General features: G+C 66.2%; 100 protein-coding genes and 1 tRNA gene (2 of these 101 only partly in view). 65 read left to right on the forward strand and 36 right to left on the reverse strand.

The features are described 5' to 3' along the window. The 6 genes from G5A07_RS01830 to G5A07_RS01855 all read left to right on the forward strand — a co-directional run. Window positions 1-1,683, forward strand: partial view of a tape measure protein gene (locus G5A07_RS01830; RefSeq protein ID WP_191862514.1) — the final stretch only. 2,904 nt of this gene lie to the left of the window's left edge; 1,683 of the gene's 4,587 nt are visible here — the last part of the coding sequence; the start codon falls outside the window, past its left edge; the stop codon is at window positions 1,681-1,683. Between the two features lie 6 nt (window positions 1,684-1,689). Next, entirely contained in the window at window positions 1,690-6,102 is a 4,413-nt protein-coding gene (locus G5A07_RS01835) for a hypothetical protein (protein ID WP_223107546.1), read from the forward strand. Between the two features lie 54 nt (window positions 6,103-6,156). After that, entirely contained in the window at window positions 6,157-6,456 is a 300-nt protein-coding gene (locus G5A07_RS01840) for a hypothetical protein (protein WP_191862519.1), read from the forward strand. A gap of 40 nt (window positions 6,457-6,496) precedes the next feature. Next, on the forward strand, window positions 6,497-7,141 hold the full coding sequence (locus G5A07_RS01845; RefSeq protein ID WP_191862521.1) for a hypothetical protein: 645 nt from the start codon (window positions 6,497-6,499) through the stop codon (window positions 7,139-7,141). 48 nt (window positions 7,142-7,189) lie between these two features. Continuing rightward, a complete protein-coding gene (locus G5A07_RS01850) occupies window positions 7,190-8,122 on the forward strand; it encodes an SOS response-associated peptidase family protein (protein WP_191862522.1) in 933 nt (310 codons plus the stop codon). Window positions 8,123-8,345: 223 nt separating this feature from the next. Next, window positions 8,346-8,855 (forward strand): hypothetical protein, encoded by a 510-nt coding sequence (locus G5A07_RS01855; protein WP_191862523.1) that lies wholly within the window; start codon window positions 8,346-8,348, stop codon window positions 8,853-8,855. 212 nt (window positions 8,856-9,067) lie between these two features. Here the strand turns inward: G5A07_RS01855 and G5A07_RS01860 are convergent, their stop codons facing one another. Then, a complete protein-coding gene (locus tag G5A07_RS01860; protein WP_191862525.1) occupies window positions 9,068-9,679 on the reverse strand; it encodes a hypothetical protein in 612 nt (203 codons plus the stop codon). Window positions 9,680-10,084: 405 nt separating this feature from the next. Beyond that, window positions 10,085-10,819, reverse strand: a complete 735-nt coding sequence (locus G5A07_RS01865) for a hypothetical protein (protein ID WP_049437318.1) — start codon at window positions 10,817-10,819, stop codon at window positions 10,085-10,087. A 294-nt stretch (window positions 10,820-11,113) separates the two neighbouring features. On the opposite strand from G5A07_RS01865, the gene G5A07_RS01870 reads away from it, so the two are divergent. Continuing rightward, complete coding sequence (locus G5A07_RS01870) at window positions 11,114-11,518, forward strand: DUF805 domain-containing protein (protein ID WP_019336442.1); 405 nt, start codon at window positions 11,114-11,116, stop codon at window positions 11,516-11,518. 1 nt (window position 11,519) lies between these two features. On the opposite strand, the gene G5A07_RS01875 is transcribed toward G5A07_RS01870, so the two are convergent. Next, entirely contained in the window at window positions 11,520-12,398 is an 879-nt protein-coding gene (locus tag G5A07_RS01875) for a PoNe immunity protein domain-containing protein (RefSeq protein ID WP_343160904.1), read from the reverse strand. A gap of 94 nt (window positions 12,399-12,492) precedes the next feature. On the opposite strand from G5A07_RS01875, the gene G5A07_RS01880 reads away from it, so the two are divergent. Beyond that, a complete protein-coding gene (locus tag G5A07_RS01880; RefSeq protein WP_262102977.1) occupies window positions 12,493-13,674 on the forward strand; it encodes a hypothetical protein in 1,182 nt (393 codons plus the stop codon). Between the two features lie 108 nt (window positions 13,675-13,782). Here the strand turns inward: G5A07_RS01880 and G5A07_RS01885 are convergent, their stop codons facing one another. Beyond that, on the reverse strand, window positions 13,783-14,205 hold the full coding sequence (locus G5A07_RS01885; RefSeq protein ID WP_099560235.1) for a thioesterase family protein: 423 nt from the start codon (window positions 14,203-14,205) through the stop codon (window positions 13,783-13,785). Between the two features lie 131 nt (window positions 14,206-14,336). Here G5A07_RS01885 and rimK point away from each other — a divergent pair, with 131 nt between their 5' ends. From rimK to G5A07_RS01915, 6 genes are all read left to right on the forward strand, one after another. After that, window positions 14,337-15,215: a 30S ribosomal protein S6--L-glutamate ligase gene (gene rimK / locus G5A07_RS01890; RefSeq protein WP_005410807.1), complete on the forward strand. Its 879-nt coding sequence runs from the start codon at window positions 14,337-14,339 to the stop codon at window positions 15,213-15,215. Window positions 15,216-15,461: 246 nt separating this feature from the next. After that, complete coding sequence (locus tag G5A07_RS01895; RefSeq protein WP_010481495.1) at window positions 15,462-15,938, forward strand: hypothetical protein; 477 nt, start codon at window positions 15,462-15,464, stop codon at window positions 15,936-15,938. A gap of 89 nt (window positions 15,939-16,027) precedes the next feature. After that, entirely contained in the window at window positions 16,028-16,501 is a 474-nt protein-coding gene (locus G5A07_RS01900) for a hypothetical protein (protein WP_019336437.1), read from the forward strand. Between the two features lie 8 nt (window positions 16,502-16,509). Next, a complete protein-coding gene (locus G5A07_RS01905) occupies window positions 16,510-17,187 on the forward strand; it encodes a response regulator transcription factor (RefSeq protein WP_005410804.1) in 678 nt (225 codons plus the stop codon). Continuing rightward, window positions 17,150-18,517, forward strand: a complete 1,368-nt coding sequence (locus G5A07_RS01910; protein ID WP_032952284.1) for a HAMP domain-containing sensor histidine kinase — start codon at window positions 17,150-17,152, stop codon at window positions 18,515-18,517. Before G5A07_RS01905 ends, G5A07_RS01910 begins: the two co-directional genes overlap by 38 nt. A 482-nt stretch (window positions 18,518-18,999) precedes the next feature. Then, entirely contained in the window at window positions 19,000-19,386 is a 387-nt protein-coding gene (locus G5A07_RS01915) for a hypothetical protein (protein ID WP_109814720.1), read from the forward strand. A gap of 160 nt (window positions 19,387-19,546) precedes the next feature. Here G5A07_RS01915 and coaE read toward each other — a convergent pair whose 3' ends face one another. Genes coaE through G5A07_RS01930 form a run of 3 tightly spaced genes read right to left on the reverse strand, consistent with a single transcriptional unit; the run spans window position 19,547 to window position 22,301 of the window. Then, entirely contained in the window at window positions 19,547-20,158 is a 612-nt protein-coding gene (gene coaE, locus G5A07_RS01920; protein ID WP_071306347.1) for a dephospho-CoA kinase, read from the reverse strand. Window positions 20,159-20,169: 11 nt separating this feature from the next. Next, window positions 20,170-21,033, reverse strand: coding sequence for an A24 family peptidase (locus G5A07_RS01925; RefSeq protein WP_032128827.1), 864 nt, complete (start codon window positions 21,031-21,033; stop codon window positions 20,170-20,172). A gap of 8 nt (window positions 21,034-21,041) precedes the next feature. Further along, window positions 21,042-22,301 (reverse strand): type II secretion system F family protein, encoded by a 1,260-nt coding sequence (locus G5A07_RS01930; RefSeq protein ID WP_109814721.1) that lies wholly within the window; start codon window positions 22,299-22,301, stop codon window positions 21,042-21,044. A gap of 359 nt (window positions 22,302-22,660) precedes the next feature. Here G5A07_RS01930 and G5A07_RS01935 point away from each other — a divergent pair, with 359 nt between their 5' ends. The 3 genes from G5A07_RS01935 (at window position 22,661) to pilB (ending at window position 25,440) form a co-directional block, all read left to right on the forward strand. Next, on the forward strand, window positions 22,661-23,113 hold the full coding sequence (locus G5A07_RS01935; protein WP_109814722.1) for a pilin: 453 nt from the start codon (window positions 22,661-22,663) through the stop codon (window positions 23,111-23,113). A 108-nt stretch (window positions 23,114-23,221) separates the two neighbouring features. Beyond that, the gene (locus G5A07_RS01940; protein WP_109814723.1) at window positions 23,222-23,641 is read left to right on the forward strand and encodes a pilin; all 420 of its coding nucleotides are present in this window, start codon (window positions 23,222-23,224) and stop codon (window positions 23,639-23,641) included. A 65-nt stretch (window positions 23,642-23,706) separates the two neighbouring features. Continuing rightward, window positions 23,707-25,440 carry a type IV-A pilus assembly ATPase PilB gene (gene pilB / locus G5A07_RS01945; protein ID WP_134951401.1) on the forward strand — a complete coding sequence of 578 codons (1,734 nt, stop codon included), beginning with the start codon at window positions 23,707-23,709 and terminating at the stop codon, window positions 25,438-25,440. A gap of 130 nt (window positions 25,441-25,570) precedes the next feature. Here pilB and G5A07_RS01950 read toward each other — a convergent pair whose 3' ends face one another. Continuing rightward, window positions 25,571-26,944 (reverse strand): sigma-54 dependent transcriptional regulator, encoded by a 1,374-nt coding sequence (locus G5A07_RS01950; protein WP_019336431.1) that lies wholly within the window; start codon window positions 26,942-26,944, stop codon window positions 25,571-25,573. Window positions 26,945-27,004: 60 nt separating this feature from the next. After that, the gene (locus G5A07_RS01955) at window positions 27,005-28,618 is read right to left on the reverse strand and encodes an ATP-binding protein (RefSeq protein ID WP_019336430.1); all 1,614 of its coding nucleotides are present in this window, start codon (window positions 28,616-28,618) and stop codon (window positions 27,005-27,007) included. 405 nt (window positions 28,619-29,023) lie between these two features. Here G5A07_RS01955 and sucC point away from each other — a divergent pair, with 405 nt between their 5' ends. From sucC to G5A07_RS01970, 3 genes are all read left to right on the forward strand, one after another. Then, the gene (gene sucC / locus G5A07_RS01960) at window positions 29,024-30,193 is read left to right on the forward strand and encodes an ADP-forming succinate--CoA ligase subunit beta (protein WP_004154430.1); all 1,170 of its coding nucleotides are present in this window, start codon (window positions 29,024-29,026) and stop codon (window positions 30,191-30,193) included. Between the two features lie 20 nt (window positions 30,194-30,213). After that, complete coding sequence (gene sucD / locus G5A07_RS01965) at window positions 30,214-31,089, forward strand: succinate--CoA ligase subunit alpha (RefSeq protein WP_005410793.1); 876 nt, start codon at window positions 30,214-30,216, stop codon at window positions 31,087-31,089. A 224-nt stretch (window positions 31,090-31,313) separates the two neighbouring features. Then, window positions 31,314-32,948 (forward strand): NAD+ synthase, encoded by a 1,635-nt coding sequence (locus tag G5A07_RS01970; protein ID WP_191862531.1) that lies wholly within the window; start codon window positions 31,314-31,316, stop codon window positions 32,946-32,948. Between the two features lie 120 nt (window positions 32,949-33,068). On the opposite strand, the gene G5A07_RS01975 is transcribed toward G5A07_RS01970, so the two are convergent. Together G5A07_RS01975 and G5A07_RS01980 are read right to left on the reverse strand one after the other, a co-directional pair. After that, window positions 33,069-34,268, reverse strand: coding sequence for a lipase family protein (locus G5A07_RS01975; protein WP_191862533.1), 1,200 nt, complete (start codon window positions 34,266-34,268; stop codon window positions 33,069-33,071). A gap of 190 nt (window positions 34,269-34,458) precedes the next feature. Beyond that, the gene (locus G5A07_RS01980) at window positions 34,459-35,346 is read right to left on the reverse strand and encodes an outer membrane protein assembly factor BamD (protein WP_029379759.1); all 888 of its coding nucleotides are present in this window, start codon (window positions 35,344-35,346) and stop codon (window positions 34,459-34,461) included. Between the two features lie 113 nt (window positions 35,347-35,459). Here G5A07_RS01980 and rluD point away from each other — a divergent pair, with 113 nt between their 5' ends. The 4 genes from rluD to G5A07_RS02000 are packed head-to-tail and all read left to right on the forward strand — an operon-like array spanning window position 35,460 to window position 38,158. Next, window positions 35,460-36,449: a 23S rRNA pseudouridine(1911/1915/1917) synthase RluD gene (gene rluD / locus G5A07_RS01985; RefSeq protein ID WP_191862535.1), complete on the forward strand. Its 990-nt coding sequence runs from the start codon at window positions 35,460-35,462 to the stop codon at window positions 36,447-36,449. Beyond that, window positions 36,449-37,219: a peptidoglycan editing factor PgeF gene (gene pgeF, locus G5A07_RS01990; RefSeq protein ID WP_191862537.1), complete on the forward strand. Its 771-nt coding sequence runs from the start codon at window positions 36,449-36,451 to the stop codon at window positions 37,217-37,219. The genes rluD and pgeF overlap by 1 nt, the downstream gene beginning before the upstream one ends. Window positions 37,220-37,239: 20 nt before the next feature. After that, on the forward strand, window positions 37,240-37,746 hold the full coding sequence (locus G5A07_RS01995) for a DUF4166 domain-containing protein (RefSeq protein WP_191862539.1): 507 nt from the start codon (window positions 37,240-37,242) through the stop codon (window positions 37,744-37,746). Continuing rightward, window positions 37,721-38,158 carry a thiol-disulfide oxidoreductase DCC family protein gene (locus G5A07_RS02000; RefSeq protein ID WP_109814729.1) on the forward strand — a complete coding sequence of 146 codons (438 nt, stop codon included), beginning with the start codon at window positions 37,721-37,723 and terminating at the stop codon, window positions 38,156-38,158. The genes G5A07_RS01995 and G5A07_RS02000 overlap by 26 nt, the downstream gene beginning before the upstream one ends. Before the next feature lie 124 nt (window positions 38,159-38,282). Here the strand turns inward: G5A07_RS02000 and otsA are convergent, their stop codons facing one another. From otsA to G5A07_RS02020, 4 genes are all read right to left on the reverse strand, one after another. Beyond that, window positions 38,283-39,647 carry an alpha,alpha-trehalose-phosphate synthase (UDP-forming) gene (gene otsA / locus G5A07_RS02005; protein WP_043402878.1) on the reverse strand — a complete coding sequence of 455 codons (1,365 nt, stop codon included), beginning with the start codon at window positions 39,645-39,647 and terminating at the stop codon, window positions 38,283-38,285. Continuing rightward, window positions 39,644-41,425: a glycoside hydrolase family 15 protein gene (locus G5A07_RS02010; RefSeq protein ID WP_191862541.1), complete on the reverse strand. Its 1,782-nt coding sequence runs from the start codon at window positions 41,423-41,425 to the stop codon at window positions 39,644-39,646. The genes otsA and G5A07_RS02010 overlap by 4 nt, the downstream gene beginning before the upstream one ends. 39 nt (window positions 41,426-41,464) lie before the next feature. Beyond that, the gene (gene otsB / locus G5A07_RS02015) at window positions 41,465-42,223 is read right to left on the reverse strand and encodes a trehalose-phosphatase (protein WP_010481547.1); all 759 of its coding nucleotides are present in this window, start codon (window positions 42,221-42,223) and stop codon (window positions 41,465-41,467) included. Between the two features lie 166 nt (window positions 42,224-42,389). After that, a complete protein-coding gene (locus G5A07_RS02020) occupies window positions 42,390-44,825 on the reverse strand; it encodes a TonB-dependent receptor (protein ID WP_191862542.1) in 2,436 nt (811 codons plus the stop codon). Between the two features lie 215 nt (window positions 44,826-45,040). On the opposite strand from G5A07_RS02020, the gene G5A07_RS02025 reads away from it, so the two are divergent. From G5A07_RS02025 to G5A07_RS02040, 4 genes are all read left to right on the forward strand, one after another. Further along, on the forward strand, window positions 45,041-45,523 hold the full coding sequence (locus tag G5A07_RS02025; protein WP_010481551.1) for a DUF3574 domain-containing protein: 483 nt from the start codon (window positions 45,041-45,043) through the stop codon (window positions 45,521-45,523). A gap of 36 nt (window positions 45,524-45,559) precedes the next feature. Further along, window positions 45,560-46,417, forward strand: coding sequence for an SH3 domain-containing protein (locus G5A07_RS02030; protein ID WP_191862544.1), 858 nt, complete (start codon window positions 45,560-45,562; stop codon window positions 46,415-46,417). 129 nt (window positions 46,418-46,546) lie between these two features. Continuing rightward, window positions 46,547-48,265 (forward strand): thiamine pyrophosphate-dependent enzyme, encoded by a 1,719-nt coding sequence (locus G5A07_RS02035; protein WP_191862546.1) that lies wholly within the window; start codon window positions 46,547-46,549, stop codon window positions 48,263-48,265. Window positions 48,266-48,876: 611 nt separating this feature from the next. Beyond that, on the forward strand, window positions 48,877-50,487 hold the full coding sequence (locus G5A07_RS02040; protein ID WP_010481556.1) for a membrane protein: 1,611 nt from the start codon (window positions 48,877-48,879) through the stop codon (window positions 50,485-50,487). 27 nt (window positions 50,488-50,514) lie between these two features. On the opposite strand, the gene G5A07_RS02045 is transcribed toward G5A07_RS02040, so the two are convergent. Beyond that, a complete protein-coding gene (locus G5A07_RS02045) occupies window positions 50,515-51,225 on the reverse strand; it encodes a glutathione S-transferase (protein WP_191862547.1) in 711 nt (236 codons plus the stop codon). Between the two features lie 170 nt (window positions 51,226-51,395). Here G5A07_RS02045 and G5A07_RS02050 point away from each other — a divergent pair, with 170 nt between their 5' ends. Both G5A07_RS02050 and clpB read left to right on the forward strand, forming a co-directional pair. Beyond that, window positions 51,396-52,217: a DUF3014 domain-containing protein gene (locus G5A07_RS02050; protein WP_191862549.1), complete on the forward strand. Its 822-nt coding sequence runs from the start codon at window positions 51,396-51,398 to the stop codon at window positions 52,215-52,217. Window positions 52,218-52,398: 181 nt separating this feature from the next. After that, window positions 52,399-54,984: an ATP-dependent chaperone ClpB gene (clpB, locus tag G5A07_RS02055; RefSeq protein WP_191862551.1), complete on the forward strand. Its 2,586-nt coding sequence runs from the start codon at window positions 52,399-52,401 to the stop codon at window positions 54,982-54,984. Between the two features lie 72 nt (window positions 54,985-55,056). On the opposite strand, the gene G5A07_RS02060 is transcribed toward clpB, so the two are convergent. The 3 genes from G5A07_RS02060 to G5A07_RS02070 all read right to left on the reverse strand — a co-directional run bounded on the left by G5A07_RS02060 (window position 55,057) and on the right by G5A07_RS02070 (window position 58,021). Continuing rightward, window positions 55,057-55,857 carry a MipA/OmpV family protein gene (locus G5A07_RS02060; protein ID WP_171955099.1) on the reverse strand — a complete coding sequence of 267 codons (801 nt, stop codon included), beginning with the start codon at window positions 55,855-55,857 and terminating at the stop codon, window positions 55,057-55,059. A 140-nt stretch (window positions 55,858-55,997) separates the two neighbouring features. Continuing rightward, window positions 55,998-57,287, reverse strand: a complete 1,290-nt coding sequence (locus tag G5A07_RS02065; protein WP_191862553.1) for an ATP-binding protein — start codon at window positions 57,285-57,287, stop codon at window positions 55,998-56,000. Then, window positions 57,284-58,021 (reverse strand): response regulator transcription factor, encoded by a 738-nt coding sequence (locus tag G5A07_RS02070; protein WP_043400508.1) that lies wholly within the window; start codon window positions 58,019-58,021, stop codon window positions 57,284-57,286. The genes G5A07_RS02065 and G5A07_RS02070 overlap by 4 nt, the downstream gene beginning before the upstream one ends. A gap of 182 nt (window positions 58,022-58,203) precedes the next feature. Here G5A07_RS02070 and G5A07_RS02075 point away from each other — a divergent pair, with 182 nt between their 5' ends. Further along, on the forward strand, window positions 58,204-59,490 hold the full coding sequence (locus G5A07_RS02075; RefSeq protein WP_191862554.1) for an aminotransferase class V-fold PLP-dependent enzyme: 1,287 nt from the start codon (window positions 58,204-58,206) through the stop codon (window positions 59,488-59,490). A gap of 275 nt (window positions 59,491-59,765) precedes the next feature. Here the strand turns inward: G5A07_RS02075 and ybaL are convergent, their stop codons facing one another. Beyond that, entirely contained in the window at window positions 59,766-61,463 is a 1,698-nt protein-coding gene (gene ybaL / locus G5A07_RS02080; RefSeq protein ID WP_191862556.1) for a YbaL family putative K(+) efflux transporter, read from the reverse strand. A 474-nt stretch (window positions 61,464-61,937) separates the two neighbouring features. Here ybaL and G5A07_RS02085 point away from each other — a divergent pair, with 474 nt between their 5' ends. The 4 genes from G5A07_RS02085 to G5A07_RS02100 all read left to right on the forward strand — a co-directional run bounded on the left by G5A07_RS02085 (window position 61,938) and on the right by G5A07_RS02100 (window position 64,641). Continuing rightward, window positions 61,938-62,477 (forward strand): hypothetical protein, encoded by a 540-nt coding sequence (locus tag G5A07_RS02085; protein WP_191862558.1) that lies wholly within the window; start codon window positions 61,938-61,940, stop codon window positions 62,475-62,477. 79 nt (window positions 62,478-62,556) lie between these two features. Then, window positions 62,557-63,084, forward strand: coding sequence for a hypothetical protein (locus G5A07_RS02090; RefSeq protein WP_262405807.1), 528 nt, complete (start codon window positions 62,557-62,559; stop codon window positions 63,082-63,084). Between the two features lie 46 nt (window positions 63,085-63,130). Beyond that, window positions 63,131-63,628 (forward strand): hypothetical protein, encoded by a 498-nt coding sequence (locus G5A07_RS02095; protein ID WP_171955102.1) that lies wholly within the window; start codon window positions 63,131-63,133, stop codon window positions 63,626-63,628. Between the two features lie 5 nt (window positions 63,629-63,633). After that, window positions 63,634-64,641 (forward strand): hypothetical protein, encoded by a 1,008-nt coding sequence (locus tag G5A07_RS02100; protein WP_191862560.1) that lies wholly within the window; start codon window positions 63,634-63,636, stop codon window positions 64,639-64,641. Between the two features lie 96 nt (window positions 64,642-64,737). On the opposite strand, the gene G5A07_RS02105 is transcribed toward G5A07_RS02100, so the two are convergent. After that, entirely contained in the window at window positions 64,738-67,125 is a 2,388-nt protein-coding gene (locus G5A07_RS02105; protein WP_191862562.1) for a TonB-dependent receptor, read from the reverse strand. 334 nt (window positions 67,126-67,459) lie between these two features. On the opposite strand from G5A07_RS02105, the gene G5A07_RS02110 reads away from it, so the two are divergent. Further along, window positions 67,460-69,325, forward strand: coding sequence for an ABC-F family ATP-binding cassette domain-containing protein (locus tag G5A07_RS02110; RefSeq protein WP_043400521.1), 1,866 nt, complete (start codon window positions 67,460-67,462; stop codon window positions 69,323-69,325). A 91-nt stretch (window positions 69,326-69,416) separates the two neighbouring features. Here G5A07_RS02110 and ampR read toward each other — a convergent pair whose 3' ends face one another. Then, on the reverse strand, window positions 69,417-70,280 hold the full coding sequence (gene ampR / locus G5A07_RS02115) for a LysR family transcriptional regulator AmpR (RefSeq protein ID WP_010481573.1): 864 nt from the start codon (window positions 70,278-70,280) through the stop codon (window positions 69,417-69,419). Window positions 70,281-70,455: 175 nt separating this feature from the next. Here ampR and blaL2 point away from each other — a divergent pair, with 175 nt between their 5' ends. The 3 genes from blaL2 to G5A07_RS02130 all read left to right on the forward strand — a co-directional run bounded on the left by blaL2 (window position 70,456) and on the right by G5A07_RS02130 (window position 73,367). Continuing rightward, on the forward strand, window positions 70,456-71,367 hold the full coding sequence (gene blaL2 / locus G5A07_RS02120) for a L2 family extended-spectrum class A beta-lactamase (RefSeq protein ID WP_019337536.1): 912 nt from the start codon (window positions 70,456-70,458) through the stop codon (window positions 71,365-71,367). Window positions 71,368-71,452: 85 nt separating this feature from the next. Then, window positions 71,453-72,667, forward strand: coding sequence for a cation:proton antiporter (locus G5A07_RS02125; RefSeq protein ID WP_010481576.1), 1,215 nt, complete (start codon window positions 71,453-71,455; stop codon window positions 72,665-72,667). Between the two features lie 55 nt (window positions 72,668-72,722). Continuing rightward, window positions 72,723-73,367 (forward strand): hypothetical protein, encoded by a 645-nt coding sequence (locus tag G5A07_RS02130; protein WP_191862564.1) that lies wholly within the window; start codon window positions 72,723-72,725, stop codon window positions 73,365-73,367. Between the two features lie 76 nt (window positions 73,368-73,443). On the opposite strand, the gene G5A07_RS02135 is transcribed toward G5A07_RS02130, so the two are convergent. Then, window positions 73,444-74,187 carry a DUF3011 domain-containing protein gene (locus G5A07_RS02135; protein WP_109814742.1) on the reverse strand — a complete coding sequence of 248 codons (744 nt, stop codon included), beginning with the start codon at window positions 74,185-74,187 and terminating at the stop codon, window positions 73,444-73,446. A gap of 158 nt (window positions 74,188-74,345) precedes the next feature. On the opposite strand from G5A07_RS02135, the gene aspS reads away from it, so the two are divergent. The 18 genes from aspS to queC all read left to right on the forward strand — a co-directional run bounded on the left by aspS (window position 74,346) and on the right by queC (window position 90,520). After that, window positions 74,346-76,097 carry an aspartate--tRNA ligase gene (gene aspS / locus G5A07_RS02140; protein ID WP_010481582.1) on the forward strand — a complete coding sequence of 584 codons (1,752 nt, stop codon included), beginning with the start codon at window positions 74,346-74,348 and terminating at the stop codon, window positions 76,095-76,097. 16 nt (window positions 76,098-76,113) lie between these two features. After that, the gene (locus tag G5A07_RS02145; RefSeq protein WP_019337538.1) at window positions 76,114-76,434 is read left to right on the forward strand and encodes a hypothetical protein; all 321 of its coding nucleotides are present in this window, start codon (window positions 76,114-76,116) and stop codon (window positions 76,432-76,434) included. A 31-nt stretch (window positions 76,435-76,465) separates the two neighbouring features. Next, window positions 76,466-76,987: a GNAT family N-acetyltransferase gene (locus G5A07_RS02150; protein ID WP_019337539.1), complete on the forward strand. Its 522-nt coding sequence runs from the start codon at window positions 76,466-76,468 to the stop codon at window positions 76,985-76,987. A gap of 75 nt (window positions 76,988-77,062) precedes the next feature. Beyond that, the gene (locus tag G5A07_RS02155) at window positions 77,063-77,695 is read left to right on the forward strand and encodes an alpha/beta fold hydrolase (RefSeq protein ID WP_029379762.1); all 633 of its coding nucleotides are present in this window, start codon (window positions 77,063-77,065) and stop codon (window positions 77,693-77,695) included. A 174-nt stretch (window positions 77,696-77,869) separates the two neighbouring features. Then, window positions 77,870-78,601 (forward strand): YebC/PmpR family DNA-binding transcriptional regulator, encoded by a 732-nt coding sequence (locus tag G5A07_RS02160; protein WP_010481589.1) that lies wholly within the window; start codon window positions 77,870-77,872, stop codon window positions 78,599-78,601. A gap of 105 nt (window positions 78,602-78,706) precedes the next feature. Next, the gene (gene ruvC, locus G5A07_RS02165) at window positions 78,707-79,228 is read left to right on the forward strand and encodes a crossover junction endodeoxyribonuclease RuvC (protein ID WP_010481590.1); all 522 of its coding nucleotides are present in this window, start codon (window positions 78,707-78,709) and stop codon (window positions 79,226-79,228) included. Between the two features lie 13 nt (window positions 79,229-79,241). Next, complete coding sequence (gene ruvA / locus G5A07_RS02170) at window positions 79,242-79,835, forward strand: Holliday junction branch migration protein RuvA (RefSeq protein WP_010481591.1); 594 nt, start codon at window positions 79,242-79,244, stop codon at window positions 79,833-79,835. A gap of 118 nt (window positions 79,836-79,953) precedes the next feature. Further along, entirely contained in the window at window positions 79,954-81,804 is a 1,851-nt protein-coding gene (locus G5A07_RS02175) for a potassium transporter Kup (RefSeq protein ID WP_005418516.1), read from the forward strand. Window positions 81,805-82,138: 334 nt separating this feature from the next. Beyond that, a complete protein-coding gene (gene ruvB / locus G5A07_RS02180; protein ID WP_019337543.1) occupies window positions 82,139-83,179 on the forward strand; it encodes a Holliday junction branch migration DNA helicase RuvB in 1,041 nt (346 codons plus the stop codon). Continuing rightward, window positions 83,169-83,600, forward strand: coding sequence for a tol-pal system-associated acyl-CoA thioesterase (gene ybgC, locus G5A07_RS02185; protein WP_010481597.1), 432 nt, complete (start codon window positions 83,169-83,171; stop codon window positions 83,598-83,600). The genes ruvB and ybgC overlap by 11 nt, the downstream gene beginning before the upstream one ends. A 10-nt stretch (window positions 83,601-83,610) precedes the next feature. Continuing rightward, window positions 83,611-84,390, forward strand: coding sequence for a protein TolQ (tolQ, locus tag G5A07_RS02190; RefSeq protein ID WP_006438802.1), 780 nt, complete (start codon window positions 83,611-83,613; stop codon window positions 84,388-84,390). 24 nt (window positions 84,391-84,414) lie between these two features. Then, window positions 84,415-84,843 (forward strand): protein TolR, encoded by a 429-nt coding sequence (gene tolR / locus G5A07_RS02195; RefSeq protein WP_005410751.1) that lies wholly within the window; start codon window positions 84,415-84,417, stop codon window positions 84,841-84,843. Then, on the forward strand, window positions 84,833-85,888 hold the full coding sequence (gene tolA, locus G5A07_RS02200) for a cell envelope integrity protein TolA (RefSeq protein WP_159360493.1): 1,056 nt from the start codon (window positions 84,833-84,835) through the stop codon (window positions 85,886-85,888). The genes tolR and tolA overlap by 11 nt, the downstream gene beginning before the upstream one ends. Window positions 85,889-86,173: 285 nt before the next feature. After that, window positions 86,174-87,493 carry a Tol-Pal system beta propeller repeat protein TolB gene (tolB, locus tag G5A07_RS02205; protein ID WP_049411092.1) on the forward strand — a complete coding sequence of 440 codons (1,320 nt, stop codon included), beginning with the start codon at window positions 86,174-86,176 and terminating at the stop codon, window positions 87,491-87,493. A 64-nt stretch (window positions 87,494-87,557) separates the two neighbouring features. Beyond that, window positions 87,558-88,076 carry a peptidoglycan-associated lipoprotein Pal gene (gene pal, locus G5A07_RS02210; protein WP_005410748.1) on the forward strand — a complete coding sequence of 173 codons (519 nt, stop codon included), beginning with the start codon at window positions 87,558-87,560 and terminating at the stop codon, window positions 88,074-88,076. Window positions 88,077-88,079: 3 nt separating this feature from the next. Beyond that, window positions 88,080-88,898 carry a tol-pal system protein YbgF gene (ybgF, locus tag G5A07_RS02215; protein WP_010481611.1) on the forward strand — a complete coding sequence of 273 codons (819 nt, stop codon included), beginning with the start codon at window positions 88,080-88,082 and terminating at the stop codon, window positions 88,896-88,898. A gap of 176 nt (window positions 88,899-89,074) precedes the next feature. Continuing rightward, complete coding sequence (gene queE / locus G5A07_RS02220) at window positions 89,075-89,776, forward strand: 7-carboxy-7-deazaguanine synthase QueE (protein WP_010481613.1); 702 nt, start codon at window positions 89,075-89,077, stop codon at window positions 89,774-89,776. Between the two features lie 78 nt (window positions 89,777-89,854). Next, window positions 89,855-90,520 (forward strand): 7-cyano-7-deazaguanine synthase QueC, encoded by a 666-nt coding sequence (queC, locus tag G5A07_RS02225; RefSeq protein ID WP_005410745.1) that lies wholly within the window; start codon window positions 89,855-89,857, stop codon window positions 90,518-90,520. Window positions 90,521-90,583: 63 nt separating this feature from the next. Here queC and G5A07_RS02230 read toward each other — a convergent pair whose 3' ends face one another. Further along, window positions 90,584-91,582 (reverse strand): DUF2268 domain-containing putative Zn-dependent protease, encoded by a 999-nt coding sequence (locus tag G5A07_RS02230; RefSeq protein ID WP_191862566.1) that lies wholly within the window; start codon window positions 91,580-91,582, stop codon window positions 90,584-90,586. A 178-nt stretch (window positions 91,583-91,760) separates the two neighbouring features. Between G5A07_RS02230 and G5A07_RS02235 the strand changes: the two genes are divergently transcribed. Further along, window positions 91,761-91,836: transfer RNA gene (locus G5A07_RS02235), tRNA-Lys, on the forward strand. Window positions 91,837-91,912: 76 nt separating this feature from the next. Here the strand turns inward: G5A07_RS02235 and G5A07_RS02240 are convergent. Together G5A07_RS02240 and G5A07_RS02245 are read right to left on the reverse strand one after the other, a co-directional pair. Next, the gene (locus G5A07_RS02240) at window positions 91,913-92,230 is read right to left on the reverse strand and encodes a hypothetical protein (protein ID WP_191862568.1); all 318 of its coding nucleotides are present in this window, start codon (window positions 92,228-92,230) and stop codon (window positions 91,913-91,915) included. Between the two features lie 78 nt (window positions 92,231-92,308). Beyond that, a complete protein-coding gene (locus G5A07_RS02245) occupies window positions 92,309-92,599 on the reverse strand; it encodes a hypothetical protein (protein ID WP_191862570.1) in 291 nt (96 codons plus the stop codon). A gap of 281 nt (window positions 92,600-92,880) precedes the next feature. Here G5A07_RS02245 and G5A07_RS02250 point away from each other — a divergent pair, with 281 nt between their 5' ends. Together G5A07_RS02250 and G5A07_RS02255 are read left to right on the forward strand one after the other, a co-directional pair. Continuing rightward, window positions 92,881-93,720: an alpha/beta hydrolase-fold protein gene (locus G5A07_RS02250; RefSeq protein ID WP_191862572.1), complete on the forward strand. Its 840-nt coding sequence runs from the start codon at window positions 92,881-92,883 to the stop codon at window positions 93,718-93,720. 82 nt (window positions 93,721-93,802) lie between these two features. Next, window positions 93,803-94,741 carry an alpha/beta hydrolase-fold protein gene (locus tag G5A07_RS02255; RefSeq protein ID WP_191862574.1) on the forward strand — a complete coding sequence of 313 codons (939 nt, stop codon included), beginning with the start codon at window positions 93,803-93,805 and terminating at the stop codon, window positions 94,739-94,741. A 76-nt stretch (window positions 94,742-94,817) separates the two neighbouring features. Here G5A07_RS02255 and G5A07_RS02260 read toward each other — a convergent pair whose 3' ends face one another. Both G5A07_RS02260 and G5A07_RS02265 read right to left on the reverse strand, forming a co-directional pair. Further along, window positions 94,818-95,240, reverse strand: coding sequence for a response regulator (locus tag G5A07_RS02260; RefSeq protein ID WP_191862576.1), 423 nt, complete (start codon window positions 95,238-95,240; stop codon window positions 94,818-94,820). Window positions 95,241-95,332: 92 nt separating this feature from the next. Further along, a complete protein-coding gene (locus G5A07_RS02265) occupies window positions 95,333-96,100 on the reverse strand; it encodes a CPBP family glutamic-type intramembrane protease (RefSeq protein WP_191862578.1) in 768 nt (255 codons plus the stop codon). 150 nt (window positions 96,101-96,250) lie between these two features. Here G5A07_RS02265 and G5A07_RS02270 point away from each other — a divergent pair, with 150 nt between their 5' ends. After that, window positions 96,251-96,559, forward strand: coding sequence for a zf-TFIIB domain-containing protein (locus G5A07_RS02270; RefSeq protein WP_191862579.1), 309 nt, complete (start codon window positions 96,251-96,253; stop codon window positions 96,557-96,559). 86 nt (window positions 96,560-96,645) lie between these two features. Here the strand turns inward: G5A07_RS02270 and G5A07_RS02275 are convergent, their stop codons facing one another. The 7 genes from G5A07_RS02275 to G5A07_RS02305 all read right to left on the reverse strand — a co-directional run bounded on the left by G5A07_RS02275 (window position 96,646) and on the right by G5A07_RS02305 (window position 110,340). Then, window positions 96,646-97,158 (reverse strand): GNAT family N-acetyltransferase, encoded by a 513-nt coding sequence (locus tag G5A07_RS02275; protein WP_191862581.1) that lies wholly within the window; start codon window positions 97,156-97,158, stop codon window positions 96,646-96,648. 81 nt (window positions 97,159-97,239) lie between these two features. Further along, complete coding sequence (locus tag G5A07_RS02280; RefSeq protein WP_191862583.1) at window positions 97,240-98,265, reverse strand: copper resistance protein B; 1,026 nt, start codon at window positions 98,263-98,265, stop codon at window positions 97,240-97,242. Beyond that, complete coding sequence (locus tag G5A07_RS02285; RefSeq protein WP_191862585.1) at window positions 98,262-100,070, reverse strand: copper resistance system multicopper oxidase; 1,809 nt, start codon at window positions 100,068-100,070, stop codon at window positions 98,262-98,264. The genes G5A07_RS02280 and G5A07_RS02285 overlap by 4 nt, the downstream gene beginning before the upstream one ends. 73 nt (window positions 100,071-100,143) lie before the next feature. After that, the gene (locus G5A07_RS02290; protein WP_191862586.1) at window positions 100,144-100,524 is read right to left on the reverse strand and encodes a CopL family metal-binding regulatory protein; all 381 of its coding nucleotides are present in this window, start codon (window positions 100,522-100,524) and stop codon (window positions 100,144-100,146) included. A gap of 130 nt (window positions 100,525-100,654) precedes the next feature. Then, entirely contained in the window at window positions 100,655-102,460 is a 1,806-nt protein-coding gene (gene recQ / locus G5A07_RS02295) for a DNA helicase RecQ (protein WP_191862588.1), read from the reverse strand. Window positions 102,461-103,170: 710 nt separating this feature from the next. After that, a complete protein-coding gene (locus tag G5A07_RS02300) occupies window positions 103,171-106,698 on the reverse strand; it encodes a hybrid sensor histidine kinase/response regulator (protein ID WP_049435243.1) in 3,528 nt (1,175 codons plus the stop codon). 96 nt (window positions 106,699-106,794) lie between these two features. Beyond that, complete coding sequence (locus tag G5A07_RS02305; RefSeq protein ID WP_029379839.1) at window positions 106,795-110,340, reverse strand: ATP-binding protein; 3,546 nt, start codon at window positions 110,338-110,340, stop codon at window positions 106,795-106,797. A gap of 166 nt (window positions 110,341-110,506) precedes the next feature. On the opposite strand from G5A07_RS02305, the gene G5A07_RS02310 reads away from it, so the two are divergent. Genes G5A07_RS02310 through G5A07_RS02320 form a run of 3 tightly spaced genes read left to right on the forward strand, consistent with a single transcriptional unit; the run spans window position 110,507 to window position 112,298 of the window. Beyond that, the gene (locus G5A07_RS02310) at window positions 110,507-111,139 is read left to right on the forward strand and encodes a YceI family protein (protein ID WP_010482756.1); all 633 of its coding nucleotides are present in this window, start codon (window positions 110,507-110,509) and stop codon (window positions 111,137-111,139) included. Window positions 111,140-111,149: 10 nt separating this feature from the next. Next, a complete protein-coding gene (locus G5A07_RS02315; protein ID WP_191862589.1) occupies window positions 111,150-111,722 on the forward strand; it encodes a cytochrome b in 573 nt (190 codons plus the stop codon). Between the two features lie 3 nt (window positions 111,723-111,725). Continuing rightward, the gene (locus G5A07_RS02320; protein WP_019336389.1) at window positions 111,726-112,298 is read left to right on the forward strand and encodes a YceI family protein; all 573 of its coding nucleotides are present in this window, start codon (window positions 111,726-111,728) and stop codon (window positions 112,296-112,298) included. Between the two features lie 102 nt (window positions 112,299-112,400). Here G5A07_RS02320 and G5A07_RS02325 read toward each other — a convergent pair whose 3' ends face one another. Next, a complete protein-coding gene (locus G5A07_RS02325) occupies window positions 112,401-112,634 on the reverse strand; it encodes a glutaredoxin family protein (RefSeq protein ID WP_019338792.1) in 234 nt (77 codons plus the stop codon). A 100-nt stretch (window positions 112,635-112,734) separates the two neighbouring features. Between G5A07_RS02325 and G5A07_RS02330 the strand changes: the two genes are divergently transcribed. Beyond that, window positions 112,735-113,840, forward strand: partial view of an L-serine ammonia-lyase gene (locus G5A07_RS02330; protein WP_010482751.1) — the 5' portion only. Its footprint extends 277 nt past the window's final position; the window shows 1,106 of its 1,383 coding nt (coding positions 1-1,106); it begins with the start codon at window positions 112,735-112,737; the stop codon falls past the right edge of the window.

A 113,840-nucleotide genomic window follows, 5' to 3' on the forward strand; every position in this document is an offset into this window, starting at 1 on the left:
GGGGCTGCAGCGGGCACCCTGACGGGCTTCGGCGACGTGACCAGCATGGCCGGAATGACCGGTTCCAGCTTCTCGGGGCTGATCGGCGGCGGGAGCGCCGGCGCTGGTGCGGGTGCAGGCGCTGGTGCGGCCAGCTCGGCAGCGGCGGCGGTGCCGATCATTGGCTGGATCGTCGCCGGCATGATGAAGAACGCCCAGCTTTTCGACCAGGGCTGGAACATCGCCAACGGTGAGAGCTGGGCCGGCAAGATCGCCACCGCCGGTGCTGTGGGCTTGGCCGACAAGGGCTTCCGCGCCCTGGGTTTCAACGACAAGGTCGCGTCGATCCTGTCCGGCTCCAGCATCCACGCCAAGCTGTTCGGTCGGCAGGCGCCCAAGGTCACCGGGCAGGGCATCACCGGCAGCTATGGCTTCGGTGGGTTCGACGGCCAGAGCTATGCGGACATCAAGGCCAAGGGCGGCCTGTTCCGCAGCGACAAGAAGTGGACGCAGTTCGGCGCGCTGGATCCTGGCATCGATCGCACGTTCGATATGGCCGCGCGCCAGGTGCGTGGTGCTGCAACCGACCTCGCAAAGCAGCTGGGTGTGGACCTGACCCAGAAGCTCGGCAGCGTGAAGGTTGACCTGGGCAAGCTCCAGTTGTCGGCCGACTCCACCGAGGCCAAGGCGCAGCTGGAGGCTTACCTCAGCGACATGACCAATCGGTTGTATACCGAGGCAGTCAAGGCGGCGGGGTTCGGTGGCCAACTCGATGGCTACTTCGAGTCGGCCGATGTGTTCACCGCGCTCAGTGCGTCGATCGCGCTGGCCGTGGGCAATGCCGACGAACTGGGGCGAGCCCTCAACGGGCTGGAGGTCGACAAGGTCAACAAGGCGGTCGACTACTTCCAGGACCTGGCCGGCGTCGCCGGCACGGACTTGGCTACCCAGGTGCAGAAGGTGACCGGGCTGCTTGGCAACTACGCCAGCCTCATGGCCGACGTGAGCACCCAGCTGATGACGGCCAACCTGACGCAGTACCAGTCGCAAGCGCTGTCGATCGAGCGCACGTATCGCCAGCAGGTGAAGTCGGCCAACGACTACGCCAAGGCGCTCGGTTTGTCCGGCGCTCGGTCGGAGGACCTGGCCAAGATCGAGGCGCTTCGTGCCACCAACATGGGCAAGCTGCAGGCGCAGATCGACAAGGACAAGAAGGCCATGCAGTACGGCCTGTCGATCAGTGATCTTTCGCCGCTGACGGACCAGGAGAAGCTGGGCGAGGCGATGAAGGAGCTGGAGCGTGCGGTGTCCGGCGGCGACACCAGTGCCGCGCAGGCGGCCGCTCAGGCCGCGCTGGGCTTTGGTCGGAACCTGTACGCCAGTGGGCAGGACTACAACAGCCTGTATGGCCGGGTCACCGGCCTCATCGATGGCATGAAGGTCGGAGATCTCAATCAGCCGGATGGCACCAGCATGGGTGCGCTGGCCGACGCCATCGAGGCGCTGCCGGACAACTTCAGCCGGGCCGTGTTCGACCTGGTCGTGAACAACGACGCTCAGACGCAAACCACCGCCGCCGTACAGCAGAGCAACGCTCTGCTCGCCGAGCAGAACCAGCTGCTCCGCCAGCTCGTGTCTACCACTACCCAGGGCGTACGCAACGCCAGCAGTTCAGCGCTGCGCGAAGCACTCAACGCGAGGTAATCAGCAATGCAAGCAAGGAAACTCACGCTGGTAGAAATCGGCGTGGGCGGGCTGCCGTCCGCGTCTCCGGTGGCGCCGCGCTTTTCCACCTGGTTCCCGGTGCCCTTCAAGGCGCCGGACGTGCCGCCGGCGAACGGGATCAATCCCACGCCGGTAGCCGACGGCGTCGTGCTCGAATGGGACGCCGTCGATCTGGAGGGTGTGATCTACGTCATCTCGCGCAGCGAGAGCCAGGACGGTCCTTGGACGGAGATCCACCGCACCACCGAGACGCGGTACGTCTACAGCGACGGCAGCGGCAAGACCTGGTGGTTCCAGATCACCCCGACCGTGCGCGGCAAGACAGGCACCGGAACCGTAGTGGGCGTTGTTCCGCCGACTACGTCCAAGGACTTGGCCGAACAGCAGGCCAAGCTGGCGGCGGAGATCAGTGCCCGCATCCAAGCGATCGCAGACGAAGCGGCTGCTCGAGCTGCCGGCCTGGCGCAGGCCGCACAGGACTTGGTCGCCGAGGCGCTGCTGCGGCAGCAGGGCGTGACTGAAGCCATGCAGGCGATCAGTGCAGAGGCCCAGGCGCGGATCGATGCCATCCTAAACGAGAAGATGGCGCGCGAGGCGGCGATCAGCCGCGAGGAGCAGCTGCGGCAGAGCGCCGATGAATCGTTGGCGCGCGCGGTGTCGGAGGTCGCGGCCGGCAGCGGGACGCAGTTCGACAGCATCAAGCTCTGGCCGTTCAATCAGACCATTGAAGGGTGGACGGGCAACGGCGCGCCGACGCTCGTGGACGGCTGGCTGCGGCCCGCCAACCATGCCACCGCACCGTGGGTGCAGTCGCCAGTGGCCTTGGCCGTAGACGGCAGCGCATACCGCTTCGTGAAGCTGCGCGTGAAGCGCGTTGGCTCGCCGACGTGGAGCGGTTTCCTCCAATGGATCACCGCCACGGACCAGGCATGGAACACGCAGAAGCGTGTGGCCATCCCGGAACCGGCGTGGGACGTGAACGGCGTTGCCACCGTCGACGTGCAGGACATTGCCTGGTGGCCGGCCACGGTGGATGCGATTCGCCTACAGCTGGGGGCGGCGCAGACCGTCGCCAACTACTACCTGATCGACTACATCGCCGTCGGTCGTCCGCAGCCCGGCGCGTCGGTGGCGTTGGTACAGGAAGAAACCCAGGCGCGTATCACCGCAGATGCCGCTGAGGCTCTCCAGCGCAACACGCTGGCCGTTCAGATGCGTGGCAACTACACCGGAACGGATCCGCTGCAGCTGACTGCAGGGCTGGCCTACGAGGAGCTGAAGGCCCGTGTGGCTGCGGACTCGGCGCAGGTGCAGCGCATCAGCACGATGGAGGCCCGAATGCCGGCCGGTGCCGGTTCGCTGGCAACCGCGGCATCGGTTACGGCGCTGCAGGAGGCGACCGCCACCACCACGAGCGCGCTGGCTCAGTCGATCACCACGATCAACGCCGCATTGCCGGCGATGATTACGCAGGGCAGCAACATGGTCCTGAATGGCTCGTGGCAGTCAGGCAAGGACGTTGGTTGGACCTACGACCCCGGCGCAACCGGCACCAGCTGGCCGGCCACGGAGGGACGTGCCGGTGGCATGTGTGTGCGCTTCGATCCGGGGGCCATCCGGCAGAAGGTTGCGTATGCCAATGGTCGCACCGCGATGCCGACGAGCCCCGGCAAGAAGTATCGCTATAGCTGCTGGTATCGCAGTACCCCGGACTTCAATGGCACGCCGGGCAATAGCAAGATGCGACTGGCGAACCAAAACGGGGAACTGATCGGCGGAGCAACGTTCTTCGTCGCGGACAAAGCTGCCTGGACCTACCTCAGTGGCGTCTACGCGCTCCCGGACAACACCTCGATCACCGGGCTGCAGTTGGGCATCTATGCCGACAACACTGCAGGTACGTTGTGGGTTGACGACGTTGTGCTGGAGGAAGTGACTGAGCTCCTGGCGAATGCCCAAGCGATCTCGGACCTCAGCACCAGCGTGACGCAGCTGGGTGACACGGTCACGTCTCAGGCAGGGCAACTGACGGCGCTTCGCAGCGACCTTACCGGCGTTTCTGGGAGAACCGACGCCAACACCCTGGCGCTGACCCAGCTGACCTCGCGCACCGCTACGGTGGAGGGCAAGGTGGAGACGATGGGCACCAGCGTAACGAAGCTGGAAGGCCAGATCCAATCTGTCGGCGGCGACAACCTGCTCTGGAACAGCAGCATGGAAGAGGGCACCCCTTCCGGGGTCAATCCTCCCACCGGCTGGAACCTTGAACGCATCCGCAGTGACGTTGGGGGCACGCTATCGGCTGTGGACTCGCCCCTGACAGGTGGCGGCAAGGCCGTTCGCATTGAATGGACAGCCATCAATGCCAAGGACTGGGTGGGCCTGAACCGTGCTGGTCCTGGCTCCAACTACGTGAAGGTGGATCCCAACACCGATTACAGCTTGTCCTCGTGGGTGCGTGGCTCGGCGGGAACGAAAGTCCAGCTCTACGTTCAGTGGATGAACGATTCGGGCGGGACGGTGTTGGGGACGGCGACCCTGCCGGAAGTGGTCATGACCAGCCAGTGGCAGCGGTTGATTCTGCCCGCTCGCTCCCGTGGCGACGCCGCACGTGCTCGCGTCTACGTGGGCCGGCAGTTCGCAGACCAGCCCGGCTCGTATGCCATTGAAATCGACAACGTGCAGTTCCAGCGTGGCTTGGTGGCCACGGAATACCGCCCGAGCGGCCAGGAGGCGATCACCGTCACGACGCAGAACGTGTCCGCTGTTTCCGGCCTGACCACCCGCATGGTCAACGCCGAGAACAAGGCGACCTCGCAGGCGGACCAGCTGACGAGCCTCACGGCGTCGGTGAACGCGAGCTTCAACCGTGGCGACAACATCAACACCAACTCCGCTTTTGACGGGTCTGCCCAGCCGTTCGCGCTTGACGGGGCGGTGGAATGGGTAAGCGGCGGGGGACAGGTCGGGTCTGCAATCCAGATGACCCACGTCGCGGGAGCGACGAACCCAGCGGTGCGAGCTAACCGTGGCGCCTGGTCTCCACTCCGGGCGGGCACTGGACGGCGCATGCGTACCGTCATCGTGGCACGCGCCACGTCGGGTTCCATTTCCTTGACAGCGCGATGCCGTGTCCGCACGGGAGGCGTGGCGGGCGAGGGCAACAACGACCAGACGACGCCCGTTCTGACCACTGCCTGGCAGCGGTTCGCTTTGGAACACCCCATCGGTGATGACCGCACCGAAGTAATGTCCCACGTGTGGGCAACGAACCGGGGAACCGGAACTGCTGTGGTGCTGGTGGATCGCATCGAGTTCTACGACGTGACCAACGAGCTACTGATCAGCGCCAACGCATCGGCAACGGCCGGGCTCACCACGGCGGTGAACCAGCAGGGCAGCAAGCTGGACGCGACTGCGCAGGACCTGGTGAGCCTGAAGACGCAGGTTGGTGATGTGTCGGCCAGCGGCTTCAATCAGCTGAAGACCCAGGTCACGCAGCAGGGGCAGACGCAGTCGACGCAGGCGCAGCAGATCACGGGCATCCAGACCTCGCTCGGTGGGAAGGCGGACGCCGCAGTGATTGTGGACATGCAAGCTCAGGTGAAGAACCTGGGGCAGTCGGGAAACCTGCTGGCGAACAGCACGTTCCCGTTCTGGCAGCGCTCGGGTTGGGGATGGGGCCGTAACGTCCACTTCAGCGAACTAGGAAACCCCACGGGCGGGGCGGGCCAGAATTGGGCCCCGCGTGGCATGTTCGGCATAGGGGCGACGGCGGGGTTCCAGTGGGCGTGGGGTCCGGACGATGTGCACTGGGGAGGCACCGAGTACGACATTCCGGTGGAGGCCGGTAAGACTTACTGCGCCTCTACGTGGGTTAACACCCACCGTTGCCAATTCCTCGTGGAAATCACGTGGGTAGGCCAGGACGGCGGTTCCGTTGGTCTCGTCCAGTCGCCGTGGGTTGGGCCATCTGGCATCGGCCCGAATGCTTCCCTGATATCGATGCCCCGCCCATTCGTCATCGCCAAGGCTCCGCCGAACGCGTTTGCGGCACGGTTCCGGTTCCTGATCCGTGGCTCAAACGAAGCCAACCCGTACTTCTGGATGTACCGCCCGATGTTCAGCATGGTGGATGCGGGCACTACCCAGCCGCCGCAGTGGAGCGCGGGTGGTACGGAATCTAGCGCTCAGTGGGGCGTGAACGTTCGCGCTGACGGAAAGATCGGCGGCATCCAGCTGGCGGCCAATGGCCTGGTCTCCTCGTTCGACGTGGTGGCCGACATATTCCGCGTGTCGTCGCCTTCGGGTGGCCAGCGCACGGAGTACAGCGACGGGAACTGGCGCACCTACTACCCGAATGGGCAGCTCGCCACGCGCATGGGTTGGTGGCAGTAGCAAAAGGCGGGAGTGGCAAACGCCCTCCCGCCAATCATTAGAGGAGTAGAGCACATGCCCGCAGGCATCCAGACCTTCAATCCTGACGGGTCGTTGGAGATTGATTACACGACCCGCTTGGGGTTGTTCATCGGCACTGTTCAGACCGACGCCGTGCACGGTAATTCGACTTGGGTGGGACCGCTGCCACCTGGGGATTTCCTTTTCTATGTGGTGCCTCCGCCGGCACAACCTGGCCGCACGCCAACCGTTTGGTACTCGGATGGCCGGGTCTATTGGGGAACGGATGTGGATGCCAACGGGCAACCAGTCTTCTCCCTGGTCCCGGCAACTGTGCTGTACGGAGTGCACTGATATGCCAGCAGGCTTTGAGGCGTACACTCCATCTGGAACAGTGCAGGTCCGCAGTGATCTGCTTAACTTCCACCTGCGCCACAAGTTCGATATCAACGAAGCTGGCGCCGTTGCGTACCAGGTGTCGGGGATCGTAGTAACGCGATACGTCACGCGTGACTTCCAGGCCAAAAGCCCCGTGGTTGCGGTCACCGGTCCGAACAACAACTTCGGGCTCAGCGTCATTCTGACCAATCTCGGCGGCAACAACTGGCGGGTGTCAGCCTATACCGGCTCGTCGCTTGTCTTCGGTACGGTGTGGGTATACGACTCGGTTGTGACTGGAACGCCGGGCAAGACCGGAATCGAGGTGTACCGCGAGCACACCGGGGAGCTGGCTTTCGCTTCCTGGGCGAAGCCCCTACGCATCATGGGCGTAACTACTGCCCCATTCGGGGCGGCAGAGGGGGCCTATATGCAAGTCCCGGCCGGTCGGCGCTACGCGGTGATCTCGTCTCGTTCGTGCCAGCGGATCGAGCGTGGTGTGGGGTTCCGGTTGACCGGGCCGCAGGGGGACGGGACGGGCTCAGCGGGTTCGGGGCGCTTCTACTATGCCGGCGCGACTGCCCTGATCCCCCAGTCCGACAACGCCACGCAGTTCAGCGCATCCGGACACTTTGTGCTGATCGACGTGACCGGCCACTAAGCTGCAGCGTCACGGCGAATGAACGAAGGGGCGTGTCAGATTGCGCCCATGTGCTATTCCGCCCAGATCACCGCCGCCTATCAGAAGCTGGTCCGGATGACCGGCGCCACGCTGTCGCTGCAGGAGTTCGCAGCGCTCTACGCCCACGACCCGGGCAAGAAGCGGCCCAAGACCCCGAAGGCGATGGACGATGCCTTCCGGGCCGGGACGAGCCCGGCGGAGCTGGCGGTGTGGGCTGAGGTGGAGCAGTGGAACCGAGCCGAGGCCGCGGTACTGGAGCAGGAGCTGTTCGCCAACCGCAAGCGCCTGGCCGATGCCGAGCGCGCGCTGCAGGTGAAGGAAATCAAGAAGGCCCGGGAAGATGTGCGGATCGCCGGCAACAAGATCGATCGCGCCCTGGCCAAGCTGGCCGATCTGAAGCGCACCGAGCCGAAGGACCGAGATAGCCGCATCTTCCCCGGCGTGTATGCCCCGGTGATCGTCTCCGAGGGCGGCAAGCTGGTGATCCGGCCCATGCGCTACCAGTGCCGTCTGGCTGGAAAGCCGGCCAACTATGACCAACGCTTCCCCGGCACCTACAACGCCCGTCGCGACAGCCTGGAGAAGTTCTGGGCACCGGCCTTCGGCCACACCCACGGGCTGATGGTGGTCGACACGTTCTACGAGAACGTCGAGGGGCCGGATGGGAAGAATCAGGTGGTGCAGTTCACGCCGCGCACGGGCGAGCCGATGCTGGTGGCGTGCCTGTGGTCGCACTGGAAGGATCCCGCCGGCAAAGAGCCGGATCTGCTTTCATTCGCCGCCATCACCGACGACCCCGAGCCCGAGGTGGCCGCCGCCGGCCACGACCGGACGATCATCAACATTAAGCCAGAGCACGTGGACGCCTGGCTCAATCCGGACCCGGCCGACCTGGCAGCGCTGTACCGGATCTTTGACGACAAGCGGCACCCGTTCTACGAGCACAAGCTGGCGGCGTAGGGAGAAACCCGAACGTCAGTGGGTGGTTGCCCGATAGCGCAGAGCCGCAAGGGAAGGCATCCTGACCATGCCGGATCCGGGGCCGCAGGCAGCTCAACCCGGGGGCGCGTGAGCAGCGCCGCGCCGGCACAGAGTCGAGCCAGACTCGACTCTCCCCGAACGATTCAGGCAGGTCGCAGACGCGTTCGCAGGATCTGCGACGGCCGGCCGTATTCTTCCGGCCATGCTTCCCTCGCACGGCTACCAAGGCTTCCGAGCCGCCCCAATTCCCTCTGGCTGGGTCCAGACGGGTGAGCGCTGGGCGCTCTGGTACAACGGCCGCGAGACGGCCAGCGTCACGCCCGATGGCGGTCCTGGGGTCCGGCTATGGATGGAAGGCCAGAAGATGTGGCAGGTGAAGGAAGTCCGCGCCGCCAACGTCCGGCAGGCGAAGCGCTACGCCGAACGTTGGTGCGCGGCCAGGCTGTATCCCGAGCTGCCGCTGCGTAAAGCCGTCGCCCGGCTGACCGACAGCACTCCGATCCAGTTGCCCCCGCCACTGCCCGGCCTGCCGCCAACCCGTGAGCAGCAGCAACAGGCTCGGCGCCTAGCAGAGGCCGGGCGGTTGGAACTGGCGCGAATCAAGGAAGCGCTGGAGCCGCGCCAACCGCCGAAGGAGACCAAGCCCAGGGCGAAGGACCCTATGAAGGCTTGGGTGAGGGCGGGACAACGCCAGTTGCGCCATACGATCTGACCCCGGAGGCTCCAGAAACTGAGTTTGCGTTGTTGTGCCGCAGGGGCTGCAGACGAGCAGCTCCAGAAATGAACTCAATGCACGTTGTTGATGCTTCTACAGAGTCAGGCAGACTTCCAAGCCGCTCTCGGATCCTCGCTGGGTCTGCGCAAAGGACGAGCCGGAGCTGAGCTTCTCCAGTCCGGTGCAAATGATACCGGCGGCGTTCCCCATCAGAATTTCCCTTTTTTCCTGTCTTGTTTGAACTGCTCGGCAAATTCGCTCACCTTTGCCTCTAGCTGACGCCCGATGTTCGTCATGTACTGGACGTGTCCCTTCAGTTTTTCAAGTTCTTGGTCTAAGTGCGATACTGGCATTAGTCCATACTGCACGTTCGCTTCTTCATGATCTTCAAATCTTGGCGCGCCATCTGGAATCTTTTGGCTAGCTAGATTTGCTGTGAAGAAAATATAGGTGTCGTGCCCCGGTATTCGGCGGCCGGACCAATGGGCAAACATGTGCCTAATAGTTCGGTGCATGCCCAAGATTTCAGTTACTTTGCTCAGTCCTTCCGACACATCTTTATTCCAAACGCAGTCAGCAGCGTGGCGCTTAAGGTGTTCGATGGTGTCTTTGTCGTTGAGTTTAGAAGCGTACGAGGTCGGTTCTCCCGACTGAATTTGCTCCAGTAGATTGATGATCCGCCGTGCCTCAAAATCTGCAAAGCAATAGGTCTGAACGAACAGCCCTATCCTGAAATAATCATCCCTTTCAAGAGGGGCGGTGTCGTTGAGTACATGCCGCAACGACATTCTTGCCTGTTCCAGTTTCTTTATTTCATCCATTGTCGCCTCCCTGCCTGGGTTCGGATGTGGACACTCTGCGCTGTGGCTGAGCGCTCGGATGGCGAGCATACCTCAGCAGCTGTATCGGGGTGTCTGAAGCCTCTAGCCCGCTCCGCAATCGCTCAGGGTGTTGCGTTTCTCTCGGCAAAAAATGAGCCCGCAGTGTGGTCTATTGCGGAGCGGAAATCATAATTAAGCCATTGAAGTGTATGGATTGCTTGCGAGCTTCCCAAGCTACTGACGTGGGTTCGATTCCCATCGCCCGCTCCATGTCTCCAGGGTATTCACCCCAGGCAGGCGCGGCGCACTCGTTGAACCACACCCAGGTCGAGCGTGTGGCAGCAGCGCCAGAATCTCTTTCCTCAGTGTTGGGCTGTGGCTCCTCCGAACCACAGCCCGAGTGGCTTATGCGCCCGCTTGCGCAGCCGCGTCCTTGGCTGCGGCAGTTACAGAGCTCCCGAAACCGGTATAGGTCGATCCGTTGCAGTGCAGGTATGCGCGGAAGACGACGCCATTCAACTCGGCGTTGTCAAAATAGCAGTGCGTACCGGTCTTGGATGATTTCTTCACAAGCCGCATTGCCATCGCGTTTGAATCGTCGACGCTGGAGCCAAGGCCGGCAACGCTCCAGGATTGGCCCGGGCGAGTGCAGCTGTAGGGATACTTATAGCCATGTGCCGACCCATAGTAGTAGTCGACATTGCACCGCGCCTGCGTCGCCGCCAGGGTGATGGCCAGCTCAAGCAGGTTCTGTCCCGCAGTGGTGGTCGTCATGCCATAGGCGGAAATCGGAGTGGAACTGCACTCTCCTTTGATACCCACACCCGGTGCCGGGATGCTGACATAGGGATCGCGTGCGAAAACACTGCATACCGGGCCTTCCTCGGCGACGGCCAGGAAGCCATTGGTGTTGGCCGTCGCAGCATCGATATTGCTGCCAACGCCCGCGACCGTACCGTTCTTGCCGCAGCGCCGGATCACCACGCCTCCGCCGTTCGGCAGCATGTCCATGCCGGGGTCGCAGATGCCCGGCCCGATCGATGCTGCTGCGGCTCTGGCGTAGTCACTTTCTGCGTTTGCGGCCATCGGGGCCTGGGTGGAAAGCAGTGCAAGCATCAGCGGAAAAGAAATCGCAGCCATTCAAAACCTCGAATCCATGAGTGAGCAGTGACGCTAGCAGAGGCGCCATTCTGGAAAACTGGAATTCGACCCATCCGCCACTGCTGCAAGCCAGTGATTCGATTCAGGATGCCTACGTCTGTGAAAATGTGCGGTAGTTCGCGCTGCGTCTCCGGCTGCGCGGTTGCTGCGGCGGGCTCCTGCAACCTCCGCTGTCTACCGGGCCCGTCGGGCCGCAGGGTTCAGTTGGTGCTGGGCTTGGGGATGCTAAAAGATCGTTAACCGTCGACCCATCGTCCGCTGCCCGGAGCGCGAATGATCCCCGCACTTTTGCCCCTCAGGCGTTGCTTTGATTTTTCAGGGCGATCCAACCGGAAAGAGTTCTGGTCGTACTCCCTGTCTGCTGCGCTTGTGGTGGCAGCGAGCTACACCTTGATGGACGGCGGATACTGGCTGACGGGCACGGTGCTGCTCGATGGGGAGGCCTTCGAGCCGTTCCGGATGCTGGGGTGGGGCATGACGGTCTGCGCGGTCATCGTCCTCCTTCCGCCGATGCTGGCCCTGGCCGTTCGACGACTGCATGACATCGACGAGTCTGGCTGGTACGTCGTGATCGCCTTCATCCCGTTGGGCGTATTCGTCCTCTTCCCGGTCATGCTGCTGCCGGGCAACGAGGAAGAGAATCGATTCGGCGGCATTTCCGGTCTGCCGGGCGCCTGACTCAGCGCCGGGCGAAGTCCACCAGGTCGGAAGGGTAGTGCGGGCAGGTGCGCAGCGCGGCATCGTCGCCGCCATACAGCACCACCAGCGCTGCTACCTCAAGCGCCCAGTAACCCCAGGCATTCGGTCCGGTCAGGCGTCGGGTCCGCTTCTGGGCTTTGGGCGACAGCAGGAAGAAGTCGCGGTACTGCACCTGCAGGTAGCCGGCCAGCAGTGAAGGGTCGAACGCTTCACCGTCGCGCAATGGCGCGAACAGCTCGGCGAACGGGCGCGGATGGAATATCGCATCGCTGGCTTCGGCAAGGCCGAGTGCCGGCGCGCTGAGGTAGTCCAGCACGCGGTCGGTTTCGAAGCAGAGCACCTGCTCCACCAGCGCCGGAAGACGATCCTGCGCATCCAGCAGCACGCCCAGTGACAACAACTGTAGTGCGTATTCGTAGTGCTGCGTTGTGCGCGATTGCAACGACGCGGCCAGCGCGATGTCGTGGCCTTGCTGTTGCAGGCTGTCCCGGGCTATCGCCAGCAAACCTGCATGTTCCAGCCACAGATCTGTCACGTCGGCATGCATCTGCTGCAATGCCGTGGGGGCGAAGCCGCGGTCGATGCCTTTCAGCAGCAGGTTGCTGCCGGTCTGGGCAACCGCTTCCCAGCCGTAGGCATGCTCCAGCGCCGCATGCCCCTGCAGTGGTTCTTCCGCAGGTTCACCGCCATTGCGCGCATGACGCGCAAGCAGGGCCATGCCCGCGTTCCAGTCTGCCTGCCAGTCCGGCAGGCGAAGCATGCGGCGCGGTACTCCCGGATCCTTGGACAGTGCTCTCCATCGCGGTAGTACGTCCAGCAGCAGATTCCGGCGGTTCACGGCAGTCATCGGTTCCATCATCAGGGAAAGTCTAGCGGCAATGCCGATTCGACCCCCATTGCCTGGCACCGCGTTGAAGGTTTGAATGGTGCGCAATCGCAGTCACCATGCCCGCATGACCGTTGATCGAATCGCCCTCCGCCGTTTCACCCAGTGGCTGCCGTTCCTGGTCCTGGTCGCCATCTGCGTGGCCTGGTGGTCGCCGCTGGGCGTGGTTGTCGCCCTGGCCGCGTGCCTTGCAGTGGGCGGCGTGCTGCAGCGCTTCGATCTGGTCGGCGATGCCGTAGGCGGCGCACTGCTGCGCTCGCGGGCGACGCTGCCCTTTGCCACCCGGCCGCCCACGCATGATGTCCTGTTGGATTGGGGTGAGCTGGGCATGGGAGGGCCGGCCTACAGCACCCAGATGCTGCGCGATGGCGCCATTGTCGAGGGCGTATCCACCGGAGGCAGCCACGATGCCAGTGGCGAGTGGCAGACGCTGGCGGGAAGCGCGCTGCGCGTGGCCAGTGGTTACATTGATCGCAGCGAAGCGGTGATCGTCTACGACGAAGCGGACAAGAGGGTGATGTACCTGCTGGCGATTGTTCCCAGCCTGTTCTGGCAGGAGCTGCACGAGCGCCGGCAGCTTGGCGGGGATGCCGAAGCCGCGATGTGGTTGCGGGATCTTCCCTGCCGATCGAGCACGCTGCGCCCCTGCCGGGGTCTATGGCTGGAACCGGAGCATCCCGCACTGGCCGCCGGGCTGCCGCAGGCATTGCGGCATGTCCTGCCGGATGCCCGGGTGCTGCGGGCCATCCCGCTGCTGCCCGACGATCTGCGCCTGACCGCGCATCCGACCCTGTTCGCGCGCATCTGCCCGTACGCGCTCTGTCTCGATGGCGAGCCCAGTGACCGTCACGCCTGCGATCTGGAGACGGTGATCACCAGCCCGTCCGGACGATGCGTGGTGGTGGCGGGCAGCGTGCTTGATGGGGATCTGCGTCCCATCGAGGGCGTATGGCTCGTCCACTGGCAGGGGCGTTGGCAGGCCATTGGCCGCCGTGCGACGGGCGGCAGCGGCAAGGCCCGCAGTGGGGCCTGGATCGATGTGATCGAGGCCGGCGATGACGGTACCCTTCGCTGCGACGCCTATGAGGAACACTGGACGTTCGACGCGATCACACGCATCCCCACGCCACACACGGCACTCGCCTTGCCTGTGGAATGGCGGGAAACCGCATTGGCCGTGCGTGTCCGCGATGGGCACTTCTCGTTGCGCCTGCCCCGCGCGGATCAGCGGACGTCAGTCACAGGTTAGACAGCGTTGAATCGAACAAGGAGTTCCGGCATGCGTTGTCGATGCATGCCGGGAAAGCGCTGGAAAAGCTCAGGAAATGGGCTACGGTCAGTACCGAGTGCGGATGGCTCATGCGTCTGCCACCTGCACCCGCTGCGCATACTCCTCGGTAAACAGCCCGGACAACGCCCGGCGCTGCTCTGCATCGATGGCGCGCGAGGCGTTGGCGGTGTAGTCGAAATGCACCATCACGCAACGCCCGGTGGCCACCAGGGCCTCGAACTGGAACGCCTGCTGCACGATCGACAGCGAGGAGCGGCCGATGTTCTCGATGCGGGTCTCGATGCGCACTTCGTGCCCGGCCTGTATCTGCTGCAGGAAGTCGATCTCGTAGCGACGCAGGATCAGCGTCAGGTCGCGCATGCTGGCCTCGCGGCTGAAATGCCGGAAGATCTCCTGGCGACCTTCCTCGAACCAGACGGGCAGGGCGGTGTTGGTGACGTGGCCAAGCACGTCCACCTCGGAAAATCGTGGGAACACGGTGATCGCCATCGGCCGCTCCATGCGCGCTGAACAGGTCCGCGCAGTGTGCCGCCCGCTGCCGGTCAAGCCACGCCGCAGGGCATCATCCACCCGCCACACGCCCGCGCTATGCTGCGCGCCTGCCGTCCGATCCTGCCGCGATGAAGCTCGCCATCCTGTCCCGCAACAGCTCCCTGTACTCCACCCGCCGGCTGGTCGAGGCGGCCCGCGCGCGCGGCCACACCGTACGCATCCTCGATCCGCTGCGCTGCTACATGCGCATTGCCGCCGATGGTTTCTCGATGCACTACAAGGGCCGGCCGATGACCGGCGTGGACATGGTGATTCCGCGCATCGGTGCCTCGATCACCCGCTATGGCACCGCCGTGCTGCGCCAGTTCGAGCTGATGGGCGCGCGTACGCCCAACCCCTCCGACGCGATCCTGCGTTCGCGCGACAAGCTGCGTGCGCACCAGCTGCTGGCCGCCAAGGGCATCGACATGCCGGTCACCGTGTTCGGCGACAACCCGGATGACACCGTCGACCTGCTGTCCATGCTCGGCCCGCCGCCACACGTGGTGAAGCTCAACGAAGGTACCCAGGGACGGGGGGTGATCCTCACCGAGAAGGCCAGTGCGTCGCGTGGCATCGTCGAGGCCCTGCGGGGCCTGTACGCCAACTTCCTGATGCAGGAGTTCATCGGCGAAGCCAAGGGCGCCGACCTGCGCTGCTTCGTGGTCGGTGACCAGGTGGTGGCGTCGATGCAGCGCCAGGCGCCGGAAGGGGACTTCCGCTCCAACCTGCATGCCGGCGGCACCGCGGTGGCGGCCAAGGCCAGCCGCGCCGAACAGCAGGTGGCGGTGCGCTCGGCCAAGGCGCTGGGCCTGTCGGTCTGTGGCGTGGACCTGATCCGCTCCGCGCGCGGCCCGCTGGTGCTGGAGGTCAACTCCACGCCAGGGCTGGAGGGCATCGAAGCCGCCTGCGGGGTGGATGTGGCCACGCGCATCATCGAGCACGTCGAGAAGCTTAAAAAGCCATGATCAATCAATGGCTTGAAATTCTCATGGGCAAATGAGGCCGGCTTTAACATGCCTTTAATCGGCGCCGGCGTAGCCTTCAGCGAACCGCAGCTCTGCCTCTCAGCAGGATCGGTATCGGGATACGACTTCAGACCCAGGCGGGGCACCGCTTGGGTCTTTTTTATGCCCGCCGCAGGTCCCTTGTGGAGGCAACGTGACGGCCGTAGAGTGGCGCCCATCGTTCCTGGATGGATCCGGAGGCTGGCGATGTACCGCATCACGATGATCGCGTTGTTGCTGGGGCTGTCTGGTGCTGTCTCCGCCAAGCCGGAGAAGACCGCCATACAGATGGACGGGCAGGCACCAGTGGCCGAGCAGGTCCGGCGGGTTGAAAAGGCCCTCGATGACGGCGAATACAGCGAGATTTCCGCTGACGACCGTGCCCAGGTGCAGCAGGCACTGGCGCGCATCACCCAGCGCATGGGTGACCACCGCACGCTTCAGGAGCTCCCGCCGCAGGTCCAGGCGGAGGTCTTCAACGACCAGGAGCGGATCAACACGGTTCTTGTCCGCGCCCATGAAGACAGCCGCCAGATCTGCCAGCACACCCGCACCACCGGCAGCAACATGCCTAAAAGCCGCTGCCTGACCGTGGCTGAGCGCCGCCGGATCGAGGAGAAGGGCAAGGCCCTGCTCAACGACCAGCGCACCTTCAACAACTTCAACCCTGCCACCAACCACTAGGCCGTCCGATGCCCCTGCGCATGGCACTTGCTGGCGTGAAGGTGGTGCGAATACAGTCAGCACTCAACTCAAACAAGGATTCGTTTGTCATGAAGTCCCTCCTGATGTCGGCGGTCCTGGTCTCGGGCCTGACCCTGGCCACCGCCGCCTCTGCATCGAACCAGGCCGGTGAGGTCTTTATCCCCGGCAAGCCGCTGCAACAGCAGATCGAGCGCATCGAAATCGAACTCAACGATGGCGAGACCTACAGCGAACTGAAGCAGACCGACCGCAGCCGCGTGCGCGAGGCGCTGGTACGCATGCGTACGGCTGTCGAGCAGCACCCTGACCGCGATTCCATGCCTGAACAGGTACGAACCGATGTCTTCAACGACCAGCAGATCGTGAACACGGTTTTGACACAGGCACGTGAAGATAGTCGTCTAATATGCCAACGTGAAAAGGCCACGGGTTCGAACCGGGCCACGACGCAGTGCACTACCGTTGCCGAGCGCGCCCGGCGGAAGGACAAGGCACAGCGTGATATGGGCCAGGCCCAGCGCGTCGGCAAATTCGTCAATTAGAGGTGACAGTGAGAATCCTGGTAATCGAAGACAACAGCGACATTGCGGCCAACCTGGGCGACTACCTGGAGGACCGGGGCCACACCGTGGACTTCGCGGCTGACGGGGTTACCGGTCTGCACCTGGCCGTGGTGCACGAGTTCGACGCGATCGTGCTGGATCTCAATCTGCCAGGCATGGACGGCATCGAGGTCTGCCGCAAGTTGCGCAATGAAGCGCGCAAGCAGACCCCGGTGCTGATGCTCACCGCCCGCGACTCGCTGGACAACAAGCTGGCGGGCTTCGATTCCGGCGCGGACGACTACCTGATCAAGCCGTTCGCGCTGCAGGAAGTGGAAGTGCGTCTGAACGCCCTGTCGCGTCGCGGCAAGGGCGTGCAGACCCGCGTGCTGGAAACCGGCGATCTGGAATACAACCTGGATACGCTGGAAGTGCGCCGCCAGGGCAAGCTGCTGCAGCTCAACCCGACCGCACTGAAGATTCTGCAGGCGCTGATGGAAGCGGCCCCGGCCGTGGTGACCCGGCAGGAACTGGAAACCCGTGTGTGGGGCGAAGAACTGCCCGATTCCGATTCCCTGCGCGTGCACATCCATGGCCTGCGCGCGGTGGTCGACAAGCCGTTTGAAGTGCCGCTGATCCAGACCCGCCATGGCATCGGATACCGCATCGCCACCCCGGAAGCCTGATTCGGTGGCAACCAAGGGGGAGCGCCGGCGCACGCCTTATCGGCGGCGCCTGCGCAGCCGCATCATCGTTTCGTTCGTGTTGTTGGGCTTCTGCCTGACGACACTGTTCGCGTTCGCCACCAACTGGGCCCGCCTGCGCGTGGAAAACCAGCTGGTGGAAGAGCTGATGAACCGCAACATCGACGAGTATGCGCGCCGCTATTACGAGCACCCCGGGCATAACCCGGACGCGCCGGTGCTGCAGATCAGGGCCTATGCCTATTCGAAGGACAAGTTCGACCGGGTGCGCGAAGAACGCGCGCAGTGGGCGGGCTTCTCCGATGGCATCCACAGCGTCAGTGGCGATGAGCACGGCGAGCCGTACTCCTACAAGCTGGCCGTGCGCAAGACGCCCGACGCCTGGTTCTTCCTTGCCTATGACATGACCGACAGCGTGCGCGGCGGCAAGCAGCTCAACCGCGCGCTGGTGCTGTCGGTGCTGGTGTTCAGCGTGCTGTCGCTGGTGCTGGGCTGGTGGTCGGCGTCGAAGGTGATGAAGCCGGTGTCGGATCTGGCCGCGCGGCTGCGCGCCTACCGCGGCGGCACCAGCGATCCCGAACCCTTGGCGCCACGCTTCCCCGACGACGAAGTGGGGCAGCTGGCACAGGCGCTGGACGACTATTCCTCGCGGCTGACCGAAGTGGTGCAGCGCGACCGTGAATTCAATGCAGACGTCAGCCATGAGCTGCGCACGCCGTTGGCGGTGATCCGTGGCGCCACCGAGCTGCTGCTGACCCGGCCCGGCCTGGACGAGAAGGTGCTGCAGCGCCTGCAGCGCATCCAGCGTGCCGAACAGCAGTGCAGCGACCTGATCGGCGCGCTGCTGCTGCTGTCGCGCAACGAGCGCGGACAGGGCACCAGCAACGTCGCCCGCGTGGCCGAGCAACTGCTGGATGCGCATCGTGCGCAGCTGGGTGGCAAGCCGCTGGAACTGCTGCTGGAAGGTGAGCGCAACCTGGTGATCGATGCGCCCGAGGCGGCGCTGTCGGTGGCACTGGGCAACCTGATCGGCAATGCCGTGAAGTACTCGCAGGACGGCGAGGTACGCGTGTTCGTCGGCACCAATTCGGTGTCGGTAACCGACAGCGGCCCGGGCCTGAGCGAGGAAGACGCAGCCAAGCTGTTCCAGCGTGGCTACCGTGGCACCCACGCCGGCCATTCGCAGGGCGGCGGCATCGGCCTGTCGATCGTCAGCCGTCTGTGCGATCTGTACGGCTGGCAGGTGAGCGTGCGCCCCGGTGGCCAGCGTGGCGTGATCGCCACCCTGACGTTCTCGCCGAAGCCGCTGTAAGGGCCCGTGCTTTGGTGGGTGCCGACCTTGGTCGGCACGAACCCTGCCGACCTTGCATCGCGCGCTGTGTCGCTTGTGCCACCAAATCATCCTCGCGCGATGATCGGGCCTCAGGCCCAGCGCGACACCACCGTGATCGCTGCCGCGCCCCGCGCGTGTTCCAGCGCACGCATTGGCAAGCCCGCGCCGCACTTGGGAATTTCCTTACAGATCGCCGCGTGCGGCGATGGCCTGATGACCTGGCCGGGGCAGGTGCCTTGGCCGGGATTGGCGTCCTGAAATCAACTGTTAGATGGAAAGCTTCCGATGCCTTGCGCGGCATCGCGGACAATGCACCGTGCTCGCTTCATGGCGGGCGGTGCGTGGGGATTCCCGGGAATCCGCCGGAGTTTCCATCCATCTGGGAGTTGTCCGGTACGCCAACCCGCACCGTCCGCCACCTTGCATCTGCAGGTGGCCTGCCGACTGCGAGGAGTTCCACCGTGTCCAACCGCCCGCTGTTCCCCCAGCTGCACGCCCTGATCGGCGATGCGGCCAACCTGCTGCCTGCCGACGTCGCCGAGCGTGTCGAAGTTCTGCTGGATGACCCCAAGGACCTGCTGCCCGCGCTGCTGGCGCGCATGGATGGCCGCGACGCCGCCGACGGCCAGCCGCTGGACGTGCAGGGGGCCAGCCCGGCGCAGGCAGCCATGATGGCCGGCCTCAGCCGCACGCTTGCCGGTCTGCATACCCTGATCCAGCTGCTGCACGCCGCCGAACTCGCGCGGGAGCAGGGCGGTGCCCGCCAGCAACTCAATCCCGATGTGGTCGACGGCCTGCTGCTCGGCGCCCGCGAACTCGCCCGCTACGCCCGCCTGCAGCTGGAGTAGATCCACGCCACGCGTGGATGCAGAGCGTTTTGTAGAGCCGAGCCGATGCTCGGCTTGATGGTCGCGGCCGAGCATCGGCTCGGCTCTACAGCAGATCCCCAGATCCACGCCATGCGTGGATGCACTTCGGTAGTGCCGGCCGCTGGCCGGCAACCCGGCCTCAACCCCCGGCCAACCCCAGATACCGCGCATGCAGCTGTTCCACCTGCACCTGCAGGTCCTCCGGCTGCCCATCATTGACCACCACGTCATCGGCCAACGCCAACCGCTGCGCGCGGCTGGCTTGGGCAGCAATCATCCGGTCGGCCAGCGCCGCGTCGATACCATCGCGCTGCATCAGCCGGGCGTGCTGCACGACTTCGGGCGCATCCACCAGCAACACCCGGTCCAGCCACGGGTAGGCCTTCCGCCCACCCACCTCGGTCAGCAGCGGAATGGCCGCAATCGCATAGGCGCTGGTGGCCTGCTCGCACTGCTGCTGCATCAGCAGGCGGATGGCCGGGTGGGTGATCGCTTCCAGCGCCGTCCGCTCGGCCGGGTCGGCGAACACGTGAGCGCGCAGGCGGGCCCGGTCAAGGCTGCCGTCGGCCAGCAACATGTCGGCGCCGAAGCGCTCGGCAATGCGGGCCAGGGCGGGGCTGCCGGCGGCCACCACGGCCCGTGCGGCCAGATCGGCGTCGGCCACCACGATCCCCAGCGCCTCGAAGCGCCGGGTCACTTCGCTCTTGCCGGAGGCGATGCCTCCGGTCAGGCCAACTACATAGCGGCTCATGGGGACTCCCCTCAGCGCAGCCCGCTCATCACCAGGTACTGCTCCACCAGCGGCGCACCCCACATGAAGTACAGCCAGCCGGCGATGGCCAGATAGGGGCCAAACGGGATGGGCGTGGCCCGGTCACGACCGCGGCTGTACAGCCAGATCGAGCCGATGATGGCGCCCAGCACCGACGACAACAGGATGATCGGCAGGATGCCCTTCAGCCCGCACCAGGCGCCCAGAGCCGCCAGCAGCTTGAAGTCGCCGTGGCCCATGCCTTCCTTGCCGGTCAGCTGCTTGAACAGCCACCAGACCGTCCACAGCGACAGGTAACCCACCGCCGCACCCACCAGCGCGGGCTTGGCCGGCATGTACAGGTTGTCGATGCTGCCTATCAGCCCCAGCCACATCAGCGGCAGGGTGAGCTGGTCGGGCAGCAGCTGCGTCCGCAGGTCGATGCCGGACAGGGCGATCAGGAAGCAGGTCAGCACGATGGCGCCAAAGCCCTGCCAGCCGAATCCGAACTGCCAGACGCAGGCCAGCACCAGCACCGAGGTCAGCGCCTCCACCAGCGGGTACTGCAGCGAGATCGGCGCCTTGCAGTGACGGCACTTGCCGCCCTGGATGATCCAGCTGAACAGCGGGATGTTCTCGTACCAGCTCAGCTTGTGCTTGCAGTGCGGGCAGTGCGACGGTTCCACCACGATCCCCGGTGGCGGGGGCTCGTAGAAGTCCGGTTCCTCCAGGACTTCGCGCGCATCGCGCTTCCACTGCCACTCCAGCCGCTTGGGCAGCCGCAGGATGACAACGTTCAGGAAACTGCCCAGCAGCAGTCCCAGGGCGGCCGCGGCGGGGTAGCCGAGGCCGGGGTGCTGGTCGAGAAATGCCATTGATACCTTTAGCCGACGACGGCGCCGAGTTTGAAGATGGGGAGGTACATGCCGATGACCATACCGCCCACCACGATGCCAATGAAGATCATGATCATCGGTTCGAGCATGCTACTCAAAGCGTCCACGGCATTGTTGACTTCCTGTTCATAATACTCTGCAACCTTGAACAGCATTGAATCGAGCGCGCCCGCCTCTTCGCCGATGCCGGTCATCTGGATGACCATGTGCGGGAACAGGTTCAGCTGCTTCATGGCCACATTGACCGGATAGCCCACTGATACGTCGTCGCGCATCCGGAGTACGCCTTCCTCATAGACCTTGTTGCCGGTAGCGCCAGCCACGATGCCCAGCGCCTCCACCAGCGGCACGCCGGCCTTGAAGGTCACCGCCGTGGTCCGTGCGAATCGAGCGATCGAGCTGTTATGCATGATCTGGCCGATCACGGGCACCCTCAGGATCAGCCGGTCCATGGTGTGCTGCATCTTGGGTGATCGTTTGTAGGCCATGGTGAACGCCACGACGCCGCCAATCGCCACGATCGCCATCAGCCACCACCACGAAACCATGAAGCGCGAAAGGTTCACGATCATCTGGGTAAATGCCGGCAGGTCTGCGCCGAATCCGCGGAAGACTTCCTCAAACTGCGGTACGACAAAGATCAGCATGATGGCACTGACCAGCAGCGCCACCACCACAACCATGGCCGGATAGAACAGCGCCTTCTTGATCTTGCCCTTCAGCGCTTCGATGTTTTCCTTGTAGGTGGCGACCGTGTCCAGCACCGTTTCCAGTACACCGGCACCCTCACCGGCCCGGACCAGGTTCCGATAGAGTTCGTCGAACTGCACAGGATGCTTGCTGACCGCCTCATATAGCGAGGAGCCGCCCTCGATGTCGGCGCGGATCCCGTCCACCATCTTCTTCATGCGTGGGTTCTTGTGCCCACTGGCAATGATGTCCAGCGCCGAGACGATCGGCACGCCGGACTTCATCATCGTCGCCATCTGACGGCTGAAGAAGGCAATGTCCTTTGGTGAAACCTTGCTGCCGGCTGCTCCGAACAGTGGCTTGGGCTTGGGCTTTACCGTGCCGGGGTTGATGCCCTGGCGCCGCAGTTCCGCCCGCAGCAGATTCGCGTTCTTGGCGACCTGCTCCCCTTTCATCTTCACGCCCCGCTTGTCGGTCCCCTCCCAGACAAACGGTTGCAGCTCCGTGGTGGCGCGGGCCACGGGCTCTTTCTTGATCGCACTGCGACTGACAGACATGTTGGCTCCCCAAGGCCCGCCATCCCCAGGCGGGCATCATGACCGGCGATGGTAGCCGGTTCGGGGCCGTCCGGGGAGTGTGCCAGCGTGACGCTGCGCAGAGTTCTTGACCAGCGGAGACGAAAGGTGACGCGCTGCGTCACATTGCCGCGTCCATCGCAGATTCGGCCGGAGGGGGTTTCCATCCGCGAAATTGCTGCCATCATGGGCAGGGGGAAATCGGGGAGACGCTGCCATGGGAGATTGGCACGTAACCTGCGTTGATCCACCCGCGGGGATGGGTAGCCTGCTCAACCGGCCATTGGCCGGTCGGCCGCCACCCCGACATCAACTACCACTCATCTTGGGGACGTACCACCATGAAGAACCAGAAGGGCTTTACCCTGATCGAACTGATGATCGTCGTTGCGATCATCGCGATCCTGGCTGCCATCGCTATTCCGCAGTACAACGACTACACCGCGCGCGCTCAAATGACTGAGGCCTATACGCTGGCTTCGGGTTTGAAGACGCCCATCGCCGAAGCACTTGCTCAGGACAACAGTAACGCTAGCTGCAAGGAGCCTGACGGTATCGTTGCTAGTGGTAAGTACGTCGCCAGCGTTGCTGCTGCTGGCACCGCAACTAGCTGCGTGATTACCGCGACGATGAAGACCACCGGTGTGAACGAAAAGATTAAGGGTGCAACTGTTAAGCTGACCTACACCCCAGCTGACGGGAAGTGGGATTGCAACAGCAGCGTCAATGCGGCCTTGACTCCGAAGGCGTGCACGGCTGCTGCCGCTGGCGGCGGCACCACCACTCCTCCGTAAGAGCCCTGACTCCTGAGGCTCAGCAGAGCCCCGGCTGCGCCGGGGCTTTTTTTTGGCATGAACCCTGCTTCGCAGGGAGTATCTATCTGCGCGTTGGGGAGCGCCTCCATGAACAAGCATTCGGGTTTCACTCTGATCGAATTGATGATCGTCGTAGCGATCATCGCCATCCTTGCTGCTATCGCTATCCCGCAATACAACGACTATACGGCGCGCAGCCAGCTATCCGAGGCCATTGTGCTGTTGGGTGGCCTGAAGACGCCGGTGGCCGAGCAGTTCGCCAATAGCAACGGTGCGGCATCCTGCGCACTGCCGGATAGCGCAGTCCTGACTGGCAAGTATGTCGACGATATCAAGGCGACAGCAGCGGTTCCTTGCGTCATCACGGCTACGATGAAGGCTGCCGGTGTGAACGACAAAGTGAAGTCCGCCACCGTCACCATCACCTATGCCGCGAATTCCGGCATCTGGGACTGCAAGACCGATGCTCCGGCTGAAGTAGCGCCCAAGGGCTGTCCACACGGTTGATGCCACTGGGCATTTCGCGCAGGCGGTGTGTGGGGTAGGCTGCGCGGGGGAGTAGGAGTACACACATGAACACAGTTGTCACCGCCAACCTTGTCGGCATCACCGGCTTGGCCCGTCGCTTGGTCCAGGACGGTGCCTTGGACGAGGCCTCCGCCCGCGACGCCATGGCCAAGGCGGCGGCGGCTCGCCAGCCGCTGCCGACGTGGTTCGCGCAGAACAAGCTGGTCAGTGCCTCGCAGCTCGCCGCCGCCAATGCAGTCGAGTTCGGCATGCCGCTGTTCGACGTTTCCACGTTCGACGCCAGCCAGAACGCGATGAGCCTGGTCAGCGAGGAGTTGCTGCGCAAGCACAACGTGCTGCCGCTGTTCAAACGCGGCGGCAAGCTGTTCGTGGGTACCAGCAATCCGACCCATGCGCTGGACGAGATCAAGTTCCACACCAATCTGGTGGTGGAGCCGATTCTGGTTGATGAGGACCAGATCCGCCGCACGCTTGAGCAGTGGCACGCCAGCCACGATGCCATCGGAAACGCACTGGGTGGCGATGACGAGGGCATGGGCAACCTGGATGTCGCAGCCGGTGACGAAGATCTCGGCGCCAGCAGCGGCGACTCCGGCATCGACGCCAAGGGCGACGACACCCCGGTGGTGAAGTTCGTCAACAAGGTGCTGGTCGATGCGATCCGCAAGGGCGCTTCGGACATCCACTTCGAACCGTACGAAGACGATTACCGCGTGCGCCTGCGCATCGACGGCCTGCTGAAGATGGTGGCGCGTGCGCCGGTGAAGTTGAACCAGCGCATCGCTGCGCGCCTGAAGGTGATGGCGCAGCTGGATATCGCCGAGAAGCGCGTGCCGCAGGACGGACGCATCAAGCTGAACCTGTCCAAGACCAAGCAGATCGACTTCCGCGTGAGCACGCTGCCGACCCTGTTCGGTGAAAAGGTGGTGCTGCGTATCCTCGATGGTAGCGCGGCCAAGCTGGGCATCGACAAGCTGGGCTACGAACCGGACCAGCAGAAGCTGTTCCACGACGCCATCCACAAGCCGTACGGCATGGTGCTGGTGACCGGCCCGACCGGTTCGGGCAAGACCGTGTCGCTGTATACCGCGCTGGGCATCCTCAACGACGAGACGCGCAACATTTCCACCGCCGAAGACCCGGTGGAAATCCGCCTGCCCGGTGTGAACCAGGTGCAGCAGAACAACAAGCGCGGCATGACCTTCGCTGCGGCGCTGCGCTCGTTCCTGCGACAGGATCCGGACATCATCATGGTCGGCGAAATCCGCGACCTGGAGACGGCGGAGATTGCGATCAAGGCGGCGCAGACCGGCCACATGGTGCTGTCCACGCTGCATACCAACGATGCGCCGCAGACCATCGCGCGCCTGATGAACATGGGTATCGCCCCGTACAACATCACCAGCTCGGTGACGCTGGTGATCGCGCAGCGCCTGGCACGCCGGTTGTGCGGCAACTGCAAGCGTCCGGCCAACCTGCCGGAGCATGCGCTGCTGGCCGAGGGCTTCACCCAGGCGCAGCTGGATGCGGGCATCCAGTTGTACGAGGCGGTGGGCTGCGATGAGTGCACCGAGGGCTACAAGGGCCGAACCGGTATCTACCAGGTGATGCCGATGACCGATGAGATCGCCACCATCGTGCTGGCCGGTGGCAACGCACTGCAGATTGCCGAGGCGGCGCAGCAGATCGGGGTGAATGACCTGCGGCAGTCGGCGTTGAAGAAGGCGGCCGCGGGTGTGACCAGCCTGGCCGAGATCAATCGCGTTACCAAGGATTGAGGTAGAGCCGAGCCTATGCTCGGCTGATGGCCCGAAGAGCAGCCGAGCGTGGGCTCGGCTCTACAGTAGATCCACGCCATGCGTGGATGGCGCGGTCCCGACCACCGCACAGCCGAGCATGGGCTCGGCTCTACTCCATCCCCAGCTTCTTCAGCTTGTAGCGCAGCGCGCGGAAGGTAATCCCCAGCTGCGCGGCGGTGCGGGTCTTGTTCCAGCGGTTCTCTTCCAGCGCGCGCTGGATGGCGCTGCGCTCCAGCTGCTCGATGTACGAGGGCAGGGCGGCACTGCCGGGCTGCAGGTCCACCACGGCTTCCGCGTGCGCTGCGCTGCCGGGCGTGCGCGGGGCATGCTGCGGCAGGCGCAGGTCGTCGGCACCGATGCGGTCTTCTTCGGCCAGTGCCAGCGCGCGTTCCAGAATGTTCTCCAGCTCGCGCACATTGCCCGGGAACGCATAGTGGTCCAGCGCCTCCAGCGCCGACGGCGCCAGCAGCGGGGTGGCACGGCCGTGGCTGCGGGCCAGCCGCGCCAGTACGGCGGCTGCCAGTTCCGGCAGGTCCTGTCGGCGCTCGCGCAGCGGCGGCACCTTCAGTTCGATCACGTTGATGCGGTAATACAGGTCGTGGCGGAAGCGCCCGTCCTCGACCAGTTCGGCCAGGTCCTTGTGGGTGGCCGAGAGGATGCGCACGTCCACCGGCTCCTCGGTGGCAGCACCGACCGCGCGCACTGATTTTTCCTGGATCGCGCGTAGCAGCTTCACCTGCATCTGCAGCGGCAGCTCGGCCACTTCGTCGAGGAACAGGGTGCCGCCATGCGCGGCCTGGAACAGCCCGGGCTTGTCGGCGTGGGCGCCGCTGAAGCTGCCCTTGCGGTGGCCGAAGAATTCGCTCTCCATCAGCTCGCCGGGAATGGCGCCGCAGTTGACCGGCACGAACGGGCCGGCCGCACGCGCGCCCTGAGCGTGGATGGTGCGAGCGACCAGTTCCTTGCCAACCCCGGATTCACCGAGGATGTAGACCGGTGCCTGGCTGCGCGCGACCTTGCCGATGGTGGTGCGCAACACGTCCATGGCCGGCGAAGCGCCCAGCAGGCGTGCAGCCTGTTCGGTGGCGGGGCCGGGCGCAGGGCGTTCGGTGTTATTGAGTTCCAGCGCGTGCTTGACCAGGCCACGCAGCACCGAGATGTCCACCGGCTTGCTGACGAAGTCGAAGGCGCCGGCTTTCAGCGCTTCCACGGCCAGGTCCATGCTGCCGAACGCAGTGATCATCGCCACCGGCGTGCGCGGGTAGTGCTGGGCGATCTCGCTGACCAGCTCGATGCCGTTGCCATCCGGAAGGCGCATGTCGGTGATGCACAGGTCGTACGGATTGCTGGCCAGCAGCTCGCGTGCTTCGGCCAGGTTGGCGGCGGTACTGATGCGCAGCCCCATGCGGCCGAGGGTCAGTACCAGCAGTTCGCGGATGTCGCGTTCATCGTCGACGACGAGGGCGCTGCGGGTTTCGTTCATGGGCGTGAAAGATAAACGAGGGGGCTGGAAGCGACAAATGTTTGACGCACAGAATGGGAATCAGGTGGGCAACAGCGTGTGCGGGCCGGGCAGCACCAGGCGGAAGCAGGAGCCGCCTGCCGGCACCGGGATGTAGTCGAGCCGTGCCTGGTTGGCGCGGCACAACTCGCGGGCGATATACAGGCCCAGGCCGGTGCCGTGCTCGGAGGTGGTGAAGAACGGACGGAACAGCTGTGCGGCTACGCTCTCGGGAATGCCGGGGCCGCGGTCCATCACGTCGATCACCGCGCTGCGCTCGTGCTGTGCCACGCGCAGGCGCACCCGCGCCGGCTGCTGGCCGATGCGGCCGTACTTCAATGCGTTATGTACCAGCACGGTGAGCACCTGGTACAGGTGCTTGGTATCGACCTGCGCCATCACCGCCGTGTCGCTGATGATCGGTTCGATGCTGTCGGTTTCCAGCGTCTGGCCCTGCTTGTACTCCAGCACGAAGCGGCGCACGAAGGCGACCAGGTCGACGTTCTCGGGCGTGGCGCGTTCGCGCCGTGCCAGCCCCAGCACGCTCTCGACGATGCCGTTGGTGCGTTGGCACTGCTGGCGGATGATCTGCAGCAGGCGGCGGTCACTCTCGTTGAAACCGGTGCCTTCCTCGAGCAGCTGCACGGCGTAGTTGATCGCCGCCAGCGGGTTGCGGATTTCATGGGCGAGGCTGGCCGAGAAGCGGCCCATTGCCGACAGGGTGAGCGATTCGGCGCGCCGGGAGACCACGCTGGAATCGTCCAGGAACACCAGGGCCAGCTCGCTGCCGGCCAGCAGGCGGGCGAAGCGCGGTTGCACTTCCGGCTGGTCGGGGTTGAGCTGCAGCGGCAGTTCGTCCTGCGCCCAGCCGTTGCGCCAGCGCTGCAGGCGGCGCGCCAGTTCCGGCGCGGCGCTGGCCAGATCCAGGCGTCCTGTCTCACCGATGCCGTCGTTGTCACCGAGCAGCATCGAGGCCGCTTCATTGGCCAGGGTGATGCGGTTGTCGGCGTCCACCACCAGCACGCCGGTGCGCATGCGGCGGATGATCAGTTCGTTGATCTGGAACAGGTTGGCCACTTCGTCGCCGCGCTGGTTGGCCAGCTGCTGGTTGCGGCGCGCGCGGTTGCCCACCTGGTAGCTGATGAAGGCCAGCGCCAGGTAGCTGGTGGCGAACATGGCCAGCTCGGCCAGCGTGCGGGTGGGGTCGCCGCCTTCGAGCACCTTCCAGAGGTATTCGGTACCGGTGGCCAGGCTGGCGACGATTGCCAGGCCCAGGCCCCAGCTCAATGGCAGCAGGGTGGCGGCAGCGGCGATGTTGAACAGCAGCGACATCGAGATACCGGCGCTGGCACCGGGCAGGGCATGTGCCAGCAGGGTGGCGGCGATGATGTCCACCAGCACGCTGCTGACCACGATCGGGCGCAGCCAGCGTTCGTTGCGGCCGATCGCCAGGGCCAGCAGCGACAGCAGCAGATAGATGGCCGCGACGGTATCGGCCAGGCGCGGGTGATGGGCCTCGCCGACCATGCCGGACAGGGGGCTGTAGAGCAGGCCGGCGATGACCGCGGCGATCAGCACCCGGTACAGCGCGAAGAAGTACAGCTCACGCCGCGGAATCGATTCGATGCGGTCGATCAATGAAGCACTGGGTGACACGCCGGAACTCCCCTTCTGGCTGCCTGGGTCTGGAATCTGCGGCGGTCCTGCCTGGCATCCCCTGAAGCCGGGCGGGTACGTCGCTTCTCTGTGGCCTGCGGTGGAAGCAGCCGGGCAGGCCCGCCACTACACACCTTGGTTGACCAGTATAGGGCCCCCGGCAGGGCGCCGCCGGAGCCGCCCGGATCGCGCATTTGGCCCGCCGTGGATACCGGTGGCCAACGGCGGCCCGGGCGCAACTGCCTGAATGGCGGTGGAAATCTGGCCGGGTCTGGCGTTTTGTACAGACTTCTTTGCGCCCCGGCGCTGGCTCGGCCACAATAGTGGGCCCGCCGCGGTCCATGCCGGCGCCCCGCCGGGGCCCTGAGGAATTGCGTGCGGTCGTTCCTATTCCCACGGTGACGCATGAATTTCCACGAATACCAGTCAAAACAACTGCTTGCCGAGTACGGCATCCCGGTCCCGGCCGGCAAGGTCGCTGCGACCCCGGACGAAGCGGTTGCCGCTGCCAACTCCCTGGGCCAGGGCCCCTGGATGGTCAAGGCGCAGATCCACGCTGGCGGCCGCGGCAAGGCTGGCGGCGTCAAGTTCTGCAAGACCACCGACGACGTGAAGGCCGCTGCGGCCAAGATGCTCGGCACCAAGATGGCCACCTACCAGACCGCAGGCGTTGAACTGCCGGTCAACCTGGTGCTGGTGACCACCGCCGGCGAGATCGTCAAGGAACTGTACCTGTCGGTGCTGGTCGACCGTGGCACCAAGACCATCACCTACATCGCCTCTTCGGAAGGCGGCGTGGAAATCGAGCAGGTCGCTGCTGAAACCCCGGAGCTGATCCACTCGCTGAACGTCGACTTCGTCGAAGGCGTGCAGGGTTACCACGGCCGTGATTTCGGCTTCAAGCTGGGCCTGACCGCCAAGCAGGCCGGCCAGTTCGCCAGCATCATGGTGAACCTGTACCGCCTGTTCAACGAAAAGGACCTGGCCCTGGTTGAAATCAACCCGCTGGCCATCCTGGACGACGGCAACCTGTACGCCCTGGACGGCAAGTTCGACAGCGACGACAACGCCGCGTTCCGCCAGAAGGCCCTGGTCGCCATGCGCGACAAGACCCAGGAAGATCCGACCGAAGTGATCGCTTCGGAGCTGGACATCAACTACGTCACCATGGACGGCAACATCGGCTGCATGGTGAACGGCGCCGGCCTGGCCATGGCCACCATGGACGTCATCAAGCTCAACGGCGGCGAGCCGGCGAACTTCCTGGACGTGGGCGGCGGTGCCAACAAGCAGCGCGTCATCGAAGCGTTCAAGCTGATCCTGTCCTCGGACAAGGTTGAAGGCATCTTCGTCAACATCTTCGGCGGCATCGTCCGCTGCGACATGATTGCCGAAGGCATCATCGCCGCCGTGAAGGAAGTGGGCGTCAAGGTTCCGGTCGTGGTGCGCCTGGAAGGCACCAACGTGGAAGAAGGCAAGCAGCTGCTGCGTGACAGCGGCATGGCCATCATCCCGGCTGACAACATCAACGATGGCGCCAAGAAGATCGTTGAAGCTGTCAAGAACGCTGCCTGATTCGACACCAAGGAATTCCCATGTCTGTTTTGATTAACAAGAACACCAAGGTGATCGTGCAGGGCTTCACCGGCCAGCAGGGCACCTTCCACGCCACTCAGATGATCGAGTACGGCACCCAGGTTGTTGGCGGCGTGACCCCGGGCAAGGGTGGCACCACCCATATCGACCTGCCGGTCTTCAACACCGTTGCCGACGCCGTGCAGAGCACCGGCGCCAACGCTTCGGTCATCTACGTGCCGCCGCCGTACGCGGCCGACGCGATCCTGGAAGCCGCTGCTGCCGGCATCAAGGTCATCGTCTGCATCACCGAAGGCATCCCGGTGCTGGACATGCTGCGCGTCAAGAATGTGCTGACCCGTTCGCATCCGGACACCGTGCTGATCGGGCCGAACTGCCCGGGCGTCATCACCCCGGGTGAGTGCAAGATCGGCATCATGCCGGGCCACATCCACCAGCCGGGCAAGATCGGCATCGTGTCGCGTTCGGGCACCCTGACCTATGAAGCGGTCAAGCAGACCACCGAAGTCGGCCTGGGCCAGTCCACCTGCATCGGCATCGGTGGTGACCCGATCAACGGCCTGAACTTCGTCGACTGCCTGAAGCTGTTCAACGAAGACCCGCAGACCGAAGGCATCATCATGGTTGGCGAAATCGGCGGTGACGCCGAAGAAGCCGGCGCCGAGTACATCAAGAACCACGTGAAGAAGCCGGTCGTCGGTTTCATCGCCGGTGCGTCGGCTCCGGCCGGCAAGCGCATGGGCCACGCCGGTGCGATCGCCTCGGGCGGCAAGGGCACGGCCGAAGGCAAGTTCGCCGCCATGGAAGCTGCCGGTGTCGTCACCGTCCGCTCGCCGGGCGACCTGGGCGCTGCCATCGCCAAGCTGGTGAAATAAGAACGACTGCCTCTGGCAGCCGATTCTGTAGAGCCGAGCCCACGCTCGGCTTGCTTTGGAAAAGCCGCCCTCGGGCGGCTTTTCTGCGTCTGGCGGCCGCCTGGTCGGCCCATCCACGCATGGCGTGGATCTACTGAGCCAGGGCTGTCCACGCAGTGAGCGCGCCCGGCGCGCGCATGGCGCAGCGCTACAATGGCGGCATTGCAACCACAGGCTGGATTCCCATGGCTTCGATCCGCATCGCGATGGCGCAGTTCGACTTCCCGGTCGGCGATGTCGCCGGCAACACCGAGCGCATCATCGAGATGATCGGCCAGGCGCGCGACGAGTACGGCGCCGAGCTGGTGATGTTCCCCGAGCTGGCGGTGAGCGGTTACCCGCCGGAGGACCTGCTGCTGCGCCCGGGCTTCCTGTACGAGTGCGAGCAGGCGATGACCCGCATCGCTGCCGCCTGCCGCGGCATCACCGCGGTGGTCGGCTGGCCGCAGGCGGCGGGCGCGGTGGTCTACAACGCTGCCAGCGTGCTGCGCGATGGCCTGGTGGAGCAGACCTACCGCAAGCGCGAGCTGCCGAACTACGCGGTGTTCGACGAGCGCCGCTACTTCGATGTCGATCCGGATGGCGGCAGCTGCGTGTTCGAGGTCAACGGTGTGCCGATCGGCCTGCTGATCTGCGAGGACCTGTGGTTCGCCGAGCCGTTGGCCGACACCGTGCGCGCCGGCGCGCAGCTGGTGGTGGTGCCGAATGCGTCGCCGTACGAGCGGGGCAAGCATGCCCAGCGCGATGCGGTGCTGGCCGCGCGCACCCGTGAGAGCGGGGCGGCGATCGCCTACCTCAATGTGGTCGGTGGCCAGGACGCGCTGGTGTTCGATGGCGCCTCGGTTGTGGCCGATGGCGACGGTACCGTGCACCCGGCCGCCGCCGCCTTCGTCGACCAGTGGCTGGTGGTGGAGTACGACGGTGAAACCCGCCGCTTCATGCCGCATGTGTGGATGGACGATGGCGACGAGAGCATGGACGCGCTGGCCTGGCGTGCCGTGACCCGTGGCATCCAGGACTACTGCCGCAAGAACGGCTTCAAGAAGGTGTGGCTGGGCCTGTCCGGTGGCATCGATTCGGCACTGGTGCTGGCCATGGCCGTGGACGCGATGGGCGCCGAGAACGTCACCGCCGTGCGGTTGCCTTCGCGCTATACCGCAGGCCTGTCCAATGACCTGGCCGCCGAGCAGTGCCAGGCACTGGGCGTGAAGCTGGAGGCGGTGTCGATCGAGCCGGCGTTCAAGGGCCTGATGGAATCGCTGGCGCCGATGTTCGAGGGCACCACGCCGGACGTGACCGAAGAGAATCTGCAGTCGCGCAGCCGTGGCGTGATCCTGATGGCGCTGGCCAACAAGTTCGGCGGCCTGCTGCTGACCACCGGCAACAAGAGCGAGTACGCGGTCGGTTACGCCACCATCTACGGCGACATGTGCGGTGGCTATGCGCCGTTGAAGGACCTCTACAAGACCGAGGTGTTCGGGCTGTCCAAGTGGCGCAACACCGTGGGCGGCGCACCGGTGATCCCGCCAGCGGTGATCAGCCGCCCGCCGTCGGCCGAACTGCGCGAGAACCAGCTGGACCAGGATTCGCTGCCGGCCTATGACGTGCTGGACGGCATCCTGTACCGCTATATCGACCAGGAGCAGTCGCGCACGGAGATCGTGGCGGCCGGTTACGACGCGACCGTGGTCGACCGTGTGCTTCGCCTGGTGCGCATCAGCGAGTGGAAGCGGCATCAGGCCGCGCCCGGGCCGAAGGTCTCGCGCCGGGCGTTCGGCCGTGAGCGTCGTTACCCGATCAGCAACGGCTACAAGGGCTGAGGCCCGGTCCAGCAGACGACAGGGAGTGCCGGCCGATGGCCGGCAACCCGTTGGCCCTCTCCGGTGGGTGCGGACCCTGGTCCGCACGATGGTCGAAGATCATCCACGCATGGCGTGGATCTACCGGGCTTCGTCGAGCAGCTGTTCGAGGCCGGCGGTTTCCGCAGTGTCGCTGAAGTGGCCGCCCTCAAGCCGTGCACGCACAAATGCCAGGCCATCCGCCGCCGCCGCATCCAGCGTGCCGCGGTGGTCGACCGGGTAGCGGCGGAACGCGACCGGCTCGCCTCGCAGGGCCAGGCCTGCGGCGTACAGCAGCGTGGTCAGATAGGGCACATCGCGGTCCGCGCTGCCATGGCCCAGCATCAGTGGTTGGCTGAAGCCGCGGCGCGGTACGCCGAGATAGTCGTACAGCACCGCCCAGATGCCCGGCACGCTGGTCAGCGGTGCAGTGAACATGCTGCCGGTATCCGCACCGTCCAGGGTGGCGGCCAGTTCGCCCAGGCACTGCTCACGTGCCGCTGCCACGCGGGCGCGGCCGGTGTCGCTGAGGACGCGGTCGATCTGCGGCGCGACCTGCAGCAGGCCGTCGAGCAGATACGCGTGATACGCGTTGACTGCACCGGGATTGGGGCTGCGGTTGTCCGGTTTCATCACCAGCGCGGTCAACTCCACTGCCGTGGGCGTACCGGTGGTGAAGCTGCCACGGTAGTGCAACGCCGGCCCTCCATGGGTGGGGGCGATGTGGCCTGCCGTGAGCGCGGCGGCACCACCCTGCGAATGGCCGACCGATACCCAGCGCGGCGACAGCGCGTTGCCCAGGTACTGGCGGCTGGCTTTGACGAGGTCGATGGCGTTGCGCGCGGCAGTGCGCACATGCAGATAGGCATGGTCACCTGGACTGCCAAGGCCCTGGTAGTCCGCAGCGACCACCGCATAGCCCTGCGCCAGGAATTGATCGAGGAAGCGCCCGTCGCGTTGGGGTTGGTAGGGGCCGGACACCGAGGGCGCACAGCGATCTGCGATGCCCTGGGTGCCATGTGCCCAGGACACCACCGGCCAGCCGCCTGCAGGCGCCGCGCCGGCGGGTAGGTACAGCAGGCCGGTGCCTTCGGCCAGCTGGCCGCGATGATCCGGGGTGCGGTAGTGCAGCTTGTAGGCCTGCACGGCCTTGGACGGCACCCATGACGCGCGATAGGGGGCAGCAGACAGCAGGTCGCCCGGTGCAACCGGTGCGGCGGCCAGGGGGCCCGGGGACAGCGCCAGCAGGGCAGTGGCGAGGAGGCCGGCGAGATGGCGGAAACGGCGGGGTAGTGGGGTCATGAGGCGCTCCTTCACGGCCGGGATGGCCGTTGCGCCGCAGTGTGGAGGGGCTCGCCCGCGCCGATTGGGACCGGCGTCGCATCCGCCGGGGATTCGTAGAATTCCTAGTGTCGTGGTCCATGGGCGCACGAACCCTCCACGCATGGCGTGGATAACCGACAAAGAAAAGGCCCCTTGCGGGGCCTTTTTCTTATTTCTTTTCCAGTCGCGCGTTGCGCTGGCCGGTGCTGGCGGACTTCTCGCCAGCGAACGGGTTCAGCTTGCGGATCATCCACGGGTACTTCGGCCACTTGCCTTCCAGCCACGGGTGGTCCGGCTGGTTCAGCTGCAGGACGCGGCGGGCGTCGTCGGCCAGGGTCTTGTTGCCCAGGTGGGTGTAGGAATCGGCCAGGACGGCGACGGCGTCGTACTGGAACGCGCTCTGCGGGTAGGTTTCCAGCAGGTAGTTGGCGCGGCCGGCGGCCGAGACCCAGGCGCCGCGGCGCATGTAGTACAGGGCGTTGTCGAGCTCGTGCTGGGCGAACACGTCACGCAGCTCCAGCATGCGCTGGCGCGCATCGGCGGCGTACCGGCTGTTCGGGTAGCGGTCCACCACGATGTTGAAGTCCGAATACGCCTGGTGCGGGGTGGACAGATCGCGGCGGCTGGCATCCAGTGACCATACGCGACGAAGGAAAACCGTACTGCGATTGGAGTTGGCCAGGCCGCGCAGGTAGTACAGGTACGCGATGTTGCGATGGGTCGGGTAGGTACGGATGAAGCGGTCGATGCTGGACACCGCGTCATCGTGCTTGCCGGCCTTGTACTGGGCGTAGGCGGTCTCGATCATCGCCTGCTCGGTGTATGGGCCGTACGGATACTGGGCCACCAGGCGGCGGAAGCTGGCTTCGGCGCCGCTCCAGTTGCCACCCTGCATCAGCTTGTGGCTCTTCTCGTACAACTGTTCGACCGGCGTCCCTTCATCGGGGCGATCGCCCTTCTTGGCACCACGGTGGCAGCCGGTGGCGGCGATGACCAGCACCAGCAGCAGGGCGGTGAGGCGGACGGGCGCGGAGAGCATGGCGGAGCGTCGGATCATGGGGTCGAGGCGGGACGCGGCTGGAATACGAAGGGTCGATGATAGCCTAGTGTCCTGTCCAGCGACTGAAACCGGCCGCCGGGACCCCAAAATTTCAAAGAATGCCCCCTGCCATGTCTGAACAACCCTCTGAATCGGCCCGCCAGGCCATCGTCCCCGACACCGCTGCCGGCCGCCGTTTCGACGCCGTCGTGGCCGAACTGTTCCCCGAATACTCGCGGTCGCGCCTGACCGAGTGGATCAAGGCCGGCGAGGTCCTGCTGGACGGCGCCCAGGTGCGCCCGCGCGATCCGCTGCGCGGCGGCGAGGTGGTGACCCTCAACGTGGTGCTGGAAACCCAGACCGACGCCCAGCCGGAGGACATCCCGCTGGACGTGCTGTTCGAGGACGAGCACCTGCTGGTGATCAACAAGCCGGTGGGCCTGGTGGTGCACCCGGGCGCCGGCAACCACAGCGGCACCCTGGTCAACGCCCTGCTGTTCCGCGACCCGTCAGTGGCGGTACTGCCGCGCGCGGGCATCGTGCACCGCCTGGACAAGGACACCAGCGGCGTGATGGTGGTGGCCAAGACCCTGGAAGCGCAGACCGCGCTGGTCGAGCAGTTGGCCGCACGCGACGTGCACCGCCAGTACCTGGCCATCGTGATGGGCGCGCTGGTGGCCGGCGGTACCGCTGATGCCCCGATCGACCGCCACCCGCGCGACCGCCTGAAGATGGCCGTGCGCGAGGACGGCAAGGAGGCGATCACCCATTACCGCCTGCGCGAGCGCTTCCGTGCGCACACCGCGCTGGAGTGCCGCCTGGAAACCGGCCGTACCCACCAGATCCGCGTGCACATGGCGCACGTGCGCCATCCGATCATCGGCGACCCGCTGTACGGCGGTGCATTGAAGCTGCCCAAGGGCGCCAGCGACGAGCTGGCGGCCGCGCTGCGCGGCTTCAAGCGCCAGGCCCTGCACGCCGAGACGCTGGAGTTCACGCACCCGATCACCGGTGAGCCGGTGCGCAACACCGCGCCGGTGCCGGACGACATGCTGCACCTGATGAAGGTGCTGCGCGAAGACAGCGAAGCCTTCGCCGCGCGCGAGCGGGACCGCTGGTGATGGCTGCCGCGCTGCCCTTGCTGCAGGCGGACTGGCCGGCGCCTCCGGGCATCCATGCGCTGACCACGCGCCGGCACGGTGCGGGCATTTCGCCGGCGCCGTTCGCGCAGTTCAACCTGGGCAACCGGCACGCGGCCGATGGTGATACCCCCGCCAATGTGGAGCACAACCGCCAGCTGCTGCAGCAGGGGTTGGCGCTGCCGTCGGCCCCGCACTGGCTGCGCCAGGTGCACAGCAGCACCGTGCTGCGCTTCAGCGCGCCGCCGGTGCCCGGCGCCAGCGAACCGGTGGCCGATGCCGCGGTGACCTCGGTGCCGGGCGTGGTGCTGGCGATCCTGACCGCCGACTGCCTGCCGGTGGTGTTCGCCGCCGCCGATGGAAGTGAGGTGGGCGCGGCCCACGCAGGCTGGCGTGGCCTGGCCGACGGCATGCTGGAGGCCACGGTGGCCGCCATGCAGACGCCGCCGGCGCAGCTGCGGGCCTGGCTGGGCCCGGCCGCCGGACCGGCCGACTACGAGATCGGCGAGGAGGTCTACCACGCCTTCGTCGGCCATGATCCGGCCGCCGAAGCGGCGTTCGTGGCGACGCGCTCCGGTCACTGGAAGGTGGACCTGTTCGCGCTGGCCCGCCAGCGCCTGCAGGCGGCGGGCATGGACCCGGCGCAGGTGCATGGCGGAACGGTGTCGACCATGGCCGATCCGGACCTGTATTCGCACCGGCGCGACCGTCGTACCGGACGCATGGCGACCCTGGCCTGGATCGCGCGCTGACCCCGCCGCTGTTCGCGCGTGTGCTGGGGCCGGCCTTCGCCACGCTGGCAGGACCGGTGCAGGCGCTGCATGCCGCGCCGTTGCCCTGCCGCTACGTTGGGCAGGCGCGGATCGAGCGGGGACGGCACTGGCTGGTGCCGCTGCTGGCTGCGTTGGCGCGGTTGCCGAAGGACGGTGAAGCGCTGCCGACCGAAGTGGCGTTCAGTGCACACGGGCAGGGCGAGCAGTGGGCGCGGCGTTTTGGCCGCTGGCCGATGGTGTCGCGGCTGTGGGCGCATGAGGGATACCTGCGCGAGCAGTTGGGCGCGGTGCGCTTCGAATTTCATCTGCAGGCCCGCGAAGGTGGCATCGACTGGTCTGTGCGGCGGGTCTGGGCCTTCGGGCTGCTGCCGCTGCCGAGGCGCTGGTTTGGTGGCGTGCGTTGCCGCGAAGCCTGGCAGGGTGAGCGCTACACTTTCCTGGTCGATGTGACGCTGCCCTGGGTGGGAGCTCTGATCCGCTATGAAGGCTGGCTCGAACCGCAGTGAGGCCGCCGCCGAGGTTGGCAGCGCGGTGATCGTATTCGATGGCGTATGCGCGCTGTGCAACCGCTGGGTGCGCTTCCTGCTGCGCTTCGACCGCAGGGGGCGCTATCGCTTTGCGGCGATGCAGGGCGCACAGGGTAGCGCGATGCTGCGCGCGCACGGGCTGGACCCGCAGGACCCGATGTCGTTCCTGCTGCTGGACGCGCAGGGCGCCTGGACCGATACCGATGCGATCCTGCGCGTGCTGGCGGGGCTGGGCGGCGCCTGGCGTTTGAGCGGCGTGCTGCGGGCAGTGCCGCGCGGCTGGCGTGATGCCGCGTATCGCGCGCTGGCACGCAACCGTTACCGCTGGTTCGGGCGGCATGACGCCTGTTACCTGCCCGCACCGGAGCAGGCCGCGCGGTTCCTGGATTGATCGCCTGTCTTCTGTAGAGTCGAGCCATGCTCGACTTGCTTTTTCTCCTGCCAGTAGCAGTCGAGCATGGCTCGACTCTACAAAACGCAGCCGAGCATGGCTCGGCTCTACAGGAACGCGTGCTTCAGCCTTCCAGCGCGTCGAGGTAGCTGCGGCGCCAGTGGTTGATGTCGTAGGTGCGCAGGTGATCCATCATCGCGTGCCAGCGCTCCTTGCGCCTGCTCAGCGACATCGTCGCTGCCGTGGCGATGGCGTCGGCCACGCCGTCCAGATCATGTGGGTTCACCAGCAGCGCCTGCTTCAGTTCGTCGGCAGCGCCGGCCAGCAGTGACAGCACCAGCACGCCGGGATCCTCCGGGTCCTGCGAGGCCACGTACTCCTTGGCCACCAGGTTCATGCCGTCGCGCAGCGGCGTGACCAGGCCGACCGCCGCCGCCCGGTAGAAGCCGGTGAGGGTGGCATGGGTGAAGTTCTGGTTGACGTAGCGCAGCGGCGTCCAGTCCGGCTCGGCGTGGCCACCGTTGATGTGGCCGGCGATCTGTTCCAGCTGGCTGCGCAACTGCCGGTACTCGGTGACATCGCCGCGCGAGACCGGCGCGATCTGCAGGTAGGTCAGCGAGCCGCGCTGGTCGGGGTGGCGCTCAAGATAGCGCTCGAAGCCGAGGAAGCGCTCGGGCAGGCCCTTGGAGTAGTCCAGGCGATCTACGCCGATCGCCAGCTGGCGGTCACGCAGGCTGTTGCGCAGATTCTTCACCGCGGCCTTGGTGGCGGCGGTGCCGGCCTGGCGTGCGATCAGCTCGGTGTCGATGCCGATCGGGAAAGCCGCCGCACGGAAGCGGCGCCCGCCCGGTGCTTCCAGCTCGCCGTTGTCGAGTACGCGGCCACCACCGAACAGGCGCAGGTAGGTCTGGAAACGATCGGCGTCGCGCTGGGTCTGGAAGCCGACCAGATCGTAGGCGTACAGCGCGGAGAACAGTCGCAGGTGGTCGGGCATCGCCTGCAGCAGGTCGGCCGACGGCATCGGGATGTGCAGGAAAAAGCCGATGCGGCAGCCGATGCCGCGCTCGCGCAGCAGTGCGCCGAGCGGGATCAGGTGGTAGTCGTGGATCCAGACGATGTCATCCTCTCGCAGCAATGGCGCGAGCTTGTCGGCGAACAGCGCATTGACCTTGTGGTAGGTCTCGCGGGTGCCGCGGTCGTAGTCGACCAGGTCCAGCCGGAAGTGCAGCAGTGGCCACAGCGTGCGGTTGGCGAAACCATTGTAGTAGCCATCGACTTCGCGCTTGCTCAGGTCCATGGTGACGTAGTCGATGTCACCGTCCTTCTGCCGGTGCAGCGTGCCGCTGCCTTCCTTTACGGTCTTGCCGCTCCAGCCGAACCACAGGCCGCCGCGCTCCTTCAGGGCGGCCAGCAGGCCGACCGCCAGGCCGCCTGCGCGGTTCTCGCCGGGCACGGCCACACGATTTGATACCACGACCAGGCGACTCACGATGCCTCCTGCCAGGACCGCGACAGGCGCATCGCGGCGGTGATCAGGCCGACGTGCGAATAGGTCTGCGGGAAATTGCCCCAGGCCTCGCCGCTGTCGAAGGCCAGATCCTCCGACAGCAGGCCCAGGTGGTTGCGCTGCTTCAGCAGCAGCTCGAACATCTCGCGTGCTTCGTCCATGCGCCCGATCGCCGCCAGCGCATCGATGTACCAGAAGGTGCAGATGGTGAAGCTGGTTTCAGGCTCGCCGAAGTCATCCGGTGCGACATAGCGGTACAGCGAATTGCCATGCTTGAGGTCGCGGCCGATGGCATCGACGGTGGCGATGAAGCGCGCGTCCATCGCGTCGATGAAGCCGATGTCGGCCAGCAGCAGCAGCGAGGCATCCAGCCGATGGCCACCGAAGGTATCGGTGAAGTGGCCCAGCTCTTCGCTCCAGGACTCGGCCATGATGCGCGCGTGGATGGTGTCGGCGCGCTCGCGCCAGTAGCGCGCGCGGTCATCACGCTTCAGGCGCACGGCGATCTTGCACAGGCGGTCGCACGCCGCCCAGCACATCGCGCTGGTGTAGGTGTGCACTTCGGTGCGGCCGCGGAATTCCCACAGGCCGGCATCGGGTACGTCGTGCAGGGCGAATGCCTGTTCGCCCAAGGGTTCCAGGCGGGCGAAGGTGTGCGCATCACCCGGGTCCTGCAGGCGCCGGTCGAAGAACAGCTGCGTGGAGGCCAGCACCACGCTGCCGTACACATCGTGCTGGCGCTGCACCCAGGCCAGGTTGCCGCGGCGCACCGGTCCCATGCCACGGTAGCCGGACAGGCTGGGCACTTCGTCTTCATCCAGTTTGGCCTCGAAGCCGATGCCATACAGAGGCTGCAGCGTGCCGTCGGTGGTGGCCAGGTTGAAGATGTAGCCGAGGAACTGTTCCATCGTGCGCGTTGCGCCGAGGCGGTTCAGCGCACGCACCACGAACGCCGCATCGCGCAGCCAGCAGTAGCGGTAGTCCCAGTTGCGCACGCTGCCGGGGGCTTCTGGAATGGAGGTGGTCATTGCCGCGATGATCGCGCCGCTGTCCTCGTACTGGCACAGCTTCAGGGTGATCGCACTGCGGATCACTGCATCCTGCCATTCCAGCGGAATGGACAGGTAGCGCACCCACTCACGCCAGTAATCGCGGGTGCGCTGGAAGGCTTCCTGCACATAGCCGCTGATGGAGCGGTTGAGCGATTCGTCCACGCCCAGGATCAGGTGGATGGGATGGTTGAGTACGAACGGCAGGCCGTCGCGCACGAAGCGCACCGGCACGTCGGTGGTCAGCCGCAACACATGCTCGGGCAGGATCCAGCGCACGTGGTTGCTGCCCCAGGTGGACTCCGGCACGCGCGCGCCCCAGTCGGCCAGCGGGCGTGCGCGTACGGTGATGCGCGGGCTGCCGGCCAGCGGACGCACCTGGCGGATCAGGCTGACCGGGCGGTAGAAACGGTCGTTCTGGCGCCAGCGCGGGGCGAAATCGAGGATTTCCAGCTCGCCACCGTGCGCGTCGCGCAGGACGGTGCGCAGGATCGCTGTGTTGGTCAGGTATTCCTGCTCGCTGCTGGCGAAGTCCTCCAGCTCGATGGCGAAGTCGCCACCGGTCTGCTGGTTGGGACCGAGCAGGGCACAGAAGGTGGGGTCGCCGTCGAAGGTGGGCAGGCAGCTCCAGACAACGCGGGCACGTTTGTCGACCAGGGCGCCGAAGCTGCCGTTGCCGACCACGCCCAGATCAAGATCAGGTTGGGTCATCACGCGGTACATCTCGGTTGCGGCCGTGGGGTGGCCGGGTCAATAGGCATTCTCACGCAGCCAGGCGTGCACGCTGCGTATGTCGGGCAGCGCGAACACCGCCTTGCTGGGTTCCCGCTCGCCCACCAGCACGCTCCAGCCATGCTGGACGTTGGCGGCGTCGAAGCCGAATTCATCGGTGAGGTCATCACCGAGGAACACCGGCAGGCGGCCGCGGAACGGCAGGTACTGCATCATCCGGCGCACGGCACGGCCCTTGTCGGTGCCGACGGGCACGAACTCGACCACATGGTCGCCAGGTTGCAGGCGGTAGCTGGCACGGCCGCGCACGTGGCGGTCGGCGAAGGCGCGGACATCGCTGGCGGCATGCGGTGCGCCGCGCCAGTGCAGGGCCAGCCCGACGCCCTTGTCTTCCACCAGCACGCCGGGATGCCCGTGGGCAAAGCGCATCGCCTGCTGGTGCAGCGCGTGCAGCCATTCGGCGGTGTCGTCGTCGTGTTCGTCACGCAGCACACGACCATCCTGGCCACGCAACTCATGGCCGTGCAGGCCGGCGGCAGGCAGTTGCAGGGGAGCGAACAGTTGATCCAGCTGTTCAAGCGGGCGACCACTGACCAGTGCCACGGCACCTTCCAGGCGGTCGCTGATGCGGCCGATGGCTTCACGCACATCCGGCAGAAGCTGCACGGCATCCGGGCGCGCAGCGAATTCGATCAGGGTGCCGTCGACATCGAGGAACAACGCGCAGGCGTCGTCCAGCAATGGCGGTGGCGGACGCAGGGGGAGCGGTTCAGCCATGACGCCCAGCTTGCCAGCGTGGGCGTGTACGTGGGGTCGAGGGCAGGCTACGGCCTTGCTTCGGTGGGTGCCGACCGTTGGTCGGCACAAAGGGTCAGCCTGCATTGAACCCAGGCAGTGCGGACCAATGGTCCGCACCCACCCAAGGCAATTACACCCAGAGCAATCAGAAGGTATAGCGGACGCGGCCGTAGTAGTACGCACCGTTGCTGCCGATCGGCGACAGCACGTCGTACGGCAGGTTGCCGAAGTAGTGGATATCGCTGTTGGATCGATCCGGGTAGTTGTCGGTCAGGTTCTGGCCGCCGATGGCCACGCTCCACTGCGGGGTGATGCGGTACTCCACTTCTGCATCCAGCTGCCACTCAGCCTGGTAGGTCTGGCGCGGGATGTAGCCGTCACCGAAGTTGAACACGCGGGTGGCGCTGCCATAGCGGTTCACGCGGCTGCTCAGCGACCAGTGGTCGTTGCTCCAGGCCGCCGAGAAACTACCGCGCGTGCGCGGCGTGGCGTCGCTGAGCGTGTTGGTCTCTTCGATGCCGAACAGCACGTAGTCCGGGTTCAGTGCCCGCAGCTGCGCGGGCGTGGCCAGCACGTTCTTCAGCGTGGTCTTGGTGTAGGCGTAGGTGCCGGTCAGCAGCAGCTGGCCATCGCCCAGCGACTGGCGCCAGTTGGTCACCAGTTCGGCGCCGCGGGTGCGGGTGTCGGCGGCGTTGACGAAGAAGCTGGCGCTCTGCAGGCCACTGACGCCGTAGTTGGCGGCCACATAGTCGGTCAGTGCGTCGCCAGTGATGCTCTCCGACAGCGCGATGCGGTCGTCGATGTCGATCTGGAAGAAGTCCAGCGACAGGTCGAAGTGCTCACCGATGCGGCTGGTGAAGCCCAGCGAGGTGTTGATCGATTTTTCCGGCTTCAGGTCCTGCGCACCCAGGCCGCGCGCGATCGGATTGTTGACCGACAACAGGCGGCCCTGCACCAGCTGGCCGCCAGCGTTGTAGCCGGTGGAAGTGGATTCGTAGCCGATCTGCGCCAGCGACGGCGCACGGAAGTTGTTGGAGATGGCGCCACGCAACGCGAACGCCGGGGTGAATTCGTAGCGCAGGCCGAGCTTGCCGGTCAGTTCACCGCCGAAATCGTCGTTGTGCTCGTAGCGCGCGGCCAGATCGGTAGAGAACTTCTCGCCGAACTGGCTGGACAGGCTGGCATAGGCGCTGGCGACATCGCGCGACAGGCGCGCCGCATCCTGCGGGGTCAGGCCGCCACCGGCCTGCGAACCGGTCGGGCGGTCGGTGTACGGGCCGGCCGCATAGCTGGCCGGGTCGCCGGGACGGGTCTGGTAGCGCTCATGGCGCGCTTCCACGCCCAGTCCCAGGGTGTGGCTGATGCTCTCGCTCTGGGTGAACACGCGACTCAGATCGAGGTTGCCCACGGTCTGCGCGTATTCGTAGTCAGCGGTCTTGAAACGGGTCGGGCTGGTCGGGCCCAGCGAGGCGTTGAGCGAATCACGCAGGCGGTAGGTGAAGTCGTTCTGGCCATGATCCAGGCTGCCGTCGTAGCTCCATTCGCCCCACTGCCCACGCACGCCGGCCACGGCCTGCACGTCGCGGTTCTCGCCTTCGGAGATCGGCCGGTAGCCATTCGGATAGACCTGCTTCCAGTTGGCATCGCCATCGGGGTAGCGGAAGTAGTTCGCGCCTTCGGTATCCCGCTGGTTGAAGGTACCGAATGCGTAGAACGTCGAGGTCTGGCCCACCGGGATCTCGGTGTTCAGCCACAGGTTGATGTCCTTGCTCTTGCCATCGCCCAGCACGTAGTTGCGCTTGCCCTGCAGCGCCAGGTTGCCCGGGGTCTGGTCCCACGGCGGAATCTGGTCGAAGCCGGCGCGGTTGGTGCCGTTGCGGTGCTTGTATTCCAGGCCGACGCGCAGGAAGCCACCGTCTTCGCCCAGCGAGGTGCCGACCTTGGTGCTGATGTTGCCGGTCTGGCCGTCGGTGAGGGTGCGACCGATCGGCTTGAGGTCGGTGTGGTTGGCACCGTAGCTGGCCTCGATCTCGCCGCCGTCGCCGCCGTTGTCGAGGATCACGTTGATCACACCGGCCACCGCATCCGAGCCGTACAGCGCGCCGGCACCATCGCGCAGCACTTCGATGCGCTTGATTGCACTGACCGGAATCGAGTTGAAGTCGACCGGGGTGGTGCCCTTGCCGATCTTGCTGTCGGTGTTGACCAATGCAGTGTGGTGGCGGCGCTTGCCGTTGACCAGCACCAACACCTGGTCCGGCGACAGGCCACGCAGCTGTGCCGCGCGCACGTGGTCGGCGCCGCCGGAGTTGGACTGGCGCGGGAAGTTGAACGACGGCAGCAGCGCCTGCAGCGCGCTGCCCAGTTCACCGTTGACCACGCCGGCCTTGCGGATGTCCTCGGCGGTGAGCACGTCCACCGGCGAGGTGGATTCAAGCACGGTGCGGTCGGCGGCGCGGGTGCCGGTGACGATCACCGTGTCCAGGTTGGTGGTGTCCTGGGCCAGGGCCGGGACGGCGGCGGAGGAAAGCGCGAGGGCGATGGCGAGGCCGAGCGGCGACGCGGGCAGGCGGATGGACATGGGGGCTCCAGCAACAACGACGGCGGGGAAGGGGAGAGATAGTTTCACTTACATCCATCCGGATGAAGCGATATATTATCTTCGCGTGATGGCCGGTGCCGATGCAAGCCCCTGCCGGCCCGGCATGAGTTGATGCCCTGCTGGCATCAGCACGCCGGGCCGGTGGCGCTGTACGCTGCCGGCTCGCCTTGTCCCCCTTCCCCGGAGCTGTACCGATGAAACACCTTGGCCTCGTCTTCGCCGTGCTGCTGGCCACCAGCGGCTGCGCCAGCCTTTCTTCGCAGGCGCCCAGCGCCTATGCCACGGCCACCACCGCCGAACTGAAGGGCGATGCCGCACGGCCGTCCGCCGGCCATGGCTGGGTGCGCAGTGAGCTGTACTTCGGCGTGGGCGAGGAGCAGGGTGCCGGCAACCGCCCGCAGGCCGACACCATCAGCGAGGCGCAATGGCGCACGTTCCTGGACAAGGAAGTGACCCCGCGCTTCCCGGATGGCCTGACCGTGTTCGATGCCTACGGCCAGTGGCTGTTCCGCGGTGATGCCGCGCCCAACCGCCTGCGCACGAAGGTGCTGGTGGTGCTGCACGAAGACACTCCGCAGCGCCGTGCCGATATCGAAGCGATCCGCCTGGCGTGGAAGCAGCAGACCAAGCATCAATCGGTGCTGTGGTCGCGGCAGCCGGTCGAGGTATCGTTCTGAGTTGAAGGTGCCACCGCGGTGCCGCAGGGAACGATGATGAAACACAGGGAGTGCGTGCTGGGCCTGGTGCTGGCGGGATTGCTGGCACCGTCGGCGCAGGCCAGTGGCGACGACGGCGAAACGCTGCGGTTCCAAGTGGCCGCTCACGTGCAGGCGCACGCCGATCCCCAGCAGGATGGCAGCATCGCCGTGCAGCTGTCGCCGTCGGGCAAGCGCCAGACGCTGGCGGGCGCGGCGGATGCCGACGGCAATTCGCGGTGGTCGCTCGAAGACGTCGATTTCGATGGCTACCCGGAACTGGTTGCGCGTGCATCGGTGGGCATGGTCAACGAAGCGGTGGCGGTGTACCGCTTCGATCCGGCCAGCGCTTCGTATCGCGTGCTGCAGGCCGACACCCACGGCAAGGACAGTTGCGGTGACCTGATGGGGCTGAGCGTGGACGTTGCCACCCGCACCCTCACCAGCAGCTGCCGCAGCGGCCCGATGTGGTACACCGACCAGTATCGGTTTGCAGGCGCGAAACTCTACCTGTACCGCGCCGAGAGCGTGTTGATGCTGGGCGATACTTTGAACGCCGCGCTGCAGTGGGAACAGACCGACGAGCAGGGCCCGTTGGCGGTCTGGCGCACCTATGACCCCGCCGGCCGTGTGCTGGAGAGCGCGATTGCCGATGGCCTGGGCGCACCGCCGGACGGACCGTTGCGTGGCCAGCAGGCCGCCGTGGTGGCGGCTCGCCTGTTTCTGTTCGACCGCCCTGGTGCGACCAGCACCAAGCGTTACCTGGTGCAGGGCGACCGCGTGGAACTGCTGGATGAACAGGACGGTTGGATGAAGCTGCGCTACCGCAACCCGAAGCACGGCGACGTGCTGGGCTGGATCAACGTCAACGATTAAGAAAAAGGGGACGGAGGGGATTAAGTCGTTTGTGCCGCAAGCGACTTAATCCCCTCCGTCCCCTTTTTTGCGGAGGCATCACTTCTACGGGTCTAGCCTCGGACGTTCCCCCGTTCGAGGATGTATCCGATGAGCAAACGCGTGGCCGAAATCGTGGTGGACGCCCTGCAGCAGGCCGGTGTCCGCCGTTGCTATGGCATCGTGGGCGATACGCTCAACCATGTGACCGATGCGATGCATGGCAGCGAGATCGCCTGGGTGCACGTGCGCCATGAAGAAGTGGCAGCGTTCGCTGCCGGCGCCGATTCGCTGGTGAGCGGCGAACTGACCGCCTGCGCCGGCTCCTGCGGCCCCGGCAGCCTGCACTTCATCAACGGTGTGTTCGAGAGCAACCGCAATCGTGCGCCGATGGTGCTGATCGCCAGCCAGGTGGTGACCGGCGAGCTGGGCATGGAATTCCCGCAGGAAGTGGACTTCAAGGCGGTGTACGCCAGTTGTTCGGTGTTCTGCGAGCAGGTGCACAGCGCCGAACAGGCACGCCGCGTGGTCACGTTGGCCTGCCAGGCGGCGATCAGCCGCCGCGGCGTGGCGGTGGTGATCCTTCCGGCCGATATCAGCCAGGCCGAGGTCAAGCACGATGTGCCGTTCTCGGTGCACTACACCCAGCCGGTATTGCGTCCTTCCGACGCCGAACTTCAGCGTATCGCCGAACTGCTGGGGCAGGGCAGGCGCATCGGCATCTACGCGGGTGCCGGTTGCCAGGGCGCGCACGCGCAGTTGCTGGAACTGGCCCGACGCCTGCAGGCGCCGATCGCGCACACCTCGCGCGCCAAGGACTTCGTCGAGCCGGACAACCCGTACAACATGGGCATGACCGGCATCTTCGGCATCGAGTCCGGCTTCCACACATTGATGGCGTGCGACACGCTGCTGCTGCTCGGCGCCGACTTCGCCTGGGGCCAGTTCTACCCGGACAAGGCCACGATCATCCAGGTCGACCGCGATGGCAGTCATCTGGGTCGCCGCCACCCGGTGAACCTGGGCGTGGTCGGTGATATCGCGCCGACGCTGGATGCCTTGCTGCCGATGCTGCCGCCGCGCGAGGACAGCAGTTTCCTGGACGAGTGCATCGAGCGTCGCGACAAGGCGCTGAAGAAGCGCGAACAGGAAGAACAGCCGGGTGAAGGCGAGCTGATCCACCCGCAGCACCTGACCGCGTTGTTGTCGAAGTATGCGACCGACGATGCGCTGTTCACCGCCGACGGCGGCTCGCCGATGGTCTGGGTGCTGCGGCATATCCGGGTGAATGGCCGCCGCCGCACGCTGACCAGCCTGCTGCACGGCACGATGGCCAACGCGATGCCGCAGGCGCTGGGCCTGCAGAAGGCGTTCCCGGGCCGCCAGGTGATATCGCTGTCCGGCGACGGAGGCCTGGCAATGCTGCTGGGCGACCTGCTGACGGCAGTGCAGGAAAACCTGCCGATCAAAGTGGTGGTGTTCAACAATGGCTCGCTGAACTTCGTCGAGCTGGAGCAGAAGGTGGAAGGCCTGCTGGACAACTACACCGACCTGAAGAACCCGGACTTCGGTCGCCTGGCCGAGGTGATCGGCTTCCACGGCCGCACCGTGACCCGCAGCGAGGATCTGGAGGAAGCGGTGCAGGATTTCCTGGTCCAGCGCGGCCCGGCACTGCTGGACGTGCACACCAGCCGCGCAGAGTTGGTGATGCCGCCACAGATCGAAGCCAAGCAGGTGGCCGGTACCGCGCTGTATGCGGCCAAGGCGGTGTTGAACGGCCGCTTCGACGACGTGAAGCATCTGCTGGTGGACAACTTCCTGAAGAAGTAGGAGGTGGTCGATGCAGGGCTGCGCCCTGCACCCGCTACGAGCCAGAGCCAGAGCAGAAGCGGGTTTCCTGAGGGATGGCGGGGTGGGTCCGGTTGCGGGGGACGCTGCAAGTACGTCCATGTAAGCTCGATCGCGCCATCCATGGCGCTCACGCCCCCGCAACCGGACCTACCCCGCCTTCGACAGTTTCCTGCGATCTGTCGGTAGATCCACGCCATGCGTGGATAACCTGGAAATGATCGAATTGTTCGTGTAGAGCCGAGCCATGCTCGGCTCAGAGCGAAGCGACCCGCTTTTGCTTTTGATCTTTTGATTCCTTTCCGTGGCTGGCACGCGCAGGGAGTTGTCAGGGGCCGGTCGGGATGGGCTGCGCAGGACCGTTGGCGCCATGGATGGCGCCATCGAGCCCCCAGGGACGGGTTTACGGCGTGTCCTGCGCAGCCCATCCCGACCGGCCCAACTCGCAATGCCATTCGACTAACAGTCGACTCTACCCGCGCCCAGCCACGAGGGGCCCCGCCGTTGGCTGGAACCCATCATTCCACCGCGGAATTGGCGCCCGGGCCCCGCTGGGCCTACCATCGGCGGTCCCCACCCCCACCGCCCCTTCCATGTCCGCTCCCGCTTCCGCCGCACCGCGTCGCTGGTTCGTCTCCGGCGACTTCAACGGCTTCTTCGGCCTGGTCGTCGACAACCTCTCCATCCTCGGCTTCATCGCCATGGCCCTGGTCGGGATCTTCCAGTTCCCCGCCGATGTGGTGTTCGGCCGTATGTTCCCCGGCACGGCCTTCGGCGTGCTGGTCGGCAACCTGCTGTACACCCTGATGGCGCGCCGGCTGGCCGCACGTACCGGCCGCGACGATGTCACCGCCATGCCGCTGGGCCTGGATGCGCCGACCAGCATCGGCATGGCGCTGCTGGTGCTCGGCCCGGCCTTCCTCGCCTTCAAGCAGCAGGGCATGGACCCGCACGCAGCGGGCATCGCCACCTGGCAGCTGGGCATGGCCGCGCTGGTCATCATGGGCGTGCTCAAGTTCGTGCTGTCGTTCTTCGGCGAAGCGGTCACCCGCGCGCTGCCACGTGCGGCGCTGCTGGGTTCCATTGCCGGCATCGCGCTGGTGCTGATGGGCCTGCTGCCACTGCTGGAAACGCTGCGCTCGCCGCTGGTCGGCTTCACCACGCTGGGCCTGCTGCTGTATGTGCTGATCGCCAAGGGCAAGCTGCCGGTGCGTGGCCCCGGCGTGCTGCTGGCCTTCGTGTTCGGCACCGTGCTGTATTACGGCCTGGGCGTGGCCGGACTGGGTGCACCGGGCTTCCATGTGCCGGAATGGGTGCCACCGCAGGTGGTGCTGCCGCTGCCGACGCTGGGCTTCCTTGAAGGCCTGCCCACGGCGATGACCTACCTGCCGTTGCTGCTGCCGTTCGGCCTGCTGATGGTGGTCGGTGGCATCAACGTCTCCGAGAGCGCACGTGCGGCCGGCGATGACTATCGCACCCGTGACATCCTGCTGGTGGAAGCGGTGGCGACGCTGGTGGCCGGTGTCTGCGGCGGCGTTGCGCAGACCACGCCGTACATCGGCCAGCCGGCCTACAAGCACATGGGCGCACGCAGCGGCTATACGCTGCTGACCGGCCTGTTCGTCGGCATAGGCGGCATGCTCGGCATCATTTCCGGGCTGGTGCAGTGGCTGCCACTGGCGGTGCTGGCACCGATCATCGTGTACGTGGCCATCGACATCACCACGCAGGCCTTCCAGGCCACGCCACGTCACCACACCGGTGCGATGGTGTTCGGTTTCCTGCCGTCGGTGGCCTACCTGCTGGCGATCAAGGCACCCGGCTGGATCGCCCCGGACCAGCTGCCACAGCTGCTGACCAAGCTCGACGGCCACGGCCTGCCCGAGCTGGCGGTGATCTTCACCCTTGGCAATGGCTTCATCATCACCTCGATGCTGTGGATCTCGGCGGTGGCGGCGATGGTCGATGGCCGCCTGCGCCGCGCCTGCGGTTTCCTGCTGGTGGCGGCGGTGCTGACCCTGTTCGGCCTGATCCACTCGGTGGACCCGCGCGGTGGCATCTACCTGCCGTGGGATCTGGAAGGCCTGGCGCGCATCATCAGCTGGCAGTTCGCAGGCGCGTATGTGGCACTGGCGGTACTGCTGGGGTTGCTGTCGTTGCAGAAGCAGCCGGTGAAGCCGCTGGGTGAAGGCACCGATCATTGACCGGGGGACGCCGGGCATGGCCCGGCGCTACCGTTCGGCGTCCAGCTCCGGGTAATGGCGGAAAATGCCATTCGTGTTGAACGCCAGCCGCCGTTCCGAGCCCAGGTAGGCGGCGATGTTCGGCCGCTTCGCCACCCGCTCCTGCAGCGCACGCAGCAGGGGCAGGGTCGGCGCCAGTGCCTGCATGCGGCGCGGGAACATGTAGTCCAGCCCGCTCAGCAGCTGGAACAGCGACAGATCCACATAGGAATGCTCGCGCAATGCATGTCGGCCTCCGTTGGCGGCCAGCACCTGTTCGAAGTAACCAAGGAACTTCGGCAACCGTTCGCCGCGCAGCGACGTGGCCCGGGCCTTGGCTTCGGTCTTCTGCTCTTCGTAGTACTTCGATGCGGCGATCGGATGGTGGGTGTCATGTACCTCTGCCACCAGGTCGGCGATGGTCAGCTGCAACTGCAGTGCCTGCATCCGCCGCGAGGCCGCTTGCGGCACCAGGTCCAACGTCGGGCCGAGAAAATCCAGGATGGCCGCGACCTGCGCGATGACCTGTCGCCCGGCCTTCAGGAACGGCGGTGCGAAGGGTTGTGCATTTTCGCTGCCACCGTCGAGGAACGGCTGCATCACTGCATCGCCGTGCACCCGCGCCATGTCGATGTAATCGGCGCCGGCATCTTCCAGCGCCAGGCGCACGAACTCGCCACGGCCCTGGATGCCGGTCCAGTAATACAGCGCGTACTGCATGGCAGTGCCTCCACAGGACAAGACCCGCAGCGTCGCGCGTGGCGTGCAAAGCAGGCGTGAGCGCGGCTCTGCTGCAGGCCCGAACCCGAACGGCAGCGGAACAGGTGGGGAACCCGCTGGAATCGGTGGGGTCACACCCTCTCCATGCGTGTGAAACGAGGTGCTGCATCATGCAGAGTGGAAAGGCGGTATGGCCCTGGGTGTTGGGTGTGGTGGTGATCGGTGGCGCGGGCGGTTGGTTGTTCCGCGATCAGCTGAAGAGCCTGGCAGACGGTGTCTCGGTGCCGGTGCAATCACCCCCCGCCAGTACCAGCGCACCGCCACAACCGCAGGCGGCCGCGGAACCCGTGCCAGCGCCACCGTCGATCAAGCATCCGCTGGACGCCGAAGCCGCCGCCGATCCCGCGCTGCCGAAACTGGCCGACAGCGATACCGCGGCCTGGGGCGCATTGAGCCAGCTGTTCCAGGGCGAGGGCCCGCTGACCCTGCTGCTGCGCGATCACCTGATCCAGCGCCTGGTCACCCAGGTCGACAACCTGGACAAGCCCAGCGTGCCGCCCACTGCGCTTGCCGCACGGCCGCTGCCGGGCAGTCTGCAGGTCGAGCCCGCTGAGGGCGGCGAGCGGATCGCTGCCAGCAACGGGGCACGCTATGCGCCCTATGTGCAGGCATTCACCGCGCTGGACCCGGCGGCGACGGCGACCGCCTACAAGCGCTTCTATCCGCTGATCCAGCAGGCCTATGTGGACCTGGGCCGACCCGACGGATATTTCAATGATCGCCTGGTTGCGGTGATCGACCATCTGCTGGAGACCCCGGAATTGGCCCAGGCGCCGCTGGTGCAGCGCGATGAGCGCGGCCGTTACCGCTTCGTCGATCCCACCCTGCAGTCGCGATCGATCGGCCAGAAGGCGCTGCTGCGCATGGATCCAGCGCAGGCACGGGCGGTCAAGCAGCAGCTGCGGGCGATCCGCACCGCGATCACCCGCTGAACCCGTCCACCGCGCGGAACTGATCCGGATCAACGCGCCGACCACACCCACTCCGGCATGCTGGCCGCAGGCTGACTGGCCTCGGGGTGCAGTCGCAGTCACCCTTGAAACGGGGTGGGGCAACCGCATCTTTCCAGCATCGCCGGCGCGGGCCGGCCCTGATGACCGATGAGGATTCGCAATGCGGATGGACAAGCTCACCTCGCGTTTCCAGCAGGCGCTGGCAGACGCACAGTCGCTGGCCGTGGGCCGCGACAACAGCATCATCGAACCGGTTCACCTGTTCAGCGCGCTGCTGGACCAGCAGGGTGGCAGCACGCGCCCGTTGCTGGCCCAGGCCGGGGTGAACGTGCCGGTGCTGCGCGAGCGCCTGACCGAGGCGCTGGATGCGCTGCCCAAGGTGTCCGGCCAGGCCGGCAACGTTTCGATGGGCAATGACCTCGGCCGCCTGCTCAATCACACTGACAAGCTGGCTCAGCAGAATGGGGATGCCTTCATTGCCAGCGAGTGGTTCGTGCTGGCCGCGCTGGAAGACAACGGCACGCTGGGCATGGCGCTGCGCGCCGCCGGTGCCGACAAGACCCGCCTGCAGGCTGCCATCGACAAGCTGCGCGGCGGCGAGAACGTGCAGTCGGAAAATGCCGAGGAACAGCGGCAGGCGCTGGAGAAGTACACCATCGACCTGACCGCGCGTGCCGAGAGCGGCAAGCTCGACCCGGTGATCGGCCGTGACGAGGAGATCCGTCGCACCATCCAGGTGCTGCAGCGCCGGACCAAGAACAATCCGGTGCTGATCGGCGAACCCGGCGTGGGCAAGACCGCGATCGTGGAAGGCCTGGCCCAGCGCATCATCAACGACGAAGTGCCCGAGGGCCTGCGCGGCAAGCGCGTGCTGTCGCTGGACATGGGCGCGCTGATTGCCGGCGCCAAGTTCCGTGGCGAATTCGAGGAACGCCTGAAGGGCGTGCTCAACGACCTGGCCAAGAGCGAAGGGCAGATCATCCTGTTCATCGATGAGTTGCACACCATGGTCGGCGCCGGCAAGGCCGACGGTGCGATGGATGCCGGCAACATGCTCAAGCCTGCACTGGCACGTGGCGAGCTGCACTGCGTAGGCGCCACCACGCTGGATGAGTACCGCAAGTACATCGAAAAGGATGCTGCGCTGGAGCGCCGCTTCCAGAAGGTGTTCGTCGGCGAACCCACGGTGGAGGACACCATCGCGATCCTGCGCGGGCTGAAGGAAAAGTACGCCGTGCACCACGGCGTCGAGATCACCGACCCGGCCATCGTGGCGGCGGCCACGTTGTCCAACCGCTACATCACTGACCGCCAGCTGCCGGACAAGGCCATCGACCTGATGGACGAGGCAGCCTCGCGCCTGCGCATGGAGATCGACTCCAAGCCGGAGGAACTGGACCGCCTGGAACGCCGGGTGATCCAGCTGAAGATCCAGCGCGAGATGCTGAAGAAGGAAAAGGACGAGGCCTCGCGGCAGCGCCTGGCCGATCTGGAGAACGACATCGATGCGCTGGAGCGCGAGTTCTCCGACCTCAATGAAATCTGGAAGTCGGAGAAGGCGGCGCTGCAGGGTGCAACCAAGATCAAGGAGCAGGTCGAGCAGGCCAAGCTGGAGCTGGAATCCGCGCAGCGCCGCCAGGATTTCGCGCGCATGAGCGAGATCCAGTACGGCCTGCTGCCGCAACTGGAAAAGCAGCTGGCCGCCGCGCAGGAAGCCGAGCACAAGGACTTCAAGCTGGTACAGGACCGCGTGACCGATGAGGAGATCGCCGAGGTCGTTTCGCGCTGGACCGGCATCCCGGTCAACAAGATGCTCGAAGGCGAGCGCGACAAGCTGCTGCGCATGGAAGAAGTGCTGCACAACCGTGTGGTCGGCCAGGAAGAGGCGATCAAGGTCGTCTCCGATGCGGTACGCCGCTCGCGTGCCGGCCTGTCCGATCCGAATCGTCCGGCCGGCTCGTTCCTGTTCCTCGGCCCGACCGGCGTCGGCAAGACCGAGCTGTGCAAGTCGCTGGCCGAGTTCCTGTTCGACAGTGCCGACGCGATGATCCGCATCGACATGAGCGAGTTCATGGAGAAGCACAGCGTCGCACGCCTGATCGGTGCACCTCCGGGCTACGTCGGCTACGAGGAAGGCGGCTACCTGACCGAAGCCGTGCGTCGCCGCCCGTATTCGCTGATCCTGCTCGACGAAGTGGAGAAGGCACATCCGGATGTGTTCAACATCCTGCTGCAGGTGCTGGACGATGGCCGCCTGACCGATGGCCAGGGCCGCACCGTGGACTTCCGCAACACCGTCATCGTGATGACTTCGAACCTGGGCTCGCACCAGATCCAGGACATGAGCACCGACGACAGCCCGGAGGCCTACACGCAGATGAAGGCGGCGGTGATGGGCGTGGTGCAGGCACACTTCCGCCCGGAATTCATCAACCGCCTGGACGACATCGTCGTGTTCCACCCGCTGGACAAGCAGCAGATCAAGCAGATCGCGCGTATCCAGATGCGTGGGCTGGAGAAGCGCCTGGCCGAGCGTGGCTTGAAGCTGATGGTGTCCGACGCAGCGTTCGACCTGCTCGGCAACGTTGGCTTCGATCCGGTGTATGGCGCGCGTCCGTTGAAGCGTGCGATCCAGGCACAGCTGGAAAATCCGCTGGCGCAGAAGATCCTCTCCGGTGCCTTCGTCAACGGCGACACCATCGAAGTCGGCAACGACGGCGGTCACCTGGTGTTCGCCAGGGCGTGAATCATGCGGGGCGCTGCCTGATCGCAGCGCCCCGTTTCCTGCGAAGTACGCCGGGCCATGCCCGGCGCTCACTCAGAAGCGGTGCGTATAACCGCTCATCAAGCCGAACTGGTTCGCCTTCTGCACGATCGGGCTGTCGGCGGCATCGCCGAGCAGGCGCGTGCCTTCGGCCGAGATGTACCAGTTGCCGTTGCGGCCCACGCGGTGGCTCCACTTCAGGCCGAGACCGGCGCTGACCAGGCCGGCCTTCGGCTTGTGCTCGGCAAAGCCGGTGCGCGCGGCCTGTTCCGGACTGACGCCGTACCAGGTCTGCATGTAACCGCGGTTGCCGTAGTCGGTGGAGACGCTGCCGCTGACCACGCCACCGGCCAGGTCGAACAGCGGCAGGGTCAGGTTCAAGTGCACCTGCTGGGTGGCCAGGCCGTTCTCGGCCTTGTCCTCATCCTTGCGGGTGAACTGCCAGGAACCGCTCAGCACGGCTTCGCCCAGCGTATAACCAGCCGAGATGCCGACCAGGGGACGGGTATCGATATCGCCCATGCCGCGCAGGAAGTCCGAACCACCGAGCAGGGAGTCCTTTTCCTTGCGGATGCCGCTGGCGCCGACATAGGCACGCACGCGCGTGTGCTCGCCGATGGACGTGCCCCAGCCGATGCCACTGGTGCCCAGAAACCAGCCCCCCGGCGAGGTGACATCGAAGGACAGCGAAGGCGTTGCACGATACTCCTCGCTGCCGCTGTAGCGAGGCGTCACGCCACCGCCAGCGGCGAGCTCGAAGGTCCAGTGGTCATCCTTGGCGTGGGCGATCGGGGCCGCGAACAGCGGCGACAGGGCCAGGCAGAGCAGGGCGGGGGAACGGCGAAGCTGGGACATGGAAACTCTCGACAATGGGAGGAAAGCAGCACGCGCATCCGGCGTGTGCTGCAGGGTTGCCAGCGTGGCGATACGCCGGCGACCGATCCCTCCGCAGTTGTGCGGGAGTTGTAATCAACTGTAATCGCGCCCGTGGGCGTTCAGCTGGCAGCCAGCGGCCAGTGCATTTCCAGGCGCGCGCCGCCCAGCGTGGCGCGGCTGATGCGCAGCTCGCCACCGTGGCGGGCGGCGATGCGGCTGACAATGGCCAGGCCTAGGCCGAAGCCGCCGGTGTCGCGGCTGCGGCTGTCGTCCAGGCGGGTGAATGGACGCATCACCTTCTCGCGATCGGCTTCGGCGATGCCGGGGCCGTCGTCGTCCACGCGCAGGCAGGCGCGGCCGCCGACACCGACCAGCGAGACTTCCACCTGCGAATGCGCGTGGCGCAGCGCATTGCCCACCAGATTGCTCAGTGCCAGCTGCAGCAGGCGCGGCTCGGCATCCACCCGTGGCAATGCACTGGGCTGCACGCGCAGGACCACGCCGGCACGTTCGGCATCACGGCGCACATCGGCCAGGCAGGCCTGCAGCCAGTCGTTGGCTTCCATGCGCTGTAGCGGTTCGCCTTCGCTGGGATGTTCCAGGCGCTCATAGGCCAGTAGTTCGCTGACCAGCCGGTTGAGTTCGGCCAGGTCGCCGTGCAGGCCCTGTGCCAGCCGTTCGCGGCGCTCGCGGTCATCGCTGTCCTGCATCAGGTCCAGGCCGAAGGCCACGCGCGCGATCGGCGTGCGCAGTTCGTGCGAGATCGCATGGGTCAGGTCGCGTTGGCGCTGCACCAGTTCGGCTACGCGCGCGGCCATGCGGTTGGAATGTTCGACGATGACCCGGATCTGCGAGCGCGGCGAGACCTGTGCGCGCGCTTGCAGATCACCGGCACCGATGCGGTCGGCGTGCAGGCGCAGCGCTTCAAGATCGCGCCAGAGCAGGCGCACCCAGGCGTACAGGCTGGCGCCGACCAGCAGCAGGATGCTGAGGTATGCCGCGATTGTCATGTACGTCGTCATCTGCACCGCGCCAGGCAGGCGCAGGTGCAGCCAGCGGCCTCCGATGCCTTCGATGGGCAGCAGGACCTGCTGGTATTGATCGCGCACGATGAAGCCATCGGCCTTCACGGCTGCCTGTTCCTGGGGGGCGAGCGCGGGAGGACTGTCGAGCAGGGTCAGCGCGATGCCGTAGTGTGGCTGCCACTGCTGCAGGCGCTCACGCTGCTGACCGGCGTCCAGGCCGGCCAGGCCACTGCGCAGGGCGTACACCTGCCCGCGCACCTGCTCGACGAACACTCGATCCTGCACAGGCGTGTAGATGCCGTCCAGGATGTGGTTGAGGAAAAACACCGACACCAGGAAGCAGGCACCAGTGACGAACCACAGCCACAGGAACAGCCGCTTCATGCGGTCCAGGCCGACGGGTTGAACTGGTAGCCGCGGCCCCACACGGTCTTGATCCGCCGCGGTTCGCGCGCGTCATCGCCCAGCTTGCGGCGCAGCTTGCCGATGCTGACATCGACACTACGGTCCAGGCCGTCGAAGCCGATGCCGCGCACCGCCTGCAGGATCTGGTCGCGCGACAGGATCTGCCCCGGCTGGCTGGCCAGCAGCCACAGGATCTCGAATTCGGTGGTGCCCATGTCTACCGGCTGGCCATGCAGATGCACCTCGCGCTGCATGCGGTCGATCAGCAGTTCACCATGCATCAGCCGGCAGGGCGTGCCAGTGTTGCTGCTACCGTGGCGGCGGCGCAGCAGCGCGCGCAGGCGCGCCAGCAGCAGGCGCGGTTCGATCGGCTTGTGCACATAGTCGTCGGCGCCGGATTCCAGGCCCAGTACCTGCTCGATGTCGTCCTCGCACGCGGTCAGCATCAGGATCGGCACGTCGGAGAAGCTGCGGATCTGCCGGCACACGTCGATGCCGCCGAGGCCGGGCAGCATCAGGTCCAGCACCACCAGTTCCGGTGCGTGCTGGCGGCAGGCCGCACCGGCCAGGTCGCCACGCGCGACGTGCTGCACGGCGAAGCCATGTTCGTGGAGGTAATCGCTGACCAGCTCGGCCAGGCGGCGATCGTCTTCCACCAGCAGGACCGGTGTCGGCGTGCCGTTGGCGGTGGGTGTCCAAGGGGATGGCTGCATGCGCGTAGGGCCTCCGTGCCCGGACAGGAGCGCCCGGCGGCGAAGCCTAGCAACGGCCCATGACGGCTGCCTGAATCGCGGCCAACCTGATAACCGGCGGTACTGGCGTCATCGCCAGCGGCTCTCAGTGCCACGCCGTGCCTGGCCTATCGTGGCGGTTTCCCCGGATGGAGCCTGGCGCAATGAGCGACCCGCAGTGGCAACTGGAAACCCTGGCCGTGCACGGCGGCTACCGTCCCGACCCGACTACCCGCGCGGTGGCGGTGCCGATCTACCAGACGGTGGCGTATGCCTTCGATGACACCCAGCACGGCGCCGACCTGTTCGACCTGAAGGTGCCCGGCAACATCTACACCCGCATCATGAACCCCACTACCGACGTGCTGGAGCAGCGCCTGGCCGCGCTGGAAGGTGGCATCGGCGCGCTGGCACTGGCCTCGGGGCAGGCCGCGATCACCTACGCGATCCAGACCATCGCCGAGGCCGGTGACAACATCGTCGCCTCCAGTGCGCTGTATGGCGGCAGCCTCAACCTGCTGGCCCACACGCTGCCGCAGTACGGCATCCAGGCGCGCTTCGCCGACCCCGCCGATCCGGCCGCGTTCGCCGCGCTGATCGACGAGCGCACCAAGGCGGTGTTCGTCGAATCGATCGGCAACCCGCGTGGCAACGTCACCGACATTACCGCCATCGCCGAGGTCGCGCATGCCGCCGGCGTGCCGCTGATCGTGGACAACACGGTGGCCACACCGTTCCTGCTGCGCCCGTTCGAGCACGGTGCCGACATCGTCGTGCACTCGCTGACCAAGTACCTGGGCGGCCACGGCAACAGCCTCGGCGGCGCGATCATCGACTCCGGCCGCTTCGACTGGGCCGCGCAGCCGAAGCGTTTCGCCCGACTCAACCAGCCCGACCCCAGCTACCACGGCGTGGTCTACACCGAAGCGCTGGGGCCGGCGGCCTATATCGGCCGCGCGCGCGTGGTGCCGCTGCGGAATACCGGCGCAGCGTTGTCGCCGTTCAATGCGTTCCTGATCCTGCAGGGCATCGAGACCCTGGCCCTGCGCATGGAACGCATCAACGCCAATGCACTGGCCGTCGCGCAGTTCCTGAAGGCGCACGACAAGGTCGCCTGGGTGCGTTACGCGGGACTGGCAGACGACCCCGAGCACGCCGCCGCGCAGCGCTACCTGGGGGGGCACGGCTCGGGCATACTGACCTTCGGCCTGCCCGGCGGCCGTGAGGCGGGTGCACGTTTCCTCGATGCGCTGAAGCTGTTCACCCGCCTGGTCAACCTGGGCGATGCGAAGTCGCTGGCCACCCATCCGGCCTCCACCACCCATCGCCAGCTGGATGCCGCCGAACTGGCCAAGGCTGGCGTCAGCGAGGACACCGTGCGGCTGTCGATCGGCATCGAGCACATCGGCGACCTGCGCGCCGACCTGGAACAGGCCCTGGCCGGCGCCTGATAGCTACGCGCTTGGTCGTCATCGCTACAGGCGATCACCACCGGCACCGCGATGCGCTACGGTGGAACTGCCTCTCCAAGGCATGGCAACGTGGCGATCCAGATCCCCGGTCGATGCGGGTCGACCGGGGATTTTTTTGTGTCGCTGTGTCGACCAAGGTCGACACCCACCAACAGCAGCGGGGACCCACCCCGCCATCCCACGGATAGTCAGCCTTTGCTTTTGCCGTTGCCTCGGCAGGTGCAGGGCTGCAAGCCCTGCCGCACCCACACCCCTCACACCACCGGAATGCTGTGCTGCCCCAGATTCCGGTACGGCGGCGTGGACATCACCATCTCCGCCAGCGAGTACGCCAGCTCGCGCTCGGCCATCACCGTGCCATCCGCACCATGTTCCAGCAGATGCTTCACCTCGGCATCGCTGTGCGCACGTGCCAGCAGGGTCAGGTCCGGGTTGATCGCGCGCAGCTTGGCCAGCGCCTCACCGGCTTCCAGCGGCTGCGGAATCGCCAGCACCGCGATCTTGGCGCGCTCCGGATGAGCCTCGGCCAGCACCCGGTCGGCGGCGGCACTGCCGCGGATCGCCGCCAGGCCCTTGGCGTGCGCCTGCTCGACGTGTTCCTTGTTGTCATCGATCACCAGCACCGGCACGCCACGGTCGCGCAGCACCTGGGCCAGTTCGCTGCCCACGCGGCCATAACCAATCACGATGGCGTGGTCATGCAGGTCACGCGAGGGACCGGTGGCCTCTTCGGGCTCGGCGGCCTGGGGCGACTGTTCCTGCTTGGCCTGCCAACGGTCGAGCAGGCCGAACACCAGCGGGTTGAGCATGATCGACACCAGCGCACCGGCCAGTACCAGCGACTGGCCTTCCTTCGGCAGGATCTGCAGTGCCACGCCGAGGCCGGCGATGATGAAGGCGAACTCACCGATCTGCGCCAGGCTGGCCGAGATGGTCAACGCAGTGCTGGTCGGATGCCCGAACGCGCGAACGATGAAGAACGCAGCGGCCGACTTGCCGAACATGATGATCAGCACGGTGGCCAGCACCTGCCACGGGTGCTGGATGAGGATGTTGGGGTCGAACAGCATGCCGACCGACACAAAGAACAGGACCGCGAACGCATCGCGCAGTGGCAGCGAATCGTGCGCGGCCTTGTGGCTCAGCTCCGATTCGTTGAGCAGCATGCCGGCGAAGAACGCGCCCAGCGCGAACGAGACGCCGAACAACATCGCCGAGCCGAATGCCACGCCCAGCGCGATCGCCAGCACCGACAGGGTGAACAGTTCGCGCGAACCGGTACCTGCGATGCGCTCGAGGATCCACGGGATGACCCGGCGGCCGACCACCAGCATCACCGCCACGAACAGGCCCAGCTGCACGAAGGTCCAGCCGATGTCGGCCAGTACGCTGCCCAGCGAATGCGATTCCTTGGCCGCGTCGGGACCGAACACACCGGCCATCACCGGCATCATCACCAGTGCCAGCACACAGGCCAGGTCTTCCACGATCAGCCAGCCGACCGCGATCTTGCCGCGCATGGTCTCCAGCAGGCGGCGTTCCTCCATCGCCCGCAGCAGCACCACGGTACTGGCGGTGGCCAGCGAGAAGCCGAAGATGACGCCATGGATGGCGGGCCAGCCCATCAGCGAGGCCACGCCCCAGCCGAGCAGGGTGGCCACCGCGATCTGGCCGATGGCACCGGGGATGGCGATGGCCTTGACCGCCATCAGGTCCTTCAGCGAGAAGTGCAGGCCGACGCCGAACATCAGCAGCATCACGCCCAGCTCGGCCAGCTGGTTGGCCAGCGCCTGGTCGGCGACGAAGCCGGGGGTGAACGGGCCTACACAGATGCCAGCAACCAGGTAACCGACCAGAGGGGACAAGCGGAGCTTGTTGGCCAGCGCGCCGAAGATGAAGGCGAGCCCCAGGCCAACGGCAACGATGTTGATCAGGTCGGTGTCATGGTGCATCGGCACTCGCAGGAAATCGGGGGGATGCCCCGATTTTCACCGATGAGGCCAGATACGGCAAACCCGGCCAGCGTATCGGATCGTTGCGTGGGCGGAGCCGTCAGTGGTCGGCGTCCGACCTGGCGTATGTGGGGCGGTTGAGGGTGGCGCTGTCGGGATCGGACCTGTTTGGGGTGGCCGGTTGTTCTGCACCGTGAACCGGGGCCAGACCAACGCCACCCGAGACAGGCGCGGGAAGGGGGATGGGTTCGGTGCCTTTGCGGTGCCTCTGGCCCTGTGCCACAAGGTTCTCCAGTCGATGCGACAGCATCCAAGGGCCGGTGGCTGGCCGGGAGGCGCAGGCGATGGGGCTGACGTTTGCGATCTGGCGGAGGGTTCCTCGAGTCCGGAACACGTCACCATGTGCCCGCTACTCCGTTCTGCTGACCAATCAGAGGGGCCTGCTCTCTCCAGACCGCATGGGCGAACGACCACATGAAGCTTCCCGGCATTGACGTAGTGATTCAGGCGATAGGTCAAGACACAAGCTCGGCGCCCCTGTCCCGCTTGCTCCTTGATCTGGAAATCGGTGAGCGCGACTTTCGTCACTATCCGTTGAAGTTGGCGGGAATGCGGTTCTGGACTGACGAGGAAAATACGCTGCAGTTGGAATTCAAGGACGTCGGGCTGCTGGTGGACATTCCCTACCACGACCTGGACGAAGGGCCCTGGGTACTGACGAGCGTAGCGCTCTGGGGAGCGAGAGTGAGTAAGAAGAACAAAGTCAGGAAGGAGAAGCCTGCCTACTCTGGCCCGTTGCCCTGTGGACTGAACTTTTCCATGCTGCGCGAGCATGTAAGGGAGCGACTCGCCGCGTTGAATGCGGGGAATGCTGTTGAAATGGGCTTTGATGGTGAGGTGGATGTCTGGTGTGTCAGTGGCTTGGATCTTGCGGTTGATTTCTCTGGTCCAGATGATTCGATTCGCTGCATTTCCGTGGGTTTGCCGATTGGTCGTAGCGATCGCCAACCGTAAGCCCTCGACTGTTTCCCACACATGGGTCAGGCATGCAGGATCAACATGCAGGCGGGCCAGCCTTCTTCAAACAGCGTCGGTGAACAATCAGATGAATCTTCCAGACATAGATGTAGTGATCCAGGCGGTTGGTCAGGACACCAGCTCGGCGTCCCTGTCCCGGCTACTCCAGGAACTGGAAGTCGACGGAGCCGAGTTTGGCCGCAATCCGTTGAAATTGACTGGAAGGCGGCTTTGGACCGATGAGGAAAGTTCGCTGCAGTTGGAATTCAAGGATATCGGGCTGCTGGCGGACATCCCGTACCACGACTTGGAAAACGGGCCCTGGATATTGACGAAGGCAGTGTTCTGGGGATGTGGGAAGAACAATCGCGCCTACTCTGGCCCTTTGCCCCATGGCCTGAACTTCTCAATGTCGCGTAAGCATGTGCGGGACCGATTTGCGGACCTGAATGCAGGGGATGCCATGGTGATAGGGCTGTCTGGCAATGTGGATATGTGGAGTATCAGCGGCCTGGAATGTGGGGTTAATTTCGCCGGCCCAAATGGTTCGATTCGTTGCATTTCCTTGGGGGTTCAGATCAAGCGTGGCGATCACCAACCGTAAATCCGGCAGGTAGCTACTCGCCTCAGTAAAGGACAAGCGAGTCTTCATGAATCATCCAACTGTTGAAGAGTTCATCGCTGGGATCGTTAGAGATTCAGAATCGCAGGAGCTCGAAACCATCTTTTCCAGGATCGGAATCCAGCTTCAGAATCTGGATGACTACCGTTTGGGTGTCAGTGGTCACCGGATCTGGGCAGATGACGCTGCTGGACTGCAGCTTGAATTCAAGGATGCCGGGCTGCTCTCGGAGATCCCTTATCACGACATCGATGATGGCCCCTGGATACTCACCGACGTGATCTTTTGGGGCTGGCGAAAGGAAGCGGCCACCTGGTATGAAGGGCCAATGCCTTTCGGCCTGAACTTCCTGATGTCCAGGGACCAGGTCAGGTCCGAGGTATCTGCCGATTTAGGGGCGCCTAAGGTGTTTGGTTTGTCCGGCAATGTCGACGCATGGACGCTCGGAAAGCTGGAGCTTGCTGTCGACTATGACGGTGAAAGGGGAATCCGTTGCGTCAGCCTGGGGTTGCCGCCAGAGGAATGAACGAAATGGACCTCCAGGCGATAATGGCCCTCTTTGGTAAAAGCGCTGCTAATCCAGCCGTCACGACGATGCTTCAGTCGCTGGGCGTCAAGCGAAGTCCAGAACTGGCCCGTCCTGCCAGAAGTCCTTATGAGGCCATTCTGCGTGCGAGCGACCTGGGCATGCTGTTCTCTTTCAGCGACCGAAATTACTGGAATGGACGATCTGTAGCGTCGCACGGCAAGAGCAGGGTGCTTGTTTTCACCAATGTTGCCGTCACCTCGGGAATTCCGGACGTCATGCGTCGCTATCAGGGTGTTCTGCCTTTTGGCCTGCAGTGGGAGGACGACAGGACTACAGCGCGCGCTAAACTGGCTGCGGCAGGGTGGGGGGATAGACTGCATGCTGGCAGGCGCGACGCTTGGTGGTTGCCTGATTACCGCATCCGTTTGACCTATCAACCTGCGCGCATCCAACGTGCCGCCGAGCCAGGGATTTTTGATGTCAGCGTGGGAATTCCCATGCCCTCGTTGGCCCGCGCATCGACAATGCAGGAGTACCCCTCAGCGGAGCAGGTGCTTGCTGTCCTCGGGAAATCGACCGGGGACGCTGATTTCCAGGCGGTGTTCCGGGGATTTGGTCTTGCGAGTCTGATGGCGGAGGCGAGCAGCGAGGTCGTCGATAGAGCCGACGAGCATGGCTTCATCCTTTACTTCGACAGTAGGCGAGGCGTACCCGGTAGCCATCCGGTATGCATCGGTATCAGTTTTGTCCGCGATCGACTGGGGAACTCAAGAGCCTGGGCTGGGCCGCTGCCATTCGGTCTTCAATTCGATGATCCGCCGTCCATTCTCGAAGAGCGCATGGGTCAACGCGCCAGTCGTTGGCGTGATGAAGGAACATTCGGCAGCGCGAGCTGGTCGCTGCCTGGTCTTCACGTGAGTGTGAATTTTGACAGTCTGGACAACTGTCTCGAGTCTGTCCGTGTGGTCGCAGAAGGACATCGCACGTCCAATTGCCAGCCGCGCGGCTGATCTTGCCCGCAGTACATAACAAAACACCCGCCGGATCACTCCGGCGGGTGTGAGAGATGTGGCTAGGAGTTGCCGGCCAGCGGCCGGCACTACCCCTTACCAGGTGTACTTGATCCGCCCGTACACATACGCGCCGTTGAAGCCGAACGGCGAGTAGTTGCTGTACGGCAGCATGCCGAAGGTGGAGTTCTGCAGGTCTTCGGTGCGGTCCGGGTACTTGTCCAGCAGGTTGTCGGCGCCCACGGTCAGGGTCCAGTTGCTGCTCGGCTTGTAGCTGGCCGAGGCATCCACCACCCAGGCATCGCCGTAGGTCTGGTCGCGCAGCGCGGTGGCCGAGTTGCGCACGGTGAACTTGCCGTAGCGGGTTGCGGCCAGGCCCAGTTCCCAGTGGTCCGAACGCCAGGTGCCACTCAGGATCGCCTTGTCGCGCGGGTAGCTGTCCTCGATGCGGCCGATCTCATCTCGGCCGATCAGTGACTGGGTCAGGCCCAGCGTGCCAAACACCGCCGGGGTGCCGCCGACGCGGCGCACTTCGGTGTCGTTGTAGCTGTAGGCGGCGGTCAGCTCCAGGCTGCTGGCGCTGAACGGCACGGTGTAGCTGGAGACGAAGTCGACGCCGCGGGTGCGCGTATCCAGGCCGTTGGTGAAGTACGAGAACGCGGTCACCTGCGGCAGGCCGAGGGTGCCCAGCAGCGCGCTGGTGGCGGCGTTGGTGGTGATGCTGGACGAGAGCGCGATGCGGTCATCAATGTCGATCTGGTACGCATCGACGGTGATGTACAGGCGGTCCACCGGCTGCAGCACCAGGCCCAGGCTGTAGGAGGTGGAGGTCTCGGCCTTCAACGGCGAGGCGCCCAGTGCCTGCGCGGCCGGGCTGGTGGTCGGGAAGGTGCCACGCTCGACGAACACGCCATTGAGGAACTGGCTGGTGACGGCCTGGTAACCCTGCTGCGCCAGCGACGGTGCACGGAAGCCGCTGGAGGCGGTTGCCCGCAGCGCGACCTTGTCGGTGAATGCATAGCGCGCCGACAGCTTGCCGGAGAAGCGGTCGCCGAAGTCTGAGTAGTCCTCGTAGCGGCCGGTGATGCCCGCCGAGAACTTCTCGGTCAGGTCCGCTTCCAGGCCTGCATAGACCGCGTAGTTGTGGCGGTCGGCATGCACTTCATTGGTCGGGGTGAAGCCACCGAAGCCCTGCGCGCCGCTGCCGGTGTACGAGTTCAGTTCGCCCGGCTTCTGGTCCCACTTCTCCTTGCGATACTCACCACCGAAGGACAGCGTGACCGGGTAGGCCAGGCCCCAGTCCAGCGACTTGGTCAGGTCGGCGTTGAAGATGTCCTGCTGGTACTTCAGCGTGCCGTCGTAGAACGAGCGCGGGCTGGTCGCACCGAGGCTGTAGTTGATGCTGTTGCGGGTGTGGAAATCGAGGGTGTTCTCGCCGTGGTTCAGGCTCAGGTCCCAGGTCCAGCCGTTGTCGGTGTTGCCCTTGACCCCGGCCACCAGCGAGCGGTCCTTGGAATACTGGTTGATCTCCGGCACGAAGCCATCCGGGTAGGTCTGCGCCAGCAGCGCGCTCTGCCCGCTGTGGTTGCGTGAGCGGTAGAACGCGAACGAGGTGATGTCGCGGTTGCTCAGCAGCGCGCTGGCGTAGCCGGTCACGTGGTCGCTGAAGTCGAAGCTGGCGTTGGCCGATGCCGCAGTCGCATCCACGCGCGGGTCGCCGACGATGAAGGTCTTCTGGCCGATGCTCGGGAAGTTACCGGTGTTCGGCGTGGTGCCGCGGTACGGGCCGGCGCGGTTGCTTTCGTCCTGCTGGCTGATCTGGCCGGCCACGTGCACGCGGCCACGGCCGTTGCCGAACTCGACGCCGGTATCGCCGGAGAGCTGGTACTTGTTGCCGTCACCGGCCGAGTACTGGCCGTAGTCCACCGCCAGGCTGCCGCCACTGCCGCTGCCCTTGAGCACGATGTTGATGACGCCGGCAATGGCGTCCGAGCCGTACTGTGCCGACGCACCGTCGCGCAGCACTTCCACGCGCTCGATGGCGGCGATCGGAATCGCGTTGATGTCCACGGCGGACGAGCCACGGCCGATGCTGCCGTTGACGTTGATCATCGCCGAGGTATGGCGGCGCTTGCCGTTGACCAGCACCAGCACCTGGTCCGGCGACAGGCCGCGCAGCTGCGCCGGGCGCACGCCGCTGGTGCCGTCGGTCAGGGCCGGGCGCGGGAAGTTCAGCGAGGGCAGCGCGCGCGACAGCGCCGTGGCCAGTTCGCTGGTGCCGGTGGACTGCAGTGCTTCGGGGGTAATGATGTCGATCGGCGATTGCGATTCGGCCACCGTGCGGTCGGCCACGCGGGTGCCGGTGACGATCACCGTGTCCAGGGTGTTGGCGGCGGTGCCGGCCTGCTGGGCAGCGGCAACGAACGGAGAGCCACCGAGTGCGACAGCGACGGCGGCGGCGATCAGGCTGGTCTTGCGGGTCATCGGGATGGGGCTCCGGTTGGCGGGGGCGGCACCGGAATCGACATCACGGGGGTGAGGCGGACGGCGGTTGTTGCGGTGCGCAAAGCAGGAATTAACGGGATATTCAGTGGCTGTCAAATGCCGGTCATCGGGAAAAACGTTGCAGAAGCAACCATTTAGCCTGGATCGGAGCTTGCGGGGAGGGGCCCGGGAGGCGCGCGGCGAGGACGTGGGAGAGAGAAACGTCGGCCGCTGCGCATCCCGGGGCGCGTCAAGTATTCGTTAACGCTAGAATTGCGTCGCAGGAACAGTGCTCACCAGCACATTCCATTCGGTTATATGGACGCCTCCCCCGATGATCTCCCTTCGTAATTTCGCCTTGCGCCGCGGCGAGCGGCTGCTGTTGTCCAATGTCGACCTGACCCTGCACGCCGGTTACCGGGTGGGTGTGGTCGGCCGCAACGGTGCTGGCAAGTCCAGCCTGTTCGCGGCGGTGAAGGGCGAGCTGGAGGCGGACAAGGGCGATGTCGATCTGCCCGGCAAGGTGCGCATCGCCAGCGTTGCCCAGGAAACCCCGTCGCTGCCCGACCCGGCGCTGAGCTTCGTGCTGGGCGGCGACATCGAAGTGGCCGCGGTGCTGGCCGCCGAGGCCGAGGCCACCGCCCGTGAAGACTGGGAAGCGGTGGCCGAAGCCCACACGAAGATGGCCGAGCTCAATGCCTACGACGCCGAAGCGCGCGCCGGCAAGCTGCTGCATGGCCTCGGCTTCCCGGCCGAGACCCACCATCGCGCGGTGTCCTCGTTCTCCGGCGGCTGGCGCGTTCGCCTGAACCTGGCCCGCGCGCTGATGATGCCCAGTGACCTGCTGCTGCTGGACGAACCGACCAACCACCTGGATCTGGACGCGGTGTATTGGCTGGAGCAGTGGCTGCTGAAGTACCCGGGCACCCTGCTGCTGATCTCGCATGACCGCGAGTTCCTCGACAACGTGGCCACCCACACCCTGCACCTGCACGGTGGCGGCGCCAAGCTCTACCCGGGCGGCTACACCGACTTCGAGCGCCAGCGCGCCGAACAGCTGCGCCAGCAGCAGATCGCGCACGAGAAGGAACAGGCCGAGCGCGCCCACCTGCAGAGCTTCATCGACCGCTTCAAGGCGCAGGCCAGCAAGGCCGCGCAGGCGCAGAGCCGCATGAAGCGCCTGGCCAAGCTGGCCGGTACCGAAGCGGTGCGTGCCGAGCGCGAGTTCCGCATCGAATTCGCGCCGCCGGCCAAGCTGCCGTTCTCATTGATTCGCCTGAACCACGTCGAGGCCGGTTACGGCAAGGATGCGGTGATCCTGCACAACGTCGGCTTCGGCCTGGAAGCGGGCCAGCGCATCGGCCTGCTCGGCCCGAACGGTGCGGGTAAAACCACCCTGGTGAAAACCCTGGTGGGCGAACTGGCACCGATCGTGGGCGAGCGCATGGCGCATCCCGACCTGAAGATCGGCTACTTCGCCCAGCACACGGTGGAGTCGCTGCACGAAGGCCAGTCGCCGATGGAGCACTTCCGCGAAATCGCCCCGGATGCGCCGAACCAGTCGTTCCGCGATTTCCTTGGCAAGTGGAATTTCCCGGGCGACCGCGCGTTCGAGCCGGTCGATGGTTTCTCCGGTGGCGAGCGCGCACGCCTGGCGCTGGCACTGATCGCCTGGCAGCAGCCGAACGTGCTGCTGCTGGACGAACCGACCAACCACCTTGACCTGGAAATGCGCGAAGCGCTGGCCGAAGCACTGGCCACCTTCGAGGGCGCGATCGTGATGGTCTCGCATGACCGCCACCTGATCGGCCTGGTCTGCGATACCTATTGGCGCGTGGCTGATGGCGTGGTCGAGCCGTTCGACGGCGATCTGGATGCCTACGCCGCGTGGCTGCGTACCCGCCCGCAGGCACAGGGCACCAAGGCCCGCATGGAGCAGGTGGAAGAGCCGGTGGTGGTCAAGACCGCGCCGGTGGCGCAGGTAGTGCAGAAAAAGCCGGTGAACCCGCACAAGCTGGCCGCCGCCGAGGCCAAGGTAGCCGAGCTGGAAGGCGCGCTGGCCGAGCTGGACCGCCAGTTGGCCGACCCGGCCAACTACGCCGATGCCACCCGCATGGCGGTGATCGGCCGTGACCGCGAAACCGCCGCCGCGCAGCTTGAAAAGGCCGAAGCGGCCTGGATGGAACTGCTGGAGTCCTGATGCCATGGGTAGCGCCGGGCCATGCCCGGCGAGCGCAACGGATCGCAAAAGCCGCCGGGCATGGCCCGGCGCTACCCACGTCGCCTGCGTTTCATCCCTGCGCCTGCAGCCATTCGCGGAATCGCTTCGCCGGTTCACGCTCGGCGCGCGAGCGCAATCGTGTCAGCCAGTAGCGCCCCAGCTCCAGCGTGGTGCTGAACGGCTGCAGCAGGCGACCTTCGGCCAGCTCCTGCTCGAACATGCGCAGCGGCAGCAGCGCCACGCCGGCGCCGCCGACCGCGGCCATCGCCACTGTCAATGACGAATCAAACACCGGCCCGCGGGCTTCCACGCCACTCACTCCTGCCGCCTGCAACCAGCGCGGCCATTCGTCGCTGCGGTAGGAGCGCAGCAGCGGCAGCGTGCCCAGGTCGCGCGGCTGTTTCAGCCGCCGCGCCAGTGCCGGCGCGCACAGCGGCGCGAACGGCGCGTCGAGGATCGCCGTGCAGGCCTGGCCCTGCCAATCGCCATCACCAAACCGGATGGCCAGGTCCAGGCCTTCGCCGGCCAGGTCGATGCGGTTGTTGTGGGTCTGCAGGCGCAGCTCGATGTCCGGGTGCGCGGCCTCGAATGCGGCCAGCCGTGGCAGCAGCCAGCCGGTGGCGAAGGTGCCGACCACGCCCAGCGTCAGCACTTCACGGGCCGGCCCGCCGGTATAGCGCGCAATGCTGGCGGAGATGCGCTCGAACGATTCGTTGAGCACCGGATACAGCGCCGCGCCTTCGTCGGTGAGCGCCACGCCGCGTGGCAGGCGATGGAACAGGCGGATGCCGAGCCGGTCCTCCAGCCCACGGATCTGGTGGCTCAGCGCGGCCTGGCTGACACACAGCTCCAGCGCGGCACGGGTGAAGTTCTGGTGGCGGGCGGCGGCCTCGAAGGCGCGCAGCGCGTTCAGTGGCAGGGTGGGATGCAGCATCGTCGAGTCGTGAGCCTGGATGATGGCTGATCCTAACGCCTGGGCAGGGAAGGCCGCTAATCGCAGGAATTGATGCAATAGACATCAATAAATCTAATGGCTGGTGCTGAGTTTTCGCGCTGGTCGTCCTGGCCGTGGGTTCCAATAATCGAACGGTCCCCAGGAGAACCCCCGCATGCTCGCCCGTCGCCGATTCCTGCAGTTCAGTGGTGCCGCTGTTGCTTCTTCGCTTGCCCTGCCGTTGCTGGCACGTGCAGCGGGCAAGGCCGCCGCCAACGCACCCACAGACACCGCCATCAACGCCGCCGGTGATTTCGCCGCGCTGGAAAAGGCCTGCGCAGGACGCTTGGGCGTGACCCTGCTCGATACCGCAAGCAGTCGCCGCGTCGGCCATCGCCAGGACGAGCGCTTCCCGATGTGCAGCACCTTCAAGAGCATGCTGGCCGCGACCGTGCTCAGCCAGGCCGAGCGCGCACCCGCGCTGCTCGACCGGCGCGTACCGGTGCGCGAGGCCGACCTGCTCTCGCACGCACCGGTCACCCGCCGTCATGCCGGCAAGGATATGACCGTGCGCGACCTGTGCCGGGCCACGATCATCACCAGCGACAACACCGCCGCCAACCTGTTGTTCGGCGTGGTCGGTGGCCCGCCGGCGGTGACCGCGTTCCTGCGCGCCAGCGGTGATGCGGTCAGCCGCAGCGACCGGCTGGAGCCGGAAATGAACAGCTTCGCCGAAGGCGACCCGCGCGACACCACCACACCGGCGGCGATGGCTGGTTCGCTGCAGCGTGTGGTGCTGGGGAAAGTGCTGCAGCCGGCATCGCGGCAGCAGCTGGCCGACTGGCTGATCGACAACGAGACTGGCGACGCCTGCCTGCGCGCGGGCCTCGGCAAGCGCTGGCGCGTTGGCGACAAGACCGGCAGCAATGGCGAGGACGCGCGCAACGACATCGCCGTGTTGTGGCCGCGCGCGGGCGGCGCACCGTGGGTGCTGACCGCCTATCTGCAGGCCGGCGCGATCAGCAATGAGCAGCGCGCCCTGGTGCTGGCCCAGGTGGGCCGGATCGCCGATCGACTGATTGGATGAGGTAACCGGGGTCATTCAAACGTGGCTTGCCGGATCGGTTCGGCGCGCGCATCCTGCGCGCGTTCGAACCCCACGGAAGACCCCGATGAGCCATGAGTTGATCTACCTGCTGCTGATCTTCGCGCTGCTGGTGATCCCGCGCGCGCTGCAGCGCTTCAGCCTGCCCGCACCACTGACCTGCCTGCTGTTCGGCATCATCGGCATGCTCTGGCTGGGCGACCAGGCCCACGATGCGGTGATCGGCCTTCTGGCCACGCTGGGGATTTCCTCGCTGTTCCTGTTCGCCGGCCTGGAAGTGGACCTGCAGGCGCTGCGCCGTGGCATGTGGCCGCTGCTGGCGCATCTGGTGATCCGTACCGGCACGCTGTTCGGCGTAGGCTGGCTGGCCTGGCGCTACGCGGGATTGCCCTGGCAGGCTGCCGGCCTGCTGGCCCTGGCGCTGCTGACGCCCTCCACCGGTTTCATCATGGATTCGCTGTCGCGGCTGGGCCTGAGCGAGGACGAGCGGTTCTGGGTGACCAGCAAGGCCATCGCCGGCGAACTGCTGGCGCTGGCGGCGTTGTTCATCGTGCTGCAGGCGGGCGATCCGGGGCATATGGCGCTGTCCAGCCTGGCCCTGCTGGCGATGATGGTCGGCCTGCCGCTGCTGTTCATCGGCCTGGGCCGTTGGGTGGCGCCGCACGCGCCGGGCTCGGAATTCTCGCTGCTGGTGATGGTGGGCATGGTCGCGGCCTACATCACCTACCTGCTGGGCGTGTACTACCTGGTCGGCGCGTTCATCGCCGGGCTGGTCGCGCGCCTGCTGCACCAGCGCATGCCGTTGCTGGCCTCGCACGAGAACCTGCATGCGCTGCGCCTGTTCGCCTCGTTCTTCGTGCCGTTCTACTTCTTCAACGCCGGCACCAAGGTGCCCGCCGAAGCGCTCAGCTTCGAGGCCCTGGGGCTGGGCATCGTGATCACCCTGGTGGTGCTGCCGCTGCGCATCGGCGTGGTCTGGCTGCAGCGCCGGGTCATGTTCGGCGAGAGCTTCCGCAGCAGCCTGCGGGTCTCGCTAGCGTTGGCTCCGACCCTCATCTTCACCCTGGTGCTGGCGGCGATCATGCGCGAGCGCTTCCAGATCCCGGCGGTGCTGTTCGGCGCGCTGTTGCTGTATGCGGCGTTGACCACGCTGCTGCCGTCGCTGGTGTTCCGTACCCCGTTCGATGTCGATCCGGTCGAGCAGGAACCTGCGGGTGAAGGCGAAGCCGCGCCGGTGGCAGCCACAGAAACACTGCCGGCGGCATCTGCCCTCGATCGCTGAGCGGATGCTGCGCGTGCGGTTTGCGCACTTCGGCCATGGCCGTTAGGGTTGGGGTATGAAACTGCCTGCCGCCGTCACCGCTTCCGTCCTCCTGCTCAGCCTTGCTGCCTGTACGCAGCGCTCCGACACGGTCGCCCATGATCTGGCGACCGCACCGGCCGATGCCTTCATGGCCGCCATCGCCGCGCATTGCGGCCAGGCTTACGCCGGCAAGGTGGTGGAGGACACGCCGGCGCCGACAGGGAAGGACCCGTTCGCCGGGCAGCGCCTGGTGATGCATGTGCGCGGCTGTGCCGACCCGGCGCATGAGCTGCGCATCCCGTTCCACGTGGGGGATGACCACTCGCGCACGTGGGTGCTGACCCGCACGCCGAACGGGCTGCGCCTGAAGCACGACCATCGCCACGAAGACGGCAGCCCCGACGCGATCACCCTGTACGGTGGCGACAGCACGCCGCCGGGCACTGCCGAGCGCCAGCAGTTCCCGGCCGATGCCGATTCGGTGGCGATGTTCCGCCGCGCCGACATGCTGGCCTCCACGCACAACACCTGGGCGATGGAAATCGATCCCGACCAGACGTTCGTCTACGAGCTGACGCGCCCGGACGGCCGCCGCTTCCGCGTGCAGTTCGATCTGAGCAGGCCGGTCGACCTGCCGCCGCCGCCTTGGGGTGATGAGGCCGCGCAGCCAGCCCGGTAGCGCCGGGCCGTGCCCGGCGGGTTTTCTGCAGTTGACCGCGCCACTGCGCTCGCCGGGCATGGCCCGGCGCTACCCCTCACCGCGTGCCGAAACGTGCCCGGCAGCCGTTGCTCACCCACACCTGGCCACGCGCGTAGCCCCAGCTGCGGCCTTCCTGGCAGGCACTGCCGGACAGCTGCTGCTGCAGCACCGGACGGCCCTGGCGCTCATCCCAGTCGCAGGTCTGCGAGCGGTTGTTGTTGCTGCTGCAGGTCACCGTGTAATTGCTGTTTCCGCCGCCCCAGCCACCGCCGCCACCGCCCCAGCCACGGGCTTCGGCGAATTCGGCACGGCAACCGCCACTGACCCAGACCGCGCCATTGCGCACGCCCCAGGTACGCCCTTCGTTGCAGGGGCTGCCAGACAGCTGGCGGACCAGGCGGGCATTGCGCCAGCCGACCGGGCAGCTGCGCTCACGGTTGTTCTGGCTCTCGCAGCGGATGGTCTCGCCGGGCCGGCCGTTGTTGCCGCCCCAGCCACCGCCATTGCCGCCGCCCCAGCCACCGCGGGCCTCGACGAACTCCGCTCGGCAGCCGTTGGTGACCCAGATGCTGCCGTTACGGCTGCCCCAGGTTCGTCCTTCATCACAGTCCGAGCCGGACAGCTGGCGCACCAGCTGCGCATTGCGCCAGCCGGTGTTGCAGACCCGTTCGCGGTTGTTCTGGCTTTCGCAGCGGACCACGCCGCTCTGCGCATGCGCGGAAGGGGCGGGCAGGGCAAGGGTACCCAGGGCACCCAGGCTGAGGGTTACGGCCAGGCTGGCCAGGGACAGCGGTTTCATGGCGGCATCCCATACGGTGGCAGGTGCCCGACTATAGGGAGGGGGGCGATCAAGCCGGTGTGACTGGCCGGATTTGCCCCGGCCGGGGCCTCGGCCGCAGAATACGAGGCTTTCCGGCCCCCATCCGGTGCCGGCGTTCTCCAGCGGAGCTTCCCCCCATGCGTACCCACTTCTGCGGCCTGGTCGATGAGACCCTGATTGGCCAGACTGTCACCCTCGCCGGCTGGACCGACGTGGCCCGTAACCAGGGCGGCGTCTGCTTCATCGATCTTCGAGATCATGAAGGCATCGTGCAGGTGACCGTGGAAGTCGACAACGCCGACGTGTTTGCCGTGGCCGCGTCGCTGGGCTATGAGGACGTGCTGCAGGTGGAAGGCGTGGTGCGTGCCCGCCACGCGGTGAACGACAAGATGCGCACCGGCAAGGTGGAAGTGATCGCCACTGCCATCACCGTGCTGAACAAGGCCGCGCCGCTGCCGTTCCACGCCCACGAGAACCCGGGCGAAGAAACCCGCCTGAAGTACCGCTACCTGGACCTGCGCCGCCCGGAGATGCAGCGCATGCAGCGCACCCGCATCAAGCTGGTGCAGGCCCTGCGCCGCCACCTGGACGAGAAGGGCTTCCAGGACATCGAGACCCCGATCCTGACCAAGGCCACCCCGGAAGGCGCCCGCGACTTCCTGGTGCCGGCGCGCATGCACCCGGGCGAGTTCTACGCCCTGCCGCAGAGCCCGCAGCTGTTCAAGCAGATCCTGATGGTGGCCGGCTTCGACCGTTACTACCAGATCGCGCGCTGCTTCCGCGACGAAGCCCTGCGTGCCGACCGCCAGCTGGAATTCACCCAGCTGGACATGGAATTCGCCTTCGTCCGCGAGCGCGACGTGCAGGACTTCGTCGAAGACATGATCCGCGCCATCTTCAAGGAAGTGGTGGACGTGCAGCTGGACGCCAGCTTCCCGCGCATGACCTGGGCCGAGGCGATGCGTCGCTACGGTTCGGACAAGCCGGACCTGCGCATCGCGCTGGAACTGGTGGACGTGGCCGAGCTGGTCAAGGACAGCGAATTTGCCGTGTTCACCGGCCCGGCCAACGATGCCGAAGGCCGCGTTGCCGCGCTGCGCATCCCGGGCGGTGCAGCGCTCAGCCGCAAGCAGATCGACGAGTACGCCGCGCATGCCGCCAAGTACGGTGCCAAGGGTCTGGCCTACATCAAGATCGCCGACAACGGCGAAGTCAGCTCGCCGATCCAGAAGTTCTTCAGCGAGGAATCCTTCGCTGCGCTGGTCGCGCACGTCGGCGCCGGCAACGGCGACATCGTGTTCTTCGGTGCCGGTGGCTACAACAAGGTTTCCGACTTCATGGGCGCGCTGCGCCTGAAGGCCGGCAAGGACTTCGGCCTGGTCGCCGACGGCTGGGCACCGCTGTGGGTCACCGACTTCCCGATGTTCGAGTGGGACGAGGAAGAACAGCGCTACGTCGCCCTGCATCACCCCTTCACCGCACCGGCCGTGGACGACATCGCCGACCTGCGCGCCAACGCCCGTACCGCCGTCTCGCGCGGCTACGACATGGTGCTCAACGGCAATGAGATCGGCGGTGGTTCGATCCGTATTCACCGTCCGGACATGCAGAGCGCAGTGTTCGAGCTGCTCGGCATCGGTGCCGAAGAAGCCCGCGCCAAGTTCGGCTTCCTGCTCGACGCGCTGAACTACGGCGCGCCGCCGCACGGTGGCATCGCCTTCGGCATCGACCGCATCGCCGCGCTGATGGCCGGCACCGAGTCGATCCGCGACGTCATCCCGTTCCCGAAGACCACCGGTGCACAGGATCTGATGACCGACGCGCCGTCGCCGATCGTCGACGCGCAGCTGGCCGAAGTGCACATCCAGGTTCGCCCCAAGACCAACTGATCAGGAGATCCAGGCAATGACCGAGTTCGCGTTTTCGCTGGAGTGGGAAAAGCTGGGCAATGAAGGCGCCGAGGCCAATCTGGTCACCGAGCGTGCACGCGTGTTCGGGGGCTGGCTGGTTCGTGTGGGTACCAACCCGGCGGCGATGGCCCTGACCTTCGTCGCCGACGGCGAAGGCCGTTGGGACGGTGAAGACTTCGGCGTCGAGGATTACGAGGACGACGAAGAGGAAGAGTACGACGAGGACGAGGAAGGCGAGGAAGAAGAGGACGAGGACGAAGAGGAATACGAGGAAGAGGACGAGGAAGAAGAAGCGGAGTCGCCTGAAAAGGCTTGACCCGCCCTTCGCCCTGACGTCAACTTCCTGCATGTATTCGATCCGCCGCGCCACTGTGGACGACGCGCCGACCCTGTCGGCGCTGGCTGCCCGCACGTTCACCGAAACCTTCGGCCATCTGTATCCGCCGCAGGACCTGCAGGCCTTCCTTGAGGAGGCCTACACGGTCGAGCGCCAGCGCGTGATCCTGGCCCACCCCGACTACGCGGTGTGGCTGCTGGAGCTGGACGGGGAGGCGGTCGGCCATGCCGCCGCCGGCCCCTGTGGCCTGCCGCATCCCGAGGTGAAACCCGGTGACGGCGAACTCAAGCGCCTGTACCTGATCAAGGCCCAGCAGAACTGTGGCTGGGGCAGCCGCCTGCTGGAAACCGCGCTGGCCTGGCTGGAGCACGAAGGCCCGCGCACGCTGTGGCTGGGCGTGTGGTCGGAGAACTTCGGCGCACAGCGCTTCTACGCCCGCTATGGATTCGAGAAGGCGGGCGAATATCTGTTCCCGGTCGGCGACACCCACGATCTTGAATTCATCCTGCGCCGCACACCGCGCGCAGCCTGACGTTCACCGCCGCTTGCTGCGCGCGCGTGTTCAATCACCGTACGTTCCCGCCCCGCTGACCGCCAGGCTGTTTGCATGACTCCCCCCGTATTGCTGCTGCATGGCATCTGGAATGCCCGTGCCTGGGTCGGGCCGCTGGCCTGGCGCCTGCGCGCACGTGGTTTCCAGGTGCACGCGTTCGGCTATTCCTCGGTATTCGGTGGTCCCGACGTGGCCGTGCCGCAGCTGCTGGAGCGGCTGACCGATGCCGGCCCGTTGTCGCTGGTCGGACACAGCCTGGGGGGATTGCTGGCGCTGGAGGCCTTGCGCCGCCAGCCGCAGCTGGATGTGCAGCGCGTGGTCTGCCTGGGCTCGCCGCTGCGCGGCAGTGGCACTGCGCGTTCGTTGTCCGAGCACGGCTGGGGCCTCGCGTTGGGGCGCAGCAGCGACCTGCTGCTGGATGGCCTGCCGGACTGGCAGGGCAGGGCCGAGGTTGGCCTGATCGCCGGTTCGGTGCCGCATGGGCTGGGCAGCCTGCTGGGGGCCATCGACGATGCCTCGGACGGCACCGTGGCCCTGGCTGAGACGCGCCTGCCGGGTCTGGCCGACCATTGCGTGGTCCGCACCAGCCACAGTGGCCTGGTGGTGTCGCCCGACGCCGCACGGCAGACCGCCCATTTCCTGCGCCACGGCCAGTTCGACCACAGCCGCGACGCGGCCGCCGCGTAAGGCCCGGCGGTGGGACCGTTCTGTAGAGCCGAGCCCACGCTCGGCTGCATTCCGTCGGGCCCATTGAGCCGAGCATGGGCTCGGCTCTACAACAATACGGGCCTAGACACGGTTGCAGCGCCCGATCAGGTAGAATCCGCGCCTTGATCCTGAAGCAGCCAGACGGTAGCACCCATGGGTAGAGGCCCCTCCATCGAAGCCCGCAAGAACGCGTCCGACGCGAAGCGCGGCAAGATTTTCACCAAGATCATCCGTGAGATCGGCGTTGCCGCGCGCGGCGGTGGAGGCGACCCCAACAACAACCCGCGCCTGCGCGTGGCGATGGACAAGGGCCTGGCCGTGAACATGTCCAAGGACGTGATCGAGCGCGCCATCAAGAAGGCCACCGGTGAACTGGAAGGCGTCGATTACGAGGAAATCCGCTACGAGGGCTATGCCCCGGGCGGCGTGGCCGTGATCGTCGACTGCCTGACCGACAACCGCGTGCGCACCGTGGCCGATGTCCGCCATGCGTTCAGCAAGTGCGGCGGCAACATGGGCACCGAAGGCTCGGTGGCCTTCATGTTCAAGCGCCTGGGCGTGCTCAGCTTCGCCCCGGGCGTCGACGAGGAAGCCATCACCGAGGCGGCCATCGAGGCCGGCGCCGATGACATCGTGGTCTATCCGGACGATGGCTCGATCGATGTGGTCACCAGCCCTGACGCGTTCAACGCGGTCAAGGATGCAATGACCGCTGCGGGCCATGTCGCCGACCACGCCGAGATCACCTTCCGCGCCGACAACGACATCAAGGTCGAAGGCGACGTCGCCCTGCAGGTCAAGAAGCTGCTGGACATGCTGGAAGACCTGGACGACGTGCAGGACGTGTACTCCAACGCCGAACTCGGCGCCGACGCCTACGCCTGAGCCGTCTTCGACGGCCTGGGCGCGGGCCGTTGAACGGTCACCGCGGACAGTCATGAGCCCATACGCCTGCCAGCGCCTCCCGTTCCGCCCCGCCAGGAGTGCCGCATGACCCGCATCCTCGGCATCGATCCCGGTTCGCAGCGGACCGGGGTCGGCATCATTGATGTCGACGCCACCGGAAAGGTCAGCCACGTGCATCACCAGCCGCTGGTGCTGCTGGGCGCCGACGATTTCCCGCAGCGCATGAAGCTGCTGGTGCTGGGCCTGGCCGACCTGTGCCGCGAGTACCAGCCGCAGGAAGTGGCCATCGAACGCGTGTTCATGGCCCGCAACCCCGATTCAGCACTGAAGCTGGGCCAGGCCCGTGGCGCGGCGATTTCCGCCGTGGTGCTGCGCGACCTGCCGGTGCATGAATATGCCGCCAGCGAGATCAAGCTGGCGGTGGTCGGTCGTGGTGGCGCCGAAAAGCAACAGGTTCAACACATGGTCGGGCTCATGCTCAACCTGAAAACCAAGCTGCAGGCCGACGCGGCCGACGCGTTGGCGGTGGCTATCACCCATGCCCACGTAAGGGCAACGGCCAACCGCCTGGGGCTCAGTGCCCGCCAGGCGTGGGGCCGCAAATGAGGAGCTGCACGCAATGATCGGTCGACTGCGCGGCATCGTCGCCTACAAGGCGCCGCCGTGGCTGGTGGTGGACGTGAACGGAGTGGGCTACGAGCTGGAGGCGCCGATGAGCACCTTCTATGACCTGCCCGAGCTCGGCCGCGAGGTCACCCTGTACACCCATTACGCGCAGAAGGAAGACAGCGTCTCGCTGTACGGCTTCCTGCGCGAGGGCGAGCGGCGCCTGTTCCGCGACGTGCAGAAGGTCAGTGGCATCGGCGCGAAGATCGCGCTGGCCGTGCTGTCCGGCGTCACCGTCGAGGAGTTCGCGCGCATGGTCCAGGCCGGTGACATCACCGCGCTGACCCGCATTCCGGGCATCGGCAAGAAGACCGCCGAGCGCATGGTGCTGGAGCTGCGTGACCGCGCCGCCCAGTTCGGTGCCGGCGGCGCGCTGCCCACCGGCAGTGGCCCGGCTCCGGCCGACCCGCTGTCCGATGCGACCGTGGCGTTGCAGCAGCTGGGCTACAAGCCGGCCGAAGCCGCGCGCATGGCCCGCGACGCCTTCAATGAGGGCGACGAAGTGGCCACCGTGATCCGCAAGGCGCTGCAGTCGGCGCTGCGCTGACCTGCCTTTCTTTCCCCCAACCCACCGCCTGAGCTTCGCCAGGAGTCCCATGTCCAGCAGTCAAACCCCGCACGCCGCCGCCCCAGGCGGCCATGGTCACGCCCCTCCAGCCGGAGGCATGGCGCTGATCATCGGTGCGATCGGCGTGGTCTTCGGCGATATCGGTACCAGCCCGCTGTACACCCTGAAGGAGGCGTTCTCGCCGCACTACGGGCTCAACAGCGACCACGACACGGTACTGGGCGTGCTCTCGCTGGCGTTCTGGGCACTGAACATCGTGGTCACGCTGAAGTACGTGACCATCATCATGCGCGCCGACAATGACGGCGAAGGCGGCATCATGGCGCTGATGGCGCTGACCCAGCGCACGCTGCGCAACGGGTCACGCTCGGCGTACGTGGTCGGCATCCTCGGCATTTTCGGTGCCTCGCTGTTCTTCGGCGATGGCGTGATCACGCCGGCGATTTCGGTGCTGGGCGCCGTCGAAGGCCTGGAGGTGGCCGCGCCGGGCCTGCATGCCTTCATCGTGCCGATCACCGTGGTGGTACTGCTGATGGTGTTTGCCGCGCAGCGCTTTGGCACCGAGAAGATCGGCAAGGCCTTCGGCCCCATCACGTCGGTCTGGTTCATTTCGCTGGCCGCGATCGGTATCTACAACATCGTCGACGCGCCGGAAGTGCTGAAGGCCTTCAACCCCTGGTGGGCGATCCGCTTCTTCATGGAGCACAGCTGGCACGGCATCTTCATCCTCGGCGCGGTGGTGCTGGCAGTGACCGGCGGCGAAGCGCTGTACGCCGACATGGGCCATTTCGGCGCCAAGCCGATCCGCCACGCCTGGTATTTCTTCGTTCTGCCGTGCCTGGTGCTGAACTACCTGGGGCAGGGCGCACTGGTGCTCAACCATCCAGAGGCGCTGAAGAACCCCTTCTTCGAGGCGGTGCCGCCGTGGGCGCTGTATCCGATGATCATCCTGGCCACCATGGCCGCGGTGATCGCCTCGCAGTCGGTCATCACCGGTGCGTTCTCGGTCTCGCGCCAGGCCATGCAGCTGGGCTACATCCCGCGCATGCGCATCAAGCACACCTCGCACGACACCATCGGCCAGATCTACATCCCGGGCATCAACTGGGGCATCGCGGTGATGGTGATCGGCCTGGTGCTGGCCTTCCGCAGCTCGTCCAACCTGGCCGTGGCCTACGGCATCTCGGTGTCGGCGACGATGCTGATCGACACCCTGCTGCTGGCCCTGGTGGCCCGCTCGCTGTGGCCAAAGGCACGCAAGTGGATCCTGCCGCTGTGCGTGGTGTTCTTCATCATCGACCTCGGCTTTGTCATCGCCAATGGCGCCAAGCTGCTGCAGGGCGCCTGGTTCCCGGTGGTGCTGGGCATCTTCCTGTTCACCATGATGCGTACCTGGCGCCGTGGCCGCGAGCTGCTGCGCGATGAGATCCGCAAGGACGGCATCCGCCTGGATACCTTCCTGCCGGGCCTGATGCTGGCACCGCCGGTACGCGTGCCGGGCACTGCGGTATTCCTCACCGCCGACCCGACCGTGGCCCCGCATGCGCTGATGCACAACCTCAAGCACAACAAGGTGCTGCACGAGCGCAACGTGTTCCTGCACGTGGAAACCCTGCCGATTCCGTATGCGATGGAAGGGCAGCGACTGAAGATCGAATCGGTAGGCGACGAGTTCTATCGCGTCTACGTGCGCTTCGGCTTCATGGAAACCCCGGACGTGCCGCTGGCGCTGATGCGCTCGTGCGACCACGGTGGCATCTATTTCGACCCGATGGACACCACCTTCTTCGCCAGCCGCGAGACCATCGTGGCCACCGCCAACCGCGGCATGCCGATCTGGCGCGACAAGCTGTTCGCGCTGATGCATCGCAACGCCGCTCCCGCGACCGGCTTCTTCCGCATTCCGGGCAATCGCCTGGTGGAACTCGGTGCGCAGGTGGAGATTTAATCTCCACCGTCGATTCATCCAGAGATCCATCCACGCATGGCGTGGATCTACCGTGTCGACCAAGGTCGACACCCACCAAGAGCAGGCAGAGCCGGCCATGCCATTCCGGCAGATTGCGGAGATCTGTCGAAGGCGGGGTGGGTCCGGTTGCGGGGGCGTGAGCCGCATGGATGCGGCGACCGAGCTTACATGGACGTACTTGCAGCGTCCTCCGCAACCGGACCCACCCCGGCATCCCCCAGGAAGCCAGCTTTGGCTGTTGCTCCGGCAGTTGCTTCTGCGGGTGCCGGGCGCAGCCCGGCCGAAACCCGTACTTTTGCCGCATAATCAGCACATGACCGACGACCGCATCATCGGCGCCGGCGCCACCCGCGAGGATGACGCCGCCGACGCCAGCATCCGCCCCAAGCGCCTTGCCGACTACCTCGGCCAGGTGCCGGTGCGCGAGCAGATGGAGATCTACATCCAGGCGGCCAAGGGGCGTGGCGACGCGCTCGACCACGTACTGATCTTCGGGCCGCCGGGTCTGGGCAAGACCACCCTCAGCCACGTCATCGCCAACGAACTGGGCGTGGCCCTGCGCGTGACCTCCGGCCCGGTGATCGAGAAGGCCGGCGACCTCGCCGCGCTGCTGACCAACCTGCAGCCGCACGATGTGCTCTTCATCGACGAGATCCATCGCCTGTCGCCGGTGGTCGAGGAAGTGCTGTACCCGGCGATGGAAGATTTCCAGATCGACATCATGATCGGCGAAGGCCCCGCCGCCCGCTCGATCAAGATCGACCTGCCGCCGTTCACCCTGATCGGTGCCACCACCCGTGCCGGCCTGCTGACCGCGCCGCTGCGCGACCGCTTCGGCATCGTCCAGCGCCTGGAGTTCTACAGCGTCGAGGAGCTGACCCGGATCGTGCGCCGCTCGGCGGCCATTCTGGCCATCGACTGCACCGCCGATGGGGCAGGGGAGATCGCGCGCCGCGCGCGTGGCACCCCGCGTATCGCCAACCGCCTGCTGCGCCGCGTGCGCGACTACGCGCAGGTCAAGGCCGGCGGCCACATCGACGAGGCCGTGGCACAGGCTGCCATGCAGATGCTGAAGGTCGACCCGGAGGGCTTCGACGAGCTTGACCGCCGTCTGCTCAAGACCATGGTCGACTACTTCGATGGCGGCCCGGTCGGCATCGAATCGCTGGCCGCGGCACTGTCCGAAGAGCGCGGCACGCTGGAAGACGTGGTCGAGCCGTACCTGATCCAGCAGGGTTTCCTGGTGCGTACCGCGCGCGGCCGCATGGCGACTCACAAGGCCTACCGGCACATGGGCCTGAAGCCGAAGAACCCGCCGCAGGACCTGTTCGCGGAGGTTCCAGATGTCGGTTGAGCCCCGATTCAGTTGGCCGACACGCATTTACTGGGAAGATACCGACGCAGGTGGCGTGGTTTACCACGCCCGCTACGTGGCCTTCATGGAACGGGCCCGGACCGAATGGATGCGTGCGCTGGGCTACGGCCAGGAGCGCATGCGCGCCGAGCATGGGATGGTCTTCGCGGTGCGCTCGATGCAGATGGATTTCATCAGGCCGGCACGGCTGGATGACACCCTGCAGGTGAGTGCCCGCCTGGTCCAGCTGAAGAAGGCCAGCATGGTCTTCGACCAGCAGATCCTGCGCGACGGCGAACTGCTGCTGTCGGCGCAGGTCCGCATTGCCGCACTGGAAGCGGCCAGTTTCCGCCCGCGTGGCATGGACGAGGCCGTCCTTGCCGTGCTGCAACCCCACCTCCACCCCGAATCCGAACACTGAGGAACAACGGATGATCGCAACGCTCCTGGCCCTGCAGGCCACGGTCACCGAGGCACTGCCGGCCGACGTCAGCAACGCCGCGACACAGACCCTTGCCCAGGCCACCACCGGCGGCGGCATCAACTACCTCGAACTGATGGCCAAGGCCAGCCTGCCGGTGAAGATCATCGTGCTGCTGCTGCTGGTCGGCTCGTTCGTCAGCTGGGTGATCATTTTCCGCAAGGCCCGCGTGTTCAAGCAGGCCACCCGCGAAGCCGACGAGTTCGAGAACCGCTTCTGGTCCGGTGCGGACCTGGGCAAGCTGTACAGCTCGGCCACCGATCGCAGCCGCAATGTCGGCGGCCTGGAAGCCATCTTCGAAGCCGGTTTCCGCGAATACACCCGCCTGCGCGACAAGCGTCGCCTGGATGGCCGCGCGCAGCTGGAAGGCGCGCAGCGTGCCATGCGCACCACCTACACCCGCGAAGTGGACCAGCTCGAGCGCAACCTGGAGCTGCTGGCCAACATCGGCTCGACCGCGCCGTACGTGGGCCTGGTCGGCACCGTGTTCGGCATCATGGTGACCATGCACGACATGATCAGCAGCGGTGCGCAGGCCGGCATCGCCGCCGTCGCGCCAGGCATCTCCGAAGCCCTGTTCGCCACCGCGATCGGCCTGTTCGTGGCGATTCCGGCAGTGTGGGCCTACAACCGCTTCACCACCCGCGTAGAGCGCATGTCGGTGCGGTTCGAGACCTTTGCCGAAGAGTTCAGCTCCATCCTGCAGCGCCAGAGCGCTGGCGACGAGTAAGCGCCTGACCCGGGAGTCCAAGCCATGTCCGCTGCCATCGGTCGCCGCAAGCGCCGCAAGCTGAAATCGGAAATCAACGTCGTTCCCTACATCGACGTCATGCTGGTGCTGCTGATCATCTTCATGGTCACCGCGCCGCTGCTCACGCTGAGCTTCGACGTCGACCTGCCGCAATCCAACGCCAAGGCGCTGGAGAGCAAGCAGGACCCGGTGATCGTCTCGGTGCGCCAGGACGGCCAGCTCAGCCTGAAGCTGCCCGACGCCAAGGAACCGACCGCTGTGTCGGCCGAGGAACTGGAAGGCCGCCTGGCCGGCATCGCCGCCCAGGACAAGGGCGTGCGCGTGATCGTCGCCGCCGACCGTGCCGTGGCCTATGAAAAGGTCATCGCTGCGATGGATGTGATCAAGCGCGCCAAGGTAGACAAGGTAGGCCTGGCCACCGATGCACGCTGACGCCCTGCCACCTCCACAGCAGCGCGAACCCGGCTGGGGCCTGCCCCTGGCGCTGGCGTTGCTGGTGCACCTGCTGGTCGCGCTGGTCTTCATCGTGGCATGGTTCTGGTCGCCCGAGCGCAACACCGACGCCGCCGCCGGTGATCCGTCGGTCGAGGCCAGCCTGGCGCTGTCTGCGTCGGAGGCCTCCGCCGCGCGCCAGGCCCTGCGCCAGTCGGAAAAGCTGGAAGACCTGCCGCCGCCGGTGGCCGAGCCGATCCCGGTGCCGGAAGACACCATTCCGCCGCCGCAGCCGATCCCCGAGCCGCGCCCGCAGGACGCTCCCACGCCGCAGCAGCAACAGGCGCAGGAGCGCGTCGCGCAGCCGGACACCAAGGACCAGGAAGCGGTGAGCGCACTGGCCATCTCGCAGGAGAAGGCCAAGCAGGAGCAGGAAGCCAAGCGTCGCCAGGAGCAGATCGACCTGACCGAACGCAAGCGCCAGGAAGAAGCGGAGCAGAAGCTGCGCCTGGCCAAGCAGCAGGAAGCGGACGAGAAGAAGAAGCTGGCCGAGCAGGAGCGCGTGGCCGCTGACAAGGCCGAGGCCGAGAAGCAGAAGAAGATCGCCGAGATCCGTGCCCGCCGCGAGCAGGCCGAGAAGGAAGCCAAACTGGCCGAGCAGAAGCTGCGCCAGGTGGCCGCCGCGCGCAATGCAGCCGGCAGTGCCGCTGCCGGTGCCAGCGGTGCGTCCCAGCCGGCCGCCGGTGGTGGTGGCAACAGCGACGATCTTTCGGCCAAGTACGCCGCCGCGATCCAGGCCAAGGTGCTGTCGCAGTGGGTGCGCCCGGATACGGTGCCGCTGGGCCAGCGCTGCCAGATCACCATCACCCAGATTCCGGGCGGCACGGTGATGCAGGCCAAGGTCAGCCCGAACTGCCCGTACGACGAGGCCGGCAAGCGTTCGATCGAGGCCGCCGTGCTCAACGCGCAGCCGCTGCCATACCGCGGCTTCGAGTCGGTATTCGCGCGCACGCTCAACTTCACCTTTACCGCCCAGGATCGCTGAGGCGGGCAGGGCAGGGTGGCTCTCGGGCCACCTGCGCCCACGGATGTCGCGCTCGCCTCTGGCAGTTCCGGTTTCGGCCGGGCAGGCTGTGGCCTGCTGTCGAACACCGTCCTACAGGGCGGCGTGACCGGGGCGGGCGAGTGCGATGTTAGCCACGACGTTAACGGTGCGTGAGAGGACGGGCTGGAACTGACCCGGAATTCACGTACCCTTGGTTCATGATTGCGAAGCGGTTCACTTCCGCTTTGTTATCCCTCGTTCCGGTTTCCCCCTATTGAGCGCTCCATGAAAAAGATGCCTCGCTGGCTTGCCGTGTTTGCGGCCCTGTTGCTGCCCTTTGCTGCCGTCGCGCAGCAGAAGGGGCTGGATATCGACATCATCGGCGGCAATGCCTCCGCGCTGCCGATCACCATCGTGCCGATGCCCTACCAGGGTTCGGCGGCTGCACCGCAGACCGACGTCGCTGGCGTGGTCCGTGCCGACCTGGAGCGTTCGGGCCAGTTCCGCACGCTGCCGGAAGCGCAGATCGTCGAGAAGCCGGTGCGCGGCGGCGACATCCAGTTCGCCACCTGGCGCGCGCTGAAGCAGAACTACATCGTGGTCGGCCGCGTGCTGGATGCCGGTGCCGGCGCCTACCGGGTCGAGTACGAACTGTTCGACGTGCCCAAGGGCGAGCGCCTGCTGGGCTTGGCGATGACCGCCCGTGGCAATGCCATGCGCGACGTCGCCCACCAGATGGCCGACGCCATCTACGAGAAGATCACCGGTGTGCGCGGCGCCTTCTGGACCCGCATCGCCTACGTGACCGCCAGCGGCAAGGGTGATGCCATGCGCTACGCGCTGATGGTGGCCGATTCCGACGGCTTCAACCCGCAGACCATCGTGCGCTCGGCCGAGCCGCTGCTGTCGCCGTCGTGGAGCCCGGATGGCAGCAAGCTGGCCTACGTCAGCTTTGAGCGTGGCAATTCGGCCATCTACATCCAGAACATCGGCACCGGTGCGCGCGAGCTGGTCACCAGCTTCCGTGGCATCAACAGCGCTCCGGCGTTCTCGCCGGACGGCCGCAAGCTGGCCCTGACCCTGTCGCGTTCGGGCAACCCGGAAATCTACGTGATGGACCTGGGCAGCAAGCAGCTGACCCAGCTGACCAACCACTTCGCCATCGATACCGAGCCGACCTGGGCGCCGGACGGCAGCGCGGTGTACTTCACCTCCGACCGCGGCGGCCGTCCGCAGGTCTACAAGGTCGGTGCGGGCGGCGGCAGCGCCGAGCGCGTGACCTTCCAGGGCAACTACAACGCCAAGCCCTCGGTGTCCTACGATGGCAAGAAGATCGCCGTCGCCCAGGGCTCGGGCAACAGCTACAAGATCGCGATGATGGACAGCTCGCTGGGTTCGCCCCGCTGGAGCACGCTGTCCCCGGGTTCGCTGGATGAATCGCCCAGCTTTGCGCCCAACGCAAGCATGGTGCTGTACGCCGCCCGCGAAGGTGGCCGTGGTGTGTTGTATGCCGTTTCGGCCGATGCGCGGGTTCGCCAGCGCCTGGTCCTGGCCGATGGTGATGTGCGCGAGCCGGCATGGTCCCCATACCGTACCCAGCGCTAAAAGAGTGTTAATATTTTCGCTGTCTTGAACCCCTCATCGGCCTAGGAGCCACAAAGGTATCGCCATGAACAAGTCCACCCGCGTTCTGCTTGTTTCCCTGCTGTCTGTGGCCGTCCTGGCCGGTTGCTCGAAGAAGGTGAAGGAAGAGCCGGCAGCCCCGGTTGACACCGGCACCTCGACCACCACCCCGACCGGTCCGTCGACCTCCGGCCTGTACGGCCCGGGCGACCTGGACACCGACGCTTGCCTGCGCCAGCGCGTTGTCTACTTCGACCTGGACAAGGAAGACGTGAAGCCGGAATTCCAGGCCATCATGGCTTGCCACGCCAAGTACCTGCGTGACCGTCCGTCCTCGCGCATCACCCTGCAGGGCCACACCGACGAGCGCGGTTCGCGCGCGTACAACCAGGCCCTGGGTGAGCGTCGTGGCAACGGCGTCAACTCGGCCCTGCAGGCCAACGGTGGCTCGGCTTCGCAGCTGACCGTCGTGTCCTACGGTGAAGAGCGTCCGGTCTGCACCGAGTCGAACGAGTCCTGCTGGTCGCAGAACCGTCGCGTCGAAATCGTCTACACCGCGCAGTAATCCATGCGCATTGGCATCAAACTGATGCTGGTCGTTGCGGCAGCCCTCGTGGCTGCCGCACCGGCGCATGCACAGCGACAGAGCCTGGCCGACCGCGTTGGCGCGATCGAGCAGCAGATGTACAACAACAGTGCCAACCAGGACCTGTTGAACCAGATCAATCAGCTGCGGCAGCAGGTCACCAGCCTGCAGGCCTCGATCGAGCAGTTGCAGCACGACAACGCCCAGCTCAAGCAGTCCGCCCAGGACCAGTACCTGGATCTGGACAGCCGCCTGAACCGGTTGGAAGGGGGCAATGCCGCCCCGGCCCTGCCGCCCGTTCCGGCGAGCGCGCCGAAGGCCGCACCGGCTCCGGCAAAACCCGCAGCGGCGGCCACTTCCGAGCGGCCGCCTTCCGTCCATGGTGATGCCGGCAGCCTTGCCGCCACCGGCGACGAGCGCACCTCCTACAACGTCGCCTTCGATTCGCTGAAGGCCGGCAAGTACGATGACTCGGCGCAGCTGTTCCTGAGCTTCCTGCAGTTGTATCCGAACGGCGTCTACGCGCCGAACGCGCTGTACTGGCTGGGCGAGAGCTACTACGCCACCCGCAATTTCCCGATGGCCGAGACCCAGTTCCGTGAACTGCTCTCGCGCTATCCGACCCACGACAAGGCCGCTGGCGGCCTGCTCAAGGTCGGCCTCTCGCAATACGGCGAGGGCAAGGTCGACCAGGCCCAGCAGACGCTGGAGACCGTCGTGGCGCAGTACCCTGGCTCGGACGCCGCGCGCACCGCGCAGGACCGTCTGCAGTCCATCCGCCTCGGCAAGCAGATCCGCTGATCCGCTGACCGGGCGTACAATGGGTGCCCTGTAGAGCCGAGCCCATGCTCGGCTGCTTTCGTTTCCGGACCGGCAAACCCGTCCGGTTGCTGTTGTAGAGCCGAGCCATGCTCGGCTGCTTTCGTTACCGGCCACGGTAGCCCACCCGCCACGTGTCCCACCAAGAAGTGCCCGCCATGACCGCCGTTACCCCATCCAGCGCCGCCGCCACGCCCAGTGAGATTGTGCAGTCGCCCCTGCCACGCCTGAAGATCACCGAGATCTTCACCTCGCTGCAGGGCGAAGCCGATACCGCCGGCTGGCCGACCGTGTTCGTGCGCCTGACCGGCTGCCCGCTGCGCTGCCAGTACTGCGACACCGCCTATGCCTTCCATGGCGGCACCTGGTGGGACATCGACGACATCGTGGCCGAGGTGCTGGCCCAGGGCGTGCGCCACGTCTGCGTGACCGGCGGCGAGCCGCTGGCGCAGAAGCGTTGCCTGGTGCTGCTGCAGAAGCTCTGCGATGCCGGCATGGACGTTTCGCTGGAGACCTCCGGCGCGCTGGACGTCAGCGCGGTGGACCCGCGCGTATCGCGCGTGGTCGACATCAAGACCCCGGGTTCGGCCGAAGTGGCGCGCAACCGCTGGGACAACCTGCCGCTGCTGACCGCCCGCGACCAGATCAAGTTCGTCATCTGCAGCCGCGAGGATTACGACTGGGCCAAGTCCCTGCTGGCCGAACACGATCTGGTCAAGCGCTGCACGGTGTTCTTCTCGCCCAGCAAGGGCGAGATCACCGCGCGGCAGCTGGCCGACTGGATCGTTGAAGACCGGCTGCCGGTGCGCTTCCAGATGCAGTTGCATAAAATCCTGTGGAACGACGAGCCGGGCCGATGAGCCCGCGCAGCGTTCCCTGATGTAGCTCCGGCGCGGGACAGCGTGCTGGCTTTCCCCTCCCAACCGGACGTTTTTCCCATGAAGAAGGCAGTCGTGCTTCTCTCCGGCGGCATGGATTCAGCCGCCGTCATCGCCATGGCCCAGGAACAGGGCTTCGCCGTGCATGCCCTGAGCGTGCGCTACGGCCAGCGCCACACCTCCGAACTGGATGCCGCCGCCCGCGTGGCCAAGGCCCAGGGCGTGGTCGCGCACAAGACCGTGGACGTGGACCTGCGCAGCATCGGCGGCTCGGCACTGACCGACGACATCGACGTACCCGAGGCCGGCGGCGCCGGCATCCCGGTCACCTACGTGCCGGCGCGCAACACCATCATGCTGTCGCTGGCGCTGGGCTGGGCCGAAGTGCTCGGTGCCAATGACATCTTCTGCGGCGTCAACGCGGTGGATTATTCCGGCTATCCGGACTGCCGCCCCGAGTTCGTGGCCGCGTTCCAGGCGCTAGCCAACCTGGCCACCAAGTCGGGCGTGGAAGGTGCGGGCATCAAGGTACACGCGCCGCTGCAGTTCCTCAGCAAGGGCCAGATCGTCAGCGAAGGCGTGCGCCTGGGCGTGGACTTCGGCCTGACCGTGTCCTGCTACAACGCCGACGCCAACGGCGCCGCCTGCGGCCACTGCGATGCCTGCCGCCTGCGCGCGCAGGGTTTCGCCGAAGCCGGCGTGCCGGACCCCACGCTGTATGCCTGAGGTGATGGGGCTGATGCCCCAATGGTGGGTGCGAACCGTTGGTTCGCACTCTCTGTCCCGGCGCTACCAGCGGCTGGAGTCTGGTAGTGCCGGCCGCTGGCCGGCAGCCTCATCAGGCAACCACCCCGATGCCTCGATGAACGCCCGCACCGCCCCCGCATCGGCATAGTCCAGCTCGATCATCCGCGCGATCCCCGCCTTCTCATCAGCCTGCTGTCGCATGTACTCCTGCGCGATGCGATACCCGGCGTAGTACCCCACATCACTCACCCCGAACGGATTTCGGCCGTTGTTGTACAGCCAGTTGTCCAGGTCATCGCCGTCCATTTCAGCGACAAAACGCGCGCGGATCTCCTCCTCGTGCGCGGGCCCGTAGCTGTACAGTGGCAACGCCGGCCGACGCCCACTCAGCCGTTCGGCCACATACTCCGCCACGCCTTCGCGCACCGCGTACTGCGCCAGGCTGCCGGTAGTCTCGCGCTGCTGGGTATGCACGTACTCGTGCAGGTTGTTCTGCGCGTTGTTCGCCCCCGGACGGCTGTCGTAGAAGATCCGCAGGCGATCGCGCATTTTCGCCGGCAACTCGCTCACGTCCACGCGCTCATCGCCCAGCGCCATCTCCGCACCGATCAGCACCTTGTCACCCAGCGTGGTCCCGCCAGTACGCAGCACGCCCACGGCATAGGTGATGGTGGCCGGGCGCAGGGCGGGGTAGAGCGTGCGGAAGGCGGCCAGGTCCCGCTCCAGAGTGGCGCTGGCCTGCTGCGCGTTGGCGGTCAATGGGCGTACCGACGTCCAGAAGCGCGGCCACGCGCGCATGGCCTCGGCGTATTCGCGGGCGGTATAGTTGCGCACCTGCATCAGCGCATGCAGGCCGGGGCTGCCTGGATCGATGTAGCGCTCCTGCACGAGTGCGACCTGGCGTTCAACGTCGGGCTCGGCGCGTACCGCGTCATAGGTGGCCCAGAAGCGGCCGATGTCGTCGGTGACGACCTGGGGCGGGGCGGCCAGTGCCTTGCAGGGCAGCAGCAGGGCGGCAACGAGGCAGAGGGGCAGGCGCATCCGTGGCTCCGGGCAGGAATCACAGCTGGGATGCGCGTGAGGCCCGGAAGGTTTAAGCGGGTTCGCCAGATCGGGTAGTGCCGGCCGCTGGCCGGCATCCTCGACACGCTGGGGTTTCACCCGGCCCGCCAAAGTAGGGTAGAATGCCCACCCCGCCGAAAGGCTGGGGCAGTGCAATGGGCCGTTAGCTCAGTCGGTAGAGCAGAAGACTTTTAATCTTTTGGTCGAAGGTTCGAATCCTTCACGGCCCACCAATTGCATCCAATGACCCAGGTCATTCAGAAGGGCACCGCAATGCGGTGCCTTTTTTGTTGCGCTTCTCCACGGCAACTACTTCGTCCGCGCAGTCTTCGCTTTAGCCGCCGCCGCGTCAGCAGCCTCCTGTGCGGCCGTTGCTGCTGCATTCGCAGAACGTGCCGCCTCCGCTCTTGCCGCCTCGAAATAGGTGAGCCGCTGCAGACTGGTTCTGCGTTCCAGTTCCATTGCTGCGGCGAAGCTCTCCGGATGCTTTGCAGCACAGGCCTCCTGCACCAGTTGCACGGCACGATCAGACAGCCCGGGCTGGATGTTGCCGAGCAGGCAATCGGCATACGGTACGGGCGCGGCCGAGCTGGCAGCCAGCGCGACAATGAGCAGGGCGCTCAACATGCAAACCTCCTTGTAGGTTTCAAAGGGACTGGCAACCAGTCCGTCCCAAGTATGGACCGGATCTGGGTGCAACGGCGGCTACGCCGGCCGGATATCCCGGCACACCAGTTCCGCCAGCCCGCGGCAGGCGAAGAACAACCCATCGATTAGCCCCTCATCCAGATGGCGGTCGGGCGTGGCCATCGACCGGCAGCGTTCCGCGGCGTGCAGCATTTCCGCCACGGTCAACATGCCAACGGCGGCACGCTCCGCGTGTGCCATCGCCTGTTCCCGCCCGGGCGGCAGATCGGTTTCCGGCCAGGGCAGGCCGTCGGCGCCGTCGCCATCGCGGATGCGCTTGAGGCATCCCCAGAATGCGCGTCCACGCATGGCGTGGATCTACTTTCGCCTGAGAACAATCGCTGCGATGACGGCTGCGATGCCGACCGGGATCAGGACGACCGCCAGAAGAATGATCCAGTGCTAAATGCTGAATCCCCCATGTCCCAACTCCTTGGAGGAAACGATGAATGTTAGCAAACGCGATTGCAGTCATCTCCCGATACAGTTCAAGCATCGCGCAGCGCCGTAGCATACGTGCAGGCATGCCGAATCGGCCGACGCCTTGGCCTTGGCGTTATGCTCGGCACTTTCCCAGGATGGGCCGCCCCATGCGTCTGATCGTGCTGTCGCTGTTGTTGTCCGCTGTCTCCGCCGCGCCGCTGATGGCTGCAGAAACCGCGCCGCCCGCTGCCGCCTCGCCTTTGGCCATCGGCGAGACCTTCACCATCGGGTCGAAGGCGCTGGGCGAAACCCGCCGCATCAATGTTTACCGCCCGCAGCCGTGGGGCCTGGATCCGAAGGCGCCGCTGCCGGTGCTGTACATGGCCGATGGCGGCATCGGTGAGGACTTCCTGCATGTGGCCGGGCTGGTGCAGGTGCTGAGCGGCAACGGCAGCATGCGTCCGTTCCTGCTGGTTGGCATCGAGAACACCGAGCGCCGCCGCGACATGACCGGCCCCAGCAACGACCCGCAGGACCGGAAGATCGCGCCGCGCATTGGTGGTTCGGCGGCCTACCGCGCGTTCCTGCGCGAAGAGCTGATGCCGCAGGTGCGCCAGCGCTACCCGACTACCGACGAACGCGCGCTGATCGGTGAATCGCTGGCCGGCCTGTTCGTGGTCGAGACGCTGCTGCAGGAGCCAACGTTGTTCAACAGCTACATCGCGCTGGACCCCAGCCTGTGGTGGAACCGTGGCGCAATGCTGGCCGGCGCAGCCAAACAGCTGCCGGCGGTGACGCGTGCGCAGCCGCGCGTATTCCTGGCCAGCAGTGGGCAGCCGGAGCTGGCCGCATCCACTGCACGACTGGCCGAGTTGCTGCAGCAGGCTTCGCCGTCGCCGCTGGTGAAGTACCTGCCGTTGCCGGAAGAAACCCACGCTACGATCTATCATCCGGCCGCATTGCAGGCGCTGCGCACACTGTTCCCGGCGCCGCCGGCCTCGCCCTGACCGCACTGGCAGCCGGTTGCGCACCATGCAAGGATGCGGCAGCGGCGCCATCCGGTGCGCCGCCCGCAATGGGAGCGTGTGGATGCAGCGTGTGCGTGGATGGAGTGTGGCGGCCTGCCTGGCCGTGAGTGGCTGTGCGCTGTCGGTGGCGCCGCCGGCAGCGCACAGTGAAGCGAAGGAGAGCCCGGCCGCCGCTGTGTCGGGCGTGGTGCTGCCGGATACCGAAGCGCTGCGCGTGCACGATCCGATCGGCCGCGATTATCCGGTCTGGGTGGCGTTGCCGGCCGACTACGCCGCACATCCGGAAAAGCACTATCCGGTGCTGTACGTGACCGACGCGCTGTACAGCTTCCCGCTGGTGCGCAGCGTGCGCAACCTGGTGGGCCAGAAGGGTGTCAACCTGGAGGATTTCATCCTGGTCGGGCTGCCGCCGCAGGAAGGGCTGACCTCCAAGCAGAGCCGCTCGCGCGACTACACGCCCAGCGACCCGGCGCGTACCGATCCGCGTGATTACAGCGATGACGTGAGCTACGGCGGCGCGGCGCACTATCGCGATTTCCTAGCTGGGCAGGTACTGCCGATGATCGATGCGCGCTACCGCACCGATCCGGCGCGGCGCGCCTATGCGGGTCATTCCTATGGTGGCCTGTTCGGCGCCTATGTGCTGACCACGCGCCCGGATATGTTCCGCACCTACATCCTGTCCAGCCCATCGCTGTGGTTCGACGACCATCGGGTGCCGCGCATGCAGGCCGAAGCCAAGGCGCCGGCGCAGCCGACCACGGTGGTGCTGTCGGTGGGCAGCTTTGAAACGGTCAAGCCCGAACCGCGTTATTTCACCCGCAACGACATGCTGCGCCACAACGCAGAATTCGCCGAGCAGCTGCGCAGCAGCGGGCGATCGTTGAAGGTGGAGAACATGGTGATCGATGACGAGGATCACCTCACCGTCTACCCGGACACGATCACCCGTGCGCTGCTGAAGGTGTTCCCGGGTAGCGGGCCGTACAGCAGCGGTTGATGATGGGCGCCATCCACGCATGGCGTGGATCTACAGGGCCATTGCAGTAGATGCACGCCATGCATGGATGAACGCCTCAGGCCGCCTGTGCATCCGGCCCGGTCAATACGCCCACATCGGCATGCCGGAAGCACAGCCGGATGGCGTCGAGCAGCTCGCTCATGTTGTACGGCTTGGGCAGGAAATGGATGCCGTCGCGCAGCTGCGGCAGCACCTGGTGCTGGTCCATGCCCGACGTCACCAGGATCGGCAGCTGGGGATACAGGCCGCGGACCCGGTTGGCGGCTTCAATGCCACTGATTGCCCCCAGATTCACGTCGGTGAACAGCAAGTCGAAACGCTCACCGGCGGACAGTAGGCCCAATGCCGCTTCGGCAGAGCTCACGCCCGCCACGTGGCAGGCCTGGCTTTCCAGCGCCAGTCGACTCAGTTCGCGGGTTTCCTCGGCGTCCTCGATGAGCAGGACGCGGGGTTCGACGTGGCGCTTGGACAGCAACATGACGCGACAACTCCGGACAGCAACGGTGAAATGGCGCGCAAGTATGCGCAAGCCAGTAGTGATCCCGACGTGCACGGCAGGCTAAGCGGGCGTTACAGGCTTCTCTGGCGCCGGAGCCGCACGTGCCAGGCCAGCACCGCGACCGCGAGCAGGGCGGTGCCGACGCGCAGACCGGTGGCCTGCCAGCCCAAAGCAACGGCGTCGTCGAGGCTGAACACATTCCAGGCCAGGTTCATCGAAACGTGCAGGGCCAGGCCGCACCACAGCGTGTCGCCGTCGAGGTGGTCGAGCCAAGCGAAGATGAAGCCACCGAGGGCGATCACTGCGCCGACGAACAGCGCGATGCCGCCACCGTCGAACCCGCCGAAGCCGAGCCAGTGCACCATGCCGAACAGCAGCGCCTGCGGCAGTGCAAGCCATGGCCAGGGGCCGCGCACGATCTTCACCAGCAGCACGAAGCCCAGGCCGCGGAAGAGTACTTCCTCGGCCAGCGGGAACAGCACCGCCAGCATGGTGGCATCCAGTACGGTCAGTGCCTTGTTCGGTGTACCGAGCAGCGCCAGGCCCAGCCAGCAGGGCAGGCTGGCCAGCAGTACCCACATCGGGCCGCTCCAGCCGTTGCCGCGCAGCCCCAGGCTGGCCATCAGGCCCATCCCGCGTGGCCGCAGCAGCGCGGCCAGCAGAAGTGCCACGAGCACGGCCAGCGCGTTGTCGAGCAGGCTGCCGCCGTAAGCAATGGGCAAGGCGGGAATCGGCGTGCCTGCGGCGGCTGCGATGTCGCGCAGATTCAGGCCAACGCCAACGCCGAACAGCACCAGCAGCAGGCGCGCGGCGCTGGGCCGGCGGGACAGGACGGTCATGCACGCACTCCCTGCGGAACCAGCTTGCAGTGTGGAAGATGGCGAGGGACGCTGGCACGCGCCGGAAGTCCCTGTGCCATCGGTCACGCGTTGCCGCACAGTCATCGCGGTGCAGGTACAGTCGAAACCAGACCGACAGGAGCAATGCCGATGCTGTGCCCCGTGTGCAAGACCCAGACGCTGCAGATGGCCGAACGCCATGGCATCGAGATTGATTACTGCCCGAGTTGCCGCGGTGTGTGGCTGGATCGTGGCGAGCTGGACAAGATCATCGAACGTGCAGGCGCCGGTGCTGCAGTACCTCCGCCAGCGCCCGTGCAGGCTCAGCCGGCGTCCGCGCCGCCACCGGTGACGCACCGTGATACCCGCCACCTCGGCCAGCGCTACGAGGACAACCGTGGCCACGGCTACAAGAAAAAGAAGAAGGAGAGCTTCCTCTCCGAGTTGTTCGACTTCTAGGCGCTTCGCTCTCTGTAGAGTCGAGCCATGCTCGACTGGCTGTTGCCGCCAATAGCCGAGCATGGCTCGACTCTACAAAGACGTGATCACGGCCGCCGAAGGATAAACTCGCGGTCGTGGGTATCGCCGACGATGAAGTCGTACTCGCCCACTTTGCTGCAGCCATAGCGCGCGTAGAAGCGCTGCGCGCCGAAGTTCTCCTCCCAGACGCCCACCCACAGGGTGCGGCGGTGCGGCTGGTCCAGCCAGGCCATGAACGCGTCCATCAGGCGTGCACCATGGCCGCCGTTCTGGTGTGCGGCCAGGATGTAGAACCGCTTCAGTTCGATGTCGCCTTCGCGGGCCTCGGCATGCGGCAGGGTGTTGGCACCAGCAGCCAGGTAGCCGACCACGTTGTCGCCGTCCACCAGCAGCCAGATCGCGCTGCGCGGGTCGGACAGTTCGGCGCGCTGCGGTTCGCTGCTGTAGTGCGCCTGCAGGAAATCCTGCAGCTGCTGCGCCGGGTACGAGTCGCCCCAGGTTTCGTTGTAGGTGGCAATCGCGATGGCCGACAGGGCGTCGACATCGGCGAGGGTGGCGCGGCGGATCTGCAGCGACATGGCGGAGCCTGCATTGGAACGTGGCGCAGTGTAGCCGGCCCCGGCGGCTGCCGGGGCTGGCCACTGCTCACGAACCGCTGCTCAGAACCACATGCGCACGCCCGCCACCCAGCGCGTGTCGCGTGCGTGGTCGCCAGCATGATCGGCGGTGTCGCCAAACGTGCGCTCGTGGCTGATGCCGATGTATGGCGCGAAACGGCGGCTGAACTCATAACGCAGGCGCAGCCCGGCTTCGACCTTGTTCAGTCCGCGACCAATGCCGTACTCCGGCTCATCCTTGGCTGCGACGGTGGCTTCCAGCAGCGGCTGCAGGATCAGGCGGTTGGTCAACAGCACGTCGTACTCGACCTCGGCCTTGGCCAGCACCTGGCCACCGGAACCCATGTACAGCGTCGCCGAGCTTTCGAACTTGTACGGCGCCAGGCCCTGGATGCCGATGGCCGCCCAGGTGCGCGAGTCGGCCGGCCGGAAGTCCTGGCGCACGCCGATCAGCACGTCCCACCACGGCGATACGCTGCGACCATACAGTGCTTCCAGTGACGACGATTCCGTGCTGCCGCGGCTGCGTTCGCCATCGGTGCGCAACCACAGGCGGTTGATGTTGCCACCGATCCAGCCGGTGGCCTCCCAGGCCTGGCCGGTGCTGTTCTTGCCGTCCCAGTGTTCGAGGCGATCGATCAGCAGCAGGCTGTTGATCTGTGGTGCATGCTCCATCGCACCATGCGCGATCGGAGGGAAGGCGGCAGCGCGGTCGGCATCGGTGGGAACCGGGATCGGCTCGCGCGGTTCGATCGGTGCGGGCGTGCCGTGACCCATGGCGGCGTGATCCATCGTGGAATGGTTCATCGCCGCTGGCTGCATCGCGCCATGGTCCATCTTCGAGTGGTCCATCGTGGAGTGGCCCATGCCGGCCTGACCCGCCGCACCCATGTTCATCTTCGAATGATCCATCTTCGAATGATCGACCGGTTCGGCCGGGGTCTTCGCGGTCTTCGGCGGCGAGTCCATCGTGCCCATGTCATGCCCGGCATGCGACTGCGCGAACACCGGCAATGCGGTGGCCAGGCCCAGGGCCAGCAGGCTGGGGGAAAGCAGTGAGCGGCTCATTCTTCGATCCTCACTTCGCGCATCATGCCCGCTTCCATGTGGTACAGCAGATGGCAGTGGTAGGCCCAGCGACCGAGCGCATCGGCACGCACGCGGTAACTGCGGCGGGTGCCGGGTGGCATGTCGATGGTGTGCTTGCGCAGCTGGAATTCGCCCTGCGCGTTCTCCAGATCACTCCACACGCCGTGCAGGTGGATCGGGTGCTGCATCATGGTGTCGTTGACCAATACGATGCGCATGCGCTCGCCGTAGTTCAGTCGCAGCGGCTCGGCGCTGGCGAACGGAATGCCATCGAACGACCAGGAGAACTTCTCCATGTGGCCGGTCAGGTGCAGCTCGATCTCGCGGCTCGGCTTGCGGCCATCGGGGTCCTCGAACAGGCTGCGCATCGCGCCGTAGGTGAGTACCTGGCGACCGTTGTCGCGCAGGCCGATGCCGGGGTCGTCCAGCTTCGGTTCGGTAGCCGAACTCTGCATGTCCACCAGCGGGTTGTTGCGCTCGCTGGGCGGGTGCTTTGGCGCCTTGCTGGCGGCATCACCGCCGCCATGCGCACCGTGGCCCATGCTGGCGCCGCAGCCGCCTTCCATGCCCTTCATCGCGGTCATGTCGTGCCCGCCATGACCGCCACCGCCCATGTCATGCCCCATGTCGCTCATGGTCAGCAACGGGCGCGGGTCGCGTGCAGGGATCGGCGCCTGCAGGCCATGGCGTACCGCCAGCGTGCCGGCAGCGAAGCCGGTGCGGCCCATGTCCTGGCAGAAGATGGTAAACGCGTCCTGGCCGGTGGGCTCGACCAGCACATCGTAGGTTTCGGCGGGAGCGATGCGGAACTCATCGATGCTGACCGGATGGATGTACTGGCCATCGGCGGCGACCACGGTCATCTTCAGGCCGGGAATGCGCACATCGAAGTAGGTCATCGAGGCGCCATTGATGAAGCGCAGCAGTACCTTTTCCCCGCTGCGGAACAGCCCGGTCCAGTTGCCGGCTGGCGCCGTACCGTTCATCAGGTAGGTGTAGGTGTGCGCGTTGATGTCGGAGATGTCGGTGGGCGTCATGCGCATCCGGCCCCACATGCCGCGGTCGGACAGCGCGGCCGACCAGCCGTCACGCTTCGCATCGCGCAGGAAGTCGGGCAGGGTGCGCTTGTAGTAGTTGTCGTGCTCGGCAAGCTTCTTCATGCGGCGGAACAACGCACCCGGGTCCATGTCGGTCCAGTCGGACAGCAGGATCACGTGCTCGCGGTCGTGGTGGTAAGGCGCTGGCTCGGCCGGATCGATGATCAGTGCACCGTACAGGCCGGCCTGCTCCTGGAACATCGAATGGCTGTGGTACCAGTAGGTGCCCGACTGCTTCAGCTGGAAGTGGTAGTGGTAGGTCTCGCCGGGGCCGATGCCGTTGAAGCTCAGGCCGGGCACGCCGTCCATGTTGGCCGGCAGCAGGATGCCGTGCCAGTGGATCGAGGTCGGGTGGCGCTCCAGCGTGTTGCGCACGAACAGGTCCACGGTCTGGCCTTCGCGCCAGCGCAGAATCGGTGCCGGCAGCGATCCGTTGACGGTGATCGCCGGGCGGGTGCGCCCGGTGAAGTTGGCCAGCGATTCGCCGATGGCCAGTTCGATGCGGGTATCGCTGAGCACGGCCGGGGCGCCGGCCAGGCGCGGGGCGGCCGTGGCGGCGAGCGTACGCTGCGGCACGCCGACAGCGGCGATGCCGGCAACCACTCCACCGGCGGCCAGGCCCTGCACGAACAGGCGGCGCGACGGCATGGGCACAGCGCCCGGACCGGGGGGAATGCGGGTATTCATGGTGGTGACTCCAGACACGTAAAGATGCCGGCAGGGGCCGGCTACGGTGCGCAGGCGCACGATGCGTGTGGAATCAGCCGATGGGAGGGCGTGAGATCGGCGGCAGCGGCGGCGCCGGCCGGCCAGTGGCCGGCATCGGCTGCGGCGCCAGCGACAGTGCCGGGCCCGCCAGATACGGCAACGGCTGCACCACCAGCAGCGGGTGCTGGGCGCAACTGCGCACGCAGTCCTTGATCTGGCAGTGGGCGTCGTGGGCGGGGGCCTTGGACTGCGGGGCCTCGTCGGCCTGCATGGCGGCGTGGTGGTGGCAGTCGGCATCGCCGCCATCAAGGGCGGCTACCGCGTGGGCCATCCGGCCCATTTCCTCGTGACCACTGGCCATGGCCGCGTTCAGCCCGTTGAGCAGCAGGCTGAGCATGAGCACGACACGGAGCAGGGTCGAGGCGAGGGACATGGCGCTAATCTAGCCGCAAGCGGCCGTGGATGCACTTCCGGCTGAATGGCCGGTTCAAGGTTGGACCTGCACCAGTGTAGAGCCGAGCGCACGGTTGGCGATGGGGAGGCGCCTGGCGAGGCGCCCGGCGCTACCCTTCTTCGCGCACGATCTCGACCAGGCGCGGGCCGTAGCGGCTCAGCTTGGTGCCGCCGATGCCGCCGACCCGGGCCAGTTCATCCAGGCTGGTCGGGCGTTGCTCGGCGATGTTGCGCAGGGTGCTGTCGTGGAAGATCACGAAGGCCGGCACGTTCTGTTCGCGGGCCAGTTCGGCACGCAGGCCGCGCAGCGCGTTGAACAGGGCCAGATCCTGCGGCAGTACCGACAATCCGGTGCGTTGTGCGCTGCGCTCGCGTCCGCTGGTGCTGCTGGCCGGGTCGCGGCGCATGCTGATCTGGCGGCGGCCGGTCAACACGTCACGGCTGGCATCGGTCAGGCGCAGGCCGCCGTGGCCCTCGCTGTCCACTTCCAGCAGGCTGGCGGCCACCAGCTGGCGGAACACGCTGCGCCAGGTGCGCGCATCCAGGTCGCGGCCGATCGCATAGGTACTGAGCTTGTCGTGGCCCTGCTGTTTGACCTTCTCGTTCTCGCTGCCGCGCAGAATGTCGATCAGGTGGCCGACGCCGAAGCGCTGGCCACTGCGGTAGACACAGCTCAGCGCCTTCTGCGCCGGAATGGTCGCATCCCACGAGGCCGGCGGCGTCAGGCAGTTGTCGCAGTTGCCACACGGCTGGGGATAGGTCTCGCCGAAACCGGCCAGCAGCACCTGGCGGCGGCATTGCATGGATTCGCAGTAGCCCAGCAGGTGGTCGAGCTTGCCCCGTTCCAGCTGCTTGCGTTCTTCGCCCGCCTCGGATTGTTCGATCATCTGCTTGAGCAGGACCACGTCGCCCAGGCCGTAGCACAGCCAGGCTTCGGCAGCTTCGCCATCACGACCAGCGCGGCCGGTTTCCTGGTAGTAGCCTTCCATCGACTTGGGCAGGTCGGTATGCGCCACGAAGCGCACGTCCGGCTTGTCGATGCCCATGCCGAAGGCGATGGTGGCGCACATGACGATGCCGTCCTCGCGCAGGAAGCGGCGCTGGTTGTTCGCGCGCACCTCCGGCGGCAGGCCGGCGTGGTAGGGCAGGGCGTTGAAGCCCTGGCCGCACAGGAATTCAGCGGTCTCCTCGACCTTGCGCCGCGACATGCAGTAGACGATGCCGGCCTCGCCACGGTGGCCGCGCAGGAAATCGGTCAGCTGCTTGCGGGCGTTGTCCTTCTGCACCACGGTGTAGCGGATGTTGGGGCGGTCGAAGGAGCTAACGAAGTGGCGCGCTTCCTGCAGATCCAGACGCTCGGCGATCTCGCGCTGGGTCGGCGGGTCGGCGGTGGCGGTGAGCGCGATCCGCGGAATCTGCGGCCAGCGCTCGTGCAGCACGGTCAGCTGGCGGTATTCCGGGCGGAAGTCGTGGCCCCACTGCGACACGCAGTGGGCTTCGTCGATGGCGAACAGGGCAATCTGACTGCGTGACAGCAGCGACAGGAAGCGGCCGGTCAGCAGCCGCTCGGGGGCGACATAGAGCATGTCCAGCTCGCCGGCCAGCAGCTCGCGTTCGACGCGGCCGGCGGTCTCGGCATCCAGGGTGGAATTCAGGTACTCGGCACGAACGCCGAGCTGGCGCAGGGCTTCGACCTGGTCCTGCATCAGCGCGATCAGTGGCGAGATGACGATGCCACATCCGTCACGCAGCAGGGCCGGCACCTGGTAGCACAGCGACTTGCCACCGCCGGTGGGCATCAGCACCAGGGCATCGTGACCGGCAGCCACATGCTCCACGATGTCCTGCTGGGGACCACGGAAATCGTCGTAACCAAAGACGCGTTGAAGCAGGTCGTGCGCGGGACGGGAAGCCATCGCGCTAGTTTACCCCGGCGGGGGAGTCGGCAGGGCTGCGCCCTGCACCTGCAGAAGCCTTCAAGCCAGAGCAACGTCAAAGGCAGCAGCCGGCTCTGGGGTGTCTGCTGGTTGGGCGGGGCGGTGTGGGCTTGCAGGACACGCCGTAAACCCGTCCATGGGGGCTCGATGGCGCCATCCATGGCGCCAACGGTCCTGCAAGCCCACACCGCCCCACCTCTGACAGATTTTCGCGATCGGGTAGATCCACGCCGTGCGTGGATGAGCGTCCATTGAAATCGAACATTTCGATATCTGTGAGATTTGAGCCGAGCATGGCTCGGCTCTACACAGGGCGCCGGCAGCTCGCGAGAATCTGTCAAAGGCGGGGTGGGTCCGGTTGCGGGGGCGTGAGCCGCATGGGTCGGGCGCATGCGCCCGACGGGTTGGGCAGGACGCCCAACCCCGGTCTTGCCGTGTGCGCAGGAAAGCGCACACGAGCAAGCGGCGACCGAGCTTACATGGGTGAGGGCGCTTTGCTTGCGAAGCACTGCTTCGCAAGCGCCCGAACGCACAGCCGCCAGCGGCTGGGCCGGGCCCCGGAGGGGGACTTGCAGCGTCCCCCGTAACCGGACCCACCCCGCCATCCCACAGGAAGCCAGCTTTTGCTTCGGCGGTTGCTGTTGCTCCGGCTTGCAGCAGGTACAGGGCCGCAGGCCCTGTCGAACCCCCTACCGCCCCATGACCCTGGCGATCGCTTCCACCAGCAGCTCACCGGTCACCGGCTTGCGCAGGAAACCGCCGATGCCGGCCGCTTCCACCTGCTGCTGCAGGTCCGGATCGGTCCGCGCGGTCACGGCAAGCAGCGGCAGCATGTAGCCCTGGTTGCGCAGGTGCTGGGCCAGCTCGAAGCCACTCAGGCCCGGCAGGTCAAGATCCAGCAGGCCGACGTCGAAATCACCGGCGCTGATCTCGCGCAGTGCCGCCAGCGCATGCCCCGCATGCACGACCTCGTGCCCGCGCGCACTCAGCAACCCGCGCACCACGTCGGCCACGGTCGCATCGTCCTCCACCAGCAGTACCCGCAATGGCGGCATGTTCGCCGCGTCCTCGCGGTGCGTTTCACCATCTGCTTCGGCATTGGCATCGACCACCATCGGCAACGGCAACGTCACGCCGAAGCAGGTGCCGCGACCGAGTTGGCTCTCCACCTGGATGCGCCCTTGCATCGCATGCGCCAGTTCGCGGCAGATCGCCAGGCCCAGGCCACTGCCGCCGTACTGGGCGGCGGTACGTGCACCATCGGCCTGCTCGAAGCGGCGGAACAGGCGTTGCTGCTGCTCCTGGCTGATGCCGGGGCCGGTGTCGCGCACCTCGAAATGCAGCGATCGCAGCTCGGCGTCGCCGCGCGCGTGCAGGGTGATGGTGCCGCGGCTGGTGAACTTGACCGCATTCGAGAGCAGATTCAGCAGAATCTGCCGGACCCGCATTGCATCGCCGGTGGCCTGCAGGCCGGGGGGCAGCTGGTTGTCGAGGGTGAAACGCAGGCCCTTCTGCGCCGCCAACGGCCCCATCAGCGCGGTCAGGTCCTGCAGCAGGCTGCTCAGTGCGAACGGCTTGTGCTGCAATTCCAGACGACCCGATTCGATCCGCGCAAGGTCCAGCGCATCGTTGACCAGGTGCAGCAGGTGCTCGCCGGCATGGCGGATCGATTGCGTATAGCCGCGCTGCTGCGGATCCAGAGGCGAGGACAGCAGCAGCTCGCTCATGCCCAGCACACCGGTCATCGGCGTGCGGATCTCATGGCCAAGGTTGGCCAGGAAGCGGGTCTTGGCCGCCGACGCCTGTTCGGCCAGCTCCTGCTTGTGCAGCGCCAGCTGATAGGCGTGGCGACGCTGCAGGCGACGACGGTACAGCCAGGCGAACCAGCTGGTCAGCAGCAGCGCGAACGAGGCCAGCACCAGCAGGCCGGACAAGCTGCGCCACCACGGTGGCTGCACGCGGAATTCCAGGCTCTGCACCCGTGACCAGACATGGTCGGCCGATCGCGCCTGCACTTCCAGCCGATAGCTGCCCGGTGCCAGTCGCGAGAACAGGCGCTCACCGGCTGGTCCCACTTCCACCCAGTCCGGGTCGTAGCCGGCCAACCGGTAACGATAGGTATTGGACGCCGAATCGGCGAATGACAGCAGGCGCGCGACGATGCGCAGATCGCGGTCGCCATCGGCGATCTGCAACGGCGTGTCGTGGGTGAGGTCCAGCACCTGCTCGTTGCGGCGCACCTCCACCCGCTCGATCACCAGCGGCGCACGCCGCATCGAGGGCCGCACCTGCTCCGGGTCGAACACCACCACACCGGCCGGCGTACCCGCCACCAGATGGCCGTCTCCCGACATCACCAGCGTGTGCTCACGGAATTCCTGGCTCGGCAGGCCGTCGTGCACGCCATACAGGCGCACGCTCTGGCCATCGGCACCGATGCGCACCAGGCCACGCGCACTGGTTGCCCACGCTACCCCCTGGGCATCGACCACCAGTCCCGAGGCGGAGATCGCCGGGTAGCCCTGCTCGGCACCAATCACGGCCTGCCGCTCCAGCCGGCCCTGGCTCCAGCGGTAGCGCGACAGGCGGCCATCCTCGGACAGCCAGACCTGGCCATCGCTTCCCACGTGCAGAGCATGGATCGCGGTCGCCGGTGCACCCGGCACCGGCTGGAAACGCTCGCTTTCCGGCAGCCACTGCAGCAGGCCACGGCTGCTGGCCAGCCAGATATGGTCCTGAGGCCCGCATTCCACGTCGAGATTGAGCTGGCCCTGCTGCAATCCGCGCTGGCCATTGTCCAGCTGGCGCCGCAGGCGCCCATCCAGATCGCGCTGCTGAAGACCCGCCGACAGCATCAGCCAGAGACTGTCACCATCACAGGTCATCATCGATTCGATGACCCCTTCCATGGTCGCGTCGGCGCCGGCATCCCGGCCCCAGCGGCGCAGATCACGCCGCTTCGGGTCATAGCGCAGCAGTGCGTCGTTGGAACCGATCCAGACCTGGCCGCGGCGATCCTCGCGCACCGAGGTCAGCCAGTGCATGCCGTTGACCCAGGTGCGATGCTGTTCGATGCTGCCGGTCTTCGGATCGAAGCGGTCCAGCGCGCCGTGGCTGCCGACCGTCCAGATGCCGCCGTTGCTGGACGGGCTGGTACCCAGCACGAAAGCGTTGCGCAGCGAGCGGGGGTCGTCCTCCAGCCGCGACAGCACCGAGAACTGCCACCAACGCGGCAGCAGGTGCCAGAGGCCGGCGTTGGTGCTGGCCAGCCAGATACCGCCCTCGCGATCCTCGTAGGCGCCGGTCCAGTTCGGGCGCACCGGACCACGCGCCACGGCGCTGTACAGGGGCACGGCCTGGTACTGGCCATCGACCGCCCGGCCAAGGCCGGTGCGGGTGTCCAGCCAGTGCCCGCCCTGCTCGTCGCGCAGCATCATGCCCAGCACCTGTTCGCCTTCGGGCAGCTTCCAGGACGGCGCCTCGAAACGACCGTCGGGGCGACGCACGACGGCACCGGCCATCGTGCTGATCCAGAGGCTGCCATCGGGCTCGGCCGTCAGGCCATTGATCAGCTGGCTGGGAACGATGCCGGCACCGACCCGTTCAAAGTCTGTGCCGGTCCAGCGCGCGACGCCATGCTTGGTGCCGATCCACAGGCTGCCATCGGCCAGGGTTGCCAGGTACGGCACCGATGCGGCCGGCAGGCTGCGTGGGTTGTTCGCTTCGGGCAGGAAGCGCTGCAGCCGGTCCTGGTTGTCCAGGCGGTACAGACCACCTTCGTGGGTGCCGAACCAGACCGAACCATCCGGCGTCGTGGCCAGGCTCCAGACCGTGTTGGTGCCCATCAACGGCTGGCTGCTGCGGTCGTAGAAATGCAGCTGGCGGCGATCGGCCGACATCCGTACAAGACCGGCGTTCTCGGTGCCGATCCAGAGCTGGTTGCGGGCATCGACCAGCACCGTCCAGATGCGGTTGTCGCGCAGGCCGTCTTCCGAACGCCAGATCCGGTAGTTGCGCCCGTCGTAGCGGGCCAGGCCGTCGTTGGTGGCGATCCACAGGTAACCGTAACGGTCCTCGGCCATGCGGTTCACGGTATTGGACGGCAAGCCGTCGAACACCGTCACCTGGCGCGGGCTCGGTGGCACCGGCTGCGCCGCAGCGGGCGACAGGCAGCACAGGAGGACCAGCAGCAGCATCGCCGCCCGCAGATACACCACCGATTGCCTCCTCACGCTGCTTCTGATGATTCCCGCACTACGGGCGTCGGCATGGTAAACCGAAAGTCGCGCCGTTCACGCCCGGCACTGCCGCATTCAAAGGGTGGTCTGCCGTTTTGCGCGCGCTTGGGCAATGGCAGCCACCAGCATGTCACCGGTCACCGGCTTGCGCAGGAAGCCATCGAACCCGGCCGCCAGGACCTGGGTCTCAGCGTAGGCATCGGAGCGTGCGGTGACCGCCACCAGGGGTAGTTCATAGCCCATGGTGCGCAGCTGGCGGGCGATGGCGGTGCCGTCCAGCGCCGGCAGATCGAGATCCAGCAGGCCCACGTCAAAGCCATCGGTGGCGATCTCCGAAAGCGCGCCCAGGCCATGCAGCACGTGCACCACATCGTGCCCACGGCCACGCAGCAGGCCGGCGATGACCTCCGCCACGGTCGCGTCATCCTCCACCAGCAGGATGCGCAGTGGCGGCAGCATCGGCAGCACCGGCGATTCGCCCGGCGCATTGGTGGCCTGCCGGATCCAGGGTAGTGGCAACCACACCCGGAAACGCGCGCCCTTGCCCGGCTGGCTGTCCACTTCGATGCGTCCGTTCATGGCCACGGCCAGCTCCTGGCAGATCGCCAGGCCCAGCCCGCTGCCGCCATAGCGCGACGCAGTGCGCGGGCCGTCCGCCTGTTCAAAGCGATGGAACAGGCGGTCCTGCTGCTCGGCGTTGATGCCCGGGCCGGTGTCATGCACTTCGAAGCAGAGGCCGCCGCCATTCTCCTCCAGTCGCACGGCCAGGCCGACGTGCCCACGCTCGGTGAACTTGATTGCGTTGCCCAGAAGATTCAGCAGGATCTGCCGCACGCGCATCTCGTCGCCGCTGACGCTGACCGGCCCCGGCGGATCGCTCCCACGCTGGAACTCCAGGTTGCGCTGCTTCGCCATCGGCTGCATCAACGCCTGCACCTGGTCGAGCAGGCCGGCCAGATCGAACGGGCGCAGGTCCAGCTCCAGCCGGCCGGCCTCGATGCGGGCCAGATCCAGCGCGTCGTTGACCAGCCGCAGCAGGTGGCTGCCAGCCTGCTGGATCGAGCCTGCATAGCTGCGCTGCACCGCATCCAGCGGGGTGGCCAGCAGCAGTTCGCTCATGCCGAGCACACCGGTCATCGGCGTGCGTACCTCATGGCCCAGCGTGGCCAGGAACCGGCTCTTGGCCTGTGAGGCCTGCTCTGCCAGCTGCTGCTTGTGCACGGTCAACTGCCATTGCTGGCGGCGGCGCAGGCGCGCACGGATCGACCACACCAGGATAAGCAGCAGCAGCGAGCCGATCAGGAGGTAGCCGAAGATCGCCATGCCGCTGCGCCACCAGGGTGGCAGCACCTTCACCTGCAACTGCTGCGAAGGCGTCCACGCGCCACTGGCCGTGGCTGCCTGGACTTCAATGACGTAGCTGCCGGTCGGCAGCCGCGACAACGTGCGCTGGCCGTCACCGCCCTGCTCCACCCAGTTCTGGTCGTAACCCTGCACCCGGAAGCGGTAACGATTGCCCTGCGGATTGGCATAGGAAAGCAGTCGTGCATCGATCTGCAGATCACGATCATCCGGCCCCAGCAACAGCGTGCCGGTGGTCGGCAGTGGTTGCCAGCCACGGGCATCATCGCGCCGCACGCGGACCTCGGCGATCACCAGCGACGACGGCGGTAACACGGCGTCGGCAGCATTCACATCGAACACCACCAGGCCGGTCTGGGCCACCGCAAGCACGCGACCATCGGCATTCACCGCTGGCGGCCGGCTGGTGAACTCGGCATCGGGCAGGCCATCGCGTTCGTTGAACTGCTGCAGGCGGCGCGCCTTCGGGTCCCACCGCAGCAGGCCACGTGGCGTGGTCGCCCACAGGCGGCCATCTTCGGCCAACGCCAGTCCCCCCATGCTCACTGACGGCACGCCCGCACTGCCATCGATGCGCTGGATCAGGCGCAGGCTCATGCCATCCCACTGGTAGCGCTCGAGCGCGCCCTGGCGGGCCAGCCACAGCTGCTGTGGATCCACCCACACCAGATCGTAGATCAGCCCACGCGAAACGCCCGGCACCGCTTCGAAACGCCCGGCCTGTTCACGCCAGATCCCCATGTCGCCCATCACCCAGGCCTTGCCCTGGGCATCAAAGCGGATCTGCTCAACCGGTGAATCGGCCGTCTTGCGGAGATCCTCCAGCGGGAAACTACGCAGCACGCGGCCATCGGCGCTGCGCTGCTGCAGGCCCAGGTTCATCACCGACAGCCAGACCGTGCCATCGGGGGCCTGCCGCATCAGATCGATGCGCTGGCGCAGGTCGGCCCCTCCATCGATATGCCAATCGTGCAGCGCGCGGGTGGCCGGGTCGTACACGCTGATGCGGCCGGCACGCCCCAGCCACAGGCGCCCGTCCGGCCGCGGCAGCACCGACCACACCGCCCCGCTGCCGATCTCGCGATCGCTGGCCAACAACTTCAGCACTCCCTGCGCGTCCAGCTGGTACACGCCATGCGCTGAGCCGACGTAGTAATTCCGGCCATCACTGGCTGCACTCAACAGGTACTGGCTGTCCAGCGGCTTGCCGTCAAGCTGGTTCCAGATCGAAAACCGGCGCCAGTCCGGCGGCAGGTAGGCCAGGCCCTGGGTCAGCAGCGCCACCCACAATCCGCCCTCATGGTCCTGCATCAGATCAAGCACACCGCTCTGGGCAGTGAGGAAACCACTGCCACGGTCGCCGTCGAGCCGCCGCAGCATGCTGGCATCTCCGCGCAACAGGCCATCGGAGGTGCCCGCCCAGTAACCCCCCTGGCGATCGGCCAGCACCAGGGCCGAACGCAGGCGTGCACTGTCGGTCCAGCGCGGACGACTGACCCGGTCCTGCGCGTCGATACGGTAGAGGCCGTCGTTCTGGCTGCCGGCCCAGATCGAGCCATCGGGGTCGCGGCTCAGGCGCAACACACTCAGCGCCCCCAGTTCGCGCGGCGCGACAGCCTCGAACCCAGTGCCGTTCCAGCGCGCAATGCCCGCCTCGGTGCCGATCCACAGGCGCCCCTGCGCATCGACCAGGCTGCTGTAGATGGTATTGCTGGGCAACCCGCCAGGACGGGCCGGATCATGCTCGAAGAAGCGCAGGCTGCCGTCTTCACCGAAACGGCAGACGCCATGGCCACTGGTGCCGATCCACAGTGCATCCTCGGCGTAGGCCAACGTCCAGAACTGGCTCATGCAGGGGCCGTTGACCGCATCGAAGGTCTTGAAGTGCTCGCGGTCAGCATCCAGCCGGGCCACGCCCTTGCCATTGATGCCGACCCAGACGCGATCCAGGGGATCGACCAGCAGGGTCTCGATCTCGTTGCCGGGCAGCGATCCCGGCTGCTCCGGATCATGTTCCCAGACCCGCAGGCTGCCGCCGTCATAGCGCACCAGGCCACCATCGGTGGCAGCCCATATATGGCCCTGGCGGTCCTCGGCCAACGCCAGCACCATGCGCGAGGGCATGCCTTCGGCGGCACCGAAACGGCGCAGGCGCGGTGTTTCCGCCATGTCCAGGGCCGTGGCCGCCGTGGCGAACGCCATCAGCAGCAGCCCCATTCCCGCGATGCCTCGGCACCACCGGCGCCAACCGCTCGTCATCCTGAACCCCCTGTCCTGTCCCGATTGTCACACAGGGCCGGCTTCATGGCTGCAACAGCCTGTTTCCACCGGTGGACCCACCACGAACTGTTGCAGCCATGCACGCAACGTTGGCAGGGGGCTGTGCGTATGATCGCAACGTCCCCCTTTCCGGAGCCCGCCATCGATGCGTCCCTGCCTGGCCCTGCTGCCGATGCTGCTCGCCACCGCCCCCGCCTGGGCGGATGCAGATACCTATCGCCTCGATCCGGTGCATACGCGTGTGCTGTTCACCATCGACCACGCGGGTTACTCGCAGGCGATGGGCACGGTCTCCGGCAGTGAGGGCCGCCTGCAGTTCGATCCCGACAACTGGCGCGAGGCCACACTGGATGTCGAGGTCCCCGTGTCGCGACTGGACCTGGGTGATGCCAAATGGAACCAGGCCACGCTGGCCCGCAGCCTTCTGGATGGCGAGCGTTTCCCGAAGGCACATTTCGTCTCCAGCCGGGTCGAACCGATCGATGCCAGGCGCGCCCACGTGATCGGCACCCTGACCCTGCGCGGGGTCAGCCAGGAGATCACGCTGGACGTGACGCTCAACGCCATCAAGCGCTATCCCCTGCCCCCGTTCCGACGCACCGCCGGTTTTTCCGCCAGCACCACGCTGAGCCGGCGCGCGTTCGGCATCACCGCCTGGCCGGGCGTCATCGGTGATGCAGTACAGCTGAGGATCGAGGCTGAAGCCACACTCGACCGCAGCGACGCCCCGGGAACTCCCGCTCCCGTTCCACACTCCGACCCCAAGACGGCCCCCTAGAGGACCCTTCATGACCGCCAAGAACACCCCCGCCGCCTGGGGGAGTGTCAGCCAGATCCTGCATTGGTTGATCGCATTGCTGATCCTCGCCCTCGGCATGGTCGGCCTGACCATGGGCGAACTGCCCAAGACCCCCAAGTATTTCTGGGTCTATACCGCGCACAAGTCGATCGGCATCACCGTGCTGGCGCTCGTACTCTTCCGCCTCGGCTGGCGCCTGTATGCCGGTGCCCCCAAGCCGGTGCCGGGCGTGCCCAGCTGGCAGGAACGCATCGCCAGTGCCACCCATGTGCTGCTGTATGTGCTGATGTTTGCCATCCCGCTATCGGGCTGGCTGTACGACTCGGCCAGCGGCCTGCGCCCGTTCCGCTGGTTCGGCCTGGTCGACGTGCCCAAGCTGAGTGGCCCGGACCCGCAGGTCGTTGCGGTATCCCATGCCATCCACGAATACGGCTTCTGGCTGTTGATCGCGGTGGTGCTGGCCCATGCCGGCGCTGCCTTCTACCACCACCTGTTCCAGCGCGATGCGACCTTGTCCCGCATGTTGCCGCGTGGCTGGCTCACCTCCCCTCAGAAGGACTGACCGATGAACCTGAAACTGACCACTCCGGCCGCCGTGGCCGCCGCCCTGGCCGGCATGCTGGCCACCGCCCCGGTGCTCGCCGCCGACTACGCGCAGGCCCCCGGTGCCGGTTCGATCCTGGTGTTCGCGACCAAGTACGACGGCGAAGTGTTCACCGGCAGCTTCCCGGGCTTTGCCACCAAGCTCAGCTTCGACCCGGCCAACCCGGCCGCCGGTTCGCTGGACGTGGTGATCCCGCTGGCCGGCGCCAAGAGCGGCAACAGCGACCGCGACTCGACCCTGCAGACCGCCGACTTCTTCAACGTCGGCAAGTTCGCCACCGCGCGCTACACCGCCAAGGGCTTCCGAGCGGTGGGCAACGACCAGTTCGCCGCCGACGGCACCCTGGAACTGCGCGGGGTCAGCAAGCCAGTCACGCTGACCTTCACCTGGAAGCCGGGCACCCAGCCGGTGCTGACCGGCAAGGCCACCGTCAAGCGCCTGGACTTCGGCGTCGGCAGCGGTGACTGGGCCGACACCAAGACCATCCCGGACGAAACCGCGATCAGCACGATCGTGAAGTTCGACGCGAAATGAGCGATGGGCCGGGGCACGGCCCCGGCCGCATCCTGTAGAGCCGAGCCATGCTCGGCTGCCGTCCAGGTCGCGCTGCGCGCGTCAGCCGAGCATGGCTCGGCTCTACAGTGAGCTTTCAGCCAGCCAGGCCTTAACCGTGGCCGCGTCGAACGGCCAGTCCAGCTCACGGTCACCGCGCTCGTCGCGCAGCACCGGCACCCGCGCGCCGTAGCGCGGCTCCAGCGCCGGCTGGTCATCCAGGAACACCGATTCGAACTCCGGCGCCCTGGCCTTGGCCAGCTCGGCCAGGGCCATGTCGCACAGGTGGCAGTCGTCACGCTGGAACAGAGTCAACACCGGATGGGACCCCTTGGCGGAAATGCTGCGCCGCAGCCATGGAAGTGCGGCATGAACCGCTAGAATAGCGGTCTCTTCCGGTACCCGCAGTACGGCAACCATGGCTGTCAGCACGTTCGACGTTTTCAAGATCGGCATTGGCCCGAGCTCCTCGCACACCGTCGGGCCAATGAAGGCCGCCGAGCGATTCATCCACCGCTGGCTGCTCGATCCGGGCCGCCTGCACGAAGTCGCGCGCATCCGCGCCGATGTCTACGGCTCGCTGGCGCTGACCGGCCGCGGCCACGGCACCGACAAGGCGATCCTGCTGGGCCTGGAAGGGCAGCGGCCAAACCTGATCGACCCGGACATCATTCCGGCCACCCTGGAGCGCATCCGCAGCAGCAAGCGCATCCAGCTGATGGGCCAGCACGAGATCGCCTTCGACGAAAAGCGCGACCTGGGCATGAACAAGCGCCAGAAGCTGCCGTACCACACCAACGGCATGCGCTTCACCGCGTACAACGCCGAGGACGAAGTGATCGCCACCCGCGATTACTACTCCGTCGGTGGTGGCTTCGTGGTCAACCAGGACGACGCGGCCGATGACCGCATCGTGCCCGACGAAACCCCGCTGCCCTACCCGTTCAAGAGCGGCGACGAGCTGCTGGCGCAGACCGCGCGCAGCGGCCTGAGCATTGCCCAGCTGATGTTCGAGAACGAGAAGTGCTGGCGCAGCGAAGACGAGATCCGCGCGCAGCTGCGCGAGATCTGGAGTGCGATGCAGTCGTGCGTGGCGCGCGGCATCCGCGAGGAAGGCGTGCTGCCGGGTGGCCTGAAGGTGGGCCGTCGTGCACCGGCGCTGTACCGCGAGCTGTCGTCGAAGCCGGAAGCGGCAATGCGCGACCCGCTGACCACGCTGGACTGGGTCAACCTGTACGCGCTGGCGGTGAACGAAGAGAACGCCGCCGGTGGCCGTGTGGTGACCGCGCCGACCAACGGTGCGGCCGGCGTGCTGCCGGCGGTGCTGCATTACTTCGACCGCTTCTGCCCCGGCGCCAACGAGCAGCGCGTATTCGATTTCCTGTTGACCTCGGCAGCGATCGGCATCCTCTACAAGGAAAACGCCTCGATTTCCGGCGCCGAAGTGGGTTGCCAGGGCGAAGTGGGCGTGGCCTGCTCGATGGCGGCCGGTGGCCTGGTCGCGGCGCTGGGTGGCAACCCCAG

It is taken from the genome of Stenotrophomonas sp. AS012628, assembly GCF_010608305.1.
GTDB classification, from domain to species: Bacteria; Pseudomonadota; Gammaproteobacteria; order Xanthomonadales; family Xanthomonadaceae; genus Stenotrophomonas; species Stenotrophomonas geniculata.

Coding starts and splice junctions, on each gene's coding strand:
- G5A07_RS01835 (WP_223107546.1), top strand. CDS start 1,690: ATGCAAGCAAGGAAACTCACGCTGGTAGAAATCGGCGTGGGCGGGCTG.
- G5A07_RS02070 (WP_043400508.1), bottom strand. CDS start 58,021: ATGCAGCCATCCCCTTGGACACCCACCGCCAACGGCACGCCGACACCG.
- G5A07_RS01880 (WP_262102977.1), top strand. CDS start 12,493: ATGACCGTTGATCGAATCGCCCTCCGCCGTTTCACCCAGTGGCTGCCG.
- G5A07_RS02060 (WP_171955099.1), bottom strand. CDS start 55,857: ATGTCCCAGCTTCGCCGTTCCCCCGCCCTGCTCTGCCTGGCCCTGTCG.
- ruvA (WP_010481591.1), top strand. CDS start 79,242: ATGATCGGTCGACTGCGCGGCATCGTCGCCTACAAGGCGCCGCCGTGG.
- G5A07_RS02150 (WP_019337539.1), top strand. CDS start 76,466: ATGTATTCGATCCGCCGCGCCACTGTGGACGACGCGCCGACCCTGTCG.
- G5A07_RS01975 (WP_191862533.1), bottom strand. CDS start 34,268: ATGACCCCACTACCCCGCCGTTTCCGCCATCTCGCCGGCCTCCTCGCC.
- G5A07_RS02275 (WP_191862581.1), bottom strand. CDS start 97,158: ATGTCGCTGCAGATCCGCCGCGCCACCCTCGCCGATGTCGACGCCCTG.
- ybaL (WP_191862556.1), bottom strand. CDS start 61,463: ATGCACCATGACACCGACCTGATCAACATCGTTGCCGTTGGCCTGGGG.
- ybgF (WP_010481611.1), top strand. CDS start 88,080: ATGCGCATTGGCATCAAACTGATGCTGGTCGTTGCGGCAGCCCTCGTG.
- pilB (WP_134951401.1), top strand. CDS start 23,707: ATGAACACAGTTGTCACCGCCAACCTTGTCGGCATCACCGGCTTGGCC.
- G5A07_RS02290 (WP_191862586.1), bottom strand. CDS start 100,524: ATGTCCCTCGCCTCGACCCTGCTCCGTGTCGTGCTCATGCTCAGCCTG.
- G5A07_RS02305 (WP_029379839.1), bottom strand. CDS start 110,340: ATGACGAGCGGTTGGCGCCGGTGGTGCCGAGGCATCGCGGGAATGGGG.
- G5A07_RS01870 (WP_019336442.1), top strand. CDS start 11,114: ATGATCCCCGCACTTTTGCCCCTCAGGCGTTGCTTTGATTTTTCAGGG.
- G5A07_RS02315 (WP_191862589.1), top strand. CDS start 111,150: ATGACCGCCAAGAACACCCCCGCCGCCTGGGGGAGTGTCAGCCAGATC.
- G5A07_RS01970 (WP_191862531.1), top strand. CDS start 31,314: ATGGCTTCGATCCGCATCGCGATGGCGCAGTTCGACTTCCCGGTCGGC.
- G5A07_RS02085 (WP_191862558.1), top strand. CDS start 61,938: ATGAAGCTTCCCGGCATTGACGTAGTGATTCAGGCGATAGGTCAAGAC.
- G5A07_RS02000 (WP_109814729.1), top strand. CDS start 37,721: ATGAAGGCTGGCTCGAACCGCAGTGAGGCCGCCGCCGAGGTTGGCAGC.
- ampR (WP_010481573.1), bottom strand. CDS start 70,280: ATGCTGCATCCCACCCTGCCACTGAACGCGCTGCGCGCCTTCGAGGCC.
- G5A07_RS02250 (WP_191862572.1), top strand. CDS start 92,881: ATGCGTCTGATCGTGCTGTCGCTGTTGTTGTCCGCTGTCTCCGCCGCG.
- G5A07_RS02040 (WP_010481556.1), top strand. CDS start 48,877: ATGTCCGCTCCCGCTTCCGCCGCACCGCGTCGCTGGTTCGTCTCCGGC.
- ruvB (WP_019337543.1), top strand. CDS start 82,139: ATGACCGACGACCGCATCATCGGCGCCGGCGCCACCCGCGAGGATGAC.
- G5A07_RS01855 (WP_191862523.1), top strand. CDS start 8,346: ATGCTTCCCTCGCACGGCTACCAAGGCTTCCGAGCCGCCCCAATTCCC.
- G5A07_RS02130 (WP_191862564.1), top strand. CDS start 72,723: ATGAAACTGCCTGCCGCCGTCACCGCTTCCGTCCTCCTGCTCAGCCTT.
- G5A07_RS01860 (WP_191862525.1), bottom strand. CDS start 9,679: ATGGATGAAATAAAGAAACTGGAACAGGCAAGAATGTCGTTGCGGCAT.
- tolR (WP_005410751.1), top strand. CDS start 84,415: ATGTCCGCTGCCATCGGTCGCCGCAAGCGCCGCAAGCTGAAATCGGAA.
- aspS (WP_010481582.1), top strand. CDS start 74,346: ATGCGTACCCACTTCTGCGGCCTGGTCGATGAGACCCTGATTGGCCAG.
- queC (WP_005410745.1), top strand. CDS start 89,855: ATGAAGAAGGCAGTCGTGCTTCTCTCCGGCGGCATGGATTCAGCCGCC.
- G5A07_RS02230 (WP_191862566.1), bottom strand. CDS start 91,582: ATGCGCCTGCCCCTCTGCCTCGTTGCCGCCCTGCTGCTGCCCTGCAAG.
- G5A07_RS01865 (WP_049437318.1), bottom strand. CDS start 10,819: ATGGCTGCGATTTCTTTTCCGCTGATGCTTGCACTGCTTTCCACCCAG.
- G5A07_RS02320 (WP_019336389.1), top strand. CDS start 111,726: ATGAACCTGAAACTGACCACTCCGGCCGCCGTGGCCGCCGCCCTGGCC.
- otsB (WP_010481547.1), bottom strand. CDS start 42,223: ATGGCTGAACCGCTCCCCCTGCGTCCGCCACCGCCATTGCTGGACGAC.
- G5A07_RS02280 (WP_191862583.1), bottom strand. CDS start 98,265: ATGAGCCGCTCACTGCTTTCCCCCAGCCTGCTGGCCCTGGGCCTGGCC.
- G5A07_RS02065 (WP_191862553.1), bottom strand. CDS start 57,287: ATGAAGCGGCTGTTCCTGTGGCTGTGGTTCGTCACTGGTGCCTGCTTC.
- G5A07_RS02145 (WP_019337538.1), top strand. CDS start 76,114: ATGACCGAGTTCGCGTTTTCGCTGGAGTGGGAAAAGCTGGGCAATGAA.
- G5A07_RS02245 (WP_191862570.1), bottom strand. CDS start 92,599: ATGCGTGGACGCGCATTCTGGGGATGCCTCAAGCGCATCCGCGATGGC.
- tolA (WP_159360493.1), top strand. CDS start 84,833: ATGCACGCTGACGCCCTGCCACCTCCACAGCAGCGCGAACCCGGCTGG.
- tolQ (WP_006438802.1), top strand. CDS start 83,611: ATGATCGCAACGCTCCTGGCCCTGCAGGCCACGGTCACCGAGGCACTG.
- G5A07_RS02125 (WP_010481576.1), top strand. CDS start 71,453: ATGAGCCATGAGTTGATCTACCTGCTGCTGATCTTCGCGCTGCTGGTG.
- rluD (WP_191862535.1), top strand. CDS start 35,460: ATGTCTGAACAACCCTCTGAATCGGCCCGCCAGGCCATCGTCCCCGAC.
- G5A07_RS02265 (WP_191862578.1), bottom strand. CDS start 96,100: ATGACCGTCCTGTCCCGCCGGCCCAGCGCCGCGCGCCTGCTGCTGGTG.
- G5A07_RS01980 (WP_029379759.1), bottom strand. CDS start 35,346: ATGATCCGACGCTCCGCCATGCTCTCCGCGCCCGTCCGCCTCACCGCC.
- G5A07_RS02025 (WP_010481551.1), top strand. CDS start 45,041: ATGAAACACCTTGGCCTCGTCTTCGCCGTGCTGCTGGCCACCAGCGGC.
- G5A07_RS02095 (WP_171955102.1), top strand. CDS start 63,131: ATGAATCATCCAACTGTTGAAGAGTTCATCGCTGGGATCGTTAGAGAT.
- G5A07_RS02255 (WP_191862574.1), top strand. CDS start 93,803: ATGCAGCGTGTGCGTGGATGGAGTGTGGCGGCCTGCCTGGCCGTGAGT.
- tolB (WP_049411092.1), top strand. CDS start 86,174: ATGAAAAAGATGCCTCGCTGGCTTGCCGTGTTTGCGGCCCTGTTGCTG.
- coaE (WP_071306347.1), bottom strand. CDS start 20,158: ATGAGCCGCTATGTAGTTGGCCTGACCGGAGGCATCGCCTCCGGCAAG.
- G5A07_RS02030 (WP_191862544.1), top strand. CDS start 45,560: ATGAAACACAGGGAGTGCGTGCTGGGCCTGGTGCTGGCGGGATTGCTG.
- clpB (WP_191862551.1), top strand. CDS start 52,399: ATGCGGATGGACAAGCTCACCTCGCGTTTCCAGCAGGCGCTGGCAGAC.
- G5A07_RS02135 (WP_109814742.1), bottom strand. CDS start 74,187: ATGAAACCGCTGTCCCTGGCCAGCCTGGCCGTAACCCTCAGCCTGGGT.
- ybgC (WP_010481597.1), top strand. CDS start 83,169: ATGTCGGTTGAGCCCCGATTCAGTTGGCCGACACGCATTTACTGGGAA.
- sucD (WP_005410793.1), top strand. CDS start 30,214: ATGTCTGTTTTGATTAACAAGAACACCAAGGTGATCGTGCAGGGCTTC.
- G5A07_RS02020 (WP_191862542.1), bottom strand. CDS start 44,825: ATGTCCATCCGCCTGCCCGCGTCGCCGCTCGGCCTCGCCATCGCCCTC.
- G5A07_RS02075 (WP_191862554.1), top strand. CDS start 58,204: ATGAGCGACCCGCAGTGGCAACTGGAAACCCTGGCCGTGCACGGCGGC.
- G5A07_RS01925 (WP_032128827.1), bottom strand. CDS start 21,033: ATGGCATTTCTCGACCAGCACCCCGGCCTCGGCTACCCCGCCGCGGCC.
- G5A07_RS02050 (WP_191862549.1), top strand. CDS start 51,396: ATGCAGAGTGGAAAGGCGGTATGGCCCTGGGTGTTGGGTGTGGTGGTG.
- G5A07_RS02155 (WP_029379762.1), top strand. CDS start 77,063: ATGACTCCCCCCGTATTGCTGCTGCATGGCATCTGGAATGCCCGTGCC.
- G5A07_RS01950 (WP_019336431.1), bottom strand. CDS start 26,944: ATGAACGAAACCCGCAGCGCCCTCGTCGTCGACGATGAACGCGACATC.
- G5A07_RS02175 (WP_005418516.1), top strand. CDS start 79,954: ATGGCGCTGATCATCGGTGCGATCGGCGTGGTCTTCGGCGATATCGGT.
- G5A07_RS02035 (WP_191862546.1), top strand. CDS start 46,547: ATGAGCAAACGCGTGGCCGAAATCGTGGTGGACGCCCTGCAGCAGGCC.
- G5A07_RS01850 (WP_191862522.1), top strand. CDS start 7,190: ATGTGCTATTCCGCCCAGATCACCGCCGCCTATCAGAAGCTGGTCCGG.
- sucC (WP_004154430.1), top strand. CDS start 29,024: ATGAATTTCCACGAATACCAGTCAAAACAACTGCTTGCCGAGTACGGC.
- blaL2 (WP_019337536.1), top strand. CDS start 70,456: ATGCTCGCCCGTCGCCGATTCCTGCAGTTCAGTGGTGCCGCTGTTGCT.
- ruvC (WP_010481590.1), top strand. CDS start 78,707: ATGACCCGCATCCTCGGCATCGATCCCGGTTCGCAGCGGACCGGGGTC.
- G5A07_RS01935 (WP_109814722.1), top strand. CDS start 22,661: ATGAAGAACCAGAAGGGCTTTACCCTGATCGAACTGATGATCGTCGTT.
- G5A07_RS01940 (WP_109814723.1), top strand. CDS start 23,222: ATGAACAAGCATTCGGGTTTCACTCTGATCGAATTGATGATCGTCGTA.
- G5A07_RS02045 (WP_191862547.1), bottom strand. CDS start 51,225: ATGCAGTACGCGCTGTATTACTGGACCGGCATCCAGGGCCGTGGCGAG.
- G5A07_RS01910 (WP_032952284.1), top strand. CDS start 17,150: ATGGCATCGGATACCGCATCGCCACCCCGGAAGCCTGATTCGGTGGCA.
- queE (WP_010481613.1), top strand. CDS start 89,075: ATGACCGCCGTTACCCCATCCAGCGCCGCCGCCACGCCCAGTGAGATT.
- G5A07_RS01895 (WP_010481495.1), top strand. CDS start 15,462: ATGTACCGCATCACGATGATCGCGTTGTTGCTGGGGCTGTCTGGTGCT.
- G5A07_RS01900 (WP_019336437.1), top strand. CDS start 16,028: ATGAAGTCCCTCCTGATGTCGGCGGTCCTGGTCTCGGGCCTGACCCTG.
- G5A07_RS01875 (WP_343160904.1), bottom strand. CDS start 12,398: ATGATGGAACCGATGACTGCCGTGAACCGCCGGAATCTGCTGCTGGAC.
- G5A07_RS01930 (WP_109814721.1), bottom strand. CDS start 22,301: ATGTCTGTCAGTCGCAGTGCGATCAAGAAAGAGCCCGTGGCCCGCGCC.
- rimK (WP_005410807.1), top strand. CDS start 14,337: ATGAAGCTCGCCATCCTGTCCCGCAACAGCTCCCTGTACTCCACCCGC.
- G5A07_RS01840 (WP_191862519.1), top strand. CDS start 6,157: ATGCCCGCAGGCATCCAGACCTTCAATCCTGACGGGTCGTTGGAGATT.
- G5A07_RS02240 (WP_191862568.1), bottom strand. CDS start 92,230: ATGTTGAGCGCCCTGCTCATTGTCGCGCTGGCTGCCAGCTCGGCCGCG.
- G5A07_RS02100 (WP_191862560.1), top strand. CDS start 63,634: ATGGACCTCCAGGCGATAATGGCCCTCTTTGGTAAAAGCGCTGCTAAT.
- G5A07_RS02285 (WP_191862585.1), bottom strand. CDS start 100,070: ATGAATACCCGCATTCCCCCCGGTCCGGGCGCTGTGCCCATGCCGTCG.
- G5A07_RS02010 (WP_191862541.1), bottom strand. CDS start 41,425: ATGACCCAACCTGATCTTGATCTGGGCGTGGTCGGCAACGGCAGCTTC.
- G5A07_RS01885 (WP_099560235.1), bottom strand. CDS start 14,205: ATGGCGATCACCGTGTTCCCACGATTTTCCGAGGTGGACGTGCTTGGC.
- recQ (WP_191862588.1), bottom strand. CDS start 102,460: ATGGCTTCCCGTCCCGCGCACGACCTGCTTCAACGCGTCTTTGGTTAC.
- G5A07_RS02270 (WP_191862579.1), top strand. CDS start 96,251: ATGCTGTGCCCCGTGTGCAAGACCCAGACGCTGCAGATGGCCGAACGC.
- G5A07_RS02160 (WP_010481589.1), top strand. CDS start 77,870: ATGGGTAGAGGCCCCTCCATCGAAGCCCGCAAGAACGCGTCCGACGCG.
- G5A07_RS02310 (WP_010482756.1), top strand. CDS start 110,507: ATGCGTCCCTGCCTGGCCCTGCTGCCGATGCTGCTCGCCACCGCCCCC.
- pal (WP_005410748.1), top strand. CDS start 87,558: ATGAACAAGTCCACCCGCGTTCTGCTTGTTTCCCTGCTGTCTGTGGCC.
- pgeF (WP_191862537.1), top strand. CDS start 36,449: ATGGCTGCCGCGCTGCCCTTGCTGCAGGCGGACTGGCCGGCGCCTCCG.
- G5A07_RS02260 (WP_191862576.1), bottom strand. CDS start 95,240: ATGTTGCTGTCCAAGCGCCACGTCGAACCCCGCGTCCTGCTCATCGAG.
- G5A07_RS02110 (WP_043400521.1), top strand. CDS start 67,460: ATGATCTCCCTTCGTAATTTCGCCTTGCGCCGCGGCGAGCGGCTGCTG.
- G5A07_RS02105 (WP_191862562.1), bottom strand. CDS start 67,125: ATGACCCGCAAGACCAGCCTGATCGCCGCCGCCGTCGCTGTCGCACTC.